We start from the raw sequence: 113,605 nt of genomic DNA on the forward strand, positions 1-113,605 counted from the left end.
TCGATCTGTGCAACTACTTCGGTGACGATGTAGTAGAAGTCCTGAACCTCAGGGTTCAAGGGAAGGGCGGTCAATGCGGGCGATCACATCCCCATTTCATCGTCAATCCTGAGACGACGATCACCGGAAAGCCCGCAATTGCTTACAAGGTATCGCATACCATTCAATGTACGGAAAGTGCGTCGTCTCCAAACCTTCAGGATACGATCGAAGCCACGGCTAGCCTGAATTCAGAAATTCCGTAGAGACAGCACCGGCATCGGCTGTCAGTCTGATCGCTCCCTTCGACGGAGACCGACAATGAAGCGATTCACGAGCTTTTCCGCGCTGCTGTTTGCTGCGGCCCCAGCGTTTGCCTCGACCTGCACCGAAGATATGCTGGTCAACCGCGACGAAGGGAATCAGCGCTTCACCATGCAGTCGGGCGCGATCTACGAAGTACTCGCCGGTTATGAGACGAAGGACATGCGCTGGATGACGCCGCAGGCTGTGACCACATGCCTGCTCGCGGTAGGCGTCTCGCAGCGCAACACGCCCGAGTACGAAATCATCAACAAGCACGATAACGAATCGATCAGGGCCGCACTGCGCCACGCACCGAATCCGGGCTGATCGCCAGCGCTGCCCGGAAGACCCCGCGCTGGCGTCAGTTTTATCGCCGGGCGCTATTTACGCTTCATCGAGCCACCGGCGATTCCACAGGGGAGCCGTTAAGCGCTGCCTTGATGTTCAGTACTGACGCTCCCTGTGCCGCGAGTCCGGCACGCGCCCCCGTCAAAGGCGTGCCGGTGCGAGCCATGAGATTGACCAGTGCATCGACAGACGGTCCCGTGCCGAATTTCTGGCGCAGGACGGCAAACGCCCCGGTCACCTGGGGGGACGCAAACGATGTGCCCCAGACATAGAAAGAGCCAGCGTTTGCCCACGGGGCAAGTACCAGATCACCGCTCTCACGGTCGCCCGTACCCACCGGAGCAAACAGGCTGACTCGTTGAGATATGTTCGTGTAGGTGGTAGGTGTCGCGGGCGTGGTTATACCTGTTGCACCGACAGGTATAACATTGCTGCCACAGTTCCATCTGCCGGTTCCGTTTACCGCATCGTTGCCCGCTGCCATCACCACGGCGACGCCTTTCTGCTTAAGCAGGCCTGCTACCGCGTCGATCCTGTCGCCGTCACCGCCCGTCGAACACGCCAGGGTACCAGCCAGGGAGGAGCCGGAGGCAGAAATATTGACAGAGACAATTTTTGATCCAACGTCTCCACGAGGCAGCAACGCCGTGTAGACGTAATTCAGCGCATCCACGACTGAATTGATCGGCCACCCCATCGGACCATCGGAGCCCGTTCCGCCACCAATCTTGAGCGTGATGACATTTGCCCCCGGTGCCACGCCCGTGTAGGTCATTTTGGCGTCCCCATCCCACCGTATCGTGGGCTGGCCAACGACGATTCCCGCCGTGGCGGAGCCATGGTAGTAATGGCAATACTGGGGCGTTGACGGATTGTTCGTGTCGCGACAGAAATTGTCGGGGGCGTCCATAGGCGTCGACGCGCCAGAAAGCGAACTAAAAAAATACCCAGCGGAAGGGTTGCCAGGCAAAGGGCGGCTTACCCAGGTCGTAGTCTTGCAAAGACTCGGCCAGGCGGCGCTCAGCGGTTCACCAAAACACGCTTCGAGAGGAATTTTGCTTTTACCATTCGCATCCCTGAACACTGGGTTGCCCGTGCCGAATGCCCCATCGATAACGACGACGACATACCCTGTCCCGTCGTATGTTTTACCACTGCTGTCGGTGTACCTGCCTTCCAGTGACCCTCCCAGGTTATACGGGATGGTCGCCGTCGAGGGCCATCCAGACGGATAGGCGAATGCACCGGTACTCGACATCATGGTTGCAACCAGCACACAGACGGATTTCACTGTCCGCATCCTGTCGCGCTGCGGAGAATTCACGGGAATTTGCATGACGTTCCTGATTTATTGTTGGACGTTTGACGGGGGAAGGCACGAGAAGTACCGGCGTCAAGGGTAGGGGGATCGTGTGCACACTCACCATGAGAGATATCTGAAATTGCGGCGCATATAATTGTGAGCGCAATGATTTCGCAAATCGGCATCGCATGTGTCGTCGCTGACGGAAAGCGCGATCCTATACTCTAGATTCCATATGAAAACTTGATATTGCCGATGAAACCGTGCTTCCAGACTGTGCGCCGTGGCGCATTTACTGTTCTCGCGACTATTTGCCTGAACGGCTGTGGCGATGGTGGCGGCGGTTCGACTGCCGTGGCCTCCAGTGCTTCCACGCAGGCCGCTTCGCCAGTTGCACATGCGTCGCCGGACGTCCGTGCGGGAAACGAGGTCCGAGTTACCGCAACGGCCAGCGCGAACGACACCAACACCGAATCGCGCAACGCCACTGACTCATCCAATACAACTACTGAACATAACTACGGCAGAGTCACTGCGGATGACGGCGTGCATACCGAACCATGATTGCCCGATCACGCGCGGTTGCTGACCTATACCCGTGAGCAATGGTTCAGCTCATACGCAACGCGCTGTCAACTTCATCAGCGGGAACGTGCAGATTTCAGGCCACCGGGGCGCGGCGAGCTGGTTCGAGGAATCGTCGTGCGGCAGACTCGGCAAATTCTCGGCTTCGAGATTGTGCCGATCGCGCGATCGTGCGTCGTCGGCCTCCACACCTTTCTCGTTGTCGCCGATCGCCGCTATGGCCGTTGGCACAAGTGTGCTCGTGTGTACCTTCGTGGCCGATCACGAAACGCTGGCCGAGAAGGGCATCGCGCTGCTGGACAGTGCGGGCATGGTCCCCGCGAGGCTGCGCCGGCGTTGACGTCCCTCCAATTTTTGACGATTTACAATTTAACATAAGATAAATTATCGCACTTTTCAGTGTGGGTCCTAAATAGAAATGTCGGGTTTCCGCTAAATAGAAATGTCGTGTTCTGTGTAGGTTGAGTGCCGGACATCCACATGGAGCGCCAGCGATGAACGCGACTGGGACGATCACGATGACGATGCGCGAAGTTGACCGGTTCAAGGTCATCCAGGCGGTGACCGAGGCGCGGCTCAAGCCAGGCCTGGCGGCTGAGCGGCTGGGCTAACGGTGCGCCTGATCGAGCGGCTGGTGATCCGATACCGGGAATCTGGCGCATCTGGGCTGACGTCGCGCAAATCAGGGCGTTGTGGTTGAGCACATACGGCTGAGTCATGTGCTTCAGGTCGCGCAAGCGATTCAGGCTCAGGGAGATAACCGTAGGGCCTCCGGCTCGCCTTCCCGCACGAATCAGGGCCAGCCAGTCCGCGCCAGGGATCGGATATGAGATCCGGCATCGGAACGGATATCAAGGCGTTCAGCCGCTGCCGGATCTGCTTGATGCCGGTCAGCCTGACTGTGCTTCGTCGTCGCCGAGCAAGTCCAACATGCCCGGCGCCCACGTCATCTTCAACAAGCTTGCGCGAGACTTCACCACATCGCGCCAGCCCACCAACCTCAATGCGCCCAGCGCAGCACCTTCGCATCGAGTCGCCGGGCGATCTCGATCAGCCCCGCGCGCGTCGCCGGATGCAGTGGCACGAGCGGCCGACGCACCGCATCGGACGCGATCACGCCCCCCTCCATCATCAGCGCCTTACAGGCGATCAAACCGCACTGCCGATTTTCATAATTGATGAGCGGCAGCCAGCGCGAATAGGCCGCCACGGCCTCGTCGCGGCTCCCGGCGAGATGCGCTTTCAGGATCGGCTGCAGCCCGTCCGGATAGCCGCCGCCCAGCACGCTGCCCGTCGCGCCCGCATCCAGGTCGGCCAGTAGCGTGATCGCTTCTTCGCCGTCCCACGGCCCTTCGATCGCGTCGCCGCCCAGCTCGATCAATTCGCGCAACTTCGCCGCCGATTGCGGCACCTCGATCTTGAAGTAGCACAGATTGCGGATATCGCGCGCGAGCCGCGCCAGAAACGCCGCCGACACCGAGGTGCCGCTCATCGGCGCGTCCTGGTACATGATGGGAATCTCGATGGCGTCCGACACTTCGGTGAAGAAGCGCTCGATTGCGGCTTCGTTGCAACGGATCGTCGCGCCGTGGTAAGGCGGCATGATCATCACCATCGCCGCGCCCGCCTCTTGCGCCGCGCGGCTGCGCGCCGCGCAGATTGCCGGACTGAAATGCGTGGTTGTGACGATCACCGGCACTCGCCCCGCGACGTGATCGAGAATCGTCGTCGTCAGCAGCGCGCGTTCGTCGTCGGTCAGCGAAAACTGTTCCGAGTAATTCGCGAGTATGCACAGGCCGTCCGCGCCGGCGTCGATAATGAAATCGACACAACGTTTCTGCCCTTCGAGGTCGAGCGCGCCCGACTCGGTAAAGATGGTCGGCGCGACGGAATAGGCACCCGTATAGCGACGCTTGATCGACTTCGTTGCATTCATCTCGATTCCCTTCCTCGTTAGATTAGGATGACATACTAAATAATCGATTCCATTTTTTATTCATTCATGGATGCGGTGGAATCGGACCGAATCGCTACGACTTCACACGCGACCGTATTTACCCCGCAGACCGTCGCCGATACCGCAGAGAATCGCGTGAAGTTTCATGCGCTTTTGCTGGCCGTGCAGCAGCACGAACGCGAGATGTTTCAGCGTGATCAGATTGATCAGCGCCAGTGCCGGATAGCTGTGCCAGTAGTCGCGCGCGACCAGAATGCAGTTGCGCGCCGCGTAGTAATGCCTCAATGCGCTCTGATCGAAAATATCGACACGCGGCCAGTGCTGTCCCGGCGTCGGCTTGCCGAGTTCGTGCGGCAGCGACACATCCGCATTCACGCACACGGGTACGCCATGCGCCTGTGCGCGCATGCAATACTCCGCGTCGACATGGTCGATAAAGAAGTCTTCGCGAAAACGCCCCAGCGCCCGGAACGCTTCGAGTGAAATCGCCGTACCGGAAGAAATAATCACCGAGCACGGTTGCAGCCCGTGCGCGCCATCGCGAATCGGCTCGATCTGCGCCGACCAGCGGCGCACGGTAAAGAGCGGTAAATCGCGCTGAACATTCAGATTGAAAATGCGCGGGCCCACCAGAAAGCGCGGGTCGCCCACCGAGGCGCATCCGAGCAGCATGCGGTGAAAGTAGTCGTCGGGAACCGTCGAATCCTGATCGAAAAGGAAAAACACATCGCAGCCGCGGCGGATCAGAAATTCGACACCGGCGTTGAATGCACCGGCAATGCCGCCGCGATTGTGGTTGGCAATCACGTCGACGCCCTGCGCGGCAAGGCGCGCATGCAGCGCGGTATCCGCGTGCGGAGAATTGTCGACCGCGACGACCACTGGACTCAGCGCAGGCAAACGGAGCAGATGGTCGGCCTGCTCCGCGCTCGGTTTGAACAGCGTAATCAACGTTCCATATTTCATGAACGTCTCCGGTCAAAGTGACGGTCAGGCCGCCCGATGCACGGACGGCCGCTTCCTCCTTTTGACGACTGCTGTCTCGATGGAACGCGTCGGGCGCATTCGGTGCGCCCGTTATTTTGCGTAGAGCTTCACCACGCTCGCATGCACGACGCGGGTGATTTCCTCCATGCGCCAGCGGATATGCGTATCCGTCAGCGCCATGCAACGTGCGGCATCGCGCTCGGCGAGCGCGTCGAGAATCTGCAGATGCTCGGTGAACGCCTCGTTGCGGCGCTGATCGACATCCACCCAGCGCACGTAATGAATGCGCGCGTTGATGCTTTGCAGTACCCGCCCGATCTCGACGTTGCCCGACATCGCGGCCAGTTCCAGATGGAACTGTTCGTCCTTCACCACCAGTTCGTCCGACGACATGCGCCCGGCGCTTTTCATCACCTGCTTCCAGAAGCGGCGCAGCGCCTTGATATCGTTGTCCGACGCGCGCTCGCAGGCGAGCATCACCGCCGTGGATTCGATCGAGCGCCGCAATTCGAAGAGATCGAACACGTCCTTACCGTCCAGTTCCCGAATGAAGAATCCACGGTTCGGCACGAACGCCAGCAGGTTTTCCGCCACCAGCCGGTTGAGCGCTTCGCGAATCGGCGTGCGACTCACATCCAGACGCTCGGCCAGTTCGAGTTCATTGACCCGTTCGCCCGGCCGGATCTCGTACAGCACCGCCATCTGCTTCAACTGCTCGTAAATCTCGTTGACCGTCATCCCCGTGCGCTTCGGCGCGACGGAGTCCCGCACACCGGGACGCAGGTTCCGCGTCATCACGGAATTCGCTGCCATTTCGTCTCCTGAATCGACCTGTAACCGCTCATTATCAACTACCCTGCCGGACTTCCCGCGCACCGCGCGTCAAACCGTGAACAAACGGCCGAACCTGGGCAGCGTGTCGTGCACGCCCGCAAGCCGCAGCGCGTGCCACGCCAATGCATGATTACTCGACAAAACCGGCTTGCCAAGCCGCGTTTCGAGTCCGGCGATCGCATCGGCCAGCCGCAGGCTCGTGCACGACACGAACACGGCATCGACCGCCGGATCGCTCGCCAGCCCGGCCACCGCCTGCTCCAGCGAGGCGCGGTCGATGCGCGCGACTTCGTTGTCGTCGCGATGCTCGAACGACCCCATGCGCACGATGTCGACGCCGCGCTCGCGCAGGTAACGGGCCATCGCCTCGTTAATAGGGCGTTCGTAAGGCGTGAGGAGCGCCACGCCGCGCGCACCGAGCGCACCGAGCGCCACTCGCGCCGCTGTGATCGGCGTCGTGCACGCAATGCCGGGGCGCGCTTCGCGGATCCGCTCGAAAACCCGCTCCTCGCCGAGCACCATCGACGCCGACGTGCAGCCGAACGCCACCACGTCGAGATGCTCGCCTGGCCGGATCAGTTCGACGCCAGGCGCGATCCGGCCGTCCATTTCCGCGAGCGTCTCGGGCGTGATCTCCGCCGAGTTCGCCACGCGGCTCTCGTAGAACGCCACGCCGTCGAGCGCGAGCATGTGCCGCCATTCGTATTCGATCGTGTGGTCGGTGGCGAGCACGACGAGGCCGATCGCCGCGCGCGAAGCAATGCCGGCGTCGAGCGTGAAGCCGAAGCGCGCGTAGGCCTCCACGCCGGGCTCGATGCGATTCGATAGAAGTTCGCTCACTGTAGTGTCATCCCTGTGATGTCGATCTCGGGCTGCCGTCCGTTCATCAGGTCGGCGAGGATTTTCGAGGTGCCGCACGACATGGTCCAACCCATATGACCATGCCCCGTGTTGAGAAAGAGATTGCGATGCCGCGTCGCGCCGATCAGCGGCGTGCCTTCCGGCGTCATCGGCCGCAGTCCGGCCCAGTAGGAAGGCCGCGCGTAGTCCGCGCCGTTCGGAAACAAGGCGCGCGCGGTCGCCAGCATGTGCGTGAAGTCGGCGGGCGTGTGCGCCGTGTCATAACCGCAGAACTCGGCGGTCGCCGTCAGGCGCAAACGCTGGCCGAAGCGCGCCCACGCGACCAGCTGGTTTTCCTCGACGCCGCCGAGCGTGGGCGCGTCGTGCGTATCGTCGACCGGCAGCGTGACCGAATAGCCCTTCACCGGATAGATCGGCAAGCGATAGCCCAGCTCGCGTGCGAGAAGCGGCGAGTACGAGCCGAGCGCGAGCACGTAGCGGTCGGCCTTGAGCCGTTCCTGCGCGGTTTGTACGTAGTCGATCGCGTCGCCGTTTGCACGAATGCCGTCGATGGCGGTGCCGAAGCGGAAATCGACGCCCATCTCGCGGCAACGCTGCTCCAGCGCACGCGTGAACAGATGCGCGTCGCCGCTTTCGTCGCTCGGGCAATAGATCGCGCCGGCGATATCGTCGCCGCCGCGTTTGAGCGCGGGTTCGCGCGCAATCGCCGCCTGACGGTCTAGCGTTTCCAGCGGCAAGCCGTTATCGGAAAGAATCGACATATTCGCGACGCCGCGCTCGAACGAAGCAGGATCGCGATACAGATACAGCAGCCCGCCGCTGATGCGGTCGTACGCGAGCCCTTCGTCGCGCGTGGCCTGTTGCAGTTGCTGCTGCGCGTAGCGGCACAGGCGAACCTTGATGGACGTATTGCGGCGCGAACGTTCGGCGGTGCAGTTTTGCAGAAACAGCCAGCACCACGCCCACATGCGCCAGTCGGCCTTCGGCTTGAGGCGCAGCGCCTGGCCTTCCATGAACAGCGACTTGAGCAGTATCTTCGGCGCGCGCGGGGACGCCCACGTGTACGAATGCCCCGGCGCGATCAAACCGGCATTCGCGAAGCTCGTTTCGAGCGCCACACCGTCACGCCGATCGAGCACCACCACTTCGTCCCCCGCCTTCGCCAGAAAGTAAGCGGTAGTCACGCCGACGATCCCGCCACCGAGCACGATGGTTTTCATGCGGACGCTCCGGGAGCCGTCGCTCCGATTGCCGCAATCGCCGCGATCTCGACCGTGTACGGCGGAAACGCCAGCTTCGACTCGACACAGGCGCGCGCGGGCGCCTGTCCCTTCGGCACCCAGGCGTCCCAGACGCTGTTCATCTCCGCAAAGCTGCGATGGTCCGCCAGCCAGATGCTCGCGGAGACGATCAGGCGCTTGTCGCCGCCCGCCAGTTCGAGCAGGCGGTCGAGCTTGTCGAGAATCTGGCGGGTCTGGCCCGCGACATCGAGCGATGTATCGTCCGCGACCTGCCCCGCGATAAACGCGAAACCGCCCGCGATCACCATCTGGCTCATCCGCTCGCCCGTTTCAAAACGCTTGATTTCCATCCGGCCATCTCCTTTCGGGACAGGTAAGTTGAGGCCGATGCTAGCACTCGTAATTCAAAGCTGTATACACTTTTTCAATAAAAATCCGCCCTTGCTCCACGTCTGTGCAAGCCGTCCAGATCGGTGCGAGCAGGAATTCTACGAGTGCAGAAAAGTGCGCTATTTAAGGGAATTTATGGATATTTCATAACGACATCGACGCGGGAATAAATTCCCGAAAAATTTCTCGCGCAAGTATTTTTGATCAGCAATTCTGTAGACACTTTTGTATTTTAAACAGCGTTCAATACTCAACCGGAGAAGGAGAAAACGATGAACCTGTTTCGCTGGAGTGTCGGAGCCGTCGTGGCGTGGCAGCTTTGCGCGTCGAGTGCCTGGGCGGACGTCGAACTCGGCGCCGTGCTGCCGTTGAGCGGATCGAGCGCGTCGATCGGCGAAGATCAGCGGCGCGGCATCGAACTCGCGGTCGCGAAGATCAATGCGCAAGGCGGCGTGCTCGGCCAGAAGCTCAAAGTGCGCGTCGAGGATTCCGGCGGCACGGCCAACACCGCGCTCGACGCCACGCGCAAGCTGGCCACCGTCGATCACGTGCCCGTCGTGCTCGGCGAGTTCTCCTCGTCGGTGACGATTCCAATCGGGCAGTTCCTCGTCAGACAGGGCGAGGTGCACGTCAATATCGGCTCGTCGAGCCAGCAGGTGCGCAAGATCGGCGCGGGTTCGTTCAGCGTGATCGGTCTCGACGATCTCTCGGCGCGTTTCGCCGCGCAGGACGTCTACGCGCGCAATCTGCACCGCGTGGCTTTCATCGCGCCGAACAACGGTTATGGCCAGGGGCTCGCGGGCGAGTTCAAGAAGCGCTTCGAGGCGCTCGGCGGCGCCGTGGTCTCGCAGGTGCTGTACACCGAGGGGCAATCGACCTATCGCCGCGAACTGGAACAGGCGGCGCGCGCGAAACCGGACGCCTACGTGTACAGCGCCTACGGCCAGGAAGCCGCGACGCTCAATCGTCAGGCTTACGAAATGCAGCTCAACAAGACGCCGTGGTACGGCATCTATCTGACGATGTGCACGAGCGATACGCCGCCGCAGATCGCGCAAGGCCAGATCGGTCTCGAAGTGGGCGCGCTCGGCGGCACCGCGAAAGCTTACGCCGACGCCTACCAGAGCGCCTACAAGGAAGCGCCGCGCTCCGCGTTCGGCAGCTACGCCTACGACGCCACCATGCTCGCGGCGGCCGCGATCAACAGCGCGCATTCCGCCGACCCGGCGAAGATCCGCACCGCGATGGCCGCGATCGGCAAAGGCTACGACGGCGTGACGGGCGACATCGCCTTCGACGGCGACGGTCAGCGCGCCGTCCAGCCCTACGAGAAAGTGGTCTTCAAGCAGGCGGTCGTCGCCCAGTAAGCGTCCACGCCCGCCTTCCACGGAGAACGCCATGCTGCAGTTTCTGCTCGACGTCCTGATCCGCACTTCCGACCTGCTGCTCGTCTCGATCGGGCTGTCCACGCTGTATTCGCTGATCCGCTTTCCCAACATCGCCCACGTGCAGTACGCGATGCTCGGCGCGTTCGCCTCGCTCGGCTTCGAACGCGCGGGCTTGCCGCTCGTGCTCGCGGCCGCGGCATCGTGCGCGCTGGTCGGCTGCCTCGCGGTGCTGCTCAACGTGTTCGTGTTCGCGCGGCTGCTGCGCTCGGGGAGCGCGGTCGCGATGATCGGCTCGCTCGCGGTGTCGCTGATCGCCGTCGCGCTCGTGCTCGGCACCGCGGGTTCGCGGCCGCTGCAATACGCGCAGGATCTGACGCCGCCGCTGCTGATCGGCGACGTCGCGATCTCGCGCGCGCAACTCGATTCGATCCTCTGCGGCGCGCTGACCCTGCTGCTGTTTTCCGTGCTGCTGTACCGCACGGATATCGGGCGCTCGATGCGCGCGCTGGCGTCGAACCGGCCGCTCGCGCTCGCCACCGGCATCGACGCGCAACGCGTCACCAACGTCATCACCTTCGCGAGCGGCGTGCTCGCGGCGTTGGGCGGCACGATGCTCGGGCTCACCGAAAGCGTGCACGTCAATCTCGGCAACAACCTGCTGATTCCGGTGTTCTCGGCGGCGATCCTCGGCGGCCTCGGCAATCCGCTCGGCGCGGCGGCGGGCGCGCTGCTGATCGCCCTCGCCGAAACCGTGATGCTCGACACCGACCTCGGCGCGCTGACCGGGCACGGATCGCTGGTCTTTCCGGTCACCTACGTCAGCGCGGTGTCGTTCCTGATTCTGCTCGTCGCGCTGATGTTCAGGCCGTACGGGATCTTCGACCGGGAGGTGCGGCGTGTCTAGTTTCCTGATCCATCTGCTGACCTCGGCGTGCCTCGCCGCGATGATGGCGCTCGGACTCAACCTGCAGGCCGGCTACGCGGGCATGGTGAATTTCGGCTTCATCGCGTTCGCGGGACTCGGCGCCTACGCCGCCGGGATCGCGTCGCAGCTCGGCTGGCCGCTGCCGGTGGCCGTGCTGCTCGCCCTCGCCGCCGCCAGCGTGCTGGCCGTGGCGATCGCACGGCTGGGCCGCATGCTGTCATCGGATTACTGGGGCATCGCCACGCTCGCGGTCGCGGAGATCCTGCGCACCGTCGCGCTCAACGAAACCTGGCTCACGGGCGGCGCGCAGGGCATCGGCGGCATCGCGCCGCTCTTTGGCGGACTCGCCGCGCCATGGGCCGATCTCGCGTTTCTCGCCGTGACGGCCGCGTGTCTCGCGCTGGTCTACGCGGGCTACCGGCGCATCGTGCGCAGCCGCTTCGGCCGCGCACTGAAGGTCATGCGCGAGGAACCGGCGCTGGCAGTGTGCTTCGGCTACGATCCGCTCTCGCTGAAAACGCGCGCGAGCGTCGCGGCGGCGTTGCCTGCCGCGCTCGCGGGCGCACTGCTGACCTGGTACATCAGCTATGTCGGGCCCGACACGATGCTTTCGTCCGAAACCTTCGCGCTCTGGACCATCGTGATGGTCGGCGGGCTCGGCAGCAACGCGGGCGTGCTGGTCGGCGCCGTGCTGGTGCAGGCGGTGTATTCGCTCGCGCCGTTTCTCAAGGACTGGTTCGGCGTGGGCAGCGATCTGGCGGGCGCGGTGCGGCTCGGCCTCGTCGGGCTGATGCTGCTCGCCTGTCTGCTCTGGCGGCCGCGCGGCCTGCTGCCCGAACGTCTGGAGATCCACCCATGAGCGCGCTCCTCGAACTGGATGGCATCGCCATCCGCTACGGCGGCAATACGGTGCTGTCCGGGCTCGCGCTGTCGGTCGGCCAGGGCGAAATCGTCGGCCTGCTCGGCCCGAACGGCTCCGGCAAGAGCACGGTGCTGAACGCGGTCACGGGCTTCGCGCCGCTCGCGGGCGGCGAAATCCGCTTCGACGGCCGCCGCATCGACCGGCTCACGCCACAGCGCATTGCGCAGCTCGGCATCCGCCGCACGTTTCAGTTGCCGTCGATGCCCGCGCGCATGTCGGTGCTCGAACTGACGATGGCCGCGTCGTCCGAGCGTCACGGGCTCGGCGCGGCGCTGCTGCGCGGGCGCACGATGCGCGCGCTCGAAGACGCGACCCGCGCACGCGCGCGCGCCTTGCTCGACGAACTGAAGCTGAGCGCCGTCGCGCAACTGCCCGCCGCGTCGATCTCGGGCGGCCAGAAGAAACTGCTCGGTATTGCCTGCGCGATGATGACCGAGCCGAAGCTGCTGCTGCTCGACGAACCGACGGCGGGCGTCCATCCGAACCTGCGCGGCGAACTGGTGGCGGAGCTGCGGCGCATCCACCGGCTCGGCGTGACGCTGATGGTGATCGAGCACGACATGCATTTCATCCGCGAACTGTGCGACCGCTGCGTCGTGCTCGATCGCGGCTCGGCCATCGCCAACTGCAAGCCCGCCGAACTGGAGCGCAACCGGCGCGTGCTCGATGCGTACCTGGGCCGCGCGCACGCCGCCCGCCAGCCGCTGGAGGCGTCATGATCGAAGTCGATGGACTCGTCGCGGGCTATACGCCGGGCGTCGATATTCTGCATGGCGTGTCGCTGAGCGTGGGCGCGGTCGAGATCGTCCCGATCCTCGGCCCGAACGGCTGCGGCAAGTCCACGCTGCTCAAGGCGATCGCGGGCTTCCTGCTGCCGCGCACGGGCACGGTCAAGCTGCAAGGCGTCGACCTTGCGCGCGAACCGGTGCATCGCAAGGTGCGTCTGCACGGGGTCGGCTACGTGCCGCAAACCGACAACGTGTTCGGCGCGCTCACCGTGCGCGAGAACCTGATGCTCGGCGGCCAGGGGATGTCGTCGTTTCCTCGCGAGGCGCGCATCGACGAACTGTGCGAGCAGTACCCGGTGCTGCGCCGCCGTTACCGCACGCCCGCCGCCGCGCTGTCGGGCGGCGAACGGCAGATCGTGTCGCTCGCGCGCGCGTTGATGCCACGTCCCGCCATGCTGCTGCTCGACGAGCCCTCGGCGGGCCTGTCGCCGAAGATGGTCGACGAGGTGTTCGACGCGATCGTGCGGATGCGTGACGCCGAGCACATCGGCGTGCTGATGGTCGAGCAGAACGCGATCGAGGCGCTGCGCATCTCCGATCGCGGCATCGTGCTGACGATGGGCCGCGTCGCGCTCGAAGGCCCGGCGCGCGCCCTGCTCGACAGCGACGAAATGCGGCGGCTCTATCTCGGCGGGAGAGCGGCGTGAATCCGGCCTCGGCGAAAACGCCTGCCACGCCCGCAACGCTCGCGCCGACCGGCGCGCGCCCGGCGACGATCATGGTGGCGCTCGCATGCGGCTTCGTGATGGCGATGCTCGACGTCACCATCGTCAACGTCGCGCTCAAGGCGATGCAGACGAGTCTCGCGATTTCGCTGACGACGCTCGTCTGGATCGTCGACGCCTACGCGCTCAGCTTCGCCGCGCTGCTGCTGTTCGGCGGCGCGCTGGCCAACCGCTACGGCTCGAAGACCCTCTACCTGATTGGCCTGGCGCTGTTCGTCGCGGCCTCGGTGCTGTGCGCGAGCGCCACGACGCCCGCCGCGCTGATCGCCGCGCGTCTGCTGCAAGGCGGCGGCGCGGCGCTCTTCATGCCGAGTTCCCTGAGCCTGCTGACCCAGGCGTTTCCACCCGGTCCGCTGCGCACGCGCATGATCGGCATCTGGGGCGCGCTGGTGTCGGCGGCGATGGCGCTCGGGCCGTGCGTCGGCGGCGTGCTCGTCGATGCGATCGGTTGGCGCAGTATCTTCTGGGTGAATCTGCCGGTCGGCATCGCGGGCCTGTGGCTCACGCAGCGCCATGTCGCGCGCTCGCCGCGCCATGCCGGACCGCTCAACGGCGCGGGCCATCTGCTCGCCGCGCTCACGCTCGGCGCGCTGAGCCTCACGCTGATCCAGGGCCCGACGCTCGGCTGGACCTCGCCCGCCATCCTCGCCTGCGCGCTGACGACCGTCGCGGCCACGGCCGCCTTCGCGCTGCGCGAACGCTACGCGCGTCACCGCATTTTGTCGCGCGCGCTGCTCGGCGAACGGCGTTTCGTGGCGGGCAGCCTGCTCGGGCTCGCGATCAACTTCGGCATCCTCGCCGAGATCTTTCTGATCAGCCTCTATTTGCAGCAGGAACGCGGATCGAGCGCGCTCGTGACGGGCTTTCAGCTATTCCCGCTGATGGCGATGTTCGGCATCGGCAATCTCGCCTCCGCGCGCGTCAGCCGACGACTCGGTCCGCGCGGCACGCTGCTCGCCGGGCTCGGACTCGCGACGCTCGGCAGCGCCGCGCTCGTCGGCATCGACGCACTGCCTTACCCGGCCCTCGCGCTCATCATCGGTATCGCCAACTTCGGCGCCGGCCAGGCCATCCCGGCGATGAACCTCGTCGTCATGCACGCGGCCCGCCCCGAGGACGCCAACCTCGCCGCCGCATCGCTCAATGCGAGCCGGCAGATCGGTTCGCTCGTCGGCGTCGCGATCGCATCGGTGATCCTGCATGCGTGCGTCGATCCGGGCCACGCCACCGCCGCCGGCTTCGCCGTCATCGCAGCAGCCTACGCGGGCGGCCTCGTCGTCGTGGCGAGAGCCATCGAGCGCGATTGAAATCACGTCGCCGGCACCGGCCGGCCCGCTTACCTTTCTTCTCCTGGCAGCGAGGGCATCATGATCACAGCGACTGGCCGAAAAGGCCTCATTCTGGCGGGCGGCTCCGGCACCTAGTGCTTTGCCGAGCGCCGCTCGCGATTCGGCCTTCGCGTATCCGCCAGAAGCCAAAGACGCAACGGCTCCATCATGAGTCGACAACGCTGCTGCTGTCTCGTTTCGGATACTTCGGCTCACCGATTGATGGAGGCTCACGCAACCATCGCCGTATGGTGTTGCGTGACAGGCCGGTACGCCGGGAGATGTCGCTCAGCGGGACGCCATCGCGGCAATGCATCCGCCGAACCTTTGCCAACATGCTCACCGTAATCACGCCGGTTCTCCTGCCTGGGCGTCCAGGCAGGTATTGAACATGTGGGTCAGTTTTCGATGCAAATTTCTAGCGCAAGTGGGTCAGTTTTGCACGCACCTCAACAGCGTGGGATAACGCTTCGACGGAGAGTTTCTCTAAGACGCTTAAAGTCGAAAGAATCTATCAGCTTCACTACGAAACAAGTGCCCAAGATCGCTTGGGCATCGTCGATTGGACCGAAGCCTGTTGCAATCGGCAACGCCTGCACACATCAATCGACTTCCATACGCCTGTCGACTGCGAGGCCGGATTGATCGCCGCATGACTTGCTGTACGTGGAAACGAGACAGGGTCACTCGATCAATGTCCGGCTTCGCGTATATGCAACATGTTAGTCAGCTTCACGACGCCCGGAACGGATTGGGCGACCTCGCCAGCCAGCTGGATCTGCGTTTCGTCCGGCAGCGAGCCCACCAACGAGACGTTGCCGCTCTTGGACAGCACATTAATCTGAGCCGTCTGCAAACCCTTCGTATGAGTGAGTGCTTCGCGAACCGCTCTCGCCAGCTTTCGGTCGGCTTGACGTTGAGCCTTGCGTTGGGCCTTCGTGAGGGACGCCGGTTGTGACGCCGGTTGTGACGCAGCTTGCGGCGCTTGCGCACTGTTATCTTGAGCTTGCGCGTGGCTGCTCCAGGCAAAAACCGCAACCAGGCTTGCCGCACTGACTAAACCTCTGAGTTTCATCTTATGGTTCCTGCTCTTCTGAAATGACGTCGATGGTTTGCTGGCGCTACGCAAATTCGTGACGCGTCAATCGAACTACCGAATTCGATTTCCCTTTGAAAATCCCGCGATCAGCCAGAGAGATCATCTACGTGAGCGCCGACCGGATAAATGCGTGGCGCAGTAATTCACCTTTACGAAATCGCTGGCTATCCGTGCGGGCCACTTCGGCAATCGAACGATTCGGATCGTTCGCTTCGGCAGCAACCGCTTGCAGAAACTCTTTCGCGACCGCGCAGGCGGGTTCCCCCATTGCTTGCGTACAGATTCCCGTCAAGGCTTTAGAGGCGATACTCGAACGTGATTCACACCTGAACAGCGGCTTGTTGTGCAGACTATGCCATGAGCTGCGCTCGTCGCAGAGTCGCCGTTATCGTCTCCAGGCAGCATCCCGGCGCGCGGCGCGCGGGCGTCCTGTCGTGGGTCGAGCACGTGAGCGCGCAACCCGGTGGTGGCAAGGTTGACGATCGAAACGGTGAGCCGTGCGCTCAATGCGCTCGAAGCGGAAGGCGCGATTCCGCGCAGGGGCCCGCGCGCCATCGAACTCCTTGACGGCGGCACGCTGCGCGAGGCGGCGGGGCTGGTTTAGCTAGGCGGAGGGCGATCAATCGCACACCGAATGGCCATGCCTCTTGCGCCCTCTTGCGCCCTCTCGCGTCATAGCCGGCCATTCGCGCGCCGTGAAATCGGCGGCCAGCGTATATTCATGGCGCGAATGTCATGGGGCACATTCAACACGCTACGCAGGGTAGTTGATGAACAAGAAGCTTGTCTGGACGCTCGCAGCAGTCGCGAGTGTTGCGGCGATCGGTGCCGCCGTCGTCTGGCAGCGCAACCAGGGGCGTGGTCTACCTGATAACGTTGCGCAAGCGAACGGTCGGCTCGAACTCGCGCGCGTCGATGTGGCGGTGAAATACGGCGGCCGTATCGTCGACCTTCCGGTGCACGAGGGCGACGTGCTCGCAGCGGGCGCCGTTGTTGCCCGTCAGGACAACGTCGAGCTGCGCGCCCAGCTCGACGCGGCGAAGGCCATCCGCGAACGCGCGGCGGACGCCGCGACCCGCGCCGCCGCCCAGCTCGACGCAAGCGGCGCTCAGGTGCGCCTCGCGCAGCTCGAATCTTCGCAGGCCACCAAACTGTTCGACGATGCGCAGATTTCGCCAGTCGAGCGCGATCGCCGCCGTCTCGCGCTGGAAGGCGCGCAGGCGGGCGAAAGCGCCGCGCGCGCGGCACGCGCCGAAGCGCAGTCCGCCATAGCGGAGGCCGATGCCCAGGTCGCGCGGATGCAAGCCGTGCTCAACGACACGATCGTGCGCGCGCCGCTCGCGGGGCGCGTCGAATATCGCGTCGTCGAGGTGGGCACGGTGCTCCCAGCAGGCGGCCGCGTGGTGTCGATGCTCAATCCCGACGACATTTACTTCACGATTTTTCTGCCCGGCCCGCAGGCGGGCAAGCTAGCCATCGGCGCGGACGCCCGCATCGTGCTCGATGCGTTCCCTCGCGAGCCCATCGCCGCGCGCATCAGCTATGTGTCGGACGACGCGCAGTTCACGCCCAAGTATGTCGAAACCGATAGTGAGCGAGCGAAGCTCATGTACCGCGTGAAGCTCCAGTTGCCGCTCGACGTCGCGCGCAAGCTGGCCTCGCGCCTGAAAGGCGGCATGACCGGCGAAGGCTATGTGCGCGTCGATCCGTCGCGCCCGTGGCCCCAGGCGCTCGCCGTACGCGGGAGCTAGGCGATGGCGCTTGAGGGCGAAGTCACGGCGCTTCGTAAGGATGGCGAAGCGATCTGCATCGCCGGCGTATCGCACCAATACGGTGCGATACGCGCGCTTGACGGTGTCTCGCTGGTCCTGCCCGCGCGTACGACGATCGGCCTGATCGGCCCGGACGGCGTGGGCAAATCGACGCTGCTCGGTCTCATCGCTGGGGTCAAGCGCGTGCAGCACGGCGAAGTGAGCGCGCTCGGCACGGACCTGCGCGTACGAGATGCGCGGGAGCGCGTGCTGCCGCGCATTGCGTTCATGCCGCAGGGGCTCGGGCGCAATCTCTATCCAACGTTGTCGGTCTACGAAAACGTCGACTTCTTCGCGCGGCTGTTCGGACTCGCGGACGCCGAGCGCGCCCGTCGCATCGCCCGGCTGCTCGACGCGACGGGCCTTGCGCCCTTCCCCGACCGGCCCGCGGGCAAGCTGTCCGGCGGCATGAAGCAGAAGCTGGGCCTGTGCTGCGCGCTCGTGCACAACCCCGACCTGCTGATCCTCGACGAACCGACCACGGGCGTTGACCCGCTGTCGCGCCGGCAGTTCTGGACCCTCGTCGACGACCTGCGGCATGAGCACGCAGGCATGAGTGTGATCGTGGCGACTGCGTATATGGAAGAGGCCCAGCGCTTCGAGCATCTGGTCGCCATGGACGACGGCCGCGTGCTGGTGAGCGACAGCACCGAAGCGGTGCTGCGCCGCGCGGGGACGCCGAACCTGGAAGCCGCCTATGTCGCGCTCCTGCCAGAACAAAAGCGCGGGGATGCGGGCAAGCTGGTCATCGCGCCACGCGAGCAGATTGCGGGGCCGCCCGCAATCGAGGCCGTCGGGCTGACGCGGCGCTTCGGCTCGTTCGTCGCCGTCGATCACGTGAGCTTTCGCATCGAGCGAGCCGAAATCTTCGGCTTTCTCGGCTCGAATGGCTGCGGCAAGACGACCACGATGAAAATGCTGACTGGTCTGTTGGACGCCACCGAAGGCACGGCCACATTGCTCGGCAAGCCCGTGAAGGCCGCCGACATGAGCACGCGTATGAAAGTGGGCTACATGTCGCAGTCGTTCTCGCTGTACGAGGAATTGAGCGTGCGCCAGAACCTCGAACTGCACGCCAAGCTCTACCGCATGGAGGGCGAGCGCGCGAGGAGCGCGGTCACACGCTCGCTTAATGACTTCGAACTCGCGCCGTATGCCGACGACCGGCCAGCCAGCCTTTCGCTCGGCATCCGCCAGCGGCTGCAACTGGCCGCCGCCTGCCTGCACGGGCCGGAAGTGCTGATTCTCGACGAGCCCACTTCAGGCGTCGATCCCGGCGCGCGCGACATGTTCTGGCGGCATCTGGCCAGGTTGTCGCGCGAAGCGCACGTGACCATTTTCATCTCCACACACTTCATGAACGAAGCCGCACGCTGCGACCGCATCTCGTTCATGCATCGCGGGCGCGTGCTCGCAGTCGGCACGCCCGAGGCGCTGCGCGAAGCGCGCCACGCGGCGACGCTGGAAGACGCGTTCGTCGCCTGGCTCGAAGACGCGCATCGCGATGCGGCGCAATCCACCGGCACGGCGAAGGGCGCCGCTTCGGCAGCCCCGATCGCCGATGCAGGGAAGGCGGCAAAAGCGCCCCGCCGCGCGTCCAGGATGGCGGGCGCGCTTGCCGCCGTGCCGCAGCTCGCGCGCATCTGGGCATTCGCGCGCCGCGAAACGCTCGAACTCGCGCGCGACCGGCTGCGGCTCGCGTTCGCGCTGCTCGGCCCGATCGTGCTGCTGCTCGCCGCCGCATGGAGCGTCTCGTTCGACGTGGACAACGTGCGCTTCGCCACGCTAGACCGCGACCGCACCGTGGCGAGCCGCGAACTGATCGAGCAGTTCGCGGGCTCGCACTATTTCGTGCCATCCGGCGAGGCGCGCAGCGACGCCGCCGCCGGGCGACTCTTACAGACCGCCGACGCGCAACTGGTGGTGGAAATTCCACCTGACTTCGGCCGCGACCTGCTGGCCGGCCGCCGCCCGGAACTCGCCTTCTACGTGGACGGATCGAGCCCGTTTCCGGGCGCGACGATCGACACCTACGTGAACGCCGTGCTGCTGCAGTACGTGAGCACGCAGATGGCGCGCGCGCCCGTCGCGCAGCCCACGCTGCCGATGAGCGTGGAAACCCGTTTTGTCTACAACGAAACGTTCCGCAGCATCTACGCCATCACGCCGGGCATCATCATGCTCGCGCTGATCCTGATTCCCACCATGCTGACCGCGCTCGGCGTCGTGCGGGAAAAGGAAATGGGCTCGATCACGAACCTCTACGCTTCCCCAGCGAGTGTGGGCGAGTACCTGCTCGGCAAGCAAATACCGTATGCGGCGCTTGCGATGCTGAGCTATCTGATGCTCGTCATGCTGACCGTGACAGTGCTGCGTGTGCCGCTCAAGGGCTCGTTCGTTGCATTGTCCATCGGCGCGCTGCTGTTCGTTCTGGCGGCCACGGGGCTCGGCCTGCTCGTTTCGACGTTCGTTCGCTCGCAGGTCGCTGCGATCTTCGGCACAGCGATTCTCTGCCTCATTCCGTCCGTGAACTTCTCGGGGCTGCTCTACCCGGTTTCCACCCTCACCGGCACAAGCTACTGGGCTGGCATCGGTTTTCCCTCTTCGTGGTTCCAGCTCGTGAGCCTCGGCAGCTTCACGAAAGGGCTTGGCATGGAGAGCTTCGGCACAATGTATGTCGCGCTGCTCGGCTTTGCGCTCGCCTATCTGTTCGGCGCGTGGTGCCTGCTGCCGAAGCAGGAGGCATAGGCAATGCTGCAATGGTTCCGAAACGTCGCCCGCCTCGCGCACAAGGAGATCTTCAGCCTGTTCGGCGACGCCACGCTGATGGCGCTGATCGCGTTCGCCTTCACGTTTGCCGTGTACTCAGTCGCCAAAGGCATCAAGGCCGAAGTCTCGAATGCATCGGTCGCCATCGTCGACGCCGACCATTCGGAGCTTTCGCGGCAACTGCGCGCGGCGATCCAGCCGCCCTACTTCAGGCCACCCGTGGACGTCGAGCTGCGCGACATCGACGCGGCGCTCGATCGCGGCACCTACATCTTCGCGATCGAGATTCCGCCGCGCTTCGAAGCCGACGTGCTCGCGGGCCGCGCGCCCAGCGTGCAGGTGCTCGTCGATGCGACGGCGATGACCCAGGCGGGACTCGGCACCGCTTATCTCCAGCAGATCTTCGTTGCCGAAACGCTCGCGTTCCTGCACGCGCGCAACGCTCAGGCGCAATTGCCCGCGCAAGCGGTGGTGCATGTGCTGTTCAACCCGAACACCGAATCGTACTGGTTCACCTCGAGCATGCAGATCGTCGTGAATATCACGGTGCTGTCGATCATTCTCGTGGGCGCGGCCGTGATCCGCGAGCGCGAGCACGGCACAATCGAGCACCTGCTTGTGATGCCCGTGCGCGCGAGCGAGATTGCTGTGGCGAAGATCCTCGCGAATGGACTCGTCATTTTTGTCGTCTCGCTGCTCTCGCTCGTGCTCGTCGTCAACCTGTGGCTGCGCGTACCGCTTGAGGGCTCGCTCGGGCTTTTCGCGCTCAGCACCGCGTTGTACCTCTTTTCCGTCACGGCGCTCGGCATGTGGCTCGCCACGCTCGCGCCCGCCATGCCCCAGTTCGGCCTGCTCGCGGTGCCGACCTACGCGGTCGCGTATCTGCTGTCCGGCGCGGCCACGCCGGTGCAAAGCATGCCGGTGGCGATGCAACCGTTCGTGAAGCTGCTGCCGACCACCCAGTTCGTGTCGTTGACCCAGGCCATCCTGTTTCGGGGCGCGGGCCTCGACATCGTGTGGCCTCAGCTCGCCGGCGTGAGTGCCGCAGGCGCTCTCTTTCTGCTGCTCGCACTCGCGCGCTTTCGCTCCATGCTCGCGCAACAAGGCTGAACCGCGATGATTCGTCCACGTTATCCCTCGCCCCCATCCATGACGCTGCGCGCCTGCGCGCTGTGCCTCGTGGCCGCGCTTGCGGGCTGCACCTCGCTCGTCAAGGTGGACGTGCCGCCGCAGCGCGAAGCTCCCGCCGCTTTCTCTCAAGTGCCTTCCGCGCACGCCGCCGCCGATCTCACGAACTGGTGGCGGACGTGGCAAGACCCCGAGTTGACGGGCTATGTCGAGGCCGCCCTGCGCTCGAACGACGACCTGCGCACAGCACAGGCACGCGTGCGCGAGGCGCGCGCGATCGCGTCGATGGCCGATGCGGTGCGCTACCCGTCGCTGTCCGCACAGGCGGGAGCCGCACACGGGTTTGGCAATCTGCGCGATCCGTCCGGCGCTCCCGACGATTCGCCTGACCTCGACGCCTGGGCGGGCGGGGTGAGCGCGACCTGGGAAGTCGACGTGTTCGGACGCCACGCGAGCGACGCCGAAGCCGCCTCCGCGATGGCCGATGCGGCGCAGGAGCAACTGCGCGGTGCGCACATCGCGGTCGCCGGGGAAGTTGCGCAAAACTACCTCTCGGCGCGCGGGCTGCAACGGCGGCTCGCGGTGCTCGACCGCACTCTCGACACGCTGCGCGCATTGCGAAACTACGCCGACGCACGCTTCGCGGCCGGTCAGGCAACGCGCTACGACCTGGGCCGCGTGGACGACCAGATTGCCCGCACGGAGGCGCAGCGGCCACTCCTCGTGAGCGAGATCGCCGTGCGCGAACGGCGCCTCGCGGTGCTCGCGGGCCGCGCCGCGCAGGACGCCACGCCGCTTGGAGCGCCCGGCACGCTGGAAGTCCCGCCCGTGCCCGCGGGCGAAGTGCCCTCCTCCGTGCTCGAACGCCGTCCCGACGTGAGGGCGAGCGCCGCGCTCGTGCGCGCGCAGGCGGCCCGGCTCGGCAGCGCGAAGGCCGATCTCTTTCCGCGCTTCTATCTCACGTTCATCGGCCTCGACGGCCATGTGCATCTGGACGGATTGCCGGGCTTGTCAGGCACCGGCGGGCTCATCGGGGTTGGCGCGGACCTGCCGATCTTCAATGCGGGACGACTGCGCGCTAACGTCGCCGCAAACGATGCGCGCTTGCAGGCCGCGCTCGCGCAGCATGACAAGGCGCTGCTACAGACGCTTGAAGAAGTGGATAACGCGTACGGGCTACGTCACGGCTTCGATGCGCGCAGCGCGCGCCTCGAAGCGTCGCTCGACGTCGCCCGCCGCAACGCGCGGAGCGCCCGGCAATTGTACGAAGGCGGACAGCGCACGCTGGAGGATGCGCTCAACGCACGTATCGATGCGTTACAGCGCGAGGACGAACTGGCGCTGGCGCAAACCGACGCCGCACTGGCAACGGTGAAGCTGTACCTCGCGCTGGGCGGTGGCTGGGCGGAAGGCGACGACGCAACTGCCGCCCAGCCACCGCCGACGCCAATGTGTTTGATTGATGCACGCACATGAGTCTGCGGGAACGGCGGGCAGGAAGCAAAACCGATGGCGTGCTCGAAGCATTGCCTTTGCCAATCATCCTCTTGCTTATCTTGGGGGAATCGCACTTCTCGTGCAGAAAATGCCAGTAGCAAGACGTGGATAAGCCTGTAACAGGGCGTCGCGCGACCGCGCATTTCGCACAATCGAACGCTTTGCACGTCATTTATCAATCGCCCCCTTCTCAGCCAAACCGCCAGAATTTGCGCGCGAAGTACTTCAAGGGCTTCCCCGCTAAGTGCAAGCACAATTGCGGATTTACTTTGGTGCTTTACCCGCGATCCGCTCATCCCGACGTCGTTGAGATTGTTGCCGACCGCGAGCACGACGTTGGGTGACGACGATGTCGACAGCCTCTTTCGTGAAATCGTCGACGACAGTCAGGCACTTCACGCGCCGGCCGTTGGCAAGTGCGTCCATCACGAAATCGATTGATCACACCTCGTTCGGCGCTTTCGGCAGCGCCAGTTGCGCGCGTTCAATCATTACGCCGTGGCGCCTGCGCCGCTGCCGCACAGTCAGCCTTGCTTCACCGTACAAGCGATAAATTCGCTGGTGATTGGCGTGTGTGCCTTCGCGTCCACCAGGGCGTGCAACCGGCGGTCGCCGAACCGATGACGTTCGTGCGCCAGCTACACCAGACGCACCGCTAGCACCTCGTTCTCGTGGTCAGGCTTCGTGTCGTAATGCAACTGCTGCGGGAAACCGCACAACACCCACCGGGCCGGCGACGGCGGCCACTGGATTGTCCGGGAAGAAAGCACGATGAACCCGTCCAACTGGATCGACCTGGGGTGCCGGCCGCCGCATTGGACACTCGCTGCGCTCATAATGGAGAACCAACCCCACGCAACACCATCCCGAAGATGCCAGGAATCAATATATTTTTATGATCCCAAAACCGCAACCCGCACAGTTCGTAAGTCTGCAACTCGCTGCACCCAAGCCCGACCAGCCAGCGAACCAGCCAGCCGAGCCCGAACACAGCCTCACCTAAACCATCAGAACTTATGCATGATCCCGACGCGGTACACCATCTGGTTCACGCCCGACGATGCACCGGCCGACGCATCGACAATCTGCGCCTCATCGAAGTCCGTACCCGTATGCGCGCTCACCACGTGCTGCCACGCGCCCTGAACATAAAGCGCCGTACGCTTGCTCAGGTCATAGTCGAGCATGACGCTGATCTGGTGCCACTTGGGCACGTAGCTGCCGGCCGTCGACGAAAGATGCGCCATCGTGAACGTATACGCGGTTCCGAGCCACAACGTCGGCGTGAAGAAGTACTGCGAATTCAGTTCGAAGTTGTCGAACTTCCATGAATTCCAGTTCGCGCCGTTCGACAGACTCGTGTTGTTCAGCCACACGTTGCCGGTCGGATCGTAGACGTCGACATGGGACCACGCGGCGGCAACAGCGACCTTCGGGAAACGATAGCTCGCCGAGAGACCGATTGTCTGTTGCGACGCGCCGTCGAAGAGATCGCCGGTCGGAATCGCGCCGGTCGTCGTCAGGCCCGGATTGTTCATCTTCAGATACGAGGCCGCTGCCGTAAAGTTGCCGTTCTGATAGTTGAGCGTCGCGCCCCACATGCGGTTGTTGGCGAAACCACCCGCCTCGTTGCTGAAGCCGTACATCGCTTCGCCCGTGAGGCCGCGCCACGTCGGCGACACGTATTTGACGGCGTTATTCACGCGGTAATCCCAATCCGCGTTGTCGTTGTCGAACGGATGCGCGGAGATGTCGCCGGCCCAGTTGCCCGCGGCGGTCAAGCTGGCGAATCCGTAGTCGTCGACGCTCGTATCGTATTGGCGGCCCAGCGTGATTGTCCCGTAGTGGTCCGACGACAGCCCCACGTAGGCCTGACGCCCGAACATGCTGGAATCCTGCCCAAGCTTGCCCGTGTTGATGTTGAAGCCGTTTTCCAGTTTGAAGATCGCTTTGTAGCCCCCGCCCAGATCTTCACTGCCTTTCAGGCCCCAGCGGCTGCCTGCGGTGTCGCCGCTCGACATCGCCCACGCCGAATGCCCGCCCGCATTGCTGGTGAAATTCAGACCTTCATCGATGAGGCCATAAAGCGTAATGCTGCTTTGAGCGTGCGCGGCGCTCGCGAGGAAAAAAAGCGGCATCACCGCTGCTACCGCCATAACGGTCTTCTTGATCTTCATCGATAACCTTCCAAACTGACTGAATTAATAAGAATGATTGCCGGCGTGCCGCTATGGCGGTCTTTACCGGTTCTGCAGCGCGACTCGGCAGCAGCAGAACGGGCAGTCTAGGTTTAATCAAAAGTCGCGAGAAATCAGGGATTGAAATTCACAATTGAAGAAATCGGAATTCATCGTGCATCAGCCGCAAAACGCGTCTGCGCGGGGCTTACGCGTCGACGTTTAATTTTCTGATTCAAATGAAACTGTTGGAATTTCACCAAAAAGCTAACGTTATTTCAGTCATGGCAAGCTGAATTCAGGCAAATGTAATCGTCGCAATGGCAGCGCCATTCAACGCGCAACGACTGGACTGATGCGCGCCAACGGCCTCAAAATGACGCCTCGTTCATCAGGATTCACCGCGTGACCGCCCTGCCATTCACCATCCTTTCGGCCACTTTCGCGGCCTTTGTCGCGACGAATATGGATTCGGCCGCGCTCATTCTGGCCTTCTCGGCTTCCGCGAGACCGTTCCGGTTATTCGCGGCATTCGTCGCGACCGGCGCAGGCGTGGTGGCGCTGAGCCTGCTGGTTTTCCTCGCGGCCAACTCGGTGGCGATCCCGTCGCGCTACTTCGGCGTCGTTCCCCTGACGATCGGTCTCGTGCAACTCGCACGCGGCTCGCGCCGTGACGCCGCGTCTTCTCAGCCTGTCGTTCCGCTTACGCTTTCGATGGGCGTGATGGTGTCGGCGTTTCTTTCCGTGAGCACCGACAATCTGCTGATCTATTCGGCCGTCCTCGCGCGAAACGGTACGGACATCGCGCCGTGGATCTGCACGATGCTCGTCGTGCTCTACGTGCTGATGGGTTGGCTCGGCGTCTGGGCCGGCAACCGGCTGGCGAACCTGACCGCCCGATTCCGCTCGCTCGCGCCCGTGATTACCGCCTGCGTCGGACTGACGACGCTGCTTGCCTGACGCCTGACACCCGATGCTTCGCGTGATGACAGCCGCCACCAAAATACTTCGGATGTCAAATTAAACCACTTGAACGGCGAGACAAATGCTCTCGCGCCGCCGCTCGTCCTCTACGGGCATACCCTGGCATTGACCCGCTTCCTTGATCTAGCTCAAAATCAACCATATCGTGGACTACGCGTCCATATTATGGACAAACAACAAGGAGCCCCCCGCATGTCGACCCAGGATTTTTCGCCGATGACGCCCTATCAGTTGCCGTTTCCGAAGGAAGCGCAACAGGAAATCGTCGTGCCTTCCGCCATTCCCACCGATGAACGCGTCTGGGTGCCGCAAGCCGAGAACGTGTGGTTCCGCCCGCTCTGTCTGAACGCCTCGCAGGGCTACTGGATGAACCTGCTGCGCGTGCGCAAGTCGGGCGTGCTGAGCCGCCATCGTCATCCGCAGGCGGTCCACGGCATGGTTCTCAAAGGCCGCTGGCGCTATCTCGAACACGACTGGGAAGCGACCGAAGGCAGCTACGTCTACGAACCGCCGGGCGAGACGCACACGCTCTACGTGCCGGACGACGTCGAGGAAATGATCACCTACTTCCAGGTGAACGGCGTGATGTTCTATTGCGATCCGTACGGCAACTACACGGGCTACGAAGACGTCTTCACGAAAATCGACATGTGCCGCAAGCACTACGCGTCGGTCGGTCTCGGCGAAGACTACGTGGACCAGTTCATCCGATGAGCGCGGCCCGCTACGACTTCAGCGGCCGCGTGGCCGTGGTGACGGGCGCGGCGGGCGGCATCGGCCGCGCGATCTGCGACGCCTTCGCGAGCTTCGGCGCGCGCACCGTCAACTGGGATCGCGTCGCGGGCGACACGTCCGCGCTGCATGCGCCGCGTCACGTCGAAGTGGACGTCACGCGGGCGCAGACCGTCGACGCCGCGCTGGCCGCCACGCTCGCCGAATTCGGGCGCATCGATTTTCTGGTCAACAACGCGGGTTTCGCCGGATCGACCGTGCCGCTCGACGCTTATTCGCCCGACGAATGGCAGCGCATCGTCGACGTGAATCTGCTCGGCACGTATCACGTGTGCCGGCATGTCGTGCCGGCGATGCGCAACGCGGGCGCGGGCCGCATCGTCAACGTGGCCTCGCTCGCGGGCAAGGAAGGCACGCCGAATGCCTCGGCCTACAGCGCCGCGAAAGCCGGTGTGATCGCGCTGACCAAATCGCTCGGCAAGGAACTCGCGCAGACGGGCGTGCTCGTCAACGCGATCGCGCCCGCCGCCGTGGACACGCCGCTGCTCGCGCAGATGTCGCCCGCGCACGTGCAGACGATGATCGACAAGAGCCCGCTCGGCCGCCTCGGCACCGTGCAGGAAGTCGCCGATCTCGTGCTGTGGCTATGCTCCGATTCCTGCACGTTCAGCACCGGCACCACCTTCGACCTATCCGGCGGACGCGCGACTTACTGAGTTCGACGCAGGTTTCGAACCCGCAACGCGCGATCCGACCGGCACTTATTACAATTTTCAGGAGACGAGCCATGCCGACCAAATCGCCCCGGCTCAAACGCATCCAGACGGTCGCCGTCGCTTTCCTCACGGTGGCCGGCATCGTCAATTATCTGGACCGCAGCACGCTGTCGATCGCCAATCATTCGGTCGCGCAGGAACTGCATCTGAACGCGTCGGAAATGGGCCTGCTGCTCTCGGCGTTTTCGCTTGCCTATGCGTTCGCGCAGTTGCCGGTGGGCGCCCTGCTCGACCGTTTCGGCTCGCGCGTGATGCTCGGGCTCGGCATGCTGGTCTGGTCGGTCGCGCAAGTCACGGGCGGCTTCATCCAGACGCTCAATCACTTTCTCATCGCGCGCGTCGTGCTCGGCGTGGCCGAAGCGCCGCTCTTTCCCGCAGGCGCGAAAGTGATTCACGAGTGGTTCGCGGTGCGCGAGCGCGGCGGACCGACCGGCACCTTCATTTCCTCGTCGACGATTGCGCCGATGATCGCGCCGCCGCTGCTCACCGTGCTGATGCTGTCGTTCGGCTGGCGTCCGATGTTCGTCATCATGGGCGTGCTCGGCGTGCTGGTGTCGATCGGCTGGTATGCGGTCTATCGCAACCGCGATCAGGTCGCGCTGAGCGCCGACGAAACCGCGTGGCTCGAAGACGGCGCGAAAGAGCCGCCGCGCGCGAAAGGCATCAGCTTTGCCGAATGGGGCATGCTGCTCAAACTGCGCAACACGTGGGGCATGATTTTCGGCTTCATGGGCGTGATCTACATGGTCTGGCTCTACCTCACGTGGCTGCCGGGCTACCTGGAGAAAGAGCGCCACCTGAGCATCGCGCACACGGGCTGGCTGGTCGCGATTCCCTATGTGTTCGGCACGATCGGCATGGCGGGCAGCGGTTTTATCGCCGACTACCTGCTCAAGCGCGGCGTCGCGCCGATTCGCAGCCGCAAGTGGCCGGTGTGCGTCGGGCTGATCGGCGCGGCCGCGTTCACGGTGCCCGCCGCCTACACGCCGAGCACGGCGCTCGCCATCACCTACGTTTCGCTCGCGATGTTCTTCGTGAATCTCGCCAGCGGCAGCGCGTGGGCGCTCGTGAGCATCGCCGCGCCGCGTCATCTGGTGGCGTCGCTCGGCAGCATGCAGAACTTCGGCGGCTATCTCGGCGGCTCGTTCGCGCCCGTCATCACGGGCATCGTGGTCGATCAGACACACTCGTTCGTCAACGCGCTGCTCATCAGCGCGGCCATCGCGTTCGCTGCGGCCTTCGTCTATCTGTTCGTCGTGAAGGAAGTGAAACCCGACGACGCAACCCACGCCGCCGCCGCGCAAACCACCTGATTTCAGGCACTTTTCTCGAACATACCGATACACACCGGACATCATCATGACATTCCAGAGCAATCTTCTCGAAGGCAAAGTCGCGCTCGTCACGGGCGGCTTCTCCGGCATCGGCGCGGCAATTGCGAACCGCCTCGCGCAACTCGGCGCGCGCACGGTCGCGGCCGGCCTGCCGCCGCCCGCAGGCACGCCCGACGCGCTCGACGCCGGCGTGCAGCGCGCCAATCTCGACGTGCGTTCCTCCGACGACGTCGCCGCCCTGATCGGCACCTGCGATCGGCTCGACATCGTCGTGAACTGCGCGGGCGTCATCAGCCGCGTGGAAGAGCACGAAATCGAGGTGTTCGAGCGCGTGCTCGACATCAATCTGAACGGCACGATGCGCGTGTGTTCGAGCGCGCGTGCGCTGCTGAAGGCGTCGTCGGGCTGCATCGTCAATACGGCGTCGATGCTGAGTTTCTTCGGCGGCGGACTTGTGCCCGCCTATAGCGCGAGCAAGGGCGGCGTGGCGCAGCTCACGCGCTCGCTCGCGATTGCCTATGCGGCGGACTCGATTCGCGTCAACGCCATCGCGCCTGGCTGGATCGCAACGCCGCTCACGCAGGCCTTGCAGGACGACAGCAGCCGCTCGCAAGGCATTCTCGAACGCACGCCGATGAAGCGCTGGGGCCTGCCCGAAGAAGTCGCGAACGTGGCGGCGTTCCTGTGCTCGCCGGCCGCGTCGTTCATGACCGGCGCGATCGTGCCGATCGACGGCGGCTATCTCTGCGCGTGAGCGTGTGAACGCACGGGCATCGCGCGCGCATCGCGGCCCGGCGACGCGGATTTTCGCACGCCGGGTTTGCGGGCATAATGGCGCGACCCGTGGCCTCGCGGCCTGACTGATTGCCCGCATTTCCGCCTCCTCGTTCGCCGATGTCGAATTCCGAAAAGTCCGCTCCGCCCGCTTCATTCGCCTTGCCCTCTGCTGCCACGGCGGTGGCGGGCGCCGCCGCGTTTTCGAAGTTCATCGCGGTCCTGCAACTGATCGCCGACGCCGAGACGCCGCCCAATGTCGCGAAACTCGCGACGGCCAGCGGCTATCCGCGCCCGACCGTGCATCGCATCGTCGCGGCCTTACAGGCCGAAGGGCTGGTGGTGGCGCATGGCGGCGGCAATACGTTCGGGCTCGGTCCGCGCCTCGTCAATCTCGCGAGCCGGGCCTGGGAGCGCTCCGATCTGCGTATCGCGGCCGTGGACGCGCTCATGGAGCTGCGCAACGCCACCTCGGAAACCGTGCATCTCGCGGTGCCGAGCGACGGCGAAATGGTCTACATCGAGAAGCTCGAAAGCCCGCACGCGGTGCGCATGGCGTCGCGCATCGGCACGCGCGTGTCGCTGACGTCGAGTTCGGTCGGCAAAGCGTGGCTCGCGACGCTCACGGCCGCCGAGCGCGAACCGCTGCTCGAACGCGCGCCGCGCACGCGCTTCACCGAACACACGATGACCGATCTCGACGCGATCCGCCACGAAATCGAACTCACGGCGCAACGCGGCTACGCGGAAGACCGCGAGGAAAACGAACAGTCGATCTGGTGCTATGGCGCGGCGATTCGCGGCGCGGACGGACGCGCGGCGGGCTGCATCAGCATCAGCATGCCGATGTTCCGCCGCGAGGCGGACGCGCAACGCCAGTACATCGAGCCGCTGCTTGCGGCGTGCCGCACGATTGCCGCGCGGCTCGGACCGGTTGCGGCGCGCTGAGCGCTGAACGCGCGCCTCTGCCGCCAGATCTTCCGCTCCGATCAAACAAAATAACGCCCGCTCCGCCGTGTTCCAAACGGCGTCGCGGGCGTTTTTATCATCCGTCGTTTATCGTCAATGACCGCGTGACGGGCGATGCGCGTGCGCGTCGATCTGGCCGTCGAAGGCCTCCGCTTCGTCGCTGCCCGAAGGACCGCGCGCGCACAGGCTGATCAGCCCCGCGAGCAGCGCCGCGACGGCGAGCATCGCGAGACCGTAGCCGTAGCCGGAAGTCGTCGAGCGCACATAGCCGATCAGATAGGGCCCGGCGAAACCGCCCAGATTGCCGATCGAATTCGCCAGCGCGATACCGGCCGCCGCTGCCGTGCCCGAAAGGAACGTGGTGGGCAAGGCCCAGAATGCGGGCAGCGCGCCATAACCGCCTACCGCCGCGAGCACGAGGCCTGCGATCACCATGAGCGGTTGCGTCGACGATGCCGCGAGCGCCAGCCCCACCGCCGCGACCGTGCACGCACAGGCGAGGTCGATGCGGTATTTGCCGCGCCGGTCGGCGAGGCGTCCCCAAACCAGCATGGTGATCGCACCGACCACGAACGGAATCGCGTTCACGGGCCCGACCCAATGTTCGGCAAGACCGAGCGCCTTCATGATCTGCGGCTGCCAGAGCACGAGACCGTTATTCGCCGTCACGATCAGGAAATAGATCAGGCCTAGCAGCAGCACATGCGGATTCATCAGCGTCTGGCCAAGCGAGAGCTTGTGCTTGCGCGCGCGTTCCGCCGCTTCGCTGCTGATCTGCCGATCGAGCCAGTCGCGCTCGTCGGCGTCGAGCCAGCGCGCCTTTGAAGGCGCATCGCTGAGATAGCGCAGCGTGATGAAACCCATCACCACCGAAGGCATGCCTTCGAGGATGAACAGCCACTGCCAGCCCGCCACGCCGAGCAGGCCGTCCATGCGTAGAATGAAACCGGAGACGATCGAACCGAGCGCCGTCGATACCGGATTCGCGAGCATGAACAGCCCGATAATCTGCGCCCGATAACGCGAGGGAAACCAGAACGTCAGATAGAGAATCACGCCCGGAAAGAAACCCGCTTCGGCTGCGCCCAGCACGAAACGCAGCGTCATGAAGCTGGCCGGTCCCTTGACAAGCGCGCCGCACGCCGAGACGATGCCCCACGTAATCATGATGCGCGCCAGCCAGATCCGCGCGCCCGTTTTGGCGAGTGCAAGATTACTTGGGACTTCGAACAGAAAATAGCCGATGAAGAAAATGCCCGCGCCCCAGCCGAACAGCGAGGCGGTCAGGCCGAGATCGCGGTTCATCGTGAGCGCGGCAAAGCCGACGTTCACGCGGTCGAGGAACGCGAAAAAGTACAGCAGGATCAGAAACGGCATCAGACGCCGCGTGACCTTGCTCATGGTGCGCTTTTCGAGCGCGATATCGGTGCTCATGGGTGTCTCCTCACCTCTGTCCAGCTTGTGACGCTGCTTTATTCGTTGACGAAATTGTGATTGGCGCGCGCCACGTTCGCAGCGCGCGCCGGTCATGCACCGTTCAGTTTTTCAGCTGAGCGGCAATGGCGTCCGGACGCGGAATCGGCGCCACCGCACCGAAGCCTTGCGTCGAGAGCGCCGCCGCCGCGTTGGCGTAACGCGCGGCGTCCTCGGGCGTGTCACCGGCCGCGAGACGCGCGACGAAGGCGCCATCGAAGCAATCGCCCGCGCCCGTTGCATCGACCACGTTCACCGCGTGGCCCGCGATGCGCGTGCGCTGCTCGCCGCGCGCGACCAGCACGCCGTCGCCGCCCAGCTTCAGGCACACGACGCGCACGCCCAGCGCGAGGTAATGCGCGACGATCGCCTCGGCGTCGTTCAGGCCGGTAAGCGTTTGCGCGTCTTCGAGACTCGGCAACATATAGTCGACTTCGCGCGCCGTCGCTTCGATCACCGCGCGCGCCCGCGCCAGCGGCCAGAGCTTGAGGCGGACGTTCGGGTCGTAGCAGATCGCCGCGCCCGCCTGCCGCGCGACGGCGATCGCTTCGAACACGGCATCGCAGGCACTCGCGCTGATGGCCTGCGAAATGCCCGAGACGTGCAGGAAGCGCGTGCCCGCCAGCAGGTCGCGCGGCAGCGTCTGCGGCGACATCCGGCTCGCCGCCGAATCCTTGCGCAGATAGCTGAACGCGTGGCCGCTCGCATCGTGCGTCACGAAATAGACGCCCGTGTGCGACTGCGCATCGCTCGCGACGCCCTGCACGTCCACGCCTTCGGCGCGCCACAGATCGAGGAACAGCTTGCCGAACGCGTCGTCGCCGACGCGCGTGACGTAGCCGACGCTCGCGCCCTGGCGCGCCGCCGCCACGCAGAAGTTCGACGTGTCGCCGCCGAAGCCTTGCAGGAACTGACGCGCGTCGTCGGAGGCCGACTGGTTGAACTCGATCATCGGCTCGCCAAGCGCGAGGATCGCAGGCGTGTCGGCCGGCTTCACGTCAGATGCGGCCATATTTCGCGAGTCCCTTGCGCAGCGACTTTTCGCCGATGATCAGGCGCGCCTGCTCGAGTTCACGCGCGTCGATCTCCTCGGACATCTTGAGCACGGCTTCCGCGTGCTCGCGCGGCACGACCACCACGCCGTCGATATCGGCCACGATGATGTCGCCCGCGTTGACCTTCACGCCGCCGCATTCCACTTCGATATTCGCCGCGAGTGTCGTGAAGCGGCCCACCGTCGTGCCCGGCGACACCGAGCGCGAATACACCGGGAAATCGTAGTCGCGGCGAATTTCCGTGATGTCGCGCACGCCGCCGTCGAGAATCGCGCCTGCATGGCGATTGGCCACCGCGCCTGCCGTCATCAGACCGCCCCACACGGCCACATTCGGCTCGCCATAGATGCCGATCACGATCACGCTACCTTCCGGCGATTCGTCGATGGCGTCGAGCGCATGCTGCGGCGGGACTTTTTCGTGCGTGGGCGCTTCGAGGATCGTCACGGCGGGACCGACGATCTTACGGTCGTTGATGCGCGGCTTGATCGCCTGATCCATAAAGCCGCGGCGGCCCGCGATCAGGTCCACTGCGTCGGCGACCGAGGCCGTCGCCACCTTTTCGAATCCGCTGATGAGCGCTTGCAGTTCCATAAACTTCACTCCTGTTTTCATGCTTTCAGTAGCATGACGAATTAACTGGATAACAGCCGCGCCTGAAAATCAGGTGCCGCCGTCTGCCTTCGTGGTGCGCGAATGCGCTTGAGTTGTGTGCTTGACGTGTACGCTTAAACAGCGCTCCACGGATTGACCCAGTGTTTCGGCTGATCGCCGCCCAGCACGCGCGCCACTTCCTGCGCGGCCTTGGTCTGCAATTCCGCCACCGAATCTTCGGAATACCAGCCGGTGTGATCGGAGAGCACGGCGTTTTCGCACGCAAACAGCGGATGATCGGCGCGCGGCGGCTCGTTTTCGAACACGTCGAGACCGGCGCCGAAGATCGCGCGGCGTTGCAGCGCGTCGATCAGCGCGGCTTCGTCGATCAGGCCGCCGCGCGCGGTGTTCACGAGTATCGTCGTCGGCTTCATACGCGCGAGACGCGCCGCGTTGATGAGCTTGCGCGTGTCCGGCGTGAGCGGCGAATGCAGCGAGATGTAATCGCTTTCCGCGCAGAGCGTGTCGAGATCCACGCATTCGACGCCCGGCGTTTTCGCGGGATCGAGAAACGGGTCATACACGAGCACGCGCGCCACGCCCATGCCGCGCATCTTGCGCTCGAACGCGCGCGCGATGCGCCCGTAACCCACGAGACCGAGCGTGCGACCGGCGATGCGATACATCTTCTGCTCGCGCGACACATTCCACGCGCCCGCCCGCACCGCGCCGTCGCGGCGCACCGTGTAACGCGCGACCGCCATCAGCAGCGCGAGCGCCTGATCGCTCACCTCTTCCACGCCGTAATCGGGCACGTTCGCCACGTAGATGCGCTTGTCGCGCGCGGCGTCGAGATCGACGTTATCGACGCCAATGCCATAACGCACGATCGCGCGGCAACGCTGCATCGCCGCGATCGCGGCAGCGTTCACGGGCGATTCGCGCACCAGCAGCGCGTCGGCGTCGGCGGCCACTTCGCGCACGCGCGCAGCGTCGCCGCGACATGGCAGCACCACGACGTCGGCATTCACCGCCGCCAGAATCCGTTGCTCCGTTTCATACGAACCGTAGCCATCGTCGATCACGACCACGCGTTTGCGCGGCGCGCCGCGATCCTCTTCGAGACTTCTGCTTTCCACCCTTGCCTGCCTCCACGACTGCGCGCGACCGAAGCTGATTGAAGCCGATCACCGCCCGAACGCGCGCGAGTTTGCCTGGGCGCGCGCAACCGGAGTGCAGAACTCCGGCCGCGCGGCCCGCTTTACTGCGGTCACTGCAAATGCGTTACTGCGGCTTTGCTGCGTCTTTACTGCGCGCTATAGCTGCGGCCGTGCGCCTGCACCTTCCAGATGCGGAAATTCGGCACGGCGGGATGATCGAAATCCATCGCGTTGTCGACCCACAGATTCAGATGGCCCGCGACCACGTAGAGATTGCCGTCCGGACCCCAACTCATCGTGTCGGGCCAGACCATCTCGGGATGAATCACATAGGTCGAAATCTTGCCGGTCTTCGCATCGCGATACATGATGCCGTTCATTTCGAGCGCGGTCATATAGAGGTTGCCCGCGCGGTCGGCGATCATGCCGTCGGTGTTCGACGGCAGCGTGGCCACGCGTTTGACCGAGGTCCGCAGCGCCGACTCGCTGGTGCTGAAATCGCGCAACAGCGCGGTGTCGAGCGAATACAGCGTGTGGCCGGACAGATTGGTCCAGTAGAGCGTTTTCTTGTCGCCGGACAGCGCGATGCCGTCCGCGCCCGTGCGCATCGGCGTCTTGCTCAGCACGTTCTGGTTGTCGATGCGGAACTGGAAGCCCGCTTCGTCCGTCGTGAAGACGGTCTGATCGAGCACGCGGCGCGCGCGATTGTGCTTGCGGTCGTAGACGATCAGGCCGCCGTGCAGGTGATCGCAGAAGATGCCCGAGTCGGTGATATAGGCGAAGTCGCGGTCGTTATCGACCACGACGTCGTTGAGGAACGAGCATTTCTTGTCGGAATCGGCGTCGCTAAAGTCGTAGCTCTGCAATTCGCGATTGGTCTTGAGGTCCCAGAGCACGAGTTTTTCCGCGCCCGGCGCCGAAGGCTGACCGGCAATATGGCCCTGGTCGAGAATCCACATCACGTCGTTGCGATCGATCTCGAAGCCCAGCACCGATTGCAGCGCCTGCGGGTCGCCGACCTTGTTCATCGCGAGGCTCGGGAACGGCTGCAGTTCCCACTGGCCGTCTTTCTTCACGAGCTTCGAGAGCGTGGCCGGCACTTCGGGGCCGCCCCAGCGCGCCGTGCTCACATACATATTGCCCTTCGAGTCGAGCTTGACGCCTTGCAGCAGCACCTTCTTGTAGGTCTGATTCGCGTCGTAGGCCTGCTCGGCTTTCGGATCGCCGAGGTCGTAGGGCAAGCGGTTCCACTGCGCCACGACTTCGAGCTTCGGCACGGCGGGTTCCGCCTGTGCGCCCTGCCCGTCCGACGCGGCCTGCACGCCCGCCGCCGTCATCAGCGCCGCGCCGGCCAGCAGCGCGCTCATCCAGCGTCGGCTCGTCAACAGCTTCGCCGCTTTGTTGTTGATCTCCTGCATGAAGCATCTCCTCCGGTCTGTCTTTCTCGTTTGACTTCTTCGTTTGCTTTCTTCGGTCGCCGTGCGCGCCGCCTGCCGAACCCGGCCGGTTCGCGCTCCGGACAACTGATATCTTAGATTGCAGATCTCAATACCACAAGGGGGCGTGCTATATTTCGGATCATTGCGATGCGACGCCGGATTTCGGCGGAACGCGACGCCCACGTCCCCGTCACGGCATCGGCGAGCAGCCTCCAGGCTGTCGCGCGCCGGTCCATACGCCCACTGGCTGACCATGAGTATCGAAAAACTGGGGGAGCGCCCGAAGTCCCTCACGGCTATTGCGAAAGAAAGCATCCGTCGCGCGATCGTCGACGGCCATCTGGCGTTTGGCAGCCAGCTGTCCGAGAACGTGCTTGCCGGGCAGCTCGGCGTGAGCAAGACGCCCGTGCGCGAGGCGCTGGTGCAACTGAAGCTCGAAGGGCTCGTGGAAGTGCAGCCGCAATCCGGCACTTACGTGTTCCAGCCGACCGTGGAGCAGGTGCGCGAGATTTGCCGCTTTCGCGAGATCGTCGAATCGTCGGCGCTGGAACTGGCGATGAAGGCCGATAGCGCCGCGCTCGCCGACGCGCTGGCGCAAGCGCTCGCGCCCGCGGGCGGCACGCAGGACGGACGCGCGCGCGATCACGACGCCGCGTTTCATGGCGCGATCGTCGCTGCATGCGGGAACGGTTATGTGCAGCAGGCGTATCAGCTCGTCGCCGACAAGATTCACGCGTTGCGCGCGCGCCTCTCGGTGGCCGACGAGACCGTCGATTCCTGCCAGGACACCCATGCGCACATCATGGAACTCGTGCGCGAGGGCAATGTGAAGAAGGCGTGCACGGAGTTGCGCACGCATATTCGCAGCACCGAGCATTCGTATATCCGCGCCAGTCTGGGCCAGACGCCCGCACCCGCGGACGCGCCGCAAGCGGCCCTGCACCACGCGATCGCAGGCCGTTAATCAGCGTTTATCAATCCGAGTGATTGACCGCTAGTCATGCCGCATCACGCATCTTCAGCGCTGCATCGCGGCGTGTCCAATCCGGATTGCTGATCAGCCCTATCACGCGCCCTGATAACAGAAAAAGATGCCGGCGCACGCGTCCTGATCGCGTGACGGCCGGCAAAGGGCACACTTCACATCACAACACAGCACACCGCTGCAAGCCTCAGCCTCCCCCGAGGCTCGGCGACAGCGCACGAAAGATGTGGATGAACGCCGGGCCCATCAGCACGGCGAGCAGCGTGGGGAAGATGCAGAACATCAGCGGAAACAGCAGCTTCAGCGCGATCTTCGCGGCCGATTCCTCGGCGCGCATGCGCCGCCGCGTGCGCAGCGTATCGGACAGCACGCGCAGCGAGGTGCCGATGCTGGTGCCGAAGCGCTCGGCCTGAATCAGCATGGTCGCGAAGCCGTCGATGTCCTCCACGCCGGTGCGCATCGCGAAGTTGCGCAGCGCCTGCTCCTTCGAAAAGCCGGAGCGCATTTCGAGCAGCATCAGGTCGAGTTCGGTGGCGACGACGGGGCTGCGCGGCCGGATTTCCTCGGCCACTTTCATCATCGCCGCGTCGAGGCCAAGACCGGCTTCCACGCACACCGTCATCAGATCGATCGCATCCGGAAAGTCTTCGAAAATCTGCCGGCGACGCCGCGCGATGCAGCGCCTGAGCACGAATCCCGGCAGGTAATAACCGAGTCCCGCGAGCGCTACGAGCGAGAGCGGCAGCACCGCCGTGTTCGGGCGCAACGTCGTGCCGACGAGCGAGAGCGAAGCCGCCAGCGGCAGCGCGAGCGCGAGCGCCGTGCGCGCGCCGAGGAACACCGCGACCGCGCCCGGCGAGCGCCAGCCGGCGTTCATCAGGCGCACGCGCAGCGCCGAGACGTCGCCGTTTTCGTCGGGCGCGGAAAGCTTCGAGAGCGGCGCGGACATCTGCGCGAAGCGCTCGACCCACACCGGCTTGTCGCGTTGCTCGCCCGCGTCGGCGGCATTGCCCGCGAAGCGTGCGCCCGCCGCCTGCTCCGCGCGCCGCTGCAACGTGCGCGGCATGAAGACGAACAGCGCGCTCAGCGTGAGCGCGAACACGCCGCCGAACAGCCCGATCAACACGAGCCATTGTTTGAGTTCGAGCGATTGCATGGTGATCCCCCGTCTTGATCGGTGATTGATATGGGCGATTGCTGGTGATGTGCGATCCGGCCTGCGCCCCGCGCTCACACGCGAATACGCACGATGCGGCGAATCCAGACGGCCCCGCAGATCATCGAGATCACGATGCCGTCGAGCAGCCGGACACCCACCGGGTCGTTCCAGAACACATCGAGAAACGTCGGATTGACAATGCTGATGAGCACCGCCGAGCCGATCGGCAGCATCCCGAGCACCCACGCCGAAAGCCGCCCTTCGGCCGACAGCACGCGCACCTTGTCGAACAGCTTGAAGCGCTCGCGGATCAGCCACGCGATGCTGTCGAACAGTTCGGCGAGATTGCCGCCGGTCTCGCGCTGGATCAGCACCGCGATCACGAGGTAGCGCAGATCGCGCACCGGCATGCGCGTCGCGAGACCGGCCAGCGCGTCGTTGAGCGAGACGCCGTAATTGATCTCGTCGAAGGTGATGCGGAATTCGCCGCCCGCCGGTTCGGCGAACTCGGTGCCTGCCATGTCGATCGCGCTGGAGAACGCATGGCCCGCGCGCAGCGCGCGCGCCAGCATGTCGCAGATATCGGGCAACTGACGCTCGAAGTGACGCAGGCGGCGGGCGCGATGGCGGCGCACGTAGAGCAGCGGCAGCAGTGCGCCCGCCAGCGCCGCGCCGAACGCGCCCGCGAGCGGCACACGCGCGAGCGACGCGCCCAGCATCGCGATCAGCGCGAAGGCGGCGCAGGTCGCGCCGAGGCGCCCGAGCGACCACGGCAGGCCCGACTGCATGAGCCACGCGTCGAGCGAGCGCAGGAACGGCAGCGCGCGTGCGAGCGGCGTGGCCGCGCCGAGGCGGCGCGCCTTGAGGATCGACAGCGCTTCGCGGCGCGACGTGCTGCCCGCCGTCAACGCTTCGAGGCGCGCGGCGAGCCGTTTCGCGGCTGCGCCGTGGCGGCCGTTCCACCAGACCCAGGCGCTCTGGCAACTCATGACCACCGCGACGAACAGCAACACGGCGGCGGTGAGGAACGTAGTGTTCATAGCGTTCTCCTCGCGCTCAGGCCACGTCGAAACGGCGGCCCGGATCGAACACCGCATCCGGCAGATTCACGCCGAACGCCGCCAGCCGGTCGCTAAAGCGCGGCCGCACGCCGGTCGCGCAGAAGTGGCCCTGCACGTTGCCCGCCCCGTCGACGCCGGTACGCTTGAACGTGAAGATTTCCTGCATGTTGACGACGTCGCCTTCCATGCCGGTGATCTCCGAAATGCTCATGAGGCGGCGACGCCCGTCGGTCAGGCGCGCGACCTGCACGACCACCGAAATTGCCGAGGCGATCTGCTGGCGCATCGTGCGCGGCGGCAATGCGAGCCCGCCGAGATTGATCATGTTTTCGAGCCGCGTAAGCGCGTCGCGCGGCGTGTTCGCGTGGATCGTCGCGAGCGAGCCTTCGTGGCCGGTGTTCATCGCGTTGAGCATGTCGAGCGCTTCCGCGCCGCGCACTTCGCCGAGGATGATGCGGTCGGGCCGCATGCGCAGCGCGTTGCGCACGAGCGAGCGTTGCGTGATCTCGCCGCGTCCTTCGATATTGGGCGGACGCGTTTCGAGCCGCAGCACGTGGGGCTGGTGCAGTTGCAGTTCGGCGGCGTCCTCGATCGTGACGATGCGCTCGTCGTCGGGAATGAAGGCCGAGAGCACGTTGAGCAGCGTGGTCTTGCCACTGCCCGTTCCGCCCGAGACGAGCATGTTGATCTTCGCGCGCGCGAGCCCGTTGAGCACGTCGGCCATCGGCGGCGTCAGCGTTTGCAGCGCGACCAGGTCCTCGATCATGAGCGGCTTGACGGCGAAGCGGCGGATCGAAACGAGCGGCCCGTCGACCGCGAGCGGCGGAATGATCGCGTTCACGCGCGAGCCGTCCGGCAGGCGCGCATCGACCATCGGGCTCGATTCGTCGATCCGGCGGCCCACGCGCGAGACGATCTTCTCGATCACCTTCATCAGATGGGCATCGTCGTAGAACGTAACGTCGGTGAGTTCGAGGCGCCCCTTGCGCTCGACATAGGTCTGGCGCGCGGTGTTGACGAGAATGTCCGACACGCCCGGATCGCGCAGCAGCACCTCGATCGGGCCGAAGCCGAACATCTCGTCGTAGACGTCGATGGCGAGCTGGCGGCGTTCGAGATCGCTGGCGGGCGCCTTCTGCTCTTCGAGCATGCGCGCGATCAGCGTGGCGATCTCCTGGCGGATCTGATCCTGCGGCAGGCGCGTGAGCCGTTCGAGCTCGACACGTTCGAGCACCGCCTGATGCATCTCGTACTTGAGCTTGCGATAGGCGTCCGACTTGATCGAGGCAGCCGCTGCGGCTGCGGCGACCGCCGCCGAGGCAGCCGATGCGCTGGCGACGCCCACGCCGCTTTTCGCCGTCTCGGCGAGCGCCGGTTCGATGCGCTGGGAAAAAATCTGTTCACGAAGCGACATGACGGGTCTCCGTTAAAGGGTGCCGAGCTTCGGCGTGCCCTGGCGGCCGACGAAGCGGGCGAGCATCGACTCGCGCTTGACGCGTGCGCCGCCGTTCGCGCGCTGCGGCATGACGATGTCGGCGGCGAGCGTTTGCAGGCTGCGCGTGACGGCGCTGCTGCGTGCGGCTTCGGCAATCGGCACGCCGTGGTTGATGGCTTCGCTGACCGCGCGCGCGTCGTCGGCGATCGTCAGTTGCGGCTTGATGCCGAGCACGTCGGGCGCGGCCTCGCGCGCGGCGTCGTCGTAACGCGTGAGGCGGTTGAGCACGAGATGCAGGCTGTCCTGCGCATAGCCGAGTGCGTGCAGGATGTCGAGCAGACGCCGTCCCGCGCGCAGATGCGGCATGCTCGCCTGCAAGACAACATGAATCTCGCTGCTGCGATCGAGCGCCAGCATCGACACCGGATTGATGCTCGGCCCGAGATCGAGAATCACGAAGTCGTAGCGCGGCATGGCCACGCCGAGAATCCATTCGAGCCGTTCCGCGCGAATTTCGGCCGCCTTCACCGGATCGCCCGCGCCCGCGAGAATGTCGAAGCGCGGGCCGGCGTGCGTGACGCTCGCCTCGAAGAACGCGACGTCCATGCGATCGACCTGCGCGCTCAGTTGTTCGAGCGTCGACGGCGGGGTTTCGCCGGTGACGAGAAACGCGGCGTCGCCGTAAAGCTGGTTCAGGTCGATCAGCAACGCGCGCTGCTGATGCGCACTCGCGATCAGATGCGCGACATTGGCCGCGATGAAGCTCGCGCCCACGCCACCTTTGCACGAAACGAAGGAAATCACGCGCGTGGCATGCGCGCCGGCCGCGCTGCGCTGCTCGCCCGCGCGCTGCAGCGCGTCGCCGATGGCACGGCGCTCCGGCTCGCCCGTGAGCACGTCGCGAAAGCCGGCGCGCATGGCGGCGAGCAGCGCCTCGGGCGACGCTTCGGGAATCAGCAGGATACAGGTGAGGCGCTCGTGGCGGCGCGTGAGGTCCGCCACGGCGGCGAGGTCGGCGTCGTGCAGCGTGCGCGCGTCGACAATCAACACGTCGAAGGCGTCGAGTGTATCGGCGCGGCCCGCAAGCTGACCGGGCCGCACCGCCGCGCGCGTCGTGCGGTACGCGCCGCACTCGCCGACCAGCCGCACGAGGCTGCTCAGGCGCGCTTCGTCCGTCGAGGTAATGAGTAAATCGATCATGATCGTGTGGCTCCGCTGAGGGCCGCGTTCAGGCGGCCCGTGGCTTCATCGCGCTGTCCGGCTCACGTGCCGCGTGGGGTCAGTGAGTCGTGCCGTTCGTCACGCCCATCGTGAAGGCGTTGTCGGACACGGGCGGCTTCTCGTACGACTCGGTGTAGCGCTTGATCGACGCCGCCGCGGCCTTGCCGTCGATGCCCGGCGACACGTCCACGTGCTGCGCCGCATCCGGATCGATGATCTGCGCGCGCATGGACGTGCGTACCGCTTCGCCGAAGTGCGCTTCCCAGATCGGCGAGCTGGTCATGCAACCGCCGAGCGCGGCGCCGGCCACGCTCATCGCCAGCAGGCGGCCAATGTGTGCGTAAAGTGTTTTCATGGCGTTCCCCTATCCCTGGATCACTGTGCGCCGGCGGCATGCGCCGCGTCGGCGGGTTCGTCGCTTCCCGTACCGGCCGCCGATGCCAGGCGCCGCGCGGACTGGCTGCTGTTCGCCGCGTCGGGCGTCGCCGCCGATGTTGCGGGCGTCGTGGGCGTCGCAGGCGCTCCCGGCACCGGACCGGGAGAACCCGGTAACTGAGCGGGCATCTGAGTGGGCATCTGGGCGGGCGTTTGCGGCGCAGGCAGCAGGTTGTCGTTGTGCGGCGCATTGGCGGGCGCAGCCGGTGCGGCAGGCGTCGCGAAGCGTCCCGTATTGCGTGCGGCGCGGCCTTCCATGTTGCCGGTGGCGTAGACATCGGCTTCGTTCGGCTGCGAGAAGCTGTCGGTCGGCATCGGCAATTGGGCGAGCGACTTCACGGGCTTCACCAGATGCGGCGTGATGATGAAGATGAGTTCCGATCGGTCCTGCTGGAACGAGGTGCTGCGCAGCAGCGCGCCGAGCACGGGAATCTCGCCGAGCCCCGGCATCGCCTTGAGCGAGCCCGTGATGTTGTTGCGGATCAGCCCGCCGATCGCGAACGACTCGCCATCGGCCATCTGCACCGTGGTCGAGGCGCGCCGCGTGGTGATGAGCGGCAGGATCGTCGCGCCGCTCACGTTGGCCGCCGTCAGCGTCACGCCCGTGGGCGACAGCTCCGACACTTCCGGCGCGACCCGCAGGTTGATGTGGCCGTTGCTGAGCACCGTGGGCGTGAACTTGAGCCCCACGCCGAACTCCTGCTGCTGCAGCGTGATCGCCGTCGCGCCCGTGCCCGAGCTGCTCTGCGGCACCGGGATGAACACTTCGCCGCCCGCGAGGAAGGTGGCTTCCTGACCGCTGATGGTGACGAGATTCGGCTCGGCGAGAATCTTCACGAGCTGGTCGGTCTTCTGCGCGTCCATGGCGAGCTTGAATGGCCGGTTATTCGCCTTCGACACGCCGAACACGCTCGACGCGCCCGCGAGCAGATTGCTCACGAGCGCGCCCTGCCATGAGCCGAAGCCCCCCTGGATGTTGACGGCCGCGCCGAGTTCGTCGAGCAGCGTCTTGTCCACTTCAGCCACCTTGACTTCCAGCATCACCTGCTGCGGCGTATCGACGGAGAGCATGTTGAGCACGCCGCCGTTTTTCTGGGCGTTGTTGCCCGACTGGTTCACGCCGAACACCTTGGCGATCTCCACGGCCTGCGCCGCCGCCTGCGCGCTCGACACATGGCCCGCGAGCACGAGATTGTCGGCGGCCGTCGACACGCGGATATCGCGCTCCTCGGGCATCAACTGGGCGAGCGCGGCTTGCAGGCCGCCCGCGTCCGCGCTCACGATCACGTCGATCACCTGACACGCGCCGCTGCGTCCCTGCACGATCATGTTGGTCGTGCCCACCGCCTGGCCGACGAGATAAAGCGTCTGCGGCGAGACCATCGTTGCCTGCGCGATCTCCGGATTGCCGAGCGTGCGGTTGCGCACCGGTTCGTCGACCGGCACCAGCATCGACTTGCCGAGCGGCACGATCACATTGCGCTCCGCACGGATCGAGCCGACGCAGTTCGGTCCGCGCAGCGGCCCCGCGACGGCCTTCGGCGCACCGGCCGCCGGCGTGGGCGCCATGCTGATGGTCATCTGCATCGGACCCTTGCCCATCGGCGCGGGCGCGGTGAGTGCGCCCCTGGAAAGCGCCGCGCCTTCGGCCAGTTCCTGCGCCACGCCGGGCGTACCGGCGAGCAGTCCCGAGCAGACCATCAAGGCCGTGGCGGCGAGCGCCGGAGCGCGGTCTCGCCCTTGCGCGCAAGCCGCGCGTTTGCTGTGCTTGTTCATGGCTCAACACCCCGTATCGAATCTTGTGGTTCGCGGGCCGCCTTGCGGGACTCGCGTCTGTGCGCCTTGCGCAATCGCGCGGCGCTTTACCGCTCGTACTCAACAACGCGCGCTCAGAAACACTCCTGACTGCCGGTCACGCCCGAGAGCACGCCGATGCAATCGCGTTTCGCTTCCTGATGCGCGGCGTACTTCACGTGCACCACCTTCGGCGCGGCCGGCGCGGGCGCATTGACCGGCGCGGGCGTCTTTTCGTCGAGCAGCGTCTGCTTGGTCGCGCCACCCGTGCTGCCGGTATCGCGATCGACCTGATTGCGCAGCACCAGCGACAAGGTGCCGACGCTGCGCGCGAGATCGAGCTTTTCGGCCTGTTCGGGCGTCACTTCGAGCGTCACCGCGTTGACCACCTTGGGCGCGGTGTCGTCGCGATTCACCTGCTGCGCGACAGCCAGCACGAGAATCTTTTCGAGCACGATCTTCGAAATGCTTTCCTGGTTGTCGGCGCGCTTGACGGCGCCGTCGGTCTGCTGCGTATTCACGATCACGTCGACGAAATTGCCCGGCAGCGCGAAACCCGCCACGCCGACCACGTCGTTGACGCGCACCGTGATCGCACGGCGCCCTTCGCCGATCACCGCCGACAAACCGCCCTTGGTGCCGACCGGCGCGAGCTTCGCCTCCAGCACGGGTTCGCCGTGCGTGAGACCGACGCGCACCACGCGGCCGTCGAGCGACCTGGGCGTGGCGAACGCGCCGGGCGGCACGCTGTCACGCGGCCAGTTGACGGTGCGCACCATCGCTTCGTTGAGTGGCTCGCCGAGATTGATGTCGTTGGCCGCGACCGCGACGGGCACGGTCGCGCCCGACGATGTCTGCACGAGCCAGCGCGACGCGAACACCACGGCGGCGAGGCCGGCCAGCATGGCGATCGCCAGCATGGCAAGAGCACGGCTGTTTTTCATGGTTGACTCCTCGTCAAAAACGCGTCGTCCGGCAGGGGGCCTCGCGCCGCTTGCATGCGGTCCGTCCACGCTGGCCGGACACACTCGAAAAAACGATGTCTGGAACCCGCTCGATGAAAGCCGGTTATGGGATGGAATGGCTGAGCACGATGAGCGTGCCGGCGGCAATCGCACCCGCGTAGGGAATCGTGCCCACCGAACCGCCCGGCAGATGCTCCAGCGAGCCGCGCCCGCGCGTGCCGTGCAGCATGGAGCCCAGCAGCCAGGCGACGTTCGCGCACAGCGCGCGCACGCGCCGTCGGGCAATCACCAGGGCGAGCGCCCAGCCGCCGCCGATCAGCCCCGCGAACAGCGCGACATCGAGCGTGGCGTCGGCGCCCAGCCAGCCGCCTACGAGCATGAGGAGCTTGACGTCGCCTGCCGCCATGCCGCCGAGCAGATACACCGGAAAGAGCAGCGCGAAGCCCGTGAGCACGCCTGCGAGCCAGTGAAGGCCGCCGCTCTGCGCGCCGTCGAGCCAGAGCTGCGCCGCCAGCGAGGCGACAAGGCCCGCCGCGATGAGCCGATTCGGCACGCGCCGCGCCGTGAGGTCCGTGCTCGCCGCCAGGATGACCGACAAGGTCACGCCGAGCGGAATCGGCTGCACCGAAAAATGCGAGATGATCATGATGTACCCCGTTTCGATTGTTTTTGTTCGAGCGCTTTTGCGCCTTTCTTTGCGCCGTTTTTCGATCTGTTCTGCCCGCGATCGCGGCACCTGGTCTGTGCACGTGAAGCCGTTTCCGGTTCCGTATCGCCCGGCTGATCTTGTGCCGGAATTTGATTCGTTATCCGAATCAGGGTGGGCGTTCGTGGCGCCCACCCGCATCACTTTCCCGTTACTTCGGCAGCGCGTTCGAGATCTTGGTGAACGCGGTGTTGATCTGCGTGCCGAGCGTCGTGACGATCGTCACGATCACCGCTGCGATCAGTGCGACGATCATGCCGTACTCGACGGCCGTCGCGCCGCGTTCGTCCTTGATGAAACCGTTTGCCGTAGCGATAAGCTTTTTCATGATGAACCCCGTTAATGTGGACATTGATTCGTTATCCGAAACCCGTTGGACGTTCGTGACGCCCACCGGTATCACGCCCGCGTTACTTCGGCAGCGCGTTCGAGATCTTGGTGAACGCGGTGTTGATCTGCGTGCCGAGCGTCGTGACGATCGTCACGATCACCGCCGCGATCAGCGCGACGATCATGCCGTACTCGACGGCCGTCGCACCGCGTTCGTCTTTGATGAAACCGTTTGCCGTGGCGATAAGCTTTTTCATGATGTACCCCGTAAAAGTGAACTTTGATTCGGTATCCGAAACCCGGTGAACGCTCGCGGCGCTCACCCGTGTTGCTTCCCGTTACTTCGGCAGCGCGTTCGAGATCGCGGTGAACGCGTTGTTGATCTGCGTGCCGAGCGTCGTGACCACCGTCACGATCACGGCCGCAATCAGCGCGACGATCATGCCGTACTCGACAGCCGTCGCTCCGCGTTCATCCTTGATAAAACCCTTTGCTGTAGCACTAAGCGTTTGCATGATTAACTCCATTGAGTTTGGTTGATACCCCCGAATTGCCTGCGCGTTCCTGGCCGATTGCACTGTGTATTTGATTGCATCGTTCAGGCGATTCCGTTTTACGCGCCGCGCCATTCGTCTAATGTTCGATTTCGCACGTTAATCTCGATTTACGCGATTAAATCGGGTTTTCCATTAAAACCCAACTGCACTTTCGCACACTGAATTGATATTGATAGTAATTATCATCCGCAAACCGATGATGACGGATAAAAACATCGGGAATTCCCCGATTATTTACCCCAATCTGTTGCCGATAACCTGCCCTCGCCCTCTGGTCTCATGGCGCCGCACCCCAAGCCACACGAGCCTTCCGAGGCCACCAGGGCGTCTGACACAGTTGCACTGAATCGGATTTAATGGCGTGACCGTCATAGCATCGCTTATATAACGACACTCAATAGTATGATTATTTCAACATTTGATTATAAAACATCGTACAAACCCGAATAAAAACACACGCTCAAGAATGAATTTTTTCCAAAATGGCGCGCCTTAAAAACTCACTTAAAATAAAACATCAAACCTTACAATTTAATTATATTCAATATATCAGCACCATCGGACGACTCTATAAAACCACCCCCTTAAAATCCGCGATTGGTTTGATGGCGCACGCAAGACGCTGGCATTTCGTAATAGATTGGCTCCGACTGACAGACGTGCGCCCCCAGACCAGGCGGCGATGCCGGAAAACGGCAAGCCACAGCGCGTGCTTTCAGCCCAACAAGAAAGGAGACCTATCATGCACAAGCCCATGAGTGCAGCGGCGTTCAGCAAGGTTGCGGACCGGCGGGGGAAAAGCGTGAACGGCGCGCGCAATCGAGCGCGGCCCGGAGAACGAATCAGTCGGGGACGACGGAGGCAGCGCGGATCGGCCATCGTCGAATTCGCGCTCGTCCTGCCGCTGTTGCTGACACTGCTATTCGGCATCGTCGAACTGGGCTTCGTGCTCTACGACAAGACCGTCATCACCAGTGCGAGCCGCGCAGCCGTGCGGCAAGGCGTGGCGTTCGGCGAGACTTCCACGGGCACGCCCTACTATATGTCCGCCACGTCGGTCGGGCAGATCGCCACCGGCGGCCTGTCGACCATGCTGATCAACTTCAGCTCCACGAATCAGCCCAGCGTCACGCTCACCAGTTGCACGGCGTCCAACAGCTGCACGACGGGCGCCGGATGCAGCGCCGGCAATTCGCTGACCGTGACCGTCAGCTACACGTTTCAGGGACTGCTGCTCGGCGCGGCGCTCAGCCCGTTTCCGGCCGCGTTCAACAACATCCTCACGCTGACCTCGTCGACGATGATGAGTTGCGAATAACGGCACGCGAGCCCGCTTTTCAGGAGTTCACAGCATGAACAAGATCTTTACGGGCCGCCGCGCACGCCGCCAACGCGGCGCGGTCGCCGTCCAGGTGGCGTTGCTTCTGATCACACTGCTCGGCAGCGCCGCGATGGCGATCGATATCGGACGCTGGGTCGTCGTGCGTCACCAGTTGCAGAACGCCGCCGATGCGGCCGCGCTCGCGGGCGTGCGCGCGTTGCCGGGTCAACTGGCCGCGAGCGCCGTGCCCGCGGTCTGGACAACGGCCTCGACAGCCGCGAGCGCGGCCGCCACGCAATATGCCTCGGCAAACACCGCCGACGGACAGGCCGCCGCCGCGAAAACCATCAGCGTCGGTTACTGGGACGTGGCCAACGTGCCATCGAGCGTCCCCGCTTCACTGCCGCAGACGATCACCTCGGCGACGGTCAAGCCCGCGGTGATCGTTACCGTGGGCCTCGCGGACGGCGCGAACCTGCCGCTCGTGCTCGGCGCACTGGTCGGCGTGCCATCGCTCTCCGCAAGCGCGACGGCGGTGGCGGTCGTATCCGCGCCGGGCGTGGCGCTGCCGGGCGCGCTTTTCCCGATCGCGCTGAACCAGTGCGTCTATCAGAATGCGGCGTACTGGAAAAACGGCCAGCCGATTAGCGGCGTCGAAATCGAAATCGGCAACGGTGCGCCGTCGAACTGCATCGGCGCCGCCGCGCAATGGACCGCGCTGACGCTCGACTCCAATTCGAGCGCCTATGGGCCGTGTTCGGGCATGAGTCCGAGCAGCGTGACGGCCGCCAAATGCCTGATGACCTCGGGCAACGGACCCGCGCTCTCGACCGGCGCGAAAATCTCGATCCAGCCCGGCGTGGAATCGTCGATCTACAACAACTTCCCGTTGACGCCGCCGCTGCTGGTGACGGTGCCCGTGGTGGGCGACAGCAGCATCATGAGCGGAAGCGGCAGCGGCGGCGACACGCCTGTCGTCGGTTTTGCCTCGCTTCAAATCGACTACGTGATTGGTGCGAATGGCAAGTCCACGCCCGCGTGCAACAACAACGCCGCGTGCTCCGGGCCGCCCTGCAAGAAGTGCGTGATCGCGCATCTGATCGCGGCGCGCGCGGGCAGCACCACCGCGGGCGGCACGACCTCGTCATACTATGGCGCGCTCACGCCGCCGGTGCTCGCGGCGTTGCCGTCAAGCGCGTGGTACTGAAGCCATGTTTTAAAGCCCTGTTTTCAAGCGGTTTTTGAAACGGCCATGGGCGCGCCTGCGTTCATGGCAATCACTCACCGAACGGCGTTCGTCAAGTGCATGTGCAGGAAAAGTCCCTTGCCGCGCCACGCATGAATACCGTTCGCTGAGTGCGCCGGCCCGGCGGCGCGCCTCGATTCCTCGCTTTCTCCCTCGCCGCGCCATTCTTCCGCGAAGTGCAACGCACTTCTTCGCGTGGCGCAATTTCTCGCACCTGGCCGAACCACTATGCTGCGTCCGCTCGTTTGCGCGAGCCGATCGATACGTCGATCGATACGACGATTGCTACGTTCGCAACGTTCGGTTTTGGACCTCACACCGTACTCAAACAATGAAAAATGTCGTCATTTCAGGGGCGATTGGCACGCTGACCGCCATCGCGGGCGCCTCGTCGGCCCATGCACAAAGCTCGGTAACCTTGTACGGCATCGTCGATACGGCGCTGCGCTATCAAACCAATGCCGCCGCCGACGGCAAGGACCTGATGAGCATGGCCGTCGGTCCAGAAACCCATAGCCGCTGGGGCCTGCGCGGCAGCGAGGATCTGGGCGGCGGCGTGTCCGCCATCTTTCGCCTCGAGAATGGTTTCGAGTTGAATAGCGGCGAAATGCACGTCGCCAATACGCTATTCAGCCGTCAGGCCTACGTGGGCCTGTCGAGCGAACGCTACGGCACGGTCACCCTCGGCAATCAATATGCGCCGCTCTACGACACGATGGGCGACATATTCGACCCGCTCACCGTGGGTAATTACTGGCAGGACAGCTGGATGTGGAACGGCATCGGCCCGTATCTGACGATCAACAACAGCGTCAAATACAAGCTGAGCAGCAACGGGCTGACCATCGACGCGATTTACGGCTTCGGCAATCACGCCGGATCGGTAGGCCTCGGCAGCAGCTATGGCGTCGAATTGAGCTATGCGCGCGGCCCGGCGATGCTCGGTGCAGGCTTTCAGCAGACCTCGGTCAGCAGCGCGTCGGGCAGCACCATTAATGGCGCGAAGATCAATCTGCTGCACGTCAGCGGCGCATATCAGATCACGCCTGCCGTGCGTCTGCTCGCCGGCTGGATCCGCGCTCAGGATCAGACCGGCACGACCGACACCAACATGCAGCAATCGGGCGCGCCCAAACTGCCCGGCAGCAGCCCGAATCGTATCGACAACACGTTCTATATCGGCGCGAACTGGCAAGCGACGCGGCCGTTGCTGATTACCGTGGCCGGGTATTACGGCCGCACGCGCAACGCCGAACTGCTCGACGGCAAGCTCGGCTCGGGCGTCAACTATTCGGCGACCGTGCTGGCGGAATATTCGCTGTCGAAGCATACGGAGATCTACGGCACGGCGGACTTCTCGCGCGGCACAGGCGCGTTCGCCGCCGATTATCCGGGCACGACCGACACGCTCACGGGCACCGTCGACAAGCTCGGGCGCAGCAACAACGTCGGCGCGGCGATTGGCATTCGCATGATTTTCTGATCGATGCATAGACGCGCGGCGCGGATCCGTTTTCGAATCCGCGCCGCGCAGTGCTTGACCGAAGCGCTATTTCGACGCCTGCGACTGGCCGCCGCCCTGTGCGGAAGGGTCGTCGTAATCGGGCAGCGCCTTGCGCTCGTCGAGCGCATTCGCGCGACTCTGCAAATAGCCGTCACGCACGAAACTGTATTTGTCGAGCGCCGCCATCTCCAGCAGATCGGTGGCGCCGAGCATATGCGAGCGCGTGCTCACCACGTTCACGCCGAAAAGCGGCGTACTTGCCACGAACGGCATGAACGTCGTCGGGTTGACCGCGCTCGACACCAGCAGACCGCCCGCATCGCGAACCGAACTCGGGCCGAACAGCGGCAACACCAGATACGGCCCGGAGGGCACGCCGTAATGCCCGAGCGTGAGGCCGAAGTCCTGATGATGTTTGGGCAGACCGGCGGGCGTCGCCCAGTCGAGCAGGCCGCCGATACCGAAAGTCGAATTCATCGCGAAGCGCATCAGATCTTCGGTGGCGTCGGTGACTTTCAGCTGCATCAGGTCGTTGACGAAGTTGCCGACATCGCCAAGATTTGAAAAGAGATTGCCCACAGCCGTTTGCAGCGGCTCCGGCATTACGTGTGCGTAGGCGCTGGCAACGGGCTTCGCCACATCGCGGTCGAGGCCCTCGTTGAACGAGAACATCGCGCGATTCATCGGTTCGAGCGGATCGTCGGCTTCGCGGCGACCGGTCGTGGCGCACGCGCTCAATACCATCAGCGCGGCGAGACTCAAGGTCCGCGCGGCGCGGCGCACGAGGGTGTTTGACTTCATAAACAGCTTGATAGGTGGAGACTCAGGCGGGTAAAACGCCCTTCCCTTTGTTGTTATCGGTACACAATATTGATGCGCAATATCGAGCGCAACAACCATGCGGATGCGTGCAACGCTAGCTGATACCGCCCGGCACGCCGTCCACCATGAACGCCAGCACGACTTCCTCGCAATTCACCGAACGCTGACCGCGCGTGCAAGGCCGATACACGATATCGCCGCGCCGCACGCGCAGGCCGCTCAGAACACACAGCGTCGAGCGCCGCGCCACGCCCCGGACCCACAGTTGCTCGGCGTAATGTCCGAGCGTGGCATCGCACCAGCAGATCAGAATCGAGCGATCGGAGACGCGATCGACAATCGTAAAGCTCGACGTATGCGGATTGCGCACGCCATGTCGGGCCGCCGCGCTCTTCTTCCACGCCTCCCAGCGCTGGTGCTGCCCGGAGAGAATGGCTCGCGCCAGTTCGTCGTCCGGCGACGAGATTCTTCCAAGCAGCGCAACAGTGCTTTCCCAAACGAGGTGGGTATTCGCGTCGTTCAAACTCATTCTCCGAAACGGGGAAAAAGCGAATCAGCTTCCGAAGTAGATATTGCAGAACGACACCGGACCGACGCATTCGTCTTTCTTGTCGCCTTGCTTGTGGTGTTCGACGCGACCAAAACCATGATCGGACGACGCGTCCTGACTCACGGCGGCGTTTTCGGCAGCAGCGGACGGCTGCGCATGATTGCCCTGAGCATGGGCGGTAGCGGCGCACAACGAAACGGCAATCACGAGGCAATGCAGAACTTTCACGACTTTTCTCCTTACTGGCGGCGTCACAGTGCCGCAACAGTGCGAACTATAGTTCGGTGTTCTGCACCGATTAAGCCTGCCTGAAGCAAGGGTCCGTTCCATGCATTCCGCTGGCGAAACGCGTAAAACCAATGTTTTCGCCAGCGCACGATCGGCAATACAGCACTGCGCAAAGCGAAAAAATAACAACGTGAAAGCCAGGGCTATTCGCAGATAACCCGTAAAGGTCCATTTCCACACCGCGACTATATGTAGCAGGGTCGAGGCCGTAACATCGCTTCCGGCTAGACAGACGACACAGCGTGCTCGTCATATCTATTGAGCGGTTCTCACCGAATTCAGCGTCTTTGCGCGTTCCATTGCGTGTTATCGCCGACCGCGAAGCATGGATTCGATGAGATCAGGCAATGCGACGCTTCAGCGACTCGATGCCGTTGAAGCAATTGTGGAAATCATCTTGCGCTTAGGCGCCGGCGAATGACCATCTTGGAAAATTCACAACGTGACGCGCTAGCGCGACCGGAACAGTCCGCACACTCGCGCGGCAAATCCGGAAACGACTTCGACAAGGTCGACGTTCTCTTCATTGGCGGCGGCATCATGAGCGCGACGCTCGGCGTGCTGCTGCACGAACTCGAACCCGGCTGGTCGATGACCATGGTCGAACGGCTCGGCGACGTGGCCGCCGAAAGTTCGAATGGCTGGAATAACGCAGGCACGGGCCACACGGCGCTGGCGGAGCTGAACTATACGCCACGCACCGCCTCCGGTTCGATCGACATCGCCAAGGCCGTGCGTATCAACGAGGACTTTCAGGTCTCGCGGCAATTCTGGGCGTGGGGCGTGAGCCGCGGCATTCTCAAACAGCCGCGTTCGTTCATCAATTCCACGCCCCATATGAGTTTCGTCTGGGGCGACGAGAACGTGCGTTTCCTGAAAGCGCGCCATGAAGCGCTGCAAACCAATGCGCTGTTCCAGAGCATGCAGTATTCGGAATCGCATCGCGAGATCGCGCAATGGGCGCCGCTCATGATGGAGGGCCGCGACCGGCGCCAGAAAGTGGCGGCTACGTGGTCGTCGATTGGCACCGATGTGAATTTCGGCGAAATCACCCATCAATTCGTGCGCTATCTGGAAAGCCAGTCGAATTTCAATCTGCTGCTCAATAGCGACGTCCGGCAGATCTCGCGCAACGACGACGGCAGTTGGCGCGTGACCGTGGGCAATCATCAATCGCATGCGCAAACGCGCCGTATCGACGCGCGTTTCGTGTTCGTGGGCGCAGGCGGCGGTTCGCTGCCGCTGCTCCAGGAAGCCGGCATTCCCGAAGCGAAGGAATATGGCGGCTTTCCGGTGGGCGGCTCGTTTCTCGTCACCGAAAACAGCGACATCACGAGCCGGCATTTCGCCAAGGCTTATGGCAAGGCGTCGGTCGGTTCGCCGCCGATGTCGGTGCCGCATCTGGACACGCGCATTCTCGACGGCAAAAAGGCACTCCTGTTCGGGCCGTTCGCCACCTTCTCCACCAAGTTCCTCAAGAACGGCTCGTATAGCGATCTGCTCGCGAGCACGCGCATGAACAATATCGTGCCGATGGTGCGCGTGGGCCTCTCCGAGTTTTCGCTGATCAAATATCTCGCCGGTCAACTGATGCTGTCCGATGCCGATCGCCTGAAGACGCTGCAGGAATATCTGCCGCGCGCGCAACAACAGGATTGGCGTCTCTGGCAAGCGGGCCAGCGCGTGCAAATCATCAAGCGCGACAAGGTCAAGGGCGGCGTGCTCAAACTCGGCACCGAAATCGTCTGTTCGAAGGACGGCAGTATGGCGGGTTTGCTCGGCGCTTCGCCGGGTGCTTCCACGGCCGCACCGATCATGCTGAATCTGCTCGACATGGCGTTCAAGGAGCGGCTGCGTTCGCCCGCATGGCAGGCGAAGATCCGCCAGATCATTCCGGGCTACGGCACGCAGCTCTCGGCGAATCCGCGCAAGGCGCTCGAATCGTTGAATGCGACCAGCGAGGCGCTGCAATTGAGCGCGCCGCCGATGTGGACGCCAAAGGGCCGCGAAGCCGCGCATGCCGCAAACACGGCCAGCGCCGCCGCTTCTCAACGCTCGCTGGCTTGATATCCGCGTGCCCGTTTCACCGCGAAGTCCGAACTCCATGAGCGAATTGCAGAGGGAATTGCAGATGAATAGCGCGCAGCCTGCCGCTTACGTCATCCAGGGCGTGACCCACAAAGGCAAGACTTTCCGGCCGAGCGACTGGTCGGAACGCCTCGCCGGTGCAATGTCGAGTTTCGGTCCGCCCGCGCGCGGCGTGAGAAAGGAAGACACGCACCTGCGTTACTCGCCCTACGTGTGCCCGATGATTATCGGCAACCTGAAATGCGTGGTGCTCGACGCCCGGTTGCGCGACGTCGCGCCCTACGCGTTTGATTTCGTGCTGCGGTTCGCGAAAGACAACGATCTCGTGGTGGAGAGACAGGGCTAGCAACATTCCATCGAGGATTCCCCACAATCCCGCCGTTTTCAACATAGAAGTCGATTTTCAAGCTGCGAGAGGTCTAGCATGGCAGAAGCCGCAAAAAACCGAGGCCGGAATACCGGAACATCGGGATTGGGCAGATATTGTTCGCATACCGCCTGCCGTTGGCCGGTCGCGTATCGATCGGTCACCGCGTGAGCGGTGCACTTCTATTCCTGTTCCTCCCTTTCATCCTGTTCCTGTTTGACCAGAGCCTTACCTCCGAACTCAGCTTCGAGGTCTTCAAGGGCTTCCTCTCGAACATCATCGTCAAGCTCGTCGTGCTCGTGCTCGGCTGGGCCTTCCTCTTTCACTTCTGCGCCGGCGTGCGCCACCTGTTCATGGACTTCAACCATGACCTCGCGGCCAAAGAAAAGGGCAAGTCGACCTCGCTCGTCGTCGTCGTCATCTCCACGATCCTCACGATCGCCTTCGCGGCAAAACTCTTCGGAGCGTTTTAAGAATGTCGGCTAAAAACGGTATCGGTCCGAAGCGCCTCGTCGTCGGCGCTCATTACGGCCTGCGTGACTGGATCGCCCAGCGCGCCACCGCCGTCATCATGGCGATCTACACCGTCGTGCTGCTCGTCCTCTTCTTTGGCGCACACGACTTTTCGTACGACGGCTGGGCGTCGATTTTCTCCGCCCAATGGATGAAGCTCGCGACGTTCGTCACGCTGCTCGCGCTGTTCTATCACGCCTGGATCGGCGTGCGCGACATCTGGATGGACTACATCAAGCCCGTCGGCCTGCGCATCGCGCTGGACGTGCTGACGATCGCCTGGCTGCTGGGCAGCCTCGGCTACGCCGCGCAGATTCTCTGGAGAGTGTAAAAGCATGGCTGCAATCAAGAATTCTCTGCCGCGTCGCAAGTTCGACGTGGTTATCGTCGGCGCGGGCGGCTCGGGGATGCGCGCTTCGCTGCAACTGGCGCGCGCCGGTCTGTCCGTCTGCGTGCTCTCGAAGGTGTTCCCGACGCGCTCGCACACGGTCGCGGCCCAGGGCGGCATCGGCGCCTCGCTCGGCAACATGAGCGAAGACAACTGGCACTACCACTTCTACGACACGATCAAGGGCTCCGACTGGCTCGGCGACCAGGACGCGATCGAGTTCATGTGCCGCGAAGCACCGAACGCCGTCTACGAACTCGAACACATGGGCATGCCGTTCGACCGTAACGCCGACGGCACGATTTACCAGCGCCCGTTTGGCGGCCACACCGCCAACTACGGCGAAAAGCCGGTGCAGCGCGCCTGCGCGGCCGCGGACCGTACCGGTCACGCGCTGCTGCACACGCTGTATCAGCAGAACGTCGCCGCGAAGACCACGTTCTTCGTCGAATGGATGGCGCTGGATCTGATCCGCGACGCCGAAGGCGACGTGCTGGGCGTGACCGCGCTCGAAATGGAAACGGGCGACGTCTACATTCTCGAAGGCAAGACCACGCTGTTCGCCACGGGCGGCGCGGGCCGCATCTTCCAGGCATCGACGAACGCGTTCATCAACACGGGCGACGGCCTGGGCATGGCCGCACGTTCGGGCATCGCGCTGCAGGACATGGAATTCTGGCAATTCCACCCGACCGGCGTGGCCGGCGCGGGCGTGCTGATTACCGAAGGCGTGCGCGGCGAAGGCGGCATTCTGCGTAATTCGAATGGCGAACGTTTCATGGAACGCTATGCGCCGACGCTGAAGGATCTCGCGCCGCGTGACTTTGTTTCGCGTTCGATGGGGCAAGAGATTATCGAAGGCCGTGGCGTAGGTCCGAAGCAGGATCATATTCTGCTCGACCTCTCGCATATCGGCGCCGAGACCATCATGAAGCGCCTGCCGTCGATTCGCGAAATCGCCATTCGCTTTGCCAACGTCGATCCGATCAAGGAGCCGATTCCGGTCGTGCCCACCATCCACTATCAGATGGGCGGCATTCCCACCAACGTTCATGGCCAGGTCGTGGGCACGTCGAAGGGCTTCAAGGATCCGATCAACGGCTTCTACGCCGTGGGCGAATGCTCGTGCGTGTCGGTACACGGCGCCAATCGTCTGGGCACGAATTCGCTGCTCGATCTCGTGGTGTTCGGCCGCGCGGCCGGCAATCACATCATCGATCATGTGAAAACCATTCGCAGCCACAAACCGCTGCCCGCCGATGCCGCCGACTTCGCCCTCTCGCGTTTGAACCAGCTGGAAAAATCGACATCGGGCGAGCACACGCAGGCCGTGGCGCGCGATATCCGCTCGACCATGCAGAATCACGCGGGCGTGTTCCGCACCGAAAAACTCATGGCCGAAGGCGTCAAGATGATCGGTGAGGTGGCGCAACGCGTCGGCGATCTGCATCTGAAAGACAAGTCGAAGGTGTTCAACACGGCGCGCGTGGAAGCGCTCGAAGTGGCGAACATGATCGAGGTGGCGCGCGCGACGATGGTCTCGGCGGAAGCGCGCAAGGAAAGCCGCGGCGCACACGCGCCGAGCGAGCACAAGGAACGCGACGATCAGAACTGGCTGCGTCACACGCTGTGGTACAGCGAAGGCGATCGCCTCGACTACAAGCCGGTGCAGATGCAGCCGATGAGCGTCGCGTCGGTGCCGCCCAAGCCGCGTACGTTCTGATCGCGCACGCCTGTCACAAGGAACTGGAAATGGCTAAACGCATTTTTGAAGTCTATCGCTACGATCCCGACAAGGACGCCGCGCCGCGCATGCAAACCTACGAGCTGGATCTCACGCACGAGCGCATGCTGCTCGACGCGCTGGTGAAGCTCAAGGAAGTGGACGAAACACTGTCGTTCCGCCGCTCGTGCCGCGAAGGCGTGTGCGGTTCGGACGCCATGAACATCAACGGCAAGAACGGTCTCGCGTGCCTCACGAACCTGAACGATCTGCCGCAGAAGATCGTGCTGCGCCCGTTGCCCGGCCTGCCGGTCGTGCGCGACATGATCGTGGACATGACGCACTTCTTTAATCAGTATCACTCGATCAAGCCGTATTTGATCAACGATACGCCGCCGCCCGAGAAAGAACGGCTGCAAACACCGGATCAACGCGACGAACTCGACGGCGTGTACGAATGTATTCTGTGCGCGAGCTGCTCGACTTCGTGTCCGAGCTTCTGGTGGAACCCGGATAAATTCGTCGGCCCGGCGGGCTTGTTGCAGGCTTACCGCTTTATCGCGGACAGCCGCGACGAAGCCACCGGCGAGCGTCTGGACAATCTCGAAGATCCGTATCGCCTGTTCCGCTGCCACACGATCATGAATTGCGTGGACGTGTGCCCGAAGGGTTTGAATCCGACCCGTGCCATCGGCAAAATCAAGGAATTGATGGTGCGCCGCGCGGTGTAACGAACGAGACGGCAATAAAGAACGCCCCGGCAGGTTGATCCTGGCGGGGCGTCTTCTTTATGCGACGTAAAACTTCAAACGGCGCTTCAAACGGCGATTTCGCAGGCGGGAATCACCGAGCAGCCGCTATCCATCACGAAGTTCAGCAGATGAGCGCACGACGATTCATAGCGCTGCGCGGGAACGGTTTGAAGCTGCCAGTCGTGCAGGCTCAGCACCGTCTTGAGCGCTTCGATTTCCGCGTCGTTCAGGTGCCACGCGCCCTGATCTTCCGCGCGGCTGCTGCAACGGCACAATGCGGCTTCGGCTTCCTGAAACACCTCGATCTCGCGGCTTTGATCGTTCAGGTCGCTCATCAGATAAGTCAGGTAGACGGCGCGAAACAGAAACGTCACATGCAGGCTCGCACCGTGGCGGCTACGCAGCGCTTCGAGCGCGAGATGGTTTTGCAGCGAGGTGGCCTGCACCATCGCGCCGGAGAGCGGCAACAGCTTGCTGCGGGTCACTCCCTGGCGATTGTTTTTTCTGGATCTGGAGTGGCCCATGCATTGGCTCCCTGCTTCTGAAATGAGCCTGTATTGTAGAGAAAGCCCTATTATTCAACGCCATCCGATTGTGAAAGGTGAATTTCAAAACACTCAACGATCCGGACGTGAATTGAGTTCACGGAGCACTCGGTTACACGCCGCGTTACGAATGTAATCCACGCGCACCGGCGCGAAATTCCCTCGCAACCGCGCACCGGCACACTGCTCGTTCCCCTGCATCCGGGCGGCCCGACGGCTCGCTCTCCGCAGGTTCAGTTCGAGGAGCCGATGCCATGAAAGTCGCGCTGTTTATACCGTGTTTTATCGACGCCTTCTTCCCCGAAGTGGGCGTCGCCACCCTGCAATTGCTGGAGCGTCTGGGCTGCTCCGTGGACTATCCGCTGGATCAGACCTGTTGCGGTCAGCCCATGGGCAATAGCGGCTGCGAAAAGCAGGCCGCCGCCACCGAAAATCTCTTCGTGCGCAATTTCGCCGGCTACGATTACATCGTCTCGCCGAGCGGCAGTTGCGTGCATCACGTGCGCGACCATCTCACGGCCGCCGATCAGACGCGCGACACCCACACCGTGCGCCGCAACACCTACGAACTCGTCGAATTCATTCACGACGTCTTGCAGGTGCGCGAATTTCCGTGGGCGTCGTTTCCTCACAAGGTCGGGCTGCACAATAGTTGTGGCACGCTGCGCGCGCTGCGGACCGCGAGCATGTCGGAAATCGACGAACCCTTCTTTTCGAAACCGCTCGCGCTGCTGAACAACGTCGCAGGCATCGAGTTCATCAAACCCGATCGTCCCGATGAATGCTGCGGTTTCGGCGGCACTTTCTGCGTTTCCGAAGAACCCGTCTCCGCGCGCATGGGTGGCGACAAGGTCCGCGACCATCAGCGCAACGGCGCCGAATATATCGTCTCGGCCGATTCGTCGTGCCTGATGCACCAGAAAGGCTGCTCGGATCGTCTCGGTCTCGGCCTCAAGTTCATTCACATCGCCCAGATTCTCAACGGAGCCACGGCATGAAGCGCGTCGATCATGCAGCGTATTCGAAAACGTTTATCGCCGACGAAAAACACATTACGTTTCACGACAAGCGTCTGTGGGATTTGCGTTCCGCGCGCGATGTGGAAGTGCACGGCATTCCCGAATGGGAGGCGCTGCGTTCGCTCGCTTCGGCGATCAAGGAGCATACGCTCACGCATTTGCCCGATTATCTGGAAGAATTCGAGCGCAACGCCACGGCTAACGGCGTGACCGTGCATTGGGCCAAGGATGCGGAGGAACATAACCGCATCGTTCATCAGATTCTGCGCTCGCGCGGCGCGCGCCTGCTGGTCAAGAGCAAGTCGATGCTGACCGAGGAATGCGAAATGCGCCCGTATCTGGAGGCGCGCGGCATTGCGGTGGTGGAAACCGATCTTGGCGAACAGATCCAGCAACTCGACGACCAGATGCCCTCGCATATCGTCGTGCCCGCCGTGCATAAACTCGCCACCGACGTAGCCAAAACCTTCGCGAACAAATTCGGCACCGACCCGAACGAAAGCGATATTCCGAAGCTCGCCGAAGCGCAACGCCAGGCCACGCGCCCGCGCATTCTGCGCGCCGACGCGGGCATGACCGGCTGCAATTTCGCGGTGGCGGAAACCGGCGGCATCACCGTCTGCACCAACGAAGGCAATGCCGATCTGAGCGCCAACGTGCCGCCGCTGCATATTGCGTCGATCGGCATCGAGAAACTGATTCCCAAACTCGAACATCTGGGCGTATTTGTGCGCATGCTCTCGCGCAACGCGCTCGGTTCGCCGATCACGCAATACACCTCGCATTTTCGCGGCCCGCGTGACGGCGGCGAAATGCATTTCGTGCTCGTCGATAATGGCCGCTCCGAACGTCTCGCGATGGACGACTTCTGGTATTCGCTCAAATGCATTCGCTGCGGCGCGTGCATGAATACCTGTCCGGTGTACCGGCGCAGCAGCGGACTCAGTTATGGCGGCGTGTATTCCGGGCCGATCGGCGCCATTATCAATCCCACCTTCGATCTGAAGAAGTACAGCGCGCTGCCGTTCGCGTCCACGCTCAATGGCAGTTGCACCAATGTCTGTCCCGTGAAAATCAATATTCACGAGCAGATTTACAAATGGCGGCAGATCATTGCCGAGCAGCACGAACTCCCGTTCGTCAAACGCGAGGCGATGAAAGTCGCCGGTCAGGTGCTCTCGCATCCGACGCTCTATCGCGCGGCCATCAAGGGCGCGGGCAAAGCCGTTGCGACATTGCCGCGCGCGGTGCTCTACAATCCGCTCAACGCATGGGGCAAGCAGCGCGAGCTACCCGACGCGCCGAAGCAGACCTTCCGCGACTGGTATCTGAAACACAACAAGAGGAACAAGTCATGAGTAGCCGCGACGCCATTCTTTCCCGTCTGCGCGAAGTCGGGCGCGCCGCGCGTCCGCTGCCGACGGTGCCGACCTACGACACACCGCCCGAAGCGGCGCTCGACACCTTCAAGACCTCGCTCGCGCGGCTCGGTGGCGTCTGGTGCGAACCGCCTGCCGACGGCGATCTCGACGCCTTCATCCGCACGCGCTTTCCCGAGGCGCGCGTGATCTGCTCGGCCACGCCCGAAGTGCGCGGCACGCGCGAGCTCGACGCCATCGCGCTGCCGCACGACCTCGCGGACGTCGACGTCGGCATCGTGCGCCCCGCGTTCGCGGTGGCGGAAACCGGCTCGATCTGGCTCAGCGAGCACGAGTATCGCGTCAATGCGCTCGGCTATCTGCCGCAGCATCTGGTGGCGCTGCTCGATCCCGATCAGATCGTCGGCAATCTGCATCATGCTTACCGGCGGCGCGATTTTTTCGAGGCGCGCTATGCGGTGCTGATGAGCGGGCCGTCCGCGACCGCCGATATCGAGGGCGTGCTGGTTCGCGGCGCGCAAGGCATCCGTTCGCTGACCGTCGTGCCGGTGCGCCAGCCGCGCGTGGCCAGCTAGTTCGACGAGGACGCGCATGATCTTTTCGATGGCCGGGCGCGCCGCGCTCCTGCGTTCCCTCTCGCATGGCCGCCACCGGCTGCCGTTCTCCGAATCGGTGCGCGGCGGCCTGATCTGCGCCGCGCCCGCCGTGCTCGCGGCGGCGTGGCACGCGCCGCTGCTCTGCTGGTCGGCGATCGCGGCGTTCTGGACCTGTCTCTGCGACGACTCCGGCACGCGGCCGCGCGAGCGCATCGTCCAGGGCTTGCTGTTCGCCGTGCTCGGCGGTCTCGCGGCGGGCTGCGCGATCGCGGCGGGCGCGGTGCCCGGCCTCGCCATCGTGCTCGCGGGCGCGAGCGCCTGGCTCGGCGCGCTGGTGCGTTGCCGCGGCGCGTTGCCGGGCCTGCGCGGCCTGCTGGTGGCCACGGCCTTCGCCGTCTGCGCGGCCTTTCCGGTCCACGGATTGCAGGACGCGCGCGAGTATGCGCTGTACTTCATCGCCGGCGGCGTCTGGGCCACCGCCTGCAATCTCGCGCTCTGGCAATACAGCGCCGATACCCGCGTGCGCGCGGCAACCTTCGCCTGGCTCTATGGGCTCGGCTCCTACGTCGGCAAGCTCGCGCAGGCGCCCGACAGCCGTCACGGCGCCGCCGCGAGCCGCGCCCAGTTGCGCGCCTCGCTCGACACGATGAGCGCCGCGATCACGGCCGCGCCCGGCGCGGTCGCGCCCGCCTGCCGCCGCTGGCTGGCCGATGCGGAACAGGCGATGGCGCTGCTCGCGGGCATCGAAAGCCTGTTGCACAGCCGCCGACGCGCGCCGCAGGCGGAGGCCGAAGCGGCCACGCTCGACCTGATCCGCGCCGTGCTGGAACGGCTGGCCGAAGCCATCGACGCCTGCGCGGCCGACCTGCGCCGCGCCGCGAAGCCCGACGCCGCGCTGACCGCCGAGCGTCTGCGCCCGTTCGCCGAACATGCGGAACTCGCGCGCGAATCGGCCGATGCCGAAGCGCCGTCGAGCGATGCACGCGCGTGGCGCGAGACGTTCATGACGCTCTGCGCGCGCCTCGCGACGCTGGCCGCCGACGCCGATCCCGACAGCGACACGCGCGCCGCCGCCCGTGCCGCGGACGCCGCCGCGTCGCGCGCGAGCCAGCCGTGGCGCAACGCGCTGCACGCCGTGGTCGCGCAAGTCCGCACGCATGGCGTGTTCGCGCGCTACGCTGCGCGCCTCGCCGTCGCGGCCATGATCGCCGTGACGCTCGCGCGCTGGCGCAGCGCGGAGCAAGGTTACTGGCTCGCGCTGACGACCATGTTCATCGTGCAGCCGACGTTTTCGCAGACGGTGCGCGTCTCGAGTCTGCGCATCGGCGGGACGATGCTCGGCGCGGTGCTCGCTTCGGCGCTCGCGCTGGCGATCCACAGCCCGATCCTGCTCGCGCTCGCGATCCTGCCGCTCGCCACCGGGACGCTCGCCGCGCGCGCGGTCAGCTATGTCTCGTACATCCTGTTCCTCACCTCGCATTTCGTGCTGGTCGCGCATTTGGGCACGCCCGTGGGCGAGCCGTGGGATCTCGCGGTCTCGCGCGTGCTCAACAGCCTCGCGGGCGTCGCGGTCGGCGTGGCGGCGAGCTTTCTGGCGTGGCCCGAATGGGAGCAGCACAAACTCGGTCCCGCCGCCGCGCACGCGCTCAAGTGCGTGAGCGAGTACGTGCAGGCGGTGTTACGCGGACGCGCCTCGGAATCGGCCGATAACACGCAGCAGGAACAGCACGCCGAACAGCAGGCCGAACGCAACGCACGCGAGATCGCCGCGCTGCGTCGTCAGGCTTGCCTCGCCGTCGATGCGCTCGAATCGGTGATTTCGGCCACGCGGCTCGAATCGCTGAGCTCGAATCATCGCGCCGCGCATGCGAGCGTGCTGATGCTGCGTCTGCGCAAGCTCGTGGGCGTGGTCTCGCCGCTCGAAGGCGCGGACGCCGCGCTCGACCACGCGGACCGCGCGCGCCTGGCCGCGCTCGCGCAATCGGTGGGCGCGCTGCTGCGCGCCACGCGTGAGCAGCGCGCCGGTCTGCGCGCGCAACTGCAAGCTGCGGATTCCACCGAATCCATTGAGTCCATTGCATCCGCCGATTACGCCACGCACGCGCGCTCGTTCTTCGCGCGCCATATCGAACATGAGGTGATCGACGGCGCGCTGGCCGTCTCGATGGTGGTGCCCGACGTACTCGATGCCTGATCGAAGCGCTCGTCGCCGCGCGTATCGGCGTTAAAGTTCGCCGCTCCAGCCCGTCGCGTGAGTGAGTTTCTCGACGGGCGCCGCGAACACATAACCCGCGCCGCGCTCGGTCTTGATGAACTCGGGCCGCGCGGGCACGGCCTCGATCTTTCGACGCAAACGCAGGATCTGCACGTCGATCGAGCGGTCGTAGACATCGGCGTACAAACGGCTCGCTTCGAGCAGTTGTTCGCGCGCGAGCACGCAGCCCGGCGCGGCGAGAAACGCCTGCAGCAGGCTGAATTCGCCGTTGGTCAGCGGCACGGCCTCGCCGCGCGGCGACGTGAGCTTGCGCGTGCCGAGGTTCAACTCCCAACCCGCGAATCGATACGCGCGCGCATCGGTCTGACGCCCCGCGCCCGCCGCCGACATCGACGCGGATGCCGACGCCAGCACCGCCGACGCGGCATTCGCACGCCTGAGCAACGCCCGCACGCGCGCGAGCAATTCGCGCGAGCTGAACGGCTTGGTCAGATAATCGTCGGCGCCCAGTTCGAGCGCCATCACGCGATCGGCTTCCTCGCGCAAACCCGAGACCACGATGATCGGCAGCGCCGATTGCACGCGAATCCGCCGCGCGATCTCGATCCCGTCCTCGCCCGGCAGGCGCAGGTCGAGAATCACGAGGTCGATCGCCTGCTCCGCGAGCGCGGCCGACATGGCCTTGCCGCTGGCCGCTTCGCTCACGCGCATGCCGTTCTCGCCGAGATAGGCGGCGATCAGTTCGCGGATGGCGGGGTCGTCGTCGACGACCAGAATGTGGGGGGCGTTGGGCTCGTTCATGACGGCAAGGGCAGCAGCGCGGATGGCGATAGTCGATTCATCGCGACGGAAAATTATAGCGGCAGCGCCGCGCGGATCGCGCGCCCGAGCGCGGCGCGATCGACGGGCTTTTTCAGCACCGCCCGCACGCCCGCCGCGCGCGCCGCTTCGTCGAGCAGCGCCGTGCCGTAGCCGCTTACGAGCACGGCGGGCAGATCGGGGCGCTGCGCGTGCAGACGCTCGATCAATTCGATGCCGCTCATCTCCGGCATGGTCTGATCGGTCAGCACGAGGTCGAAGCGCTGCGGATCGGCGAGAAACGCATCGAGCGCGTCTTGTGGCGACGCGAAACCCACCGGCTCGTAACCGAGTTCGGCCAGCCATTCCTCGCCCAGTTCGACGAGCGCGCGTTCGTCGTCGACGAGCAGGATGGTTTCGCCCTGGCCTTGCGGCGCGTGCATGCTGTCTTGCAGCGTGGTTGATGCATCGATCTCACGTGACTCACGTGACGCAATGCGCTGAATCGGCAGATCGATCAGAAAACACGCGCCTTCGCCGGGCGCGCTGCGCACCTCGATGGTCCCGCCGTATTCTTTCACGATGCCGTCGACGAGCGACAGGCCGAGGCCCGTGCCCGCGCCGCGCCGCCGCGTCGTGAAGAACGGATCGAAGATGCGTTCGCGCACCTCGGGCGCAATGCCCGCGCCGTTATCGGCCACGCCGATGCGCACGTGACGCGGCGCGTGCGTAGCGTTCGCATCGCCCGCTGCCACTTCATCGACCGACACCGTGATCGCGCCGTCGCCGTCGAGCGCGTGCAGCGCGTTGCTGCACAGATTCATCACGACCTGATGCAGATGCGTGGGATCGCCGAGCACGACGGCGTCGGGCGCGTCGATGCGCAGTGTCACGCTCACGCCGGGCGGCACCTGCGCCTTGAACAGATCGACGGTTTCCTCGACCACCGACGCCACCTGCACCGGCAGACGCGCCGCCATGCCGCTGCGGCTGAACGCGAGAATGCGCTCGACGAGTTGACTCGCGCGCGTGCCCGCGTTGAGCACCTGCTGCGCATCGCGGCGCGCGGGCGAGTCGGCGGGCAGTGCCGCGAACACGCGCTCGCCATAGCCGAGAATCGCGCTGAGAATATTGTTGAAGTCGTGCGCGATGCCGCCCGCGAACGTGCCGAGCGCTTCGAGCTTCTGGGCCTGACGCAATTGCGCTTCGAGACGCAGACGCTCCGCTTCGGCGGCGCGGCGCGCGCTCACGTCGTCGATGACGGCGACCAGCATGCCATCGAGTTCGCCCGAGCCGGACAGCCGCGAAATGCTCATCTCCGTCCAGATCACCGAGCCGTCTCGATGCACGTAGCGCTTTTCGAACGTCACGTGCGCGCGCGCGCCGCGTTCGAGTTCGGCGACCTTCGCGCGCGTGAGCGCGACGTCGTCGGGATGCGTGATGTCGTCGGGCGCGAGCGCGTGCAGCGCGTCGAGCGGATAGCCGACCATGCGGCAGAACGCGGGATTCGCGACCATGTACGGCTGGTTCGGCAGCAACATGACGATGCCGACCGGCGCGTTGTCGAACACGGCGCGCCAGCGTTGCTCGCCCGCGCGCAGGTCCGCGTTCGCGCGATCCTGGCGGCGCGCCTCGCGCATCAGCAGATAAAGCAGCACCAGCACGAACGCCGAGATCGCGACCGTGCGGGCGAGCGTGGCGTGGGTCGCGCTGCGCCAGCCGCCCAGCATGGCGTCGCGCGAGCGGCCCACCGCGACGACGAGCGGATAGCCGGGCACTTGCGCGCGCACGGCGATGGTGTTGGCAATGTCGTTGGCGGCGTCGGCATCGGCATGGTCTTGAGCCGACGTCGTGCAGTTGAACGCGCGCGCCTGGCCGCTGCCTTCGATCGCGAGCGTGAGGCGTTCGTCGCGCGCGACGTCGCCGAGACCGGCCAGCAGCGCGGCGCATTCGCCCGCCGCAAACTCAGGCGGCGAGGCAGGCGCATGCCCGAGCGTCTGCCCGATCTGCCCGGCCAGCACGCGCGCCACCAGTTGCAGCGTGCGTTGTCCTTCGGCGAGCGTCGCGCTGCGGCTTTGCCAGACGTTCACGCAGGCCGCCGCGCAGAGCACGAACACCACGAGCAGACCGCCCGCGAGCGTGCTGCGATGAAACGAGCGTGTTGGCTTGATCACGGCGCCGACGCCATCAATTGCCGCACGCCCGCGACCAGCGCGGCGCAGTCGAGCGGCTTGGCGATCACGCGGTCCGCGCCGAGCTGACGCGCGACCGAGGCCGCCGTCGCCACGTTGAAGCGAAAACGTCCCGAGATCGCGACGACGCGCGCACGCGGAAACCGCTCGCGCAGCCGCAGCAGACGCGCCGCGCCGTCGCACTTGGGCTCGCCCAGATCGACGACGATGACCGCGACGCCGCCGAGCGACGCCTCGCCCGAACCCTCGCCCGCCGCGGCATGCGCGACGAAGCCCGCATCGCGCAAGGTCGACGCGATCAGCTCGCGCGTGCCGGGATCGTCTTCCAGCACCAGAATCGAATCGGACATGAGCGCCTTGATCCGGCCACCTGCCCGGCCGCGGGGCTGCGGCCCCGAAACGGGCCAGCGACGTCAGTTTACGGGAGCGCGGTTACGCGCGGGTTTCGGGCGGGCAAGCGGCGGATTACAAATGCAATCTCGGGACGGCAACCGGCGCACGACGCCGCCCGAACGGCGTTCCCGACGCTTCAAAAGCATTTCACGCCCGCGCAACTATCCTTAGCTCGATTCGATACTTCGCATCGCGGCCCTCGCCGCTTAGATTCGTAGCGCAACGCTCCTGCGCCCGCCCGGGCGACCGCCAGAACAACGAATCGACGACGACATGAACCGCGAGACAACCCGCCCCTTCGCCCTCAAACGCGCCGCCACGGCGATCGCCCTCGCGCTCGGCGCGTTCACGGCGCTGGCCGCTTCAAGCCCCGCCGCGCACGCTCAAGGCGACGCGCTCGCCAGCCCGCAGTCCAATCCGCAAGCCAGCGCCGATGTACCCTCGCTCAAAGGCAAGCGCATCGGCATCACGGCGGCCGGCACCGACCACTACTGGGATCTGAAGGCCTATCAGGGCGCGATCGACGAAGTGAAGCGCCTCGGCGGCACGCCCATCGCGCTCGACGCGGGCCGCAACGACAATCGCCAGATCGCGCAGATTCAAACGCTGATCGCGCAAAAGCCCGACGCCATCGTCGAGCAGCTCGGCACCGCTTCGGTGCTGGAGCCGTGGTTGCAGAAAATCCGCCAGGCGGGCATCCCGCTGTTCACGATCGACACGGCCTCGCCGTCGAGCATCAACGACACCACCTCGGACAACTTCTTCATCGGCGAACAACTGGCGCTCAAGCTCGTCAACGATATTCACGGCGAGGGCAATATCCTCGTGTTCAACGGCTTTTACGGCGTGCCCGTGTGCGCGATCCGTTACGACCAGTTGAAGGCCGTGCTCAAGTATTACCCGAAGGTGCACATCATTCAGCCCGAACTGCGCGACGTGATTCCGAACACCGTGCAAAGCGCCTATGCGCAGGTCAGCCAGTTGCTCGCCAAGTATCCGAAGGGGCAGATTGCGGCGATCTGGTCGGCGTGGGACGTGCCGCAGGTCGGCGCGACGCAGGCGGTCGACGCGGCGCATCGCAACGAGATCCGCACCTATGCGGTCGATGGCAGCCCGGACGTCGTCACGCTCGTGAAGGACCCGAAATCGAGCGCCGCCGCCGTGGTCGCGCAGCAACCCGCGCTGATCGGCAAGACCGCCGTGGACAACGTCGCGCGCTATCTGGCCGGTCAGCGCGATCTGCCGCCGTACACCTACGTGCCGTCGATTCTCGCGACCAAGGAGAACGCCGGCGAGGTGCAGAAGGCGCTCGGTCAGGCCGCGCAAACCGGCCAGCTCGCCGCGAAATGAGCACGCCACGCGACGACGCGCGCGGCGAGCCGCCCACGCCGCAAGCGCACGAAACGCCGGCAGCACCCGCGCTCGAACTGCGCGGGCTCGTCAAGCAGTACGGCGGCGTGCAGGCGCTGCGCGGCGCGTCGTTGAGCGCGGCGCGCGGCACCGTGCACGGTCTGATCGGCCAGAACGGCGCGGGCAAGTCCACGCTCATCAAGATACTCGCGGGGCTGGAGCGCGCGGATGCGGGCGAGACTCGCGTCGATGGCGTGAAGCGCGACGGCGGCGCGCCTGGCGAGATCGCGTTCATTCATCAGGAGCGGCTGCTGTCGCCGACCTTCACCGTGGCCGAAGCGCTGGCGCTCGGCGACGAACCACGCGTGCCCGGCTTGCGGCGCCTGCGCGCCTTGCGCTCGCTGCTGCCGCTCGATCTGCGCCGCATGCGCCGGCGCGCGAGCGAGGCGCTCGCCGAACATTTCGACATCGCGCTGCCGCCCGACCGGCTGATCGGCGAACTGAGCGTGGCCGAACAGCAGATCGTGCAGATCACGCGCGCGCTCATGCGTGCGCCGCGCATTCTCGTTTTCGACGAACCGACTGCGGCGCTCGTGAGCCGCGAAGTCGAGCGCCTGCTGCAGATCATCGACCGGCTGCGCGCGCGCGGCCTGACGATTCTGTACGTCTCGCACTATCTGAACGAAATCGCCTCGCTGTGCGACCGCGTGACCGTCCTGCGCGACGGCATCGACGTGGCGCAGGTCGACGCGCGCACGACGCCCGTTGAAACGCTGGTCGAAGCGATGATCGGCACGCCGCCCGAGGCGCGCGCGCGCCGCGTCTCGAACGCGCGGACCAACGCCCACGACACGCAGAACACGCACGATGCGGTGCTCGAAGCCCGCGATCTGCACGCGCCGGGGCGCTTCGGTCCGCTGTCGTTCGCGCTGCGGCGCGGCGAAGTGCTGGGCGTGACCGGGCTGGTGGGATCGGGCGGCAAGCCGCTGGTGCGCAGCCTGTTCGGGCTGGAGCGCGGCGTGCTCGGCGAACTGCGCCTGAACGGCAAGCGCGTGCGCCTGCGCCGCCCCGCCGACGCCGTGCGGCGCGGCATCGCTTTCGTGCCCGAGGACCGCCGCCGCCAGGGCGTCGCGACCGCGCTGCCCGTGCGCGAAAACCTGTCGCTGGCGAGCCTCGCGCGCTTCAGCCGCTTCGGCCTCGTCGATACGCGCCGCGAGACCGCGGCCGCGCGCGCGCTGATCGACACGCTCGGCGTGCGCACGCCCGGCCCGCACGCGCCCGTGCGCCATCTCTCGGGCGGCAACCAGCAGAAGGTCGCGCTCGGCAAATGGCTGGGCCGCGCGCAGGCCGGAGGCGGCATCTACATCCTCGATGAACCGACCGTGGGCGTCGACGTGGGCGCGAAAGCGGACATCTATCGGCTCATCGACGAACTCGTGGCGCAAGGCGCGTCGGTGCTGATTTTTTCGAGCGATCTGCACGAACTGCTCGACGTGACCGATCGCGTGCTCGTGCTGGCACGCGGCGCGATCGTGCAGGACGTGGACTCGCAGACGGCCAGCACACAGGATCTGCTCGCGTGGGCCACGCTCGCGCGCCGCCGCGCCGGGGCCGCGCCAACTCAGGAGAACGCCGCATGAACGGCAAGGTGATCGAGCGCCTCGACGCGCTGGGCGACAAGCCCGACGCAACGCGCGATATCGACGCGACGCGCCAGCCGGCCGGCGCGCAATTCTGGCTGCGCGGCGGCGCGGTGCTCGCGTTCGCGGTGGTATTCGCGGTATTCGCGCTGACGTCGCCGCTCTTTCTCACGGTGGCGAATCTCGCCAATATCGTGCAGCAATCGGCGGTGGTCGGCGTGCTCGGGCTGGGGCTGACGGCCGTGCTGATCGGCGGCGGCGCGGATCCGATCAAGGGCGGCCTCGACCTCTCCATCGCCGCGAACATGGGCCTGTGCGCCGCCGTTTACGCGGTGACGCTGCGCGCCGGCGCGACCAGCGCCGAAGCCGTGGGCCTCACGCTCGCGGCGGGCGTGGCAGTCGGCGCGCTCAACGCCTGCGCCGTGCTCGGCTTGCGCATCCTGCCGCTGCTGGCCACGCTCACGACGATGAACCTCTGCGCGGGCCTCGAACTCGTGCTCACACAGAATACGTCGGTGCCCGCGTCCTCGCCGCTGCTCGGCTGGTTGATCGACGAAGGCGCGTTCGGCATCCCGCATATGGCGACGGCGCTGATCGCGGTCGCCGCGCTGTTCACGCTGCTGGTCCACTACACGCCGTTCGGGCTGCGTCTGCGCGCGAGCGGCGAGCACGCGCAAGCCGCGCGCGCGGCGGGCCTGAACGTGCGCGGCTACGTGGCCGCGAGCTATCTGCTCGGCGGATTCGCGGCGGGACTCGCCGCGCTCGCCTCGTCGGCGTTGCTGAGCGGCAGCTCGCCGGGCGCGGGCGAAAATCTGCTGGCGGTGGTGGCGTCGGCACTGCTCGGCGTGGTGTTTTCGCGCCGCATGGTCCCGACCATGCCCGGCACGCTGCTGGCCGTGCTGTTCATCGGCGTGGTCAGCAACGGCTTTCAACTCGACAACGTTTCCAGCTATTGGGTCAACGGCGTGGAAGGCGCGCTGATCCTGTTCGTGGTCGCGACCACGGCGCTGCTGCGTCGTCGTCATCTCGGAACCCATGCTCATGACTGACTGGTTCGCGCGCGTTCAGCGCTTTTCGCTGCCGGGCGCGCTGGTCGCCGTCAGCGTGTTCTTCGCGGTGTGCTCGCCGGGCTTCGCGCGTACGGCCAATCTCGCCGACGTGCTGCTCAACAACTTCGCGTTGCTGGCGATTGCGTCGCTCGGCATGACGCTCGCGCTCTCGATCGGCGCGGTCGATCTCTCGCTCGGCACCGCTGTCGATGTGGGCAGCCTTGTGTTCGTGCTGCTCACCGCGCATCACGTGGGCGTGCCGCTGGCCGCGTTCGCGGGACTCGGCGCGGCCTTACTGGTGGGCGCGTTCAACGGCGTGCTGGTGGCGGGACTCGGCATCGCGCCGTTTCTGGCGACGCTCGGCACGCTGTTTATCGGCCAGACCTTGCAGCAACTCGCCACCGATGGCGGCCAACCCGTTTATCTGCTCGGCATGAGCCTCCCGCCGCTGTTCAGCGCGCTCGCGCATGGCACCTTCGCGGGCGTGCCGCTGCCCTTGTGGATCGTGGCGGCGCTCGCGCTGGCCGTGCATGTGGCGCTAGCGCATTCGGTGTTCGGTCGCTACAGCGCCGCGCTCGGCTCGCAGCCGGGCGTCGCGCGCTATTCGGGCTTGCCGGTCGCGGCCGTGGTGGTCGCCACCTTCGTGGCGGGCGCGCTGATCTATGGCGTGGTCGGCCTGCTGCTGGCGTCGATGGTGAAAGCCTATGTGCCGCAAGCGGGCAACGGTTATCTGCTCAACGCGATCGGCGCGACCTTTATCGGCACGACGCTGTCGCGCACGCGACGCCCCAATGTGCCTGGTACGCTGCTGGGCGTGTTGCTGCTGAGTCTCGTTGCGAACGGATTGCTGCTGATCGGCTGGAACTTCTATTGGCAGCAGGTGGCCACGGGCGTGCTGATTTTCGCGGTGCTGGCGCTGAGTTTCGCCTCGCGACGCGCGGAATTCGCGTGAGGTGGTGCGCTTCGCTTACGCGAGCAGGCGCAGCGCCTCGTCGAGTGACAGCACCGTGCTGCGGGTTTCAAACGCGGTGGCGAACAGATGCTCGTGCACGACCTCATCCGGGTCGTAGCAACAGTCCTTGACGGTATAAAGGCGGAAATCCGCGTCGCTCGCGTGAGACAGCGACGAGAGCACGACGCCCGTCGACGCAATGCCCACCATGATCAGCGTATCCACGCCTTGCGCCGTGAGTTGCGCCTGCAAACCGGTGCCGGTGAATATGCTGGCGCGATGCGCGGCGATCAGCGCTTCGTCGGGCTGTTGAGCCAGTTCCGGCGCGGTCCGGTCGTCGATAAACAATCCCAGACTTTTAATGCCCTGCCCGTTCTTGTTCAACGGACTGACTTCCGGATAACCGGCGCTGAACCGCAGATTGGCGAACACCACGCGCACGCCTTTCGCTCGCGCGGCATCGCATAACGTGCGCGTATTCGCGAGCAAACCCGGCCCAACCGCTGGAAACAGCCCGAGAATATCGGTTTGATAGTGCATGACGAGCAACGCGGCGCGTGCGGGCTCGAAAGCGGTAAACACTGAATGCGCGTGAGCGGTCATGACGTCTCCACGGGGAAGCGGAACGCCACACGGTAACGCGGCGGTCCGATCCCGGCAAGTGTCATGCTCGCGCGCACACGCGCATCATGCGGGCTTATTGCAACGCAGCAACCACCGCCGCGCCCACGTCCGCCGTCTTCGACGTGCCGCCCATATCGGGCGTGCGCGGACCTTCCACGAGCACCTTTTCGATCGCCTGCATAATCGCGTCGTGCGCCGCCTTGAATTGCGCGTCGCCGTTGCCGAGGAATTCGAGCATCATCGCGCCCGACCAGATCATCGCGACCGGATTCGCAATCTGCTTGCCGAAAATATCGGGCGCGGAACCGTGAACCGGTTCGAACAGCGACGGAAATTTGCGCTCCGGATTCAGATTCGCCGATGCCGCGAGGCCGATCGTGCCCGTGCACGCAGGACCGAGGTCGGAAAGAATATCGCCGAACAGATTGGAGGCCACCACCACGTCGAAACGATCGGGCTGCAAAACGAAGCGCGCGCACAGAATGTCGATGTGCTGCTTGTCCCATTGCACTTGCGGATATTGCTGCGCCATCTCGGCGACGCGTTCGTCCCAATACGGCATGCTGATCGAAATGCCATTCGACTTCGTGGCCGCCGTGAGTTTCTTGCGGCCGCGCTGATTCGCGAGTTCGAATGCGTATTTGAGAATGCGATCCACGCCCTGGCGCGTGAACACCGATTCCTGCAGTACGAATTCGCGCTCGGTGCCTTCGAACATCTTGCCGCCCACCGAGCTGTATTCGCCTTCGGTGTTTTCGCGCACGACGAAAAAGTCGATATCGCCGGGCTTGCGGTTGGCGAGCGGACACGGCACGCCCGGCAGCAGACGCACGGGACGCAGATTCACATACTGGTCGAATTCGCGGCGGAATTTGAGCAGCGAACCCCACAGCGAAATATGGTCGGGCACCTTCTCGGGCCAACCCACCGCGCCGAAGTAAATCGCATCGAAACCCTTGAGCGTGGCGAACCAGTCGTCGGGCATCATCTTGCCGTGCTGCAGGTAGTAATCGCAGCTCGCCCAGTCGAAATGCGTGAATTCGATCGAGAGGCCGAATTGCTTCGCGGCGGCTTCCACCACGCGCACGCCCTCGGGCATCACTTCCTGACCAATGCCGTCGCCGGCAATGGCCGCGATCCTGTAAGTCTTGCTCATTGTTTCGGTTACCTGTTCGTGTGTGAAGAGACCATGGGGCAGGAATGGCGATGATCCATCCTGCCGCGCCGCCAAACCGCATCGAATATCGCCGCATTGTAGACGCGATTTGGCGAACCGCGAAGCGCTCCGGCACACGCGGCGCGGCGTTCGAACGCCCCAGCAGAAAATGCTGAAAAGCCCGCAAAAAGAGTATGCCGCTGCTGTTTGCGTGATTTTTTCCCTGCACGCCAATGCACGCGCGGCGCTACCATCGTGCGATCCACTTTGTCACTCACCGTCAATCAACGGGACCGTCACGTCATGTCCAATTCGCCGCTGATCGAAGCCGATCGCAAGCATCTGATTCACCCTGTCATCAACTATCGCGCGCATGAAGCGCGAGGGACGACCGTGCTCGAATCCGGTCACGGCGCGTATCTGCGCGATATCGACGGCAATGAATTGCTCGACGCGTTTTCGGGCCTCTGGTGCGTGAACGTCGGTTACGGTCAGCAGAGCATCGTCGAAGCCGCCACGCGCCAGATGACGCGCCTGCCTTACGCGACCACGTATTTCCATTTCTCGTCGGAACCGGCCATCGAACTGGCGCAGAAACTCGTCGAACTGACGCCGGCTTCGCTGCAACACGTGTATTTCACGCTCGGCGGCTCCGATGCGGTCGATTCGGCAATTCGTTTTATCACGCATTATTTCAACGCCACGGGCCGCCCGGGCAAGAAGCAGATGATCGCGCTCGAACGCGGTTATCACGGCTCGTCGTCGGTGGGCGCGGGCCTCACGGCGCTGCCGGCCTTTCATCGCCATTTCGATCTGCCGCTGCCGAACCAGCACCATCTGCCCTCGCCGTATGCGTATCGCCGCGAAGACGGTGCCGACGACGCCGCGCTGATCGCGGCCTCCGTCGCGTCGCTCGAAGCGAAAGTCGCGCAGCTCGGCGCGGAGCATGTGGCCGCGTTTTTCTGCGAGCCGATTCAAGGTTCGGGCGGCGTGATCGTGCCGCCGCGCGGCTGGCTCAAGGCGATGCGCGACGCGTGCCGCCGTCTCGACATTTTGTTCGTCGCTGACGAAGTCATCACGGGTTTCGGCCGCACCGGCCCGCTATTTGCCTGCGAAGCCGAAGATGTCGAGCCCGATCTGATGACGGTCGCGAAAGGCCTGACCTCGGGTTATGCGCCGATGGGCGCGGTGCTCATGTCCGACGCCGTGTATCAAGGCATCGCGGGGGACAAGAACGATACGGCGATCGTGGGCCACGGCCAGACCTACTCCGCGCATCCGGTGAGCGCCGCGATCGGTCTCGAAGTCTTGCGCCTCTATCACGAAGGCGGTCTGCTCGCGAATGCGCAGGCATTGGCACCCCGTTTCGCCGCCGGTCTCGACGGCCTGCTCGATCATCCGCTCGTAGGCGATTCGCGTCATCGCGGCCTGCTTGGCGCACTCGAGCTCGTCGCGAACAAAACTACGCGCGCGCGTTTCGATGCCTCATTGAAGCTCTCGGATCGCATCGCGGCTTCGGCTTATCGCAATCGCCTCGTGTTCCGCGCTTTCGGCGACAACATTCTCGGTTTCGCGCCCGCACTCTGTTATGGCGAAGCGGAATTCGAGCAATTGTTCACGCGCCTGAAACGCACGCTCGATGACGTGCTCGAAGACCGCGAGGTACGCGCCGCATTGTCGTAAAGGGATTGCTGAATTGCACGCGCTTTCTGAAAAGATACGCGCGCAAGCATCGCCTAAGTTCCGGCTGCGAGATTCGCCTTGAGTCTCGCGGCTTTTTTATTGCGAGCACGGATCAAGACGCGCCAGGCGCGCCGTGCGTAAAGAACGGCGCGCCGCCAGAAGCGAAGTTGAATTCGGAAGCGTGGTGATATGAGGCGTTTTCAGCCGTTGGGCCCGAACGGCGCGCCTGCATTGAGCCATTCGACCGGCGTGCAGCCCAACACACGCTTGAAATGACGGCACAAATGGCTTTGATCGAAGAAGCCCACTTCCGCCGCCACGAGCGAGGGGGATACGCCACGACGCAGCAAACGTTGCGCGTGACGCACGCGCACGATGCGCACATATTGTTGCGGCGACACACCCATTTCGCCGCTAAAACGCGCCGCGAAACGCGACACGCTCAGTCCCGCGATTTCCGCGAGTTCAGTCAGGCTGATCGGCTCGGCAAAACACGACTCGATGAAATCGAGCGCGCGTTGTATGGCGCGCGTCGTTTCCGTGGTGCGGGTTTCGCCGCTGCGCCGTGAAGTCGGCGCGGTCTGCAAAGTCGGAGCAATCAACATGGCATGCCTGCGAATCTTTGAATCAGGTTGCCGGAACCGATTGTTGCGCGGACTGCGAACTACCCGCGGGCGGCCGAAAAGCAGCAAAGCGACGAATGTCGAACGGCTCGATCGGCGTCGAGGTGGCGCCCGTGTCGATCAGTTCGGCCATCGTATCGCCCACGCCCGGTCCGAGTTGAAAACCGTGCCCGCAGAATCCGAATGCGTAGAACAAGCCGCTCGTCGTCCCGCTTGCACCCATGATCGGCCGATCGTCGGGCATATAGCCCTCAACACCACTCCAGACGCGAATGATATTGAGCCGTCTGAGCGCGGGCGCGACGCGCTGCGCCTGGCGAAATTGCAGCAAGGTGCTGTGCGGCAGCACTTTCGCACGGCGCGCGTCGAGAAACGCGGGCCCACGTGCGCAGCCGCCAATCACGATATTGCCGCGCGCGACCTGGCGGAAATACACGACCTCCGCGATCTGCGGCGACGACACGCCGACTGCCGGCGCGATGCTATACGGCACCGGTTCGGTCACGGCCATTTGCGGACCGTGCACGGCAATCGGCACCGGCTCGCCGAATTGCTCGCTCAAGGTGCTGCCCCATGCGCCCGCCGTAATCAGCAGAACGGGCGCATGAAACGTGCGGCCGTCGGCGCTGGTGGCGCGAAACTCATTGCCTTCTTTTTCGACCGAGACAATATCGGTGTTTTCAAAGATTTGCGCACCGAGTTTCGCGGCGGCGCGTCCGAACGCGGGCGCGGCGAGACGCGGATTCGCATGCCCGTCGATGGGCGCATACGAACCGGCCAGCACTTCAGGACCGATAAACGGAAAGCGCTTGCGCAAGGCATCGCCGTGCAGCATTTCCAGATCGAGGTTGTAATGCTTCGCATCGCGTGCGTAGGTCTCGAACATGTCGGCCTGCTCGGAGCGATAGCACACGCGCAAATGGCCCGACATCAGAAACTCGGCATCGTGACCGATCAATTCCGGCATGCGCAGCCAGATTTCCCGCGAGCGGTTCGCCAGCGGCAATTGCGCCAGCAAACGCCCTTGACGGCGCACGTTGCCGAAATTGGTGCCGCTCGCCTGCTGGCCGATCAGCTGGCGTTCGAGCAGAATCACCGACTTGCCACGGCGACGCAGAAAAAACGCGGTGGCGGCACCCATGAAGCCGCCACCCACGATCAATACATCGGCTTGCGCGCGCTTCACTCCGTCTCCTCCACAGTCGCGATGGCCAGCGGCTTCACGGGCGCCTGCCCGCGCAAACGTCCGACTTGCTCGAGCGGCACGCGCGCGGCGTCCGCGATAATTTCCGCCGCCGCGTGGCCGCAATAGCGCCCCTGGCAACGGCCCATGCCGACACGGCTCAGCGCCTTCGCGCGATTCGCTTCCTGCGCGCCCTCGTCGTGGATCACGCGGCGCAATTCACCCGCCGTGATGCCTTCGCAGCGGCACACCATGGTTTCGTCGGGCAGCTTCGCGGCCTGTTGCGCGGGCCACTCGAACGCCTGCGCCAGCCCTTCGCGAAAGCGGTCCATGCGGCGCTGCTCGCGTTTGAGCGCGTCGAGCACGGCCGCTTGCGCGCCGCGGCCCAGATCGATCAGCGCGGCATGCGCGGCGAGACGCCCCGCGTTCTCCGCACCATCCGCGCCGAGCACACGCACGCCGTCGCCCGCGAGATACACGCCCGGCACGCTGCTGCGCCCGAGTTCGTCGATTTGCGGGAGCCATTGGCGCGTCAGCGTATCGAAGCGGAACGCGCAGCGCGCAAGATCGGCGAGTTGCGTTTCGGGACGCAAGTGATAGCCCATGCCGATGGCGTCGCAATCGATCTGTTCGATCTTGCCGCTCGCGGTGCGAAAGCGCACGGCGCTCACACCCTCGTCCGGCGTGCCGACGATTTCGACCGGCTCGATGCCGTTGTACATTTGCACGCCCGCGCGCTTGAGCGCACCCACGAGCGCACTGCCTTTGCGCAAGACATCGAAACGCGCTAGCAGCTTCGGCAACGCACGCAGACGCGCGCCCGCCGCCGACGTGTCGAGCACGGCGGCGACTTTCGCACCCGCCTGCACATATTGACTTGCGACCAGATACAGCAGCGGCCCGGTGCCCATGAACACCACGCGCCGTCCGATCGAACAGGCCTGCGATTTCAGCGCGATCTGCGCCGCGCCGAGGCTATAGGTACCCGCGAATTGCCAGCCCTTCACGGGAATCAAACGATCGGTTGCGCCGGGACACAGAATCAGCGCATCGTAATCGAGCGCGCTCGCGTGACCGTCGCGCACGATATGCAGTTTTTTGTCCCAGATATTCCACGCGAGCGTTTGCGGCCGATAATCGATCTGCGCGCGCAAACGCGTGAACGTCTCGTGCAGATCCTGCGCACGCAGCGCTTCGGTGCCGTAGAGCTTCGCATAGGGGCGCGTAAAACCATCGGGCTGACGCCGATAGATCTGGCCGCCGTCGCGGCGGCCTTCGTCGATCAGCGTCGGGCGCAGCCCCGCGGCCAGCAGTGTTTGCGCGCAACGCACGCCCGCCGGCCCCGCGCCAACGATCACAATGCGAGGTTCGCCCATTGCGCCTCCGGTTGAGTGGTCACGAGGCGCATGCCCGCTTCGACCACGGTCGTGCAGGCACGCAGGCGTTCGCCCGTATCGGTCCAGACCCAGCAGTCCTGGCACGCGCCCATCAGGCAATAGCCCGCGCGCTTTTCCTCGCCGAATTCCGACTGGCGCACATATCGCACGCTGCACAGCATGGCCGTGAGCAACGTATCGCCTTCGAGCGCCTCAACGCTGTGTCCGTCGATCACGATCGACACGTTGGCGCGTGCGGTTTCGCCGAGCCGCACGAATCGTCCGTTCATGCCGCCGCTCCCGTCGCGCCTTCGGGCGCGCTTTGCGCCTCGCCGCGATTGCCGAGCACGTGACGCAGGAATTCGCGCGTGCGGGCTTCGCGCGGCGCGCACAACACCTGCTGAGCGCTGCCCTGTTCGATGATGTGGCCGCCGTGCAGGAAGCACACGCGGTCCGCGACTTCGCGCGCGAAACCCATTTCGTGCGTGACCACCAGCATCGTCATGCCTTCCTTCGCGAGCGTGCGCATGACGCTGAGCACTTCGCCGACGAGTTCGGGATCGAGCGCGGAAGTAGGTTCATCGAACAGAATCGCTTTCGGCTTCATCGCGAGCGAACGCGCAATCGCCACGCGCTGCTGCTGACCGCCCGAAAGCTGATGCGGATAGTAATGAAGCTTGTGGCCGAGCCCGACCTTGTTGAGCAATTCCTCGGCGTCGCGCTTGGCCGAATGCAGCGGTTCCTTCTTCACATGCACGGGCCCTTCCATCACGTTTTCGAGCGCGGTGCGATGCGGAAACAGATTGAATCGCTGAAACACCATGCCCACTTGCGTGCGCAGATGATTGATATGACGCGAGCGCTGTTCGACACGCTGATCGAGCAGTTTGATTTCGCCCGCGTCGTACGATTCGAGCGCGTTAATGCAGCGCAGCAGCGTCGATTTGCCGGAGCCGGACGCGCCGATCAGACACACCACTTCGCCCTGTTCGATCTTCAGCGAAATGCCGTTGAGCACGGGCGTGGCGCCAAAGCTCTTGTGGACATCGGTAATTTCGATCATCGCAACCTCACTTCTTCGCCTTGTGCTTGCCGAAACGGCGCTCGAGATGCCGCGTCATGCTCATGAGCGGCAGGCTCATCAGCAGATAGCCGATCGCCACGAGCGTATAGACGGTGATGTTCTGGAACGTCGATGCCGCGATCAACTGACCTTGTCGCGTCATTTCCGCCACCGTGATGGTGGACGCGAGCGACGAGTCCTTGAGCATCATCACCAGCGTATTGCTGTACGGCGGCAGCGCGACCTTCACCGCTTGCGGCAGGATCACGCGCACCATCGTTTTCACGCGGCCCATGCCAAGCGATTGCGCCGCTTCATACTGGCCCGGATCGACGGCCTCGATACCCGAGCGGATGATTTCCGCCACGTAGGTCGAATAACCGAAACTCAAGCCGATAATGCTCGCCTGCAATGCCGACACTTCAATATGAAAGTCCGGCAAGACGAAATAAATATAGAACAGCAGGACAATCATCGGCAGGCCGCGCACCACGTTGATCATCGCGCTCACGGCCGTCACCACCGCCGGATAACGCGACATCTTGAGCAGCGCCCACACGAGGCCGAGCGCAGTGCTCAGCAGCAGGCAGCCAACCGTGATGATGATGCTCATCACCGCGCCTTGCAGCAGGATCGGGACAAAATCGACTATGTCGTGCCAACGCATGGTGTGCCTTATGCTTTCATTCGCGAACGGGGGAATGCCCGCGAGTCATACGCCGCGCCGCAAAGGCGGGCCGGGCCGGAACGCGGCGCGGAGCAAACCGTCTCGCCGCTCCGCATTCCGGTCGTTCAGTGGCGGATCAGCTCGCCAGGTGCCACTTCTTCAGGATCTTGTCGAGCGTGCCGTCGGCCTTCATCTTCGTGAGTGCGTCGTTCACTTTCGCCAGCAGCGCCGTGTTGCCCTTCTTCACGCCCACGGCGATGTCGAACTTCTCCATCGGCACGTAATCGTCGTCAACGCGCGTACCGGCCATCGCGCCCGCGGATTCCTGCGCCTTGAGAATCGGGTAGTCGTTGAAGCCCGCCACGATGCGGCCGATCGCAACGTCGCGCGTCATGTCGGCCGGGCTGTCGTACATCTTCACTTCCTTGAAGATGCCGAGCTTGACGAGCTGGTCGCCGTAGTCGGTGCCCGTGGGCGCGCCGACCGACATGCCCTTCATGTCCTGCACCGACTTGTAGTTGGTCTTGTTCGTCGACTTCACGATAATGCCTTCGCCGAACGCCGTCACCGGCTGCGAGAAGTCCACCACTTCGGCGCGCTTGGGCGTGGGCGTCATGCCCGCGACGATGATGTCGATCTTGCCCGAGACCACGGAGGGAATCAGCGCGGAGAAGGGCACGGCCTGATACGACACGTCGAAGCCCTCGCGCTTGCCGATTTCGCGCACGACGTCGGGCATGATGCCCTCGATCTTCTGCGTCTTGACGTCGAGGAAGGTGGTCGGCGCGCTCGACGGCGGCGAGCCCGCGGTCAGCGTCGGGGTATCGGCATGGGCAGCGCCGCACAACAGCGAGAACGCGACGGAAGCGGCGGCGAATGCAAGGGTGGTACGCGACATGGTCTGGTTTCCTTGTGGAGAGTCTTGACTATTTGCGCTGCGCCGTGAAAGGGTCGGCGCTCGGCATCGGCTCAATGAAGCACGTCCTGCAACCGGTAATACGCGCCGACGAGCGGCAGAAACCACGCGCGCCCGAAGTGTCCGGGAATCGCAGGCCATTCGAGCGCTCGCCACGGGTTGCGCGTGGCGGCACCGAACATCACGTCGGCCATCACGCGGCCCATGTGCACCGACATCTGCACACCATGGCCGCTGTAGCCCATCGAATAGAACAAACCTTCGTGCTCGCCCGCGCGCGGCAGCCGGTCGGCTGTCATGTCGACGAGACCGCCCCAGCAGTAATCGAGGCGCACGTCGGCGAGTTGCGGAAAATACTGAAGCATGCCGTCACGCAAAATGCGGCCGCTCTTTTCGTCCGAACGCGGATTCGACATCGCGAAGCGCGCGCGGCCGCCGAACAGCAAACGGTCGTCGTGCGTGGGACGAAAGTAATTGCCAATCTGGCGCGTCGTCACATACGAGCGGCGCGTGGGCAGCAGCGCATCGAGACGCGCCTTGCCGAGAGGCTCCGTGACGACGATGAAACTGCCCACGGGCGCGATGCGGCGGCGGAACCATTGCAACGGGCCGCTTTGCGACGCCCCCGTGGCGAGCAACACGCGATCGGCGCGCAGCGTCCCGCGCTCGCACTGCACTTCGTAGGCGTGGCCGCCGAGCGGCTTGAGGCCGACCATCGGCGTTTCTTCGAAGATCTGCGCGCCGTGACGCGCCGCCGCTTCGGCCAGACCGACACCGAACTTGCCCATATGCAGCTGCATGCCGTTGTGCTGCACGAGGCCGCCATAGAAACCGTCCGATGCGATTTCGTCGCGAATACGTTCGCGCGAAATCAGCTCGACATCTTCATCGACATCGCGCTTCAACGCTTCGAAAGTCTTCGCCAGCGATGCGTAGTGATGCGGCTTCGCAGCGAGCTTGATCTTGCCGCTCTTGCGCAGATCGCAGGGAATCTGTTCTTCCTCGACGATCTGCGCGACCGACTTCACGGCTTCGGCATAGGCGCGATAGAACAGCGAGGCGCGCTCCGTGCCGAGCTTCGCCGAGAGCGCCGCATAATCCTGCGCGACGCCCGTATTGCAGTGCCCGCCGTTGCGGCCCGACGCCTGGCCTGCGATGCGCCCGGCTTCCAGCACGGTGACCGAGTAGCCGCGCTTCGCGAGCGCCAGCGCCGCCGACAGCCCGGTAAAACCGCCGCCGACCACGGCCACGTCCACGCGGCCGGCGAGCGGCCCCTGGGCGGGCTTCGTAAAGCGCGGCGCGGTATCGAGCCAGTACGAATCGAGCTTCATCGTGTTGCGTTCCTGATGACCGACGGTAAGTGCAAGTGGGCGAATGAACGGGCGGCCGAGACGCTTAGACGCCGAGGAGTTCGGCGAGCTGCGGCAGTTGCTTCACTTCGTTGACCTGGTAATACGGCGTGAGCGGCTCATGGTTGCGATTCACGAAAGCCTTGTGCTTGATACCCATGTCATAAGCCGTCATCAGGTCGTAACGGAAACTCGACGACACGTGCAGCACGTCTTCCGGATTGCAGTCGAGCTGGTCGAACATGTACTCGAACGCCTTGCGCAGCGGCTTGTACGCCTGCGCCTGCTGGGCGGTGCAGACCTTGTGGAACGGCGCGCCAAGCTTTTCCACGTTGCTGTGGATCTGCGAGTCGTCGGCGTTCGAGAGAATCACGAGCTTGTACTTCGTGGCGAGGCGCGACAGACCTTCCGGCACGTCCGGATGCGGGCCCCACGTGGGCACTGCCTCGTAGAACTTCAGCGCCGTGGCTTCGTCGAACGGCACGCCGGTGCGCTCGCAGGTGCGGCGAATCGAATTCACCACGACGTCGCGAAACGGCTTCCACGCGCCCATCACCTCGTCCAGACGATAACCGCGGAAGAACTCCACGAACTCGTTCATCCTGGCGGCATCGAGCTTGTCGCCGTAAAGCTGGCGCGCGGTCTCGGCCATCTGGAAGTTGGTCAGCGTGCCGTAGCAGTCGAAGGTGATGTACTTCGGCTCGAAATCGATCATGGTCTGCATCCTGTCGTCGTGGCGAACCTGTTTTCAGGCTCGAATCAAGTGAGAACGGCGCGCTGCGCATGCATGCCAATTAATCAGTCATGCTGACGAACTTGGCGCGGCCCGCGGTGTCGAAATTACCTGTGAAGCGTTGCGCGCAATCCGTGTTCACTGAAATGAACGCTGCACGGATCGTGCATCTATACGGCGAAGCTGGAACCGAAGTTAAAGCGTGAGTTGAAGCGAATGCGGTAATACTCAGGCCGTGTCGAAATCGATCAGCACGCTCTTGTGGCGCATGCTGGCTTCGAGCGCCTGGCGTCCGAGATCCTTGCCGATACCCGACTGCTTGAAGCCGCCGGTCGGAATGATCATGTCGCCGCTGCGGCCATAGCGATTGATCCAGACCGTGCCCGCTGCAATGCGCCGCATCGCCCGCATGGCCTGGCCAATATCGCTCGTATGCACGCCTGCCGCGAGACCGTAGGTCGGGTGCGCCGCGAGCGCGATGCCCTCCTCTTCGTCCTCGAAGGTTTGCACGGTGAGCACGGGGCCGAACAATTCTTCGCGCACGGCGGGCGTGTCGTCGGTGACGTTGGCGAGCAACGTCGGGCGATGAAACCAGCCGTTTTCGGTGTCGTCGAAAAAGCCGCCGCCGCACAGCACTTCCGCGCCTTGCGCACGGCTCTCGTCGATCAGCGTGGCAATGCGTTGCGCCTGTGCGGGGCTGATGATCGGCGAATAACGCGTCGCGCTCGACCACATCGCGCCCGGCGCGATGCCCGCGAGTTCGCGTTGCACGGCGTCGATCAGCGGTTCGGCAATGTGCTTATGAACGATCAGGCGCGTACCCGCCACGCAGGCCTGGCCGCCGTTCGCAGTAAAGCCGCGCGCCACGCAGCGCGCCGTGTGCGCGAGGTCCGGCACCTGCGCGAACACCAGTTGCGGGCTCTTGCCGCCCAGTTCGAGCGTGACCGGCTTGGTGCCGTGAAAAGCGGCTTCGCTCATGATCGCGGCGCCCGTGCGCGTCGATCCGGTGAAGCTCACCTTCGAGATATCGGGGTGACGCGTGATCGCCGAACCGGTGGTCGCGCCGCGACCGTTCACGACATTGAAAATGCCGGGCGGCATGCCCGCTTCAATCGCCAGTTCAGCAAGACGCAACGTGGAAAACGGCGTCATTTCCGAGGCTTTGAGCACGACCGCATTGCCGGCCGCGAGTGCCGGACCGCATTTCCACGAACACATCGAAAGCGGAAAATTCCACGGCGTGATCGCGCCGATCACCCCATAGGGCTCCGAGGCGACGAAGCCGAGACTGCCTTGACGCGTCGCGGCGATGTCGCCGCCGAGCTTGTCCGCGAGTTCCGCGAAGAAGCGAATCGCTTCGGCCGTGAACGGCACATCCGACGCATACGCTTCCGCGACCGGCCGCGTGGAGCTGACTGCTTCGAGCTGCGCCAGCGCGACCACGTTTTCGTCGATCAGTTGCGCCCAGCGCGTCAGCACCCGGGCGCGTTCGCGCGGCGAGCGCGTGCCCCAGCCGCTCGTCTTCCATGCCTGCAGCGCATTCGATACCGCGTAATCGACGGTCTGCGCCGTGGCGTCCGGCACATAACCCAGCAGACGGCCGTCCGAAGGACGATGCACGGCGATCGGCGTTTCATCGGTCTGGTAGTACGCGCCGCCAATGAAATGGCCTTGCGGCAGCGTGATTGCGGACGGATCGAAATCCAGCGACGGAGTAGTCATGCTCTGCCTGTTCGAAAACCGGTTAGCCCGGCGATGGCGCGCTCGCGAGTCGTCACGTGCGCGGCTTCGCCGCTTCAGCAAGTGGTGGTTCGATGCCTTGGCGGCAAAATGAACAACCACGCGTTGAAATTCATTATAGTGAACAGAAGAGGCTTGGCTAGTGATCAAAAATAATTCTGCGAAAAGCATGCTCATGCGCTTTGCTTACGCGAGAAACGGGCCAGGGCGAACCCGTAGCGGCGAGTTGACACACGCGCGCTTCATTAATGGCGCGCAGGTGACACGCAGTCGGCACGCAGGCAATCGGCAGAAGAATGAAACAACAAGGCGTGCGCGTTCATCCGCGCGATACAGGCCAGTATCGCGGGCATCAACAGGAATGAAAGCGTGGGGAGATCGCGGGTGAAGCGCGTTCAGAAAAAAGCGAGGAAGAACAACCGGGATGCGGCGCCGATACCGGCGAAAAGCGGCGCCGCCAGAGATACTTAAAGATGAATGACCGGCGGGCGCGTGTTCATGATCCACAACAGCCGCGCCGTCTTGCTGCTTTCATTGCGCACACTGTGCGGCACCGTGCTCTTGAACTGGAAACTGTCGCCCGCGCGCAGTTCGGCGCGCTGATCGCCCACGTTCAGGATCACCGTGCCCTCCATCACGAGGCCGCATTTTTCGCCGACGCCCACCAGCACTTCCTCCGACCCCGAGCCCGCCGGCAGCATGATGACCATCATCTGCAAATCGTGCTCGCCATGCGGCGAAAGCAGCTCTTTCTGCATGCCGTTTTTGCCCACCTCGAACAGCGGGCGCTCCGCCGCGCGCCGCACGAAATCGCCCGTGAGCGGATCGGACGGCGCGTCGTCTTCTTCCAGCAACGCGCTCAACGGCACGTCGAGCGCCTGACGCAGACGCTCCAGAATACGCACGGACGGATTGGCCTTGTTGCGCTCGACCTGGCTCACGGTGCCGACCGACACGCCCGCGCGCAGCGCGAGTTCATTGACGGACAGGCCGCGAGCATTGCGCAGCGCGCGCAGCCGCGCGCCGACATCGGCGTGGCTCGGCAACACCGCGATTTTCTTGCTGGACTGGGTTCGCATGAGTTTCCTGTTGAATTCGGTGCCGGACGCGCAAAACCGGTTCGTTCCCCAACGCCGGCGCACGATTTCGGTGCATGGCGACGGCGCGGCGCGCCCGCTGCGTGACATCGAGGCACGCACACTGCCACTCATTATATTGAAACTTTTCTGAATGCGATGAACAATAAAAAAGCCGCGCGCTGCCGCCGCTTGTGCTCGCTCAAGTCAGGAAGATCGTCCTATGAAGCCTGTGAGCCGCATGCGACAGTCGAATCTGAACATGCCGTCCACGTCGTTATCCAGGAGTCCGCTGTGTCCGAATCCGCCGTCAAGCCCGACCTTCACTATCGCCGTTTCAGCGCCGACGACATCGACGCCGCCCACGGTCTTTCCGTGGCCGTGCGCTGGCCGCATCGCCCCGAAGACTGGCGCTTCGCCGTCGAGGCGGGCGAAGGCTTCGTCGCCGTCGACAACGGCGTCGTGATCGGCACGGCGCTGTGCTGGAAGTTCGGCGCCGACCGCGCCACGCTCGGCATGGTGATCGTCTCGCCCGATCAGCAAGGACGCGGCATCGGCCGCAAGCTGATGGAACTCGTGCTCGAGGCGCTCGGCGAGCGCGTGACTTTCCTGCACGCCACGCCCGCCGGTCAGCCGCTCTACGAAAAGCTCGGCTTCGCCGCGTGCGGCGGCCTCACGCAACATCAGGGCACGGTCGAACAGGCGCCCGCCGTCGTGCTGCCGCAAGGCGAAACGCTGCGCGCCGTCACGCCCACCGATCTGCCGACGCTCATCGATCTCGCCTCGCGCGGCTGCGGTCTCGACCGCAGCGCCACGCTGCCCGCCCTGCTCGCGGTCGCGCAAGGCGGCGTCGTGCTCGAACGCGACGGCATCATCACCGGCTTCGCGCTCGCGCGCCGCTTCGGCCGCGGCTACGCCATCGGCCCGGTGGTCGCCGCGACGGCGGGCGATAGCGGCGATCAAGACGATCACGCGCGCGCGAAAGCCCTCGTCTCGCACTGGCTCGCGCAACACGTCGGCGACTTCGTGCGCCTCGACGTGCCGGGCGGCGCGGGCATCGAAGCGTGGCTGCCGGGCGTCGGCCTCGTGCCCGTGGATTCGGTCGTCAAGATGGTGCGCAACGCGAGCGCCGCGCAGCACAGCGGCGAGCCCGACGCGGCCTGGCGCGCTTACGGCATCATCAATCAGGCGATGGGCTGACGTGCCATGACGGTGTGCATCCAGCCCGCCCTGTAGCGGACTGGATGCCGCCCGCATTCGCCAAGGAACCCGAATCAACCGGCCCCGACTCGACGTTTCTCCGTCGATCAACTTTCTCAGCCAGGAGGTCCCGCATGAGCATGGACGCCTATCCGATCGAAGTCGCGTTCCCCGACATCGCCGCGCACGCCGAAGGCAACACCGGCATCGCCTACGTGCATACGTTCGACTCCGGCGCGCCCGGTCCGCATGTAATGGTGAACGCCCTCACGCACGGCAATGAAGTGTGCGGCGCGATCGTCGTCGATGCCTTGTTGCGCGCGCAACTTCGTCCGCGCCGCGGCCGTCTCACGCTGGCGTTCGCGAATGTCGATGCGTACGCGCGCTTCGATCCCGCGCAACCGGACAAGGCGCGTTTCGTCGATCAGGATTTCAACCGCGTCTGGACCGCCGCCACGCTCGACGATACGTCGCGCCGCTCGTCCGAACTCGATCGCGCGCGCGCCATGCGCCCCGTGATCGATAGCGTCGATCTGCTGCTCGATCTGCATTCGATGCACGAAAAAAGCGCGCCGCTGATCGTCGCCGGGCCGCTCGACAAGGGCATCGCGCTGTCCGCGCAACTCGGCGTGCCCGCCACCGTGATCTGCGACGAGGGCCATCCGGAAGGCCGACGCATGCGCGACTACGAAGGTTTCGGCGATCCTCAAAGCGCGAAGAACGCACTGCTGATCGAGTGCGGACAGCATTGGGAAAAGCGTGCCGTCGATGTCGCGCGCGACAGCACCGCGCGCTTTCTGCTGCACGCGGGCGTGATCGACGCGAGCGATCTGCCCGGCGGCTGGCTCCTGCCGCTGCCCGCGCAGATGACCGTCGTGCGCGTAACCGAACCCGTGGTCGCGAGCAGCATGGATTTCCGTTTCGCCGGTCCTTATACGGGCCTCGAAACTTTCGATACGGCGGGCACGGTGATTGGCTGGTCGAACGGCGAGCCCGTGCTCACGCCCTACGACGACTGCATGCTCGTCATGCCTTCGCTGCGTCAGTTGCGGCCCGGCGTAACCGTCGTGCGGCTCGGCCGCATCGAACAACGACTCGATCACACTTCACGTCAACAGGAATTCATTCAGTGAAAGTTCAGCAGATTCAGCAGGCCGCCCAGGTGGCGGGACTCGAAGACTGGGGTACGGCGGGCCTGCCCGGCACGCAGCCCGCGCGCGTCACGGGCCGCCAGGTGGTGATTCCCGGCGCGGAAGCCGTCGATACGGGCGTGTTCGAATGCTCGCCTGGCACCTACCGGCGTTCGGTGAAGGAAGCGGAGGTGATGCATTTCCTCTCCGGCTCGGGGAGCTTCACGCCCGATGGCGAAAAAGCGCTGCATTTCAAGGGCGGCGACACGATGTTCTTCGAAGCCAATACCGAAGGCCTTTGGGAAATCAACGAAACGCTGCGCAAGATCTACGTGATTTTCTGATGCTGCATCGCACCGCGCCAAATCTCCGGCGCGGCGGTGCGTGCTAAAAGGGATTCATCAGTCCGACATTTCACGCCCACGTTTTTTTGCCACCTGATAGATTGCACGAACGCTCAGCTAAGGAGACCGTGCAATGGCTGGCAACAACACCTCCCCACCTTCGAATTCGAATCACCTCGGCGCGCTGGCGCTGATCGGCGTCGTCGTGCTGGCGCTGGCCGCCGCGTTCGCCTGGACCGCCGGCTGGCTGTCGCCGCATCGGCTCACGCCCGCCAAACTGGTCGACCGGCTCGCCCCGCCGGGCGGCCCCGCGCTGGGCTTCCGGCGCAATCACGCGAAGGGCATCTGCTTCACGGGCCGCTTCGAATCGAACGGCGCGGGCGCGCAACTGTCGAGCGCGCCGATGCTCGCCGCCGGCACGTTCGCCGCCACGGGCCGCTTCAATCTCGCGACCGCCGACCCGAATGCGCCCGACCCGAGCGTGCACGTGCGCGGTCTCGGCCTGCTCATCGGCTCGCCCGGTGGCAGCGAATGGCGCTCGGCCATGATCGACGCGCCGTTCTTCCCCGTCGCCACGCCGCAAGCGTTCTACGAACTGCTCGGCGCGGCGGGCAACAAGAGCGATCCGGACGCGATGAAGCACTTCATCGCCGCGCATCCCGAGTTCGCGCACTTCGGCGCGTGGGCGTCGACGACGCCGCTGACCGCGTCGTTCGCGCAGGACCGCTACAACAGCCTGAACAGTTTCATCTTCACAAACGCGGCGGGCGAGGCGCATGCCGTGCGCTGGTCCTTCGTGCCGGCGGCCGCGCCGCAACCGCTCTCCGCCGCCGACGCGGCACACCTCGCGCCCAACTTCCTCGAAACCGATATCGTCCAGCGTGTGCAGTCCGCGCCGCAACGCTGGACGCTGCGCATCACGGTCGCGAATCCCGGCGACCCGACCGCCGATCCGAGCCAGGCGTGGCCGGACGACCGGCGCACCGTCGACGCGGGCACGCTCATCGTCACGGCCATCGAGCCGGAAGCGGACGGCCCGTGCCGCAACCTCAACTTCGACCCGACGGTACTGCCCGCCGGCATACACGTCTCGGACGATCCGTTCCCGGCCGCGCGCTCGGCCGCCTATTCGGTGTCGTTCAACCGCCGCACCGCCGAAGACAAGGACTACCCGCGCGGCAACGCGCAAGGAGTCGCGCCATGAACGCCGTCCACCCCCGCTTCAGTCCCGCGCAGCGCGTCCTGCACTGGCTCATGGCGATCTGCATTCTCGCGATGCTGTTTATCGGCGTGGGCATGGTGTCGACGGTGCGCCCCGACTACCTCACGCTCGTCTCCATCCACAAGCCGCTCGGCATCGCGATTCTGGTGCTCGCGCTGATCCGCCTCGTGCTGCGGCTCGTGCGCGGCGCGCCGCCGCTGCCCGCGGCCATGCCGGAACCGATGAAGCTCGTCGCCCGCCTCTCGCACGTCGTGCTGTACGCGCTGATGATCGCGCTGCCGCTGATCGGTTGGGGCATGCTCTCGGCGGCGGATTATCCGGTGATGGTGCTGGGCGTGCGCCTGCCCGCGTTCCTGCCGCACAGCAACGCGCTGCATTCGGCGCTCTGGAACGCGCATCGCTTTCTCGCGCTGTGCTTTTTCGCGCTGATCCTGCTGCATCTCGCGGCGGCGCTCCTGCATGCACTGGTGCGCCGCGACGGCGTGTTCGAGTCGATGGCGTCGTGGCGCTGAGCATCCGCCAGCAGAGGTTGCGAGGACGATAAAGACGTCGCGCGCATCAACGCCGGACGCTGAAAATACGGTTCGCGGCCACCACGTACACGCTTTCCGGCCCGCGCTCGCCGGTGGCCTCGTAGCCGCCGGTCAGCGCGCCGAAGGCCGGCAGCACGCCCACGCGCGCGCCGAAGCGAAAGCACGGCAAACGCACACGATCGACGCCCGTGCGCAGCGTATAGACCGGATGCTCGTGACCGGCGAGCACATAGCCGTCCGCGTGCGGCTGCGGATGATGGCACAGCGTCCACGGCCCGAGTCGATATGGTTCGAACACGGTCTCGATGCCGAATTCATCGGCAAGCGCGCCCGCGTGACGATCGTGATTACCCTCCACCAGCACGAGGCGCAAGCCGCGATGCGCCGCGCGCCAGCGGCGCAAGCCGTCGAGCACCTCGGGCGCGTGCGATTCGCGCGCGTGCAGCAGATCGCCGAGAAAATACAGCGATTGCGGCGCGAACTGCGCGATCACGGCATCGAGGCGCGCGAACGTGTCGGCCGTCGCGCCCGTCGGCACCGGAATGCCGCGCGCGCGAAACACGGCGTCCTTGCCCAGATGTACATCCGCGACGAACACCGCGCGGCTCACGGGATCGAACGCCGCGCGCTGCGCCGAGAGCGTCAGCGGCGCGCCGTTCACGTCGATCGGGTAGGTTTGCGCGGCCATGTCAGTCGGCGCGACGCGCGGCGGTTTCGAGTTCCGCGAGCATGCGCTCGACGCGATCGGCCAGATGCTCGGTGGTCACTTTTTCGCGCAGCCTGGCGACGATCAGCGGGAACGCAAACGGCGTCGGCCTCGGCGGCCGCGCGAGCGCGAAGCGGCTTGTGCTCATGCGCGCGAGCGCCGCGCGGATACGCTCGAACTCCAGCTCTTGCCGCACGACTTCCTGATCGGCCTGCGTGAGCAACAGGTTCGCGCTGTCGTATCGGCGAAAGACTTCGTAGAACAGTCCGCTCGACGCCTGCAACTGGCGCGCACTCTTTTGCTGGCCCGGATGCCCCTGAAAAACCAGCCCCGAAACGCGCGCGATCTCGCGAAAGCGTCGCGCGGCGAGTTCCGATGCGTTGAGGCTCGCGAGGATGTCGTCTTCGAGATGGGCGGCGGAGAACAGGCCGTCGTCGACCAGCGCCTGCCAGTCGAACGGTTGCGCGCAGAGCAGTTCGAAGCCGTAGTCGTTCACCGAAATCGAAAACGTGCTCGGCTGGTCGCGCGCGACGCGCCAGCCAATCAACGCACCCAGCCCGATATGCGCCATGCGACCCGCGAACGGAAAGCAGAAGAAATGATGGCCTTCGCGCGTGCGCACGCTTTCGGCAACCAGCACGCCCGGTCCGGGCAGCGCCGACCAGCGCGCCTGGAGTTCGAGCAACGGCTGGATCGCGCGCATTTCGGGTTCGTCGTAGATGCCTTCGCTGGCGCGCGCGAGCATCACGAGCGCGGCGTCGGCCAGTTCGGACGACAACGGCATCTTGCTGCCCGCCCATTGCGGCATCGCGCCGCGCGAGGAATTCGCGCGCTTCACGTAGGCGGTCATGTCGCGCACGCGCACGAGTTCGAGCGCGCGACCGCCGAACGTAAAGACGTCGCCAGGTTTGAGGCGCGCAATGAACGATTCCTCCATCGCGCCGATGCGGCCGCCCGACAAAAAGCGCACGTCGATGGTCGAGTTGGCAACGATCGTGCCGATGTTGTTGCGATGGCGGCGCGCGAGGTCGTCGCGCGGCACGCGATAGACGCCGTCGGCATCCATCGCCACGCGGTGATAGTCGGGATACGCGCCGAGCGACGCGCCACCGCGTTCGACAAAGGTCAGCGCCCAGTCGAATTCGGCTTGTGTGAGATCGCGATACGCGTAGGCGCTGCGAATCTCGTCATAGAGCGCGCCCGGCGTGAAACCGCCGCCGATCGCCACCGTCACGAGATGCTGCACGAGCACGTCGAAAGGTTTGACCGGCATGTCGCGGCCTTCGATGCGGCGCTCGCCGATGGCCCAGCGCGCGGCGGCCGCCTCGACCAGTTCGAGCGCATGCGTGGGCACGATGGTCACGCGCGAGACGCGGCCCGGCGCGTGGCCCGAGCGCCCCGCGCGCTGCATCAGCCGCGCGACGCCTTTGGGCGAGCCGATCTGAAACACGCGCTCGACGGGCAGAAAGTCCACGCCGAGATCGAGACTCGACGTGCAGACGACCGCCTTCAGGCGGCCGTGCTTCAACCCGGATTCGACCCAGTCGCGCACCGACTTGTCGAGCGAGCCGTGATGCAAGGCGATGAGCCCGGCCCACTCGGGCCGCAGTTCGAGCAGCGACCGATACCAGGCTTCGGCCTGCGAGCGCGTGTTGGTGAACACCAGCGAGCTTTGCGCCGCGTCGACCCCCGCGGCGACCGCGCCCACCTGGCGCGTGCCCAGATGGCCGCCCCACGGAAAGCGTTCGATGGTGGCGGGAATCAGCGTATCGACGATCAGCGTTTTGGGTTGCGCGCCGCGCACGTTCACGCGCGGCGTGCGTACGCCATGCAGCAGCGCGTCGTGCGCGAGCGCGAGATTGCCGAGCGTCGCCGACAGCCCCCAGACCTGGAGTTCGGGCCGCCAGTGCGTGAGGCGCGCGAGCGCGAGCTGCGTTTGCGTGCCGCGCTTGTTGCCGAGCAGCTCGTGCCATTCGTCGACCACGACGAGCCGCAGATGCGCCAGCTCCTCGCGCGCCTGGGCGCGCGTGAGCATCAGCGTGAGGCTTTCGGGCGTGGTGACGAGCGCCGACGGCATGCGGCGGTTCTGCCGCGCGCGCTCGGTCGACGAGGTGTCGCCCGTGCGCAGCCCGATGGTCCACGGCGCGCCCAGCGCTTTGGCGGCGCTCTGTAGCGCCCGCGCGCTATCGGCGGCGAGCGCGCGCATCGGCGTGATCCAGAGCACCGTGAGCGGCGCGGGCAACGGCGCGCGCCGCGCGGTTCCTGGCGAAGACGCCGAAGCCGAAACCGAAGCCTCCGCCCACGCCGCCAGCGCGCCAATCCACACCGCCCACGTCTTGCCCGCGCCGGTCGTCGCGTGCAGCAGGCCGCTCGCGCCGCGCGCGATCTCGCGCCAGACCGTCTGCTGAAACGCGAACGGCTGCCAGCCCTGCGCCGCGAACCACTGCGCGATGCGCGTCTCGATCGGCGTCTGCGCGGCGTATGCGTCATAGGCGAACGGCTCGGGCGTGAACGCGTCGGCGCTCGCCGCGTCGAGTTTTTCCTGCGCCGCGCGCGAACGCGGGATGCGGCGCGGACGCGCTTTGCGCGGCGCGGCCTCGGGGCTTTCGTCGGCGTCAGTGTGGGCGTCCGCGTCGGCGTCCGCATTTGCGTTATTCGGCGCGCTCATGGTCGCGCCTCGCTCAGAAAGCCTTTGAGCATGTCCAGCGTGTCGGCATCGTCGATCGACTTGTCGGTGCGCCAGCGCAGCATGCGCGGAAACCGCACGGCGATGCCCGATTTGTGGCGCGGACTCGCCTGGATTCCCTCGAAGCCGATTTCGAAAACGAGCGTCGGCGTCACGCTGCGCACCGGACCGAACTTCTCGACCGTCGTCTTGCGCACGACCGCATCGACCTTGCGCATTTCCTCGTCGGTCAGGCCGGAATACGCCTTGGCGAACGGCACAAGCGTGCGCGTGCCGTCGCGCTCGTCCCAGACCGCGAAGGTAAAGTCGGTGTAGAGACTCGCGCGACGACCGTGACCGCGCTGCGCGTAGAGCAGCACGGCGTCGATCGAATACGGCTCGATCTTCCATTTCCACCACGTACCCGACGCCTTGGTGCGCCCCACCCCGTACATCGACGCGCGCTCCTTGAGCATCAGCCCTTCGACGCCGCGCGCGCGGCTCTGCTCGCGCAGCGCGGCGAGCGCGGGCCAGTCCGGCGCCTCGACGATCGGCGACACACGCAGCAGATCGAGCGCCAGCGTCGCCGACATCGTCCGCGCCAGCGTATCGAGCCGCGCGCGGCGGGCGTCGAGCGGCTCGCCGCGCAGATCGCGGCCGTGCTCTTCCAGCAGATCGTAGGCGAGCAGCGCGGCCGGCGAATCGGCGAGCACTTTGCGGGTCAGCGTCTTGCGCGTGATGCGTGGTTGCAGCCGCGCGAACGGCAGCGGCGCGGTCGCGCCCGGCTCCCACGCGAGAATTTCGCCGTCGATCACGGTGCCGTCGGGCAGCGCCTCGCCCAGCGAAGCCAGCTCGGGAAAGCGCTCGGTCACGAGATCCTCGCCGCGCGACCAGATCCACACGCGCCCCGCGCGCTTGACGATCTGCGCGCGAATGCCGTCCCATTTCCATTCGGCGATCCACCCCGCGACCGCGCCCAGCGTGGCGGGATCGCTCTGGAGCGGATGCGCGAGAAAGAACGGATACGGCAAGCCGACGTCGCTCTCGTGCGGCGTATCGACGTCGTCGCCTTCGGCAGCCGGCGCGATCAGACGCAGATAGCGGGCCGCGCTGGGCGCCTGGCGCGAATCGGTCCAGCCGACCATGCGTTGCGCGATGCGCTTGTGATCGACGCCCGCCACGCGCGCGAGCGCGCGCACGACAAGCTGCCGCGACACGCCCACGCGAAAGCCGCCGCCGATCAGCTTGGTCAGCAGAAAACGCTCGCTCCAGTTCAGTTCGTCCCAATACTGCGTCAGGCGCGCGCACAGATCGGCGGGATCGCTGCCGCGCAACGGCAGCACGCGCTGCTCGATCCATTGCGCGAGACCCAGCTCCGTTTCGCGCGTCGCGGGCGGCAGCACGTGCGCGACGGTTTCGGCGAGATCGCCCACCGCCTGATACGACTCCTCGAACAGCCAGTCGGGCAGCCGCGCCCGGTCGCGCGCGCACTCGACCAGCACGCGCGTCGGCACCGCCTGGCGCGGCTTGCCGCCGGCCAGAAAATACGCGGCCCAGGCGGCGTCCTCGGGTTCGGCGGCGGAGAAATAGCTCAGCAACGCGTCGAGCTTGTCGTTCGTCGAGGTCGTGGCGTCGAGCGCCGTATAGAGGGCCGCGAACTGTCTCATGGCTGCGCGCTCGCGGCGTCGGGCGCGGCGCTGTCGTCGGCGTCGGCGGCGCGATCGGCGGCACCGGCTTCGATCGCCTCGTCGCCGTATTCGGTGGCGAACGCGCCCGCGTCGAGCCCTTGCGACGCGAGCCAGCGCACCATCGGCTCGATCTGCCCATGCGTGACGATCACGCGTTGCGCGCCCGTCGCGCCGATCGCCTGTTGCAGACCGGGCCAGTCGGCGTGATCCGACAGCACCATGCCGCGATCGACGCCGCGCCGACGCCGCATGCCGCGCACGCGCATCCAGCCGGACGCGAAGGCATCGCTGTAATCGCCGAAGCGGCGCATCCACGCGCTGCCCTGCGCCGAGGGCGGCGCAACGATCAGCGCGTCCCTGAACGCCGACTTGTCGCGCGCCGCGATCTCGCTGACGAGACGCGTCGGCGGCAGCGCGACGCCCGCCTCGCGATACGCGCGGTTCAGCGTTTCGACCGCACCGTGGCAGAAGATCGGGCCGATGCCGCAATCGACGCTCGCGAGCACGCGCTGCGCCTTGCCGAACGCGTAGCAGAACAGCACCGACGCGCGGCCCGCCGCGGCGTTGTGACGCCACCAGGCGTCGATGCCCGCGAAGATATCGGCGGACGGCTCCCAGCGATAGATCGGCAAGCCGAACGTGGATTCGGTGATGAAGGTATCGCAGCGCACCGGTTCGAACGGCGCGCAGGTCGGATCGGGCTCGACCTTGTAATCGCCGGACGCGACCCACACGCGTCCGCCGTGCTCGACGCGCACCTGCGCCGAACCCAGCACGTGTCCCGCCGGATGCAGCGAGACGCGCACGCCGTTGATCTCGACCGCTTCGCCGTAACGCACGCCCTGCACGCTGATGCCCGGCAGCCTCGCAAGCAGCACGCCGAGCCCCGCCTGCGCGGCGAGATAGCGCGCGTGGCCACTGCGCGCGTGGTCCGCGTGCGCGTGCGTGATGATGGCGCGCTCGACCGGCCGCCACGGATCGATATGGAAATCGCCGGGCGGGCAATACAGTCCTTCGGGGCGCGCCACAATCAGATCGGAGGAATGGATCACGCCTGCCTGCTCCCTGTCGAGGTCGAACGTTCGCCTCGCTCGCGTGACGCAAGAAGCGGTCCCGAGACGGGCGGTCCCGAGACGGGCGCGTTCGCGGTAAAAAATTTCAGCCGACGCTCGCCAGGATTACATCGGCCTCATCGCGCGGTAGCGGCCGCCCACAGGAAGCCACAGACAACGGCTCGAAACCGCGCGTTCGCACGCCGCGACGCAGCATGGCCCGAGCTTTGCTTCAACCGCGTGTTGGTTTGAATGAATGCATCGTCGCCTGGACAACAGCCTGTATGTCGGGGCGTGTTTTGCTCGCTGCGGGTCCGCGCCCGCCGAGCGAGAATGCCGCCACTATCATCGGAGATCACCTGCATGCGAAAGAAGATTCTCGTTACCGCACTCGCCGGCGCCGCGCTATTGCTCGGTGCCTGCGCGTACATACCGCGTCCGGGGCCGGTCGGTAATCGCGCCGTGCCCGAGCCCGCCCGATCCGTCGACCTGACGAAATACATGGGCCGCTGGTACGAACAGTTCCGCTACGAAGCCTCGTTCGAAAAGGACATGGATGCGGTGACGGCGGACTACTCGCTCAACGAAAACGGCACGGTAAAGGTCGTCAATCGCGGCCGCAAAGGCGGCGTGACGGGTGACGAACACGAATCGACCGGCAAGGCCAAGGTCGTCGATGCCGCGACGAACGCCAAGCTCAAGGTGTCGTTCTTCGGGCCGTTCTACGGCGACTACTGGATTCTCGATCACGGCGACGCATACGACTGGTCGATCGTGGGCGAACCATCGGGCCGTTATCTGTGGGTGTTGACCCGCGCGGCCCACCCGTCGCCCGCGATGCTCGACAGCCTGCGCGAACGCGTGAAGGCGCTCGGTTACGACTGGTCGCTCGTGAGAGTGACGCAGCAAGCGCCGGATTGACGCGGCGTTTTTGTATGGTTTTGTACGGCGTCGAGGCGGCGGCGAGCGCGCAGCCTTAACGCGCGTGCACCGTCCACGCCACCAGCCGGGCGACGATCGGGCGCACGATCAGCACGCAAATAAACGCCGACGGCATCGCCACCCGATACGCATTCATCACATTTTCCATGTAATGCCCGTCAATGCCGAATTCGGCGACGGTAATCACGAGACACATCAGAAACGCCATGATGGTCGCCATATAAAGCGCAAAGACATAAGGCGTCGTCGAGATGGGAAAGCGAATGCGGCGGTTTTGCGGCGTTCCGGCTGGCATGAATGCGACCTCGTTCTTGTGGGCTGTTTAACGGATCGCCAGCGTAACAAGGCCGCGAATACGTGCCCAGCCGTCCAGCGCTTGATTCATTTTTAAGTAAAATTTACGAAATGACCGATCAGCGCGACGTAAAACAAGAGACATAAAACACTGAACACAGGGCAATGGACATTCTCGGCTTGATCAACTGCTTCATCCGCGTCGTGGAAACCGGCAGCATCGCGGCGGCGGCGCGCGCACAAGGCGTGAGCGCGGCGGCCGTGAGTCAGAGCATCGCGCGACTCGAAACGCACCTGGGCGTGCGCGTGCTGTCGCGAACGACGCGCAGCGTGGCGCTCACCGAAAGCGGCGCGCGTTATTACGCCAGGGTCCGCCATATTCCCGGCGACATCGATCTCGCCTCGCAGGTCGCCACGGCCCAGGCGCAGCCGCACGGCGCGCTGTGCGTCGCCACCACGGCGGCGTTCGGCCGCCACGTGCTCGCGCGGCTGATGCCGGGCTTCAAGACCGCGTATCCGCGCATCGATCTCGAACTCATCAGCACCGACCGGGCCGTCGATCATCGGCTCGAGGGCGTCGACGTCAGTATCCGGATCGCCGCGCAACTCGATGAGCGGCTGATCGCCCGGCGCATCGCGTCGAGACCGTTTCTGGTCTGCGCTGCGCGTGCGTATCTGGATCGCGCGGGCGTGCCGCTCACGCCCGAAGACCTCAAGCATCACGCGTGCGCCGTGTTCCGCTATCCAACGGACGGCCGCTTTCTGCCGTGGGGATTCGTGCGCGAAGGCAGGCATTTCGACGCGCCGATCAACCCCGCCTTCGTCTGCGACGACATCGACATGCTGGCGCAGATCGCGGCGAACGGCGGCGGCATCGCGCGGCTCGCGAGTTTCGTGGCGCAGCCGCTGATCGACAGCGGCAAGCTGGTCACGCTGTTCGAGCCGCACGACGAAGGCACCGTCCACGCCGAACCCGAGCCGATGGAACTCTATGCATGCGTCGCCGAGCGGTCGGCGATGAATGCGCGAGCGCGAGCCTTTATCGACTATGTCGAGCAGGCGTTGCAGAGCGAAACGGATTCATGCGGTACAGCGGTCGCACGATGACTCGCGACGCGCGGCCAATTTCAGCGCCCGAGGAATGAACGCGGCCAGCATGTCGGCACGCCGCCGCACCACGCCATGACGCGGCGCGCGATACGATGCGATGACAATGCCGATAACCACGCAATGCCGATGCGCCCGGACATCCTCGATGTCCGGGCTCACCATTAAACCAGGTCGAATCGATCCAGATTCATGACCCTGGTCCACGCCGCGACGAAGTCGTTCACGAACTTCTCCTTCGCATCGGCGCTCGCATAGACCTCCGCGAGCGCGCGCAGCACGGCGTTCGAACCGAACACCAGATCGACGCGCGTGCCGGTGTATTTCACTTCCGCGCTCTTGCGGTCGCGCCCTTCGAAACGTTCCGACGACGCATCGGCCGCTTTCCACGCCGTGCCCATATCGAGCAGGTTGATAAAGAAGTCATTGCTCAACACGCCCGGCCTGCCGGTCAGCACGCCGTCGCGATTCCCGTGCGCATTCGCGCCCAGCACGCGCAGGCCGCCGATCAGCACCGTCATTTCGGGTGCGGTCAGCGTAAGCTGCTGCGCCTTGTCGATCAGCAGCATTTCCGCCGCCGGACCGTCCTGCACGCTGCGATAGTTGCGGAAGCCGTCGGCGCGCGGTTCGAGCACATTGACCGACTCGATATCGGTCTGATCCTGGCGTGCGTCCACACGGCCCGGCGCGAACGGCACGTCGATCTCGACGCCCGCCGCGCGCGCGGCCTGCTCGACACCGACCACGCCGGCCAGCACGATCACATCGGCGAGCGACGCCTTGCCCGACGCCTGCTGGATTGCCTGAAGCGTCGGCAGCACGCCAACGGCGTCCTTGTTCACGTCCCAGTCCTTTTGCGGGGCGAGCGCGATGCGCGCGCCATTTGCGCCGCCGCGCTTGTCGCCGCCACGGAACGTCGACGCCGACGCCCACGCAACCGACACCAGTTCGCTCACGGACAGCCCCGACGCCGCGATTTTCGCCTTGAGATCCGCAATGTCGGCCGCACTCGGCTGATGCACCGGCGCGGGCAGCGGGTCTTGCCACAACAGATCCTGCGCGGGCACTTCCGGACCGAGATAACGCGCCTTCGGCCCCATGTCGCGATGGGTCAGCTTGAACCACGCACGTGCGAACGCTTCGTTGAACGCCTGCGGATCGCCGAGGAAGCGGCGCGAAATCTTTTCGAATTCCGGATCGAAACGCAGCGTGAGATCGGTGACCAGCATGGTCGGCTTGCGCTTCTTCGACGCGTCGAACGGATCGGGAATGATCTCAGGCGCGTCCTTCGCTTCGAACTGGATCGCGCCCGCCGGGCTGCGCGTCTGCACCCACTCGTACTTGAACAGGTTTTCGAAGAAGTGATTGCTCCACTGCGTGGGCGTTTGCGTCCAGACCACTTCGAGACCCGACGTGATCGCATCCGCACCCGCGCCCGAGCCGAATCGGCTCTGCCAGCCCAGACCCTGCGCGTCGAGCGACGACGCTTCCGGGTCCGTGCTCACGTTCTCCGCCGAACCCGCGCCGTGAGTCTTGCCGAGCGTGTGACCGCCGGCGATCAGCGCGACGATTTCCTCGTCGTCCATCGCCATGTTGCCAAAGGTCGCGCGGATGGCCGCTGCCGCCGACGCCGGGTCGCCGCTCGCGTTCGGACCTTCGGGATTCACGTAGATCAAGCCCATTTCCGTGGCCGACAACGGGTTCTTCGCGAGCGTTTCCGGATCGCGGTGCGTCAGCCATTTGGCTTCGTCGCCCCAGTTCACGTCCATATCCGGTTCCCACACGTCTTCGCGGCCAGCCGCGAAACCGAGCGTCTGGAAACCGGCGCTTTCCAGCGCGACGTTGCCGGCCAGCACGATCAGATCGGCCCACGAAATCTTCTGCCCGTACTTCTGCTTGACCGGCCACAGCAGGCGACGCGCCTTGTCGAGGTTGACGTTGTCGGGCCACGCGTTGAGCGGCGCGAAGCGCTGCTGGCCGCGGCCCGCACCACCGCGGCCATCGATCATGCGGTAGGTGCCCGCGCTATGCCAGGCCATGCGGATGAACAGACCCGCGTAGGTGCCCCAGTCGGCGGGCCACCACGGCTGCGAGTCGGTCAGCACCGTGCGCAGGTCGGCCTTCAATGCGTCGTAATCGAGCTTCTTGAATTCCGCGCGATAGTCGAATTGCTCGCCGAGCGGATTCGAGCGCTGCGAATGCTGATTGAGCAGATCGACGCGCAACTGATTGGGCCACCAGTGAAGATTGGCGGTGCCGCTGCCGGCAATGGTTTTTGCAGCGGCGTGGAACGGGCACTTGCCTTGTTCGGGCGTCGGTGTATCGATGGGCGTGCTCATGTCGATCAAATTCGGGTTGGGGATTTTTAAATATAGCAGTGATCAATTACCTACCGGCGACCATTTTTCTTCTCTACGCATTACGCCGAACCGCGCAACAAAACGTAAACCCATGATCGCAAACGCGTTACGCCGGGTTGACATCGAACCGTGTGCGCAAATGCACAATCGGCTTTTAATATCCGCATGATGAATTAAGAATAATTCAGGTTATGCCCATCACCTTAACGGCGCGCTCGTTCCGCTTTATTTAACCGATGGCTTGCCCCGAACACCAGGCTTAAGGTAAAGAATCCTGTACGCTTGCGCATTCGGCATGCGCTTCAGCAATCGATCCTGCAAAAGGATTTTGCAGAAAATTCAGAAAATTCAGGCCCGGAGGGCGATCGGCATGAACCAGGCAGTGGCATCAGAGCAGGCAACAAAGCAGTCAGCAGTCACCGTGGCGGGCGTGGTCGGCTCGGGTTTGATGGGCGTGGGCATCGCGACGCAATGCGCGCTGCACGGTCTGCGCACCATCGTCCACGATGTCGATCCCGCGCGCCTCGCAGGCGTGACGGCAAAAGCCGAAGCCGTGCTCGACGAACTGATCGACGCGGGCCGTATCGACGCGAACGCGCGCGCCGCCGCGCTCGCGCGCATCGAAACGAGCGTCTCGCTCGACGTCATGGCGCACGCGCAGTTCGTCTTCGAAGCCGTGCCCGAAGTGCTCGAACTCAAACATCGGCTCTACGCGCAACTCGGCGCGGTGCTCGCGCCCGATGCGATCCTCGCGAGCAACACCAGCGGCTTCGAGCCCGATCTGCTCGCGAGCGCGCTGCCCGCGCCCGAGCGTTTCGTGATCGCGCATTTCTGGAATCCGCCGCACATGATCCCGCTCGTCGAAGTCGTCCCCGGCAGCGCCACGCGCGCGGACGTCACCGCGCGCACCGAGTCGCTGATGAGCGGCATCGGCATGGAGCCGGTCGTGCTCGCAAAGTCGATTCCGGGTTTCGTCGGCAACCGGCTGCAATTCGCGGTGCTGCGCGAGGCGCTCAATATCGTGCGCTCGGGCGCGGCGAGCGCCGAAGTCGTCGACCGCGTGATGAAGGCGTCGCTCGGCCGGCGCTGGGGCATCGTCGGTCCGTTCGAGGGCGCGGACATGGGCGGGCTCGACACCTTCGTCGATATCTCCTCGCATCTGATGCCCGAACTCGCCAAGGACGAAGGCGTGATCGACCTGCTGCGCGAGAAAGTGGCCGCCGGACGCGTCGGCGTGCGCAGCGGCGCGGGCTTCTACGACTGGGACGAGGCACGCCTCGCCCGCGTGAAGGCCGCGCGGCGCAAGCTGATCGCGGGCCGTTAAAGCCCGAAGCGGGCGCGGCGCCGGCTCGGCGCGGCCCGCTTCGCGGCTGACGACGGGCTTACCGAAACCGTTCAATTGCCTCATCGGAATCGCCCTCATCCGTTATTAACGGCATTTCGCCGACGAAAAAGAGCCCGATCACCACGCTTTTCGCTGAATTTAAATCGCCGCGCGTCGCGGACAATACGGTCATGGCCCAAAAAGCGGCTACTTCAGGGGTGCACGTCACGACGTCAACCCGAAGATCGATGTCAATAAAAAAGGGGTGACCGCCTTGTTTGTCCGGATCGTGCTGCTATCGATTGCGTCCTTGATGCTGGTGCAGGTGGGCTTGCGCCAACTCGACGCGAACGCGCCGTTCATGTCCGGCGACGCGCCTTTCGAACAGGCGTCCGGCGCGCCCGCCGCGTGGCAGGACGATCCCGCCGCCGATCTCGCCGCTTCGAGCGAGAGCGCGCACGGCATTGCACCGCGTGTGTCGATCCGTCCGCACATCGTCGATCTGCGTGCGCGCGTGAAACCGCATCTGCGCGACGCCGTCTGGGAAGCCGACGCCGCGTTCGCCGCTGTCGGCAGCGATGCCGATGCGCATTGCACGGCGGCCATCTCCTGCATGCAGGCGTTCGCGCGCTCGATCGATGCGCGCTTCGTCGCGCGTTTCGCGGTGCTCGCGCTCGCGGTGTGCGCGTTTCTGCTCGCGCTGCGCGCCTGGTGGCTGCGCCGTATCCGCGACGATCTGCACGCATTGACGGCCGCCTTGCGCGCGGCGGTTCGCTGTCCCACGACCACGGCGGGCGATGCGTCCTCGTCGTCATCCTCGTCTTTGTTATCAGCCCCGCCTTCGTTCGACGGCCGCCTGCGCGAACTGCACGGCGTCGCCCGCGCGCTGGGCGATCTGCTGTGCCGCCGCAGCGGCGCGGATCAGGACCGCTCGACGTTTTTCCCCGCATTCCTTCGCCAGATCGAATCGCACGCGGCGCGGCTGCGCGCCTACGCGACGAACGGCGCGCGCTGGCATCTGCGCGTTGCGCTGGTCGAGGACATCGATCTCTTTCAGGATCTCGCGCGCCAGTTCGTCGAAACGGTGGGCGGCGGCGCGGATCATGCGCCCGTGGGCGTGGAAGCGTATCTGAGAGACCGCTTCATCTTCGGCGCGAATACCAGCGACGCGCGCATCGTGCTGCACCTCAATGCCGGCGAGGCGTTCGAACTGCCGCGCACCGCGCTCGTGCGTCTCGTCGACAACCTCGTCGGCAATGCGCTCGCGCACGGCGCGCCGCCCGTCGAAATCTGCACGGCGCGCGGCCCGCGTTCGTGGACCTTGAGCGTGCGCGATCACGGGCAAGGCGTCGGCGCGAGTCTGCCCGACGAAGGCGCGCTGGCCGCGCCGTCACTCGCCGCGCGCGCGGCGCGGGCCTCGACGCTCGGCCTCGGCAAGCATTGGGGCATGGGCATGTCGATCGTGCGCCGCCTCGCGCGGCTGTGCAACGCGAAGCTCAAGATCGGCGATCACCCGGAAGGCGGTTTGTGGGTGCGCGTGATCGTGCCGATGGAAAAGGAAGCGCGCGCTTAAGCGCGCCGGGAGCGAACGGAAGAGAACAGCAAACAGCGAACGCACAGCGGGCCGGTCGAAGTCTCCGCTTTGACCGGCCCGCTGCGCTTTACACCGACGCTCGCCAGTATTCAATATCCGCGCGCCGCATCCACGCAGGGCGGAATCGCCCCGCTTTCGCGATACGCCGCGAGGTTGGCCGCCACGATGCGCGACGCCGTCGAACGATCGGTCGGCGCGGAAATATGCGGCAGCACCGTCACGCGCGGATGCGCCCAGTGCCAGCTATCGGCGGGCAGCGGCTCGACCGCGAACACGTCGAGCACCGCATGCGCGAGCGCCCCGCGTTCGAGCGCCGCGCGCAAGGCCGTATCGTCGACGATCGCGCCGCGCGCGAAGTTGATCAGCGACGCGTGCGCGGGCAATTGCGCCAGCACCTGCGTATCGACGATCCCCGCCGTCTGCGGCGTCAGCGGCAGCAGGCAGACGAGGATATCGGTCTGCGCGAGCATCGCGCCGAGTTCGTCCTCGCCCGTATGACACTGCACGCCGTCGATCGCCTTGCGCGTGCGGCTCCATCCGCGCACCTTGAAACCCGCCGCGAGCAGACGCCGCGCCGCCGCTTCGCCGAGCGCGCCGAGCCCGAGCAGCGACACCGTCTTGTCCTGCGCGCGCACGTAATCCTGCGCGCGCCACTCGCGCGCCGCCTGCTGCGCCGCGTAGCGCGGCATGTCGCGGTGCAGATAAAAGGTCCACGCGAGCACGGCTTCGGCCATCGTGTCCGCGAGTTGCGGATCGACGAGGCGCACGATTTGCAGCTTCATGTCGGCGAGATCGGCGACGAGGCGCTCGACGCCCGCCCACACGCTATGCACCCAGCGCAGATTCGGCAGCCGCCGCAGATCCTCCGGACGCGGATTCGCGACGATCGCCACCGTGCATCCGGCGCGCTCGGCCTCGCTCATGTCGTCGAGCGCGACGAGCGTTTCCTGCGGCATCGCCGCCTGCAACGCGGCGAGCCATGGCGCCGTGAACGCGTAATCGGGATTGGCGATGAACGGCAGCACGCGCCTCATTTCGCGTACACCTTGCCGAGATTCGCGAAGCCCTTCACCTCGATCGGATTGCCGCACGGATCGAGAAAGAACATGGTGGCCTGCTCGCCGGGCTGGCCTTCGAAACGCAACGTCGGCGCGATCACGAATTCGAGTCCGCTGGCGCTCAGGCGGTCGGCGAGCGCGCGCCAGTCAGGCATGTCCATGACGAGGCCCAGATGCGGCATCGGCACCCAGTGATCGCCGACGCGTCCCGTGTTCGTCACCGGAAACGGCTCGCCCAGATGCAGCGAGATCTGATGGCCGAAGAAGTCGAAATCGACCCACGTTTCCGTGCTGCGGCCTTCGCGGCAGCCGAGCAGATCGCCGTAGAAAGCGCGCGAGGCGTCAAGATCGCGGACGTGATACGCGAGGTGAAAAGCGGTGTGCATGAGCGTTCCAGTGTTCCGGTGTTCGAGTAATCGGGGCGAAGAATGAAGCCGAGCGTAGCAGCGCCACTTCAAAAGAGATAGCATGGATTTTTTTATGCATCGAAAGGAAAACTTTTGGAGACGCGCTACCTCAAGAGCCTGATCGCCATCGTCGATTGCGGTTCGATCGCCGATGCCGCGCGCACCGAGCACGTCACGGCCGCGGCCATGGGCCAGCGCGTGCAGGCGCTCGAACGCGAACTCGGTTTTGCGCTGCTGTCGCGGCGCGGCCACACGGCCCAGCCCACGCCCGCGTGTCTCGCGCTGCTGCCGCGCGCGCGCCGGCTGGTGCGCGAGGCGGCCCTGCTCGGCGGCGACGCCGATCGCGACGGCCTGAGCGGCACGCTACGAGTCGGCGCGATCTCCACGGCGCTCACCGGCATGCTGCCGGCCGCGCTGCGTGCGCTCACGCGCGACGCACCGAAAGCCCGGCTGGCGATCGCGCCCGGCACCTCGCAGAGCCTGTTCCAGCAGTTGCAGGCCGGCCAGATCGACGCCGCCATCACGGTCGCGCCGCCGTTCGACCTGCCGAAAACCGTGCGCGCCACCGCGCTGCGCCGCGAACCGCTCGTCATGCTCGCGCCGAAGAAAGCGCGCGGCACGCCGCTCGCGCTGCTGGCCGAGCGCCCCTATATCCGCTACGACCCGAACGCGTGGGGCGGGCGCTTCGCCACGCGCTGGCTCGCCGATCAGGGCAGGGAACCCGCCGTGCTGTGCGACCTCGATGCGCTCGAAGCCATCGCGATGCTGGTCGCCGACGGCATGGGCGTCGGGCTCGTGCCCCGCTGGTCGGGCATCGAGCGTTTCGCGGGCGACTGCCGCGTGATCGCGCTGCCGGGCGCGGCCTACGAGCGCGAAATCGTGCTGCTCGCCGACGCCGATCCCGAGCGTCCGAATCTGCTCGCGGCGCTGGCGAAGACGCTGGCGCAGTGAGCGGCGAGTCGGCGCGCTGGGTCGTCGATTGTTCTTTTCTGCGCCCCACTATGTACAACTGTGCAATAAAAATACAAACAGGCGATCACATCGCGCATAAAAAATTCATGTGATTTCAAGGCCACACGCGGACGGGTTTTTTTATTCTCGCTTGACGTACATTTTTCACGTTTGTATAAATTTGTACAACTCAAGCAAAACACACCGCCCGCCAACAGGACCCACCATGAACGCACGCTTGCCGATTTCCGCCCTTTCCTCGCTCCGCGCCGTCCCCGTTCTTCCGGCCCTCGTGGCCTGCGCCGCGCTGTGCAGCGCACTCGCCGCGCCCGCCGCCTCGGCGGCCGACGCCGTCAAGACGCTCGACTCGGGCAAGCTCACCTACGGCGTCGCGGCGAGCTTCGCGCCGTTCGAATTCACGCGCAGCGGCACGCTGACCGGCTTCGACATCGACCTCGCCCAGGCCGTCGCCAAGGAAATGAAACTCGAACCGGCGCCGCAGAACATGCAGTTCAACGGCCTGATTCCGGCGCTGCAAGGCGGCCGCATCGACCTCATTAATTCGGCGATGTACATCACGCCCGCCCGCAGCGCGCAGGTCGATTTCGTGCCCTATCTGCGCGTGGGCGACCGCATCATCGTGCAGCAGAGCAATCCGGCGAAAATCACGGGCCGCGACGACTCGCTGTGCGGCAAGAACGTGGCCGTCACGCTCGGCGGCATCGAGGAAACCTACGCGCGCGCCGACGCGAAGCGCTGCACCGCCGAAGGCAAGACCGCGCCGAACGTCATGACGCTGCCGACCGCGCAGGATGCCGCGCTGAGTCTGCGCCAGGGCCGCGCCGACGCGATCTACAACTCCACGCCCGGCACCGTGCAATTGCTCGCCGAAGTGCCCAATACGTATAAGGCCGTCGGCCCCGAATTCGAGCAGACCACCACGATCGGCTTCGCCGTCGCCAAAGGCAATACGGCGATGGCCGGCGCACTCAAGGACGCGCTCGCGAAAGTGGTCGCGCAAGGCACCTATCGCCAGTTGATCGCCAAGTGGAAGCTGCCCGCTTCCGTGTCGATCTTCGACGGCGCGGGCACCGTCGCGAAGGCCGATTGACCGACGCGCCTCGCGCGCGCTTCGCTCACCCTCCTGTTTCGTTTTGTGGTTCGCGTTGACGGTTCCGGAGCGGCCTGGCCGCTCCGGCGGGCGCGCTCGCGCCTGCTTTGCGCCTGCTCAGCCCGATACCTCGACGTCCGCTTGATCGCTTTCATCCGCCGCACGCTTCTCGCACATCACCTCAATCACAATTAATTCGCACAACAGATGAAAACCCTGAAAGCACGACTCGCACTCACCGGCGCGGTGCTCGCCGGCGCCGGCATCGGCAACGCTCATGCACAAAGCAGCATCACGCTCTACGGCATCGTCGATGCAGGCATCAGCTATCTGAAGACCCAGAACGGCAACCGCTTCAGCCTGCTCAGCGGCGGCCTCTCGGGCAACCGCTGGGGCCTCAAGGGCAGCGAAGATCTCGGCGGTGGAATGAAGGCGATCTTCCAGCTCGAATCGGGCTTCGCGATCGGCACCGGCAAGTCGCTGCAAAGCAGCCGCGAATTCGGCCGCCAGTCCTTCGTGGGACTGTCGGGCGACCACTGGGGTTCGCTCGTCGCGGGCCGCATGTACGACCCGATCGTCGATCTCGTGCAGCCGATCACCGCAGACGGCGCAGGCGGCAGCGTCCCGTTCGCCACGCCCGGCGACGTCGACAACAACGACTTCAGCGCGCGCGTTTCGAACGCCCTGAAATACACCTCGCCGAACTTCGGCGGCCTCCAGTTCGAAGCGCTCGTCGCGCCCGGCGGCGTGGCCGGCTCGCTCGGCCAGGGCTACACGCTCAGCACCGCCGCGCTCTACGCGAACGGCCCGCTCAAGCTCGCGGCGGGCTACTTCCAGGCCGCCAACGCCAACGCATCGACGGGCGCACGCACGGGCTGGACCAGCGCCACCACCGACGCGCTCTTCGAAGGCGGCTCGATCAACACCGCCTACCAGAGCGCGCACGTGCTCGGCATCGCCCAGGCCGCGGCGCAGTACCAGCTCGGCGCGTTCCAACTTGGCGCGGGCTACAGCAACGCGCGCTACACCGCCGACGGCGAGTCGAGCTTCGCGCACACGCAGCGCTACAACACGGGCCGCGTGTACGCGTTCTACCGCGTCTCGCCCGCGCTGCGCTTCGGCCTCGGCTACGTCTTCACCGATGCGAGCGGCGACGCGTCCGCGCGCTACAACCAGGTCAGCACGGGCGCGTTCTACACGCTCTCCAAAGCCACCGACGTCTACGCCACCGCCGCCTTCCAGCACGCGAGCGGCGAGCAGCGCACGAGTTCGGGCGCGCTCCAGGACGCGCGCGCGACGATCTCGTCGTATGGCGTGGACGGCACCAGCACGCAGGCGATCGTGACAGTCGGCCTGCGGCATCGTTTCTGATCCGGTTCACGCCGGATCGCCTGGCGCGGCGCACCGATTGCGTTCGCCGCGCGTTTATCGAGGATCGCAACATGTTGTCTTTCCAGACCCCCGCCGCCCGCGACGTGCTCGACGCCGCCGCGCGCCTGCACAACGTCGCCGTCGATACGCCGCTCGTGCGTTCGGATCTGCTCGACGCGCTCACGGGTGCGCGCGTGGTCGTCAAGCTCGAATCGCTGCAACACACGGGCGCGTTCAAATTTCGCGGCGCCTATAACTGCCTGTCGCGGCTTGACCGCGCGCTCTGCCCCGACGGCGTGGTCGCCTACTCGACCGGCAATCACGGTCAGGCGATCGCCACGGTCGGGCGCATGCTCGGTCTCGCGACCACGGTCGTAATGCCGTCGAATGCGCCTGAAAACAAGGTCGAAAAAGCGCGGCTCGCGGGCGCGCGCATCGTGCGCTACGACCGCGAGCGTCAAAGCCGCGAGGAAGTGGCCGCCGAACTCGCGCGCGAAGGCCGCTACACGGTCGTGCCGCCCGGCGATCATCATCATGTGATCGCGGGCCAGGGCACGGTCGCGCTCGAATCGCTCGAACGCCTCGGCGCGGCGGAAGTCGATGCGATCGTCGTGCCGTGCGGCGGCGGCGGACTCGCGGCGGGCACCTGTCTCGCCGTCGAGGCGGCCGGCTCGCACGCCGAAGTCTGGGCCGCCGAACCGGCAAGCTTCGACGATACGCGCCGCTCGCTCGCGTCGGGCGCGCGCGAAACGAATCCGGCCGGACGCGTATCGATCTGCGACGCGCTGCTCGCCCCCGTGCCCGCCGAACTGCCGTTCTCGATCAACCGTTCGCGCCTCGCGGGCGCGCTCGTCGCCGACGACGACGCCGTGCGCCGCGCGATGGCGTTCTGCTTCGAAACCTTCCGCGTGGTGGTCGAGCCCGGCGGCGCGACCGCGCTGGCCGCGATGATGGCCGATCCGGCCGCCTCGGCGCTGCGCGGCAAGCGCGTGCTCGTGGTCGCCTCGGGCGGCAACGTGGATGCGGAATTGTTTGCGCAGGCGCTGGCTTCGCAGGCTGCGTGATCGATCGATATCGATGGGCGTAAAAAAGGCGTGCCAGAGCGGCGCGCCTTTTTTGCGTGAAGTGTCTGCGTGCGTTCAGTGCCCGCGCGCCGCCTGCAACCACGCGATCAGCAACGGATGCGGCGCACCCTCGCGCGACGACAATTCCGGATGCCCCTGCATGCCCGCGAAGAACGGATGATCGCGCGCCTCGATCGCATCGGCGATCTCGCCACTGGCATCGCGCGCGGCAATCGTCACGCCGACACGCGCCAGCGGCGCTTCGAGCGACTTTTCCAGCCGATAACGATGATTGCAGCGAATCGGCGCTCGCGTGCCATCGAGCCAGTGCGCGAGCTGCGAATCGTGCGAGATCGATACCGCTTGCACGCCCGCGCGATGCGCGAGACTGCCATCGTGCGTTTCGCGAATCGGCACGAAACTCGGCACGCGCGCGTGCGGTTGCGCTTCGAGCATGCCGATATCGTCGCGTTCGAGCGCCACGCGGGCGAGCGCCGTCGCCATCGACTGCATGCCGAGACACAAGCCGACCACGGGCACGCGCGCGCTCCACGCATACTGCGCCGCCGCGATCTGTCCGGCCACGCGCGACATGTCCGCGCCGCCGGGCAACAAGATCGCCTGCGCGCCGTGCAACTGCGCGGCCACAGTCGACGCGTCGAGCGATTGCGCGGCCACGAAGCGCACATCGAGGTCGAGCGCGAGCGCATCGGCGGCGTCGCCGAGCGCGGCGAGCGTCGCCGGATATTGCGCACGCTGCTCGCTTTCGCTGCCGATCAACGCGACGACGAGCGACGCGCGCGATGACGTTTCAAGGTCGACATCGGCAACGGCATCGACGTCAGCATCGCGCCATCGGCCAAAGCGGTCTTGCGTTGCGGCATCGCACAACACGCGATGCTCGTCGATCACCCGCGCGACGGACGACGCGCGTTCAACCACGTAGCGCGTCGACGTCACGCCTTCACGTTCGGCGCGCGACGCAAACGCCTCGCGCAGCGCGGCCGGCTCGCCATTGGCGGGATGCACGGGCACGACCACCTCGGCGTGCCGCGCGCGCATCACGATCTCGTCGATGTCGAGTTCACCCTGCACGCCGCCGGGACACGCGCGGTCGCGCCAGAGCAAACCGCTCGCGACCAGCGCGCCTTCCGTGCAGACGTGCTGCATCGCATCCGGAAAACGCGTCGTATCGAATCGCGCGGGCAGATGCGCGAAGATCGCCTCGCCCGCGGCCAGCCGCATCGCCAGCCGCGCCGCGAGCGCGCCATACTGCGCGGGTTCGCTCGCGGCGTCTTCGATCAGATGCAGCATCGCGCACCGCCTGGCAGGATCGCGTGACGAAGGTCCACGCTCATGCGCCCGCTTCCAGCGGCGCGAGCGTGAGCGTCGCGCACGCGGCCTCGATGCGGCCGCACGCTTCCTTCAGCGTCTCGACCGGCACCGCATACGCGATGCGCACGTGATCCTCCACGCCGAACGCGCTGCCGTGCACCACGCCCACATGCGCCGATTCGAGCAGCCACGTCGCCACGGCGAGGTCGTCGCGCAGGACCGCGCCATCGGGCGTCGTCGCGCCGATCAGGCCCGCGCAGTTCACGAACGCATAGAACGCGCCATCGGCGGGCTCGCAATGCAGCCCCGGACACCGCGCGATGGTTGCGTTCACGAGATCGCGGTTCGCGCGCAGCTCCACGAGCCAGTCGTCGAGAAACGACAGCCCGCCGCGCAGCGCCGCAACCGTCGCCGCCTGCGAAATCGTGCTCGGATTCGAGGTGCTTTGCGATTGCAGGATCTGCATCGCGCGCACGAGCCACGCCGGGCCGCCCGCGTAACCGATGCGCCAGCCCGTCATCGAATAGCCCTTCGAGACGCCGTTCACCGTGAGCGTGCGCTCGCGCAGACGCGGCTCGACTTCGGCCGGCGTGCTGAACGCGCCGCCAAAACGCACGTGCTCGTATATGTCGTCGGCCATCAAGAGCACGTGCTCGTGGTCGAGCAGCACGTCGGCGAGCGCGCGCAATTCCTCGCGCGTGTAGACCGCGCCCGTGGGATTGTTCGGCGAATTCAGGATCAGCCAGCGCGTTTTCGGCGTGATGGCGGCGCGCAGCGTCGGCGCGTCGAGCTTCCAGCCGTTCGACGGATCGCCGCTCAGCACGCGCGCGCGGCCTTCGGCCAGCGCCACCATATCCGGATACGACACCCAGTACGGCGCGCAGATCAGCACTTCGTCGCCGGGCGCGAGCGTCGCGAGCAGCGCGTTGAAAATCAACTGCTTCGCGCCCGTGCCCGCGATCACTTCGTCCATCGCGTAACG

Annotated in this window: 108 protein-coding genes and 4 pseudogenes (1 of these 112 running past the window's edge); 54 read left to right on the forward strand and 58 right to left on the reverse strand. The window is 65.1% G+C overall.

Annotation, left to right across the window (positions count from 1 at the left end; genetic code table 11):
* The first annotated feature begins 300 nt into the window (after positions 1–300).
* Positions 301–612 carry a hypothetical protein gene (locus tag G5S35_RS23755; RefSeq protein ID WP_065058527.1) on the forward strand — a complete coding sequence of 104 codons (312 nt, stop codon included), beginning with the start codon at positions 301–303 and terminating at the stop codon, positions 610–612.
* A gap of 64 nt (positions 613–676) precedes the next feature.
* Here the strand turns inward: G5S35_RS23755 and G5S35_RS23760 are convergent, their stop codons facing one another.
* Positions 677–1,969 (reverse strand): S8/S53 family peptidase, encoded by a 1,293-nt coding sequence (locus G5S35_RS23760; RefSeq protein ID WP_183039762.1) that lies wholly within the window; start codon positions 1,967–1,969, stop codon positions 677–679.
* A 769-nt stretch (positions 1,970–2,738) separates the two neighbouring features.
* Between G5S35_RS23760 and G5S35_RS40040 the strand changes: the two genes are divergently transcribed.
* Positions 2,739–2,861: a hypothetical protein gene (locus G5S35_RS40040; RefSeq protein WP_260178188.1), complete on the forward strand. Its 123-nt coding sequence runs from the start codon at positions 2,739–2,741 to the stop codon at positions 2,859–2,861.
* Between the two features lie 154 nt (positions 2,862–3,015).
* A pseudogene (locus tag G5S35_RS23765) lies at positions 3,016–3,212 on the forward strand (ISNCY family transposase); the annotation flags it as partial.
* A 309-nt stretch (positions 3,213–3,521) separates the two neighbouring features.
* Here G5S35_RS23765 and G5S35_RS23770 read toward each other — a convergent pair.
* The 6 genes from G5S35_RS23770 to G5S35_RS23795 all read right to left on the reverse strand — a co-directional run bounded on the left by G5S35_RS23770 (position 3,522) and on the right by G5S35_RS23795 (position 8,751).
* The gene (locus G5S35_RS23770; RefSeq protein ID WP_110327369.1) at positions 3,522–4,457 is read right to left on the reverse strand and encodes a dihydrodipicolinate synthase family protein; all 936 of its coding nucleotides are present in this window, start codon (positions 4,455–4,457) and stop codon (positions 3,522–3,524) included.
* 102 nt (positions 4,458–4,559) lie between these two features.
* Complete coding sequence (locus G5S35_RS23775; RefSeq protein ID WP_110327368.1) at positions 4,560–5,444, reverse strand: glycosyltransferase family 2 protein; 885 nt, start codon at positions 5,442–5,444, stop codon at positions 4,560–4,562.
* Between the two features lie 111 nt (positions 5,445–5,555).
* Entirely contained in the window at positions 5,556–6,278 is a 723-nt protein-coding gene (locus tag G5S35_RS23780; RefSeq protein WP_231957461.1) for a GntR family transcriptional regulator, read from the reverse strand.
* A 69-nt stretch (positions 6,279–6,347) separates the two neighbouring features.
* Positions 6,348–7,139: a maleate cis-trans isomerase family protein gene (locus G5S35_RS23785; RefSeq protein ID WP_065058534.1), complete on the reverse strand. Its 792-nt coding sequence runs from the start codon at positions 7,137–7,139 to the stop codon at positions 6,348–6,350.
* A complete protein-coding gene (locus tag G5S35_RS23790; RefSeq protein WP_338048736.1) occupies positions 7,136–8,470 on the reverse strand; it encodes a D-amino acid dehydrogenase in 1,335 nt (444 codons plus the stop codon). Before G5S35_RS23790 ends, G5S35_RS23785 begins: the two co-directional genes overlap by 4 nt.
* Positions 8,377–8,751, reverse strand: coding sequence for a RidA family protein (locus G5S35_RS23795; RefSeq protein ID WP_183039763.1), 375 nt, complete (start codon positions 8,749–8,751; stop codon positions 8,377–8,379). Before G5S35_RS23795 ends, G5S35_RS23790 begins: the two co-directional genes overlap by 94 nt.
* Before the next feature lie 312 nt (positions 8,752–9,063).
* On the opposite strand from G5S35_RS23795, the gene G5S35_RS23800 reads away from it, so the two are divergent.
* Genes G5S35_RS23800 through G5S35_RS23825 form a run of 6 tightly spaced genes read left to right on the forward strand, consistent with a single transcriptional unit; the run spans position 9,064 to position 14,846 of the window.
* Complete coding sequence (locus G5S35_RS23800) at positions 9,064–10,158, forward strand: ABC transporter substrate-binding protein (protein ID WP_065058540.1); 1,095 nt, start codon at positions 9,064–9,066, stop codon at positions 10,156–10,158.
* Between the two features lie 31 nt (positions 10,159–10,189).
* Entirely contained in the window at positions 10,190–11,083 is an 894-nt protein-coding gene (locus G5S35_RS23805; RefSeq protein WP_065058541.1) for a branched-chain amino acid ABC transporter permease, read from the forward strand.
* Positions 11,076–11,963, forward strand: coding sequence for a branched-chain amino acid ABC transporter permease (locus G5S35_RS23810; protein ID WP_082991737.1), 888 nt, complete (start codon positions 11,076–11,078; stop codon positions 11,961–11,963). The genes G5S35_RS23805 and G5S35_RS23810 overlap by 8 nt, the downstream gene beginning before the upstream one ends.
* Positions 11,960–12,745, forward strand: coding sequence for an ABC transporter ATP-binding protein (locus G5S35_RS23815; protein WP_065058543.1), 786 nt, complete (start codon positions 11,960–11,962; stop codon positions 12,743–12,745). The genes G5S35_RS23810 and G5S35_RS23815 overlap by 4 nt, the downstream gene beginning before the upstream one ends.
* On the forward strand, positions 12,742–13,461 hold the full coding sequence (locus G5S35_RS23820; protein WP_183039764.1) for an ABC transporter ATP-binding protein: 720 nt from the start codon (positions 12,742–12,744) through the stop codon (positions 13,459–13,461). The genes G5S35_RS23815 and G5S35_RS23820 overlap by 4 nt, the downstream gene beginning before the upstream one ends.
* Positions 13,458–14,846 (forward strand): MFS transporter, encoded by a 1,389-nt coding sequence (locus G5S35_RS23825; protein WP_183039765.1) that lies wholly within the window; start codon positions 13,458–13,460, stop codon positions 14,844–14,846. The genes G5S35_RS23820 and G5S35_RS23825 overlap by 4 nt, the downstream gene beginning before the upstream one ends.
* A 119-nt stretch (positions 14,847–14,965) precedes the next feature.
* On the opposite strand, the pseudogene G5S35_RS23830 reads toward G5S35_RS23825, so the two are convergent.
* Positions 14,966–15,210 (reverse strand): annotated as a pseudogene (locus tag G5S35_RS23830) (helix-turn-helix domain-containing protein); the annotation flags it as partial.
* Between the two features lie 106 nt (positions 15,211–15,316).
* Between G5S35_RS23830 and G5S35_RS23835 the strand changes: the two are divergent.
* Positions 15,317–15,523 (forward strand): annotated as a pseudogene (locus tag G5S35_RS23835) (integrase core domain-containing protein); the annotation flags it as partial.
* A gap of 35 nt (positions 15,524–15,558) precedes the next feature.
* Here G5S35_RS23835 and G5S35_RS23840 read toward each other — a convergent pair.
* Both G5S35_RS23840 and G5S35_RS39555 read right to left on the reverse strand, forming a co-directional pair.
* Positions 15,559–15,942 carry a BON domain-containing protein gene (locus G5S35_RS23840; RefSeq protein ID WP_074983725.1) on the reverse strand — a complete coding sequence of 128 codons (384 nt, stop codon included), beginning with the start codon at positions 15,940–15,942 and terminating at the stop codon, positions 15,559–15,561.
* A gap of 127 nt (positions 15,943–16,069) precedes the next feature.
* The gene (locus G5S35_RS39555) at positions 16,070–16,234 is read right to left on the reverse strand and encodes a hypothetical protein (RefSeq protein WP_237181633.1); all 165 of its coding nucleotides are present in this window, start codon (positions 16,232–16,234) and stop codon (positions 16,070–16,072) included.
* 207 nt (positions 16,235–16,441) lie between these two features.
* Between G5S35_RS39555 and G5S35_RS23845 the strand changes: the two genes are divergently transcribed.
* The 5 genes from G5S35_RS23845 (at position 16,442) to G5S35_RS23865 (ending at position 23,150) form a co-directional block, all read left to right on the forward strand.
* On the forward strand, positions 16,442–16,570 hold the full coding sequence (locus G5S35_RS23845) for a helix-turn-helix domain-containing protein (protein WP_202035020.1): 129 nt from the start codon (positions 16,442–16,444) through the stop codon (positions 16,568–16,570).
* 166 nt (positions 16,571–16,736) lie between these two features.
* Entirely contained in the window at positions 16,737–17,717 is a 981-nt protein-coding gene (locus G5S35_RS23850; RefSeq protein WP_074983727.1) for an HlyD family secretion protein, read from the forward strand.
* Positions 17,718–17,720: 3 nt separating this feature from the next.
* Positions 17,721–20,525, forward strand: coding sequence for a ribosome-associated ATPase/putative transporter RbbA (gene rbbA / locus G5S35_RS23855; RefSeq protein WP_065058549.1), 2,805 nt, complete (start codon positions 17,721–17,723; stop codon positions 20,523–20,525).
* A gap of 3 nt (positions 20,526–20,528) precedes the next feature.
* Positions 20,529–21,656 carry an ABC transporter permease gene (locus G5S35_RS23860; RefSeq protein ID WP_065058551.1) on the forward strand — a complete coding sequence of 376 codons (1,128 nt, stop codon included), beginning with the start codon at positions 20,529–20,531 and terminating at the stop codon, positions 21,654–21,656.
* A gap of 39 nt (positions 21,657–21,695) precedes the next feature.
* Positions 21,696–23,150 (forward strand): efflux transporter outer membrane subunit, encoded by a 1,455-nt coding sequence (locus G5S35_RS23865; protein ID WP_237181636.1) that lies wholly within the window; start codon positions 21,696–21,698, stop codon positions 23,148–23,150.
* 363 nt (positions 23,151–23,513) lie between these two features.
* Here the strand turns inward: G5S35_RS23865 and G5S35_RS23870 are convergent.
* A pseudogene (locus tag G5S35_RS23870) lies at positions 23,514–23,869 on the reverse strand (IS3 family transposase); the annotation flags it as partial.
* A 309-nt stretch (positions 23,870–24,178) separates the two neighbouring features.
* The gene (locus tag G5S35_RS23875; RefSeq protein ID WP_420874542.1) at positions 24,179–25,348 is read right to left on the reverse strand and encodes a porin; all 1,170 of its coding nucleotides are present in this window, start codon (positions 25,346–25,348) and stop codon (positions 24,179–24,181) included.
* A gap of 405 nt (positions 25,349–25,753) precedes the next feature.
* Here G5S35_RS23875 and G5S35_RS23880 point away from each other — a divergent pair, with 405 nt between their 5' ends.
* The 6 genes from G5S35_RS23880 to G5S35_RS23905 all read left to right on the forward strand — a co-directional run bounded on the left by G5S35_RS23880 (position 25,754) and on the right by G5S35_RS23905 (position 30,896).
* Positions 25,754–26,308 (forward strand): hypothetical protein, encoded by a 555-nt coding sequence (locus G5S35_RS23880; RefSeq protein ID WP_176080083.1) that lies wholly within the window; start codon positions 25,754–25,756, stop codon positions 26,306–26,308.
* A 216-nt stretch (positions 26,309–26,524) separates the two neighbouring features.
* Positions 26,525–27,046, forward strand: coding sequence for a 2,4'-dihydroxyacetophenone dioxygenase family protein (locus G5S35_RS23885; RefSeq protein ID WP_065058558.1), 522 nt, complete (start codon positions 26,525–26,527; stop codon positions 27,044–27,046).
* Positions 27,043–27,780, forward strand: coding sequence for an SDR family oxidoreductase (locus G5S35_RS23890; protein ID WP_183039767.1), 738 nt, complete (start codon positions 27,043–27,045; stop codon positions 27,778–27,780). The genes G5S35_RS23885 and G5S35_RS23890 overlap by 4 nt, the downstream gene beginning before the upstream one ends.
* A 71-nt stretch (positions 27,781–27,851) precedes the next feature.
* A complete protein-coding gene (locus G5S35_RS23895) occupies positions 27,852–29,153 on the forward strand; it encodes an MFS transporter (protein ID WP_065058560.1) in 1,302 nt (433 codons plus the stop codon).
* A 46-nt stretch (positions 29,154–29,199) separates the two neighbouring features.
* Complete coding sequence (locus tag G5S35_RS23900; RefSeq protein ID WP_065058562.1) at positions 29,200–29,928, forward strand: SDR family NAD(P)-dependent oxidoreductase; 729 nt, start codon at positions 29,200–29,202, stop codon at positions 29,926–29,928.
* A gap of 140 nt (positions 29,929–30,068) precedes the next feature.
* Positions 30,069–30,896, forward strand: coding sequence for an IclR family transcriptional regulator (locus tag G5S35_RS23905; RefSeq protein ID WP_183039768.1), 828 nt, complete (start codon positions 30,069–30,071; stop codon positions 30,894–30,896).
* Between the two features lie 114 nt (positions 30,897–31,010).
* On the opposite strand, the gene G5S35_RS23910 is transcribed toward G5S35_RS23905, so the two are convergent.
* The 5 genes from G5S35_RS23910 to G5S35_RS23930 all read right to left on the reverse strand — a co-directional run bounded on the left by G5S35_RS23910 (position 31,011) and on the right by G5S35_RS23930 (position 36,617).
* Entirely contained in the window at positions 31,011–32,351 is a 1,341-nt protein-coding gene (locus G5S35_RS23910) for an MFS transporter (RefSeq protein ID WP_110327359.1), read from the reverse strand.
* Positions 32,352–32,454: 103 nt separating this feature from the next.
* Positions 32,455–33,402: a sugar kinase gene (locus G5S35_RS23915; protein ID WP_183039769.1), complete on the reverse strand. Its 948-nt coding sequence runs from the start codon at positions 33,400–33,402 to the stop codon at positions 32,455–32,457.
* Positions 33,389–34,039, reverse strand: coding sequence for an RraA family protein (locus tag G5S35_RS23920; RefSeq protein WP_183039770.1), 651 nt, complete (start codon positions 34,037–34,039; stop codon positions 33,389–33,391). Before G5S35_RS23920 ends, G5S35_RS23915 begins: the two co-directional genes overlap by 14 nt.
* 134 nt (positions 34,040–34,173) lie before the next feature.
* A complete protein-coding gene (locus G5S35_RS23925; RefSeq protein WP_202035021.1) occupies positions 34,174–35,178 on the reverse strand; it encodes a C-terminal binding protein in 1,005 nt (334 codons plus the stop codon).
* A 167-nt stretch (positions 35,179–35,345) separates the two neighbouring features.
* On the reverse strand, positions 35,346–36,617 hold the full coding sequence (locus G5S35_RS23930; protein WP_231957462.1) for a major royal jelly family protein: 1,272 nt from the start codon (positions 36,615–36,617) through the stop codon (positions 35,346–35,348).
* Between the two features lie 274 nt (positions 36,618–36,891).
* Between G5S35_RS23930 and G5S35_RS23935 the strand changes: the two genes are divergently transcribed.
* Positions 36,892–37,602, forward strand: a complete 711-nt coding sequence (locus tag G5S35_RS23935) for a GntR family transcriptional regulator (protein WP_065058571.1) — start codon at positions 36,892–36,894, stop codon at positions 37,600–37,602.
* A gap of 208 nt (positions 37,603–37,810) precedes the next feature.
* On the opposite strand, the gene G5S35_RS23940 is transcribed toward G5S35_RS23935, so the two are convergent.
* From G5S35_RS23940 to G5S35_RS23990, 11 genes are all read right to left on the reverse strand, one after another.
* Positions 37,811–38,779 (reverse strand): type II secretion system F family protein, encoded by a 969-nt coding sequence (locus tag G5S35_RS23940; protein WP_065058573.1) that lies wholly within the window; start codon positions 38,777–38,779, stop codon positions 37,811–37,813.
* A 74-nt stretch (positions 38,780–38,853) separates the two neighbouring features.
* Positions 38,854–39,822, reverse strand: coding sequence for a type II secretion system F family protein (locus G5S35_RS23945; protein ID WP_183039771.1), 969 nt, complete (start codon positions 39,820–39,822; stop codon positions 38,854–38,856).
* 16 nt (positions 39,823–39,838) lie between these two features.
* Entirely contained in the window at positions 39,839–41,257 is a 1,419-nt protein-coding gene (locus tag G5S35_RS23950) for a TadA family conjugal transfer-associated ATPase (protein WP_183039772.1), read from the reverse strand.
* 12 nt (positions 41,258–41,269) lie between these two features.
* On the reverse strand, positions 41,270–42,478 hold the full coding sequence (locus G5S35_RS23955) for a CpaE/TadZ family protein (protein WP_110327355.1): 1,209 nt from the start codon (positions 42,476–42,478) through the stop codon (positions 41,270–41,272).
* Positions 42,479–42,557: 79 nt separating this feature from the next.
* Positions 42,558–42,854 (reverse strand): hypothetical protein, encoded by a 297-nt coding sequence (locus tag G5S35_RS23960; protein WP_065058579.1) that lies wholly within the window; start codon positions 42,852–42,854, stop codon positions 42,558–42,560.
* 20 nt (positions 42,855–42,874) lie between these two features.
* Complete coding sequence (locus G5S35_RS23965) at positions 42,875–44,710, reverse strand: type II and III secretion system protein family protein (RefSeq protein WP_183039773.1); 1,836 nt, start codon at positions 44,708–44,710, stop codon at positions 42,875–42,877.
* A gap of 113 nt (positions 44,711–44,823) precedes the next feature.
* Positions 44,824–45,672, reverse strand: coding sequence for a Flp pilus assembly protein CpaB (gene cpaB / locus G5S35_RS23970; RefSeq protein ID WP_065058582.1), 849 nt, complete (start codon positions 45,670–45,672; stop codon positions 44,824–44,826).
* Between the two features lie 124 nt (positions 45,673–45,796).
* Positions 45,797–46,336 (reverse strand): A24 family peptidase, encoded by a 540-nt coding sequence (locus G5S35_RS23975; protein WP_408583063.1) that lies wholly within the window; start codon positions 46,334–46,336, stop codon positions 45,797–45,799.
* 214 nt (positions 46,337–46,550) lie between these two features.
* Entirely contained in the window at positions 46,551–46,727 is a 177-nt protein-coding gene (locus G5S35_RS23980; RefSeq protein ID WP_074983745.1) for a Flp family type IVb pilin, read from the reverse strand.
* Positions 46,728–46,809: 82 nt separating this feature from the next.
* Positions 46,810–46,986: a Flp family type IVb pilin gene (locus G5S35_RS23985; RefSeq protein ID WP_074983745.1), complete on the reverse strand. Its 177-nt coding sequence runs from the start codon at positions 46,984–46,986 to the stop codon at positions 46,810–46,812.
* 81 nt (positions 46,987–47,067) lie between these two features.
* On the reverse strand, positions 47,068–47,244 hold the full coding sequence (locus G5S35_RS23990) for a Flp family type IVb pilin (RefSeq protein ID WP_074983747.1): 177 nt from the start codon (positions 47,242–47,244) through the stop codon (positions 47,068–47,070).
* Positions 47,245–48,028: 784 nt separating this feature from the next.
* On the opposite strand from G5S35_RS23990, the gene G5S35_RS23995 reads away from it, so the two are divergent.
* The 3 genes from G5S35_RS23995 (at position 48,029) to G5S35_RS24005 (ending at position 51,336) form a co-directional block, all read left to right on the forward strand.
* Positions 48,029–48,604 carry a TadE family protein gene (locus G5S35_RS23995; RefSeq protein WP_237181638.1) on the forward strand — a complete coding sequence of 192 codons (576 nt, stop codon included), beginning with the start codon at positions 48,029–48,031 and terminating at the stop codon, positions 48,602–48,604.
* A gap of 34 nt (positions 48,605–48,638) precedes the next feature.
* Entirely contained in the window at positions 48,639–49,814 is a 1,176-nt protein-coding gene (locus G5S35_RS24000; RefSeq protein WP_065058584.1) for a pilus assembly protein TadG-related protein, read from the forward strand.
* 370 nt (positions 49,815–50,184) lie between these two features.
* Positions 50,185–51,336, forward strand: coding sequence for a porin (locus G5S35_RS24005; RefSeq protein ID WP_183039775.1), 1,152 nt, complete (start codon positions 50,185–50,187; stop codon positions 51,334–51,336).
* A 66-nt stretch (positions 51,337–51,402) separates the two neighbouring features.
* Here G5S35_RS24005 and G5S35_RS24010 read toward each other — a convergent pair whose 3' ends face one another.
* The 3 genes from G5S35_RS24010 to G5S35_RS24020 form a co-directional block, all read right to left on the reverse strand.
* Entirely contained in the window at positions 51,403–52,158 is a 756-nt protein-coding gene (locus G5S35_RS24010; protein WP_065058587.1) for an MlaA family lipoprotein, read from the reverse strand.
* Between the two features lie 115 nt (positions 52,159–52,273).
* Positions 52,274–52,708 carry a DUF3331 domain-containing protein gene (locus G5S35_RS24015; RefSeq protein ID WP_065058588.1) on the reverse strand — a complete coding sequence of 145 codons (435 nt, stop codon included), beginning with the start codon at positions 52,706–52,708 and terminating at the stop codon, positions 52,274–52,276.
* A gap of 24 nt (positions 52,709–52,732) precedes the next feature.
* Positions 52,733–52,957: a hypothetical protein gene (locus tag G5S35_RS24020; protein ID WP_065058590.1), complete on the reverse strand. Its 225-nt coding sequence runs from the start codon at positions 52,955–52,957 to the stop codon at positions 52,733–52,735.
* 477 nt (positions 52,958–53,434) lie between these two features.
* Between G5S35_RS24020 and mqo the strand changes: the two genes are divergently transcribed.
* The 6 genes from mqo (at position 53,435) to G5S35_RS24050 (ending at position 58,827) form a co-directional block, all read left to right on the forward strand.
* Entirely contained in the window at positions 53,435–55,084 is a 1,650-nt protein-coding gene (gene mqo, locus G5S35_RS24025; protein WP_183039777.1) for a malate dehydrogenase (quinone), read from the forward strand.
* 64 nt (positions 55,085–55,148) lie between these two features.
* Positions 55,149–55,451 (forward strand): DUF3579 domain-containing protein, encoded by a 303-nt coding sequence (locus G5S35_RS24030; RefSeq protein ID WP_065058617.1) that lies wholly within the window; start codon positions 55,149–55,151, stop codon positions 55,449–55,451.
* 119 nt (positions 55,452–55,570) lie between these two features.
* A complete protein-coding gene (sdhC, locus tag G5S35_RS24035) occupies positions 55,571–55,945 on the forward strand; it encodes a succinate dehydrogenase, cytochrome b556 subunit (RefSeq protein ID WP_183040006.1) in 375 nt (124 codons plus the stop codon).
* A gap of 2 nt (positions 55,946–55,947) precedes the next feature.
* Positions 55,948–56,316 (forward strand): succinate dehydrogenase, hydrophobic membrane anchor protein, encoded by a 369-nt coding sequence (gene sdhD, locus G5S35_RS24040; RefSeq protein ID WP_065064678.1) that lies wholly within the window; start codon positions 55,948–55,950, stop codon positions 56,314–56,316.
* A 4-nt stretch (positions 56,317–56,320) separates the two neighbouring features.
* The gene (gene sdhA, locus G5S35_RS24045; protein ID WP_080180767.1) at positions 56,321–58,096 is read left to right on the forward strand and encodes a succinate dehydrogenase flavoprotein subunit; all 1,776 of its coding nucleotides are present in this window, start codon (positions 56,321–56,323) and stop codon (positions 58,094–58,096) included.
* A gap of 29 nt (positions 58,097–58,125) precedes the next feature.
* Complete coding sequence (locus G5S35_RS24050; RefSeq protein ID WP_065059628.1) at positions 58,126–58,827, forward strand: succinate dehydrogenase iron-sulfur subunit; 702 nt, start codon at positions 58,126–58,128, stop codon at positions 58,825–58,827.
* 86 nt (positions 58,828–58,913) lie between these two features.
* Here the strand turns inward: G5S35_RS24050 and G5S35_RS24055 are convergent, their stop codons facing one another.
* Positions 58,914–59,333 carry a hypothetical protein gene (locus G5S35_RS24055; RefSeq protein ID WP_080180766.1) on the reverse strand — a complete coding sequence of 140 codons (420 nt, stop codon included), beginning with the start codon at positions 59,331–59,333 and terminating at the stop codon, positions 58,914–58,916.
* 314 nt (positions 59,334–59,647) lie between these two features.
* Here G5S35_RS24055 and G5S35_RS24060 point away from each other — a divergent pair, with 314 nt between their 5' ends.
* Genes G5S35_RS24060 through G5S35_RS24075 form a run of 4 tightly spaced genes read left to right on the forward strand, consistent with a single transcriptional unit; the run spans position 59,648 to position 64,581 of the window.
* Entirely contained in the window at positions 59,648–60,391 is a 744-nt protein-coding gene (locus G5S35_RS24060; RefSeq protein WP_110327651.1) for a (Fe-S)-binding protein, read from the forward strand.
* Complete coding sequence (locus tag G5S35_RS24065; RefSeq protein WP_183039778.1) at positions 60,388–61,770, forward strand: lactate utilization protein B; 1,383 nt, start codon at positions 60,388–60,390, stop codon at positions 61,768–61,770. The genes G5S35_RS24060 and G5S35_RS24065 overlap by 4 nt, the downstream gene beginning before the upstream one ends.
* On the forward strand, positions 61,767–62,366 hold the full coding sequence (locus G5S35_RS24070) for a LutC/YkgG family protein (protein WP_183039779.1): 600 nt from the start codon (positions 61,767–61,769) through the stop codon (positions 62,364–62,366). The genes G5S35_RS24065 and G5S35_RS24070 overlap by 4 nt, the downstream gene beginning before the upstream one ends.
* A 16-nt stretch (positions 62,367–62,382) precedes the next feature.
* Entirely contained in the window at positions 62,383–64,581 is a 2,199-nt protein-coding gene (locus G5S35_RS24075) for an FUSC family protein (RefSeq protein WP_183039780.1), read from the forward strand.
* A 30-nt stretch (positions 64,582–64,611) separates the two neighbouring features.
* Here the strand turns inward: G5S35_RS24075 and G5S35_RS24080 are convergent, their stop codons facing one another.
* The 3 genes from G5S35_RS24080 to G5S35_RS24090 are packed head-to-tail and all read right to left on the reverse strand — an operon-like array spanning position 64,612 to position 67,942.
* Entirely contained in the window at positions 64,612–65,403 is a 792-nt protein-coding gene (locus G5S35_RS24080; RefSeq protein ID WP_065059634.1) for a response regulator transcription factor, read from the reverse strand.
* Positions 65,404–65,456: 53 nt separating this feature from the next.
* Positions 65,457–67,574 (reverse strand): PAS domain-containing sensor histidine kinase, encoded by a 2,118-nt coding sequence (locus tag G5S35_RS24085; protein ID WP_183039781.1) that lies wholly within the window; start codon positions 67,572–67,574, stop codon positions 65,457–65,459.
* Positions 67,571–67,942 carry a response regulator gene (locus tag G5S35_RS24090; RefSeq protein ID WP_074985206.1) on the reverse strand — a complete coding sequence of 124 codons (372 nt, stop codon included), beginning with the start codon at positions 67,940–67,942 and terminating at the stop codon, positions 67,571–67,573. The genes G5S35_RS24085 and G5S35_RS24090 overlap by 4 nt, the downstream gene beginning before the upstream one ends.
* A gap of 316 nt (positions 67,943–68,258) precedes the next feature.
* On the opposite strand from G5S35_RS24090, the gene G5S35_RS24095 reads away from it, so the two are divergent.
* The 4 genes from G5S35_RS24095 to G5S35_RS24110 are packed head-to-tail and all read left to right on the forward strand — an operon-like array spanning position 68,259 to position 72,976.
* Positions 68,259–69,335: a sugar ABC transporter substrate-binding protein gene (locus G5S35_RS24095; RefSeq protein ID WP_065059637.1), complete on the forward strand. Its 1,077-nt coding sequence runs from the start codon at positions 68,259–68,261 to the stop codon at positions 69,333–69,335.
* Positions 69,332–70,975, forward strand: a complete 1,644-nt coding sequence (locus G5S35_RS24100) for a sugar ABC transporter ATP-binding protein (RefSeq protein WP_183039782.1) — start codon at positions 69,332–69,334, stop codon at positions 70,973–70,975. Before G5S35_RS24095 ends, G5S35_RS24100 begins: the two co-directional genes overlap by 4 nt.
* On the forward strand, positions 70,972–72,024 hold the full coding sequence (locus G5S35_RS24105; RefSeq protein WP_080180765.1) for an ABC transporter permease: 1,053 nt from the start codon (positions 70,972–70,974) through the stop codon (positions 72,022–72,024). Before G5S35_RS24100 ends, G5S35_RS24105 begins: the two co-directional genes overlap by 4 nt.
* A complete protein-coding gene (locus G5S35_RS24110; protein WP_183039783.1) occupies positions 72,017–72,976 on the forward strand; it encodes an ABC transporter permease in 960 nt (319 codons plus the stop codon). The genes G5S35_RS24105 and G5S35_RS24110 overlap by 8 nt, the downstream gene beginning before the upstream one ends.
* A gap of 15 nt (positions 72,977–72,991) precedes the next feature.
* Here the strand turns inward: G5S35_RS24110 and G5S35_RS24115 are convergent, their stop codons facing one another.
* Both G5S35_RS24115 and G5S35_RS24120 read right to left on the reverse strand, forming a co-directional pair.
* On the reverse strand, positions 72,992–73,579 hold the full coding sequence (locus G5S35_RS24115) for a cysteine hydrolase family protein (protein WP_065059639.1): 588 nt from the start codon (positions 73,577–73,579) through the stop codon (positions 72,992–72,994).
* A gap of 94 nt (positions 73,580–73,673) precedes the next feature.
* Positions 73,674–74,756, reverse strand: a complete 1,083-nt coding sequence (locus G5S35_RS24120; protein ID WP_065059640.1) for a tartrate dehydrogenase — start codon at positions 74,754–74,756, stop codon at positions 73,674–73,676.
* A 303-nt stretch (positions 74,757–75,059) separates the two neighbouring features.
* Between G5S35_RS24120 and G5S35_RS24125 the strand changes: the two genes are divergently transcribed.
* Positions 75,060–76,439 (forward strand): aspartate aminotransferase family protein, encoded by a 1,380-nt coding sequence (locus G5S35_RS24125; protein WP_074985213.1) that lies wholly within the window; start codon positions 75,060–75,062, stop codon positions 76,437–76,439.
* Positions 76,440–76,639: 200 nt separating this feature from the next.
* Here the strand turns inward: G5S35_RS24125 and G5S35_RS24130 are convergent, their stop codons facing one another.
* The 11 genes from G5S35_RS24130 to G5S35_RS24180 form a co-directional block, all read right to left on the reverse strand.
* Positions 76,640–77,044 carry a helix-turn-helix domain-containing protein gene (locus tag G5S35_RS24130; RefSeq protein WP_080180764.1) on the reverse strand — a complete coding sequence of 135 codons (405 nt, stop codon included), beginning with the start codon at positions 77,042–77,044 and terminating at the stop codon, positions 76,640–76,642.
* Positions 77,045–77,066: 22 nt separating this feature from the next.
* Positions 77,067–78,248, reverse strand: coding sequence for an NAD(P)/FAD-dependent oxidoreductase (locus tag G5S35_RS24135; RefSeq protein WP_183039784.1), 1,182 nt, complete (start codon positions 78,246–78,248; stop codon positions 77,067–77,069).
* Positions 78,245–79,621: an FAD/NAD(P)-dependent oxidoreductase gene (locus tag G5S35_RS24140; protein WP_065059644.1), complete on the reverse strand. Its 1,377-nt coding sequence runs from the start codon at positions 79,619–79,621 to the stop codon at positions 78,245–78,247. Before G5S35_RS24140 ends, G5S35_RS24135 begins: the two co-directional genes overlap by 4 nt.
* Positions 79,600–79,911 (reverse strand): (2Fe-2S)-binding protein, encoded by a 312-nt coding sequence (locus tag G5S35_RS24145; protein ID WP_065059645.1) that lies wholly within the window; start codon positions 79,909–79,911, stop codon positions 79,600–79,602. The genes G5S35_RS24140 and G5S35_RS24145 overlap by 22 nt, the downstream gene beginning before the upstream one ends.
* On the reverse strand, positions 79,908–80,684 hold the full coding sequence (locus tag G5S35_RS24150; protein ID WP_065059646.1) for an amino acid ABC transporter ATP-binding protein: 777 nt from the start codon (positions 80,682–80,684) through the stop codon (positions 79,908–79,910). The genes G5S35_RS24145 and G5S35_RS24150 overlap by 4 nt, the downstream gene beginning before the upstream one ends.
* A 7-nt stretch (positions 80,685–80,691) precedes the next feature.
* On the reverse strand, positions 80,692–81,351 hold the full coding sequence (locus G5S35_RS24155) for an amino acid ABC transporter permease (protein ID WP_065059647.1): 660 nt from the start codon (positions 81,349–81,351) through the stop codon (positions 80,692–80,694).
* A gap of 136 nt (positions 81,352–81,487) precedes the next feature.
* The gene (locus G5S35_RS24160; protein ID WP_065059648.1) at positions 81,488–82,249 is read right to left on the reverse strand and encodes an ABC transporter substrate-binding protein; all 762 of its coding nucleotides are present in this window, start codon (positions 82,247–82,249) and stop codon (positions 81,488–81,490) included.
* 71 nt (positions 82,250–82,320) lie between these two features.
* A complete protein-coding gene (locus tag G5S35_RS24165) occupies positions 82,321–83,598 on the reverse strand; it encodes an NAD(P)/FAD-dependent oxidoreductase (RefSeq protein ID WP_065059649.1) in 1,278 nt (425 codons plus the stop codon).
* Between the two features lie 64 nt (positions 83,599–83,662).
* The gene (locus tag G5S35_RS24170) at positions 83,663–84,331 is read right to left on the reverse strand and encodes a haloacid dehalogenase type II (protein WP_065059832.1); all 669 of its coding nucleotides are present in this window, start codon (positions 84,329–84,331) and stop codon (positions 83,663–83,665) included.
* Between the two features lie 246 nt (positions 84,332–84,577).
* Positions 84,578–86,071 carry an aldehyde dehydrogenase family protein gene (locus tag G5S35_RS24175; protein WP_065059650.1) on the reverse strand — a complete coding sequence of 498 codons (1,494 nt, stop codon included), beginning with the start codon at positions 86,069–86,071 and terminating at the stop codon, positions 84,578–84,580.
* A gap of 485 nt (positions 86,072–86,556) precedes the next feature.
* The gene (locus G5S35_RS24180; RefSeq protein WP_065059651.1) at positions 86,557–87,168 is read right to left on the reverse strand and encodes a helix-turn-helix domain-containing protein; all 612 of its coding nucleotides are present in this window, start codon (positions 87,166–87,168) and stop codon (positions 86,557–86,559) included.
* On the opposite strand from G5S35_RS24180, the gene G5S35_RS24185 reads away from it, so the two are divergent.
* The 6 genes from G5S35_RS24185 to G5S35_RS24210 all read left to right on the forward strand — a co-directional run bounded on the left by G5S35_RS24185 (position 87,167) and on the right by G5S35_RS24210 (position 91,573).
* Positions 87,167–87,319 (forward strand): hypothetical protein, encoded by a 153-nt coding sequence (locus G5S35_RS24185; protein WP_156773727.1) that lies wholly within the window; start codon positions 87,167–87,169, stop codon positions 87,317–87,319. The two genes, G5S35_RS24180 and G5S35_RS24185, sit on opposite strands and share 2 nt — an antisense overlap.
* 140 nt (positions 87,320–87,459) lie before the next feature.
* Complete coding sequence (locus G5S35_RS24190) at positions 87,460–88,365, forward strand: GNAT family N-acetyltransferase (RefSeq protein ID WP_237181642.1); 906 nt, start codon at positions 87,460–87,462, stop codon at positions 88,363–88,365.
* A gap of 140 nt (positions 88,366–88,505) precedes the next feature.
* Positions 88,506–89,498, forward strand: coding sequence for a M14 family metallopeptidase (locus tag G5S35_RS24195; RefSeq protein WP_065059833.1), 993 nt, complete (start codon positions 88,506–88,508; stop codon positions 89,496–89,498).
* Positions 89,495–89,839: a cupin domain-containing protein gene (locus G5S35_RS24200; protein WP_065059653.1), complete on the forward strand. Its 345-nt coding sequence runs from the start codon at positions 89,495–89,497 to the stop codon at positions 89,837–89,839. Before G5S35_RS24195 ends, G5S35_RS24200 begins: the two co-directional genes overlap by 4 nt.
* Positions 89,840–89,972: 133 nt before the next feature.
* Complete coding sequence (locus G5S35_RS24205; protein ID WP_183039786.1) at positions 89,973–91,043, forward strand: catalase family peroxidase; 1,071 nt, start codon at positions 89,973–89,975, stop codon at positions 91,041–91,043.
* A complete protein-coding gene (locus G5S35_RS24210; RefSeq protein WP_065059655.1) occupies positions 91,040–91,573 on the forward strand; it encodes a cytochrome b in 534 nt (177 codons plus the stop codon). The genes G5S35_RS24205 and G5S35_RS24210 overlap by 4 nt, the downstream gene beginning before the upstream one ends.
* 46 nt (positions 91,574–91,619) lie before the next feature.
* Here the strand turns inward: G5S35_RS24210 and pdeM are convergent, their stop codons facing one another.
* The 4 genes from pdeM to G5S35_RS24230 are packed head-to-tail and all read right to left on the reverse strand — an operon-like array spanning position 91,620 to position 97,705.
* A complete protein-coding gene (gene pdeM / locus G5S35_RS24215; RefSeq protein WP_183039787.1) occupies positions 91,620–92,282 on the reverse strand; it encodes a ligase-associated DNA damage response endonuclease PdeM in 663 nt (220 codons plus the stop codon).
* Between the two features lies 1 nt (position 92,283).
* Positions 92,284–94,968 (reverse strand): ligase-associated DNA damage response DEXH box helicase, encoded by a 2,685-nt coding sequence (locus tag G5S35_RS24220; protein ID WP_183039788.1) that lies wholly within the window; start codon positions 94,966–94,968, stop codon positions 92,284–92,286.
* Positions 94,965–96,632 (reverse strand): ATP-dependent DNA ligase, encoded by a 1,668-nt coding sequence (locus G5S35_RS24225; protein WP_183039789.1) that lies wholly within the window; start codon positions 96,630–96,632, stop codon positions 94,965–94,967. The genes G5S35_RS24220 and G5S35_RS24225 overlap by 4 nt, the downstream gene beginning before the upstream one ends.
* On the reverse strand, positions 96,629–97,705 hold the full coding sequence (locus tag G5S35_RS24230) for a ligase-associated DNA damage response exonuclease (RefSeq protein WP_183039790.1): 1,077 nt from the start codon (positions 97,703–97,705) through the stop codon (positions 96,629–96,631). The genes G5S35_RS24225 and G5S35_RS24230 overlap by 4 nt, the downstream gene beginning before the upstream one ends.
* Positions 97,706–98,068: 363 nt before the next feature.
* Between G5S35_RS24230 and G5S35_RS24235 the strand changes: the two genes are divergently transcribed.
* On the forward strand, positions 98,069–98,626 hold the full coding sequence (locus tag G5S35_RS24235; protein ID WP_183039791.1) for a lipocalin family protein: 558 nt from the start codon (positions 98,069–98,071) through the stop codon (positions 98,624–98,626).
* A 55-nt stretch (positions 98,627–98,681) separates the two neighbouring features.
* Here G5S35_RS24235 and G5S35_RS24240 read toward each other — a convergent pair whose 3' ends face one another.
* The gene (locus G5S35_RS24240) at positions 98,682–98,942 is read right to left on the reverse strand and encodes a DUF2798 domain-containing protein (protein WP_183039792.1); all 261 of its coding nucleotides are present in this window, start codon (positions 98,940–98,942) and stop codon (positions 98,682–98,684) included.
* Positions 98,943–99,106: 164 nt separating this feature from the next.
* Between G5S35_RS24240 and G5S35_RS24245 the strand changes: the two genes are divergently transcribed.
* Complete coding sequence (locus G5S35_RS24245; protein WP_183039793.1) at positions 99,107–100,048, forward strand: LysR family transcriptional regulator; 942 nt, start codon at positions 99,107–99,109, stop codon at positions 100,046–100,048.
* A gap of 164 nt (positions 100,049–100,212) precedes the next feature.
* Here G5S35_RS24245 and katG read toward each other — a convergent pair whose 3' ends face one another.
* On the reverse strand, positions 100,213–102,387 hold the full coding sequence (gene katG, locus G5S35_RS24250) for a catalase/peroxidase HPI (RefSeq protein ID WP_183039794.1): 2,175 nt from the start codon (positions 102,385–102,387) through the stop codon (positions 100,213–100,215).
* Positions 102,388–102,856: 469 nt separating this feature from the next.
* Between katG and G5S35_RS24255 the strand changes: the two genes are divergently transcribed.
* Together G5S35_RS24255 and G5S35_RS24260 are read left to right on the forward strand one after the other, a co-directional pair.
* Positions 102,857–103,732 (forward strand): 3-hydroxyacyl-CoA dehydrogenase family protein, encoded by an 876-nt coding sequence (locus G5S35_RS24255; RefSeq protein ID WP_234775280.1) that lies wholly within the window; start codon positions 102,857–102,859, stop codon positions 103,730–103,732.
* Positions 103,733–104,006: 274 nt separating this feature from the next.
* Positions 104,007–105,305, forward strand: coding sequence for an ATP-binding protein (locus G5S35_RS24260; protein WP_124263216.1), 1,299 nt, complete (start codon positions 104,007–104,009; stop codon positions 105,303–105,305).
* 110 nt (positions 105,306–105,415) lie between these two features.
* Here the strand turns inward: G5S35_RS24260 and G5S35_RS24265 are convergent, their stop codons facing one another.
* Both G5S35_RS24265 and G5S35_RS24270 read right to left on the reverse strand, forming a co-directional pair.
* Positions 105,416–106,360, reverse strand: coding sequence for a 2-hydroxyacid dehydrogenase (locus tag G5S35_RS24265; RefSeq protein WP_074985237.1), 945 nt, complete (start codon positions 106,358–106,360; stop codon positions 105,416–105,418).
* Positions 106,357–106,770 carry a VOC family protein gene (locus G5S35_RS24270; RefSeq protein WP_065059664.1) on the reverse strand — a complete coding sequence of 138 codons (414 nt, stop codon included), beginning with the start codon at positions 106,768–106,770 and terminating at the stop codon, positions 106,357–106,359. Before G5S35_RS24270 ends, G5S35_RS24265 begins: the two co-directional genes overlap by 4 nt.
* Positions 106,771–106,884: 114 nt before the next feature.
* Here G5S35_RS24270 and G5S35_RS24275 point away from each other — a divergent pair, with 114 nt between their 5' ends.
* The 4 genes from G5S35_RS24275 to G5S35_RS24290 all read left to right on the forward strand — a co-directional run bounded on the left by G5S35_RS24275 (position 106,885) and on the right by G5S35_RS24290 (position 111,288).
* Complete coding sequence (locus G5S35_RS24275) at positions 106,885–107,742, forward strand: LysR substrate-binding domain-containing protein (protein WP_074985239.1); 858 nt, start codon at positions 106,885–106,887, stop codon at positions 107,740–107,742.
* 226 nt (positions 107,743–107,968) lie between these two features.
* Entirely contained in the window at positions 107,969–108,853 is an 885-nt protein-coding gene (locus tag G5S35_RS24280) for an ABC transporter substrate-binding protein (protein WP_065059666.1), read from the forward strand.
* A 207-nt stretch (positions 108,854–109,060) separates the two neighbouring features.
* Positions 109,061–110,224 carry a porin gene (locus G5S35_RS24285; RefSeq protein WP_183039795.1) on the forward strand — a complete coding sequence of 388 codons (1,164 nt, stop codon included), beginning with the start codon at positions 109,061–109,063 and terminating at the stop codon, positions 110,222–110,224.
* A 71-nt stretch (positions 110,225–110,295) separates the two neighbouring features.
* Complete coding sequence (locus tag G5S35_RS24290; protein WP_065059668.1) at positions 110,296–111,288, forward strand: threonine ammonia-lyase; 993 nt, start codon at positions 110,296–110,298, stop codon at positions 111,286–111,288.
* 75 nt (positions 111,289–111,363) lie between these two features.
* Here G5S35_RS24290 and G5S35_RS24295 read toward each other — a convergent pair whose 3' ends face one another.
* Both G5S35_RS24295 and G5S35_RS24300 read right to left on the reverse strand, forming a co-directional pair.
* Positions 111,364–112,602, reverse strand: coding sequence for a glutamine amidotransferase-related protein (locus G5S35_RS24295; protein ID WP_183039796.1), 1,239 nt, complete (start codon positions 112,600–112,602; stop codon positions 111,364–111,366).
* Positions 112,603–112,642: 40 nt separating this feature from the next.
* Positions 112,643–113,605 carry the 3' portion of a pyridoxal phosphate-dependent aminotransferase gene (locus G5S35_RS24300; protein WP_183039797.1) on the reverse strand. 267 nt of this gene lie beyond the right edge of the window, so only the last 963 of its 1,230 coding nucleotides appear in the window; its start codon lies beyond the right edge, outside the window; the stop codon is at positions 112,643–112,645.

The sequence above is a fragment of the Paraburkholderia tropica genome, assembly GCF_014171495.1.
Classification (GTDB): Bacteria; Pseudomonadota; Gammaproteobacteria; order Burkholderiales; family Burkholderiaceae; genus Paraburkholderia; species Paraburkholderia tropica.

Coding starts and splice junctions, on each gene's coding strand:
- G5S35_RS23755 (WP_065058527.1), top strand. CDS start 301: ATGAAGCGATTCACGAGCTTTTCCGCGCTGCTGTTTGCTGCGGCCCCA.
- G5S35_RS23760 (WP_183039762.1), bottom strand. CDS start 1,969: ATGCAAATTCCCGTGAATTCTCCGCAGCGCGACAGGATGCGGACAGTG.
- G5S35_RS40040 (WP_260178188.1), top strand. CDS start 2,739: ATGGCCGTTGGCACAAGTGTGCTCGTGTGTACCTTCGTGGCCGATCAC.
- G5S35_RS23770 (WP_110327369.1), bottom strand. CDS start 4,457: ATGAATGCAACGAAGTCGATCAAGCGTCGCTATACGGGTGCCTATTCC.
- G5S35_RS23775 (WP_110327368.1), bottom strand. CDS start 5,444: ATGAAATATGGAACGTTGATTACGCTGTTCAAACCGAGCGCGGAGCAG.
- G5S35_RS23780 (WP_231957461.1), bottom strand. CDS start 6,278: ATGGCAGCGAATTCCGTGATGACGCGGAACCTGCGTCCCGGTGTGCGG.
- G5S35_RS23795 (WP_183039763.1), bottom strand. CDS start 8,751: ATGGAAATCAAGCGTTTTGAAACGGGCGAGCGGATGAGCCAGATGGTG.
- G5S35_RS23800 (WP_065058540.1), top strand. CDS start 9,064: ATGAACCTGTTTCGCTGGAGTGTCGGAGCCGTCGTGGCGTGGCAGCTT.
- G5S35_RS23805 (WP_065058541.1), top strand. CDS start 10,190: ATGCTGCAGTTTCTGCTCGACGTCCTGATCCGCACTTCCGACCTGCTG.
- G5S35_RS23815 (WP_065058543.1), top strand. CDS start 11,960: ATGAGCGCGCTCCTCGAACTGGATGGCATCGCCATCCGCTACGGCGGC.
- G5S35_RS23820 (WP_183039764.1), top strand. CDS start 12,742: ATGATCGAAGTCGATGGACTCGTCGCGGGCTATACGCCGGGCGTCGAT.
- G5S35_RS23840 (WP_074983725.1), bottom strand. CDS start 15,942: ATGAAACTCAGAGGTTTAGTCAGTGCGGCAAGCCTGGTTGCGGTTTTT.
- G5S35_RS39555 (WP_237181633.1), bottom strand. CDS start 16,234: ATGGGGGAACCCGCCTGCGCGGTCGCGAAAGAGTTTCTGCAAGCGGTT.
- G5S35_RS23850 (WP_074983727.1), top strand. CDS start 16,737: ATGAACAAGAAGCTTGTCTGGACGCTCGCAGCAGTCGCGAGTGTTGCG.
- rbbA (WP_065058549.1), top strand. CDS start 17,721: ATGGCGCTTGAGGGCGAAGTCACGGCGCTTCGTAAGGATGGCGAAGCG.
- G5S35_RS23860 (WP_065058551.1), top strand. CDS start 20,529: ATGCTGCAATGGTTCCGAAACGTCGCCCGCCTCGCGCACAAGGAGATC.
- G5S35_RS23865 (WP_237181636.1), top strand. CDS start 21,696: ATGACGCTGCGCGCCTGCGCGCTGTGCCTCGTGGCCGCGCTTGCGGGC.
- G5S35_RS23875 (WP_420874542.1), bottom strand. CDS start 25,348: ATGAAGATCAAGAAGACCGTTATGGCGGTAGCAGCGGTGATGCCGCTT.
- G5S35_RS23885 (WP_065058558.1), top strand. CDS start 26,525: ATGTCGACCCAGGATTTTTCGCCGATGACGCCCTATCAGTTGCCGTTT.
- G5S35_RS23890 (WP_183039767.1), top strand. CDS start 27,043: ATGAGCGCGGCCCGCTACGACTTCAGCGGCCGCGTGGCCGTGGTGACG.
- G5S35_RS23895 (WP_065058560.1), top strand. CDS start 27,852: ATGCCGACCAAATCGCCCCGGCTCAAACGCATCCAGACGGTCGCCGTC.
- G5S35_RS23900 (WP_065058562.1), top strand. CDS start 29,200: ATGACATTCCAGAGCAATCTTCTCGAAGGCAAAGTCGCGCTCGTCACG.
- G5S35_RS23905 (WP_183039768.1), top strand. CDS start 30,069: ATGTCGAATTCCGAAAAGTCCGCTCCGCCCGCTTCATTCGCCTTGCCC.
- G5S35_RS23910 (WP_110327359.1), bottom strand. CDS start 32,351: ATGAGCACCGATATCGCGCTCGAAAAGCGCACCATGAGCAAGGTCACG.
- G5S35_RS23915 (WP_183039769.1), bottom strand. CDS start 33,402: ATGGCCGCATCTGACGTGAAGCCGGCCGACACGCCTGCGATCCTCGCG.
- G5S35_RS23920 (WP_183039770.1), bottom strand. CDS start 34,039: ATGGAACTGCAAGCGCTCATCAGCGGATTCGAAAAGGTGGCGACGGCC.
- G5S35_RS23930 (WP_231957462.1), bottom strand. CDS start 36,617: ATGCAGGAGATCAACAACAAAGCGGCGAAGCTGTTGACGAGCCGACGC.
- G5S35_RS23935 (WP_065058571.1), top strand. CDS start 36,892: ATGAGTATCGAAAAACTGGGGGAGCGCCCGAAGTCCCTCACGGCTATT.
- G5S35_RS23940 (WP_065058573.1), bottom strand. CDS start 38,779: ATGCAATCGCTCGAACTCAAACAATGGCTCGTGTTGATCGGGCTGTTC.
- G5S35_RS23945 (WP_183039771.1), bottom strand. CDS start 39,822: ATGAACACTACGTTCCTCACCGCCGCCGTGTTGCTGTTCGTCGCGGTG.
- G5S35_RS23950 (WP_183039772.1), bottom strand. CDS start 41,257: ATGTCGCTTCGTGAACAGATTTTTTCCCAGCGCATCGAACCGGCGCTC.
- G5S35_RS23955 (WP_110327355.1), bottom strand. CDS start 42,478: ATGATCGATTTACTCATTACCTCGACGGACGAAGCGCGCCTGAGCAGC.
- G5S35_RS23960 (WP_065058579.1), bottom strand. CDS start 42,854: ATGAAAACACTTTACGCACACATTGGCCGCCTGCTGGCGATGAGCGTG.
- G5S35_RS23965 (WP_183039773.1), bottom strand. CDS start 44,710: ATGAACAAGCACAGCAAACGCGCGGCTTGCGCGCAAGGGCGAGACCGC.
- cpaB (WP_065058582.1), bottom strand. CDS start 45,672: ATGAAAAACAGCCGTGCTCTTGCCATGCTGGCGATCGCCATGCTGGCC.
- G5S35_RS23980 (WP_074983745.1), bottom strand. CDS start 46,727: ATGAAAAAGCTTATCGCTACGGCAAACGGTTTCATCAAGGACGAACGC.
- G5S35_RS23985 (WP_074983745.1), bottom strand. CDS start 46,986: ATGAAAAAGCTTATCGCCACGGCAAACGGTTTCATCAAAGACGAACGC.
- G5S35_RS23990 (WP_074983747.1), bottom strand. CDS start 47,244: ATGCAAACGCTTAGTGCTACAGCAAAGGGTTTTATCAAGGATGAACGC.
- G5S35_RS23995 (WP_237181638.1), top strand. CDS start 48,029: ATGCACAAGCCCATGAGTGCAGCGGCGTTCAGCAAGGTTGCGGACCGG.
- G5S35_RS24000 (WP_065058584.1), top strand. CDS start 48,639: ATGAACAAGATCTTTACGGGCCGCCGCGCACGCCGCCAACGCGGCGCG.
- G5S35_RS24005 (WP_183039775.1), top strand. CDS start 50,185: ATGAAAAATGTCGTCATTTCAGGGGCGATTGGCACGCTGACCGCCATC.
- G5S35_RS24010 (WP_065058587.1), bottom strand. CDS start 52,158: ATGAAGTCAAACACCCTCGTGCGCCGCGCCGCGCGGACCTTGAGTCTC.
- G5S35_RS24015 (WP_065058588.1), bottom strand. CDS start 52,708: ATGAGTTTGAACGACGCGAATACCCACCTCGTTTGGGAAAGCACTGTT.
- mqo (WP_183039777.1), top strand. CDS start 53,435: ATGACCATCTTGGAAAATTCACAACGTGACGCGCTAGCGCGACCGGAA.
- G5S35_RS24030 (WP_065058617.1), top strand. CDS start 55,149: ATGAATAGCGCGCAGCCTGCCGCTTACGTCATCCAGGGCGTGACCCAC.
- sdhD (WP_065064678.1), top strand. CDS start 55,948: ATGTCGGCTAAAAACGGTATCGGTCCGAAGCGCCTCGTCGTCGGCGCT.
- sdhA (WP_080180767.1), top strand. CDS start 56,321: ATGGCTGCAATCAAGAATTCTCTGCCGCGTCGCAAGTTCGACGTGGTT.
- G5S35_RS24050 (WP_065059628.1), top strand. CDS start 58,126: ATGGCTAAACGCATTTTTGAAGTCTATCGCTACGATCCCGACAAGGAC.
- G5S35_RS24060 (WP_110327651.1), top strand. CDS start 59,648: ATGAAAGTCGCGCTGTTTATACCGTGTTTTATCGACGCCTTCTTCCCC.
- G5S35_RS24065 (WP_183039778.1), top strand. CDS start 60,388: ATGAAGCGCGTCGATCATGCAGCGTATTCGAAAACGTTTATCGCCGAC.
- G5S35_RS24070 (WP_183039779.1), top strand. CDS start 61,767: ATGAGTAGCCGCGACGCCATTCTTTCCCGTCTGCGCGAAGTCGGGCGC.
- G5S35_RS24075 (WP_183039780.1), top strand. CDS start 62,383: ATGATCTTTTCGATGGCCGGGCGCGCCGCGCTCCTGCGTTCCCTCTCG.
- G5S35_RS24080 (WP_065059634.1), bottom strand. CDS start 65,403: ATGAACGAGCCCAACGCCCCCCACATTCTGGTCGTCGACGACGACCCC.
- G5S35_RS24090 (WP_074985206.1), bottom strand. CDS start 67,942: ATGTCCGATTCGATTCTGGTGCTGGAAGACGATCCCGGCACGCGCGAG.
- G5S35_RS24095 (WP_065059637.1), top strand. CDS start 68,259: ATGAACCGCGAGACAACCCGCCCCTTCGCCCTCAAACGCGCCGCCACG.
- G5S35_RS24100 (WP_183039782.1), top strand. CDS start 69,332: ATGAGCACGCCACGCGACGACGCGCGCGGCGAGCCGCCCACGCCGCAA.
- G5S35_RS24105 (WP_080180765.1), top strand. CDS start 70,972: ATGAACGGCAAGGTGATCGAGCGCCTCGACGCGCTGGGCGACAAGCCC.
- G5S35_RS24110 (WP_183039783.1), top strand. CDS start 72,017: ATGACTGACTGGTTCGCGCGCGTTCAGCGCTTTTCGCTGCCGGGCGCG.
- G5S35_RS24115 (WP_065059639.1), bottom strand. CDS start 73,579: ATGACCGCTCACGCGCATTCAGTGTTTACCGCTTTCGAGCCCGCACGC.
- G5S35_RS24120 (WP_065059640.1), bottom strand. CDS start 74,756: ATGAGCAAGACTTACAGGATCGCGGCCATTGCCGGCGACGGCATTGGT.
- G5S35_RS24125 (WP_074985213.1), top strand. CDS start 75,060: ATGTCCAATTCGCCGCTGATCGAAGCCGATCGCAAGCATCTGATTCAC.
- G5S35_RS24130 (WP_080180764.1), bottom strand. CDS start 77,044: ATGTTGATTGCTCCGACTTTGCAGACCGCGCCGACTTCACGGCGCAGC.
- G5S35_RS24140 (WP_065059644.1), bottom strand. CDS start 79,621: ATGGGCGAACCTCGCATTGTGATCGTTGGCGCGGGGCCGGCGGGCGTG.
- G5S35_RS24145 (WP_065059645.1), bottom strand. CDS start 79,911: ATGAACGGACGATTCGTGCGGCTCGGCGAAACCGCACGCGCCAACGTG.
- G5S35_RS24150 (WP_065059646.1), bottom strand. CDS start 80,684: ATGATCGAAATTACCGATGTCCACAAGAGCTTTGGCGCCACGCCCGTG.
- G5S35_RS24155 (WP_065059647.1), bottom strand. CDS start 81,351: ATGCGTTGGCACGACATAGTCGATTTTGTCCCGATCCTGCTGCAAGGC.
- G5S35_RS24160 (WP_065059648.1), bottom strand. CDS start 82,249: ATGTCGCGTACCACCCTTGCATTCGCCGCCGCTTCCGTCGCGTTCTCG.
- G5S35_RS24165 (WP_065059649.1), bottom strand. CDS start 83,598: ATGAAGCTCGATTCGTACTGGCTCGATACCGCGCCGCGCTTTACGAAG.
- G5S35_RS24170 (WP_065059832.1), bottom strand. CDS start 84,331: ATGATCGATTTCGAGCCGAAGTACATCACCTTCGACTGCTACGGCACG.
- G5S35_RS24175 (WP_065059650.1), bottom strand. CDS start 86,071: ATGACTACTCCGTCGCTGGATTTCGATCCGTCCGCAATCACGCTGCCG.
- G5S35_RS24185 (WP_156773727.1), top strand. CDS start 87,167: ATGAGTTTCCTGTTGAATTCGGTGCCGGACGCGCAAAACCGGTTCGTT.
- G5S35_RS24180 (WP_065059651.1), bottom strand. CDS start 87,168: ATGCGAACCCAGTCCAGCAAGAAAATCGCGGTGTTGCCGAGCCACGCC.
- G5S35_RS24195 (WP_065059833.1), top strand. CDS start 88,506: ATGGACGCCTATCCGATCGAAGTCGCGTTCCCCGACATCGCCGCGCAC.
- G5S35_RS24205 (WP_183039786.1), top strand. CDS start 89,973: ATGGCTGGCAACAACACCTCCCCACCTTCGAATTCGAATCACCTCGGC.
- G5S35_RS24210 (WP_065059655.1), top strand. CDS start 91,040: ATGAACGCCGTCCACCCCCGCTTCAGTCCCGCGCAGCGCGTCCTGCAC.
- pdeM (WP_183039787.1), bottom strand. CDS start 92,282: ATGGCCGCGCAAACCTACCCGATCGACGTGAACGGCGCGCCGCTGACG.
- G5S35_RS24220 (WP_183039788.1), bottom strand. CDS start 94,968: ATGAGCGCGCCGAATAACGCAAATGCGGACGCCGACGCGGACGCCCAC.
- G5S35_RS24225 (WP_183039789.1), bottom strand. CDS start 96,632: ATGAGACAGTTCGCGGCCCTCTATACGGCGCTCGACGCCACGACCTCG.
- G5S35_RS24235 (WP_183039791.1), top strand. CDS start 98,069: ATGCGAAAGAAGATTCTCGTTACCGCACTCGCCGGCGCCGCGCTATTG.
- G5S35_RS24240 (WP_183039792.1), bottom strand. CDS start 98,942: ATGCCAGCCGGAACGCCGCAAAACCGCCGCATTCGCTTTCCCATCTCG.
- G5S35_RS24245 (WP_183039793.1), top strand. CDS start 99,107: ATGGACATTCTCGGCTTGATCAACTGCTTCATCCGCGTCGTGGAAACC.
- katG (WP_183039794.1), bottom strand. CDS start 102,387: ATGAGCACGCCCATCGATACACCGACGCCCGAACAAGGCAAGTGCCCG.
- G5S35_RS24255 (WP_234775280.1), top strand. CDS start 102,857: ATGGGCGTGGGCATCGCGACGCAATGCGCGCTGCACGGTCTGCGCACC.
- G5S35_RS24265 (WP_074985237.1), bottom strand. CDS start 106,360: ATGAGGCGCGTGCTGCCGTTCATCGCCAATCCCGATTACGCGTTCACG.
- G5S35_RS24270 (WP_065059664.1), bottom strand. CDS start 106,770: ATGCACACCGCTTTTCACCTCGCGTATCACGTCCGCGATCTTGACGCC.
- G5S35_RS24280 (WP_065059666.1), top strand. CDS start 107,969: ATGAACGCACGCTTGCCGATTTCCGCCCTTTCCTCGCTCCGCGCCGTC.
- G5S35_RS24285 (WP_183039795.1), top strand. CDS start 109,061: ATGAAAACCCTGAAAGCACGACTCGCACTCACCGGCGCGGTGCTCGCC.
- G5S35_RS24290 (WP_065059668.1), top strand. CDS start 110,296: ATGTTGTCTTTCCAGACCCCCGCCGCCCGCGACGTGCTCGACGCCGCC.
- G5S35_RS24295 (WP_183039796.1), bottom strand. CDS start 112,602: ATGCTGCATCTGATCGAAGACGCCGCGAGCGAACCCGCGCAGTATGGC.